The 112788-nt window shown below is 63.8% G+C and carries 102 protein-coding genes, 2 tRNA genes and 3 pseudogenes (1 of these 107 only partly in view); 43 read left to right on the top strand and 64 right to left on the bottom strand.

Annotated elements, in window-relative coordinates; all coding sequences use genetic code 11:
- The 4 genes and pseudogenes from ABIB00_RS22590 to ABIB00_RS22605 all read right to left on the bottom strand — a co-directional run.
- A pseudogene (locus ABIB00_RS22590) lies at positions 1-384 on the bottom strand (IS4 family transposase); the annotation flags it as partial.
- 307 nt (positions 385-691) lie between these two features.
- Positions 692-1156 (bottom strand): MFS transporter, encoded by a 465-nt coding sequence (locus ABIB00_RS22595; RefSeq protein WP_354105910.1) that lies wholly within the window; start codon positions 1154-1156, stop codon positions 692-694.
- A gap of 144 nt (positions 1157-1300) precedes the next feature.
- Positions 1301-1747 (bottom strand): nickel-responsive transcriptional regulator NikR, encoded by a 447-nt coding sequence (gene nikR, locus ABIB00_RS22600; protein WP_247443086.1) that lies wholly within the window; start codon positions 1745-1747, stop codon positions 1301-1303.
- 53 nt (positions 1748-1800) lie between these two features.
- Positions 1801-4236, bottom strand: a complete 2436-nt coding sequence (locus ABIB00_RS22605) for a heavy metal translocating P-type ATPase (RefSeq protein ID WP_354105911.1) — start codon at positions 4234-4236, stop codon at positions 1801-1803.
- A 50-nt stretch (positions 4237-4286) separates the two neighbouring features.
- Here ABIB00_RS22605 and ABIB00_RS22610 point away from each other — a divergent pair, with 50 nt between their 5' ends.
- Positions 4287-4562, top strand: a complete 276-nt coding sequence (locus ABIB00_RS22610) for a metal-sensitive transcriptional regulator (protein ID WP_007598521.1) — start codon at positions 4287-4289, stop codon at positions 4560-4562.
- A gap of 141 nt (positions 4563-4703) precedes the next feature.
- Here the strand turns inward: ABIB00_RS22610 and ABIB00_RS22615 are convergent, their stop codons facing one another.
- Positions 4704-5678 carry a YiiX/YebB-like N1pC/P60 family cysteine hydrolase gene (locus ABIB00_RS22615; RefSeq protein WP_354105912.1) on the bottom strand — a complete coding sequence of 325 codons (975 nt, stop codon included), beginning with the start codon at positions 5676-5678 and terminating at the stop codon, positions 4704-4706.
- Between the two features lie 192 nt (positions 5679-5870).
- On the opposite strand from ABIB00_RS22615, the gene ABIB00_RS22620 reads away from it, so the two are divergent.
- Positions 5871-7268: a flavin monoamine oxidase family protein gene (locus ABIB00_RS22620; RefSeq protein WP_354105913.1), complete on the top strand. Its 1398-nt coding sequence runs from the start codon at positions 5871-5873 to the stop codon at positions 7266-7268.
- Here the strand turns inward: ABIB00_RS22620 and ABIB00_RS22625 are convergent.
- The 4 genes from ABIB00_RS22625 to pheS all read right to left on the bottom strand — a co-directional run bounded on the left by ABIB00_RS22625 (position 7265) and on the right by pheS (position 12240).
- On the bottom strand, positions 7265-8035 hold the full coding sequence (locus ABIB00_RS22625; RefSeq protein ID WP_354105914.1) for a sulfite exporter TauE/SafE family protein: 771 nt from the start codon (positions 8033-8035) through the stop codon (positions 7265-7267). The two genes, ABIB00_RS22620 and ABIB00_RS22625, sit on opposite strands and share 4 nt — an antisense overlap.
- A gap of 55 nt (positions 8036-8090) precedes the next feature.
- Entirely contained in the window at positions 8091-10499 is a 2409-nt protein-coding gene (pheT, locus tag ABIB00_RS22630; protein ID WP_354105915.1) for a phenylalanine--tRNA ligase subunit beta, read from the bottom strand.
- Positions 10496-10954, bottom strand: coding sequence for an endonuclease domain-containing protein (locus ABIB00_RS22635; RefSeq protein WP_354105916.1), 459 nt, complete (start codon positions 10952-10954; stop codon positions 10496-10498). The genes pheT and ABIB00_RS22635 overlap by 4 nt, the downstream gene beginning before the upstream one ends.
- A 203-nt stretch (positions 10955-11157) precedes the next feature.
- Complete coding sequence (pheS, locus tag ABIB00_RS22640) at positions 11158-12240, bottom strand: phenylalanine--tRNA ligase subunit alpha (RefSeq protein ID WP_247352684.1); 1083 nt, start codon at positions 12238-12240, stop codon at positions 11158-11160.
- A 150-nt stretch (positions 12241-12390) separates the two neighbouring features.
- Here pheS and ABIB00_RS22645 point away from each other — a divergent pair, with 150 nt between their 5' ends.
- Positions 12391-12804, top strand: coding sequence for a hypothetical protein (locus ABIB00_RS22645; RefSeq protein WP_354105917.1), 414 nt, complete (start codon positions 12391-12393; stop codon positions 12802-12804).
- 9 nt (positions 12805-12813) lie between these two features.
- On the opposite strand, the gene rplT is transcribed toward ABIB00_RS22645, so the two are convergent.
- Together rplT and rpmI are read right to left on the bottom strand one after the other, a co-directional pair.
- Positions 12814-13173, bottom strand: coding sequence for a 50S ribosomal protein L20 (gene rplT / locus ABIB00_RS22650; protein WP_354105918.1), 360 nt, complete (start codon positions 13171-13173; stop codon positions 12814-12816).
- 80 nt (positions 13174-13253) lie between these two features.
- Positions 13254-13454 (bottom strand): 50S ribosomal protein L35, encoded by a 201-nt coding sequence (gene rpmI, locus ABIB00_RS22655; RefSeq protein ID WP_027535561.1) that lies wholly within the window; start codon positions 13452-13454, stop codon positions 13254-13256.
- A gap of 274 nt (positions 13455-13728) precedes the next feature.
- Here rpmI and ABIB00_RS22660 point away from each other — a divergent pair, with 274 nt between their 5' ends.
- On the top strand, positions 13729-14124 hold the full coding sequence (locus ABIB00_RS22660; protein ID WP_354105919.1) for a hypothetical protein: 396 nt from the start codon (positions 13729-13731) through the stop codon (positions 14122-14124).
- Positions 14125-14246: 122 nt separating this feature from the next.
- Here the strand turns inward: ABIB00_RS22660 and infC are convergent, their stop codons facing one another.
- Positions 14247-14786, bottom strand: coding sequence for a translation initiation factor IF-3 (infC, locus tag ABIB00_RS22665; RefSeq protein WP_085349942.1), 540 nt, complete (start codon positions 14784-14786; stop codon positions 14247-14249).
- Between the two features lie 250 nt (positions 14787-15036).
- Between infC and ABIB00_RS22670 the strand changes: the two genes are divergently transcribed.
- The gene (locus tag ABIB00_RS22670) at positions 15037-15861 is read left to right on the top strand and encodes an alpha/beta hydrolase (RefSeq protein ID WP_354105920.1); all 825 of its coding nucleotides are present in this window, start codon (positions 15037-15039) and stop codon (positions 15859-15861) included.
- A gap of 174 nt (positions 15862-16035) precedes the next feature.
- Positions 16036-16500, top strand: coding sequence for a nuclear transport factor 2 family protein (locus tag ABIB00_RS22675; protein ID WP_354105921.1), 465 nt, complete (start codon positions 16036-16038; stop codon positions 16498-16500).
- Between the two features lie 3 nt (positions 16501-16503).
- Here ABIB00_RS22675 and ABIB00_RS22680 read toward each other — a convergent pair whose 3' ends face one another.
- From ABIB00_RS22680 to ABIB00_RS22690, 3 genes are all read right to left on the bottom strand, one after another.
- On the bottom strand, positions 16504-17301 hold the full coding sequence (locus ABIB00_RS22680) for an acyl-CoA thioesterase domain-containing protein (protein ID WP_354105922.1): 798 nt from the start codon (positions 17299-17301) through the stop codon (positions 16504-16506).
- A 156-nt stretch (positions 17302-17457) separates the two neighbouring features.
- On the bottom strand, positions 17458-18633 hold the full coding sequence (gene queG / locus ABIB00_RS22685) for a tRNA epoxyqueuosine(34) reductase QueG (protein WP_354105923.1): 1176 nt from the start codon (positions 18631-18633) through the stop codon (positions 17458-17460).
- On the bottom strand, positions 18582-19274 hold the full coding sequence (locus ABIB00_RS22690) for a glutathione S-transferase family protein (RefSeq protein WP_354105924.1): 693 nt from the start codon (positions 19272-19274) through the stop codon (positions 18582-18584). The genes queG and ABIB00_RS22690 overlap by 52 nt, the downstream gene beginning before the upstream one ends.
- A gap of 169 nt (positions 19275-19443) precedes the next feature.
- Between ABIB00_RS22690 and ABIB00_RS22695 the strand changes: the two genes are divergently transcribed.
- Positions 19444-20250 (top strand): undecaprenyl-diphosphate phosphatase, encoded by an 807-nt coding sequence (locus ABIB00_RS22695; protein ID WP_354105925.1) that lies wholly within the window; start codon positions 19444-19446, stop codon positions 20248-20250.
- Between the two features lie 55 nt (positions 20251-20305).
- On the opposite strand, the gene ABIB00_RS22700 is transcribed toward ABIB00_RS22695, so the two are convergent.
- Complete coding sequence (locus ABIB00_RS22700; RefSeq protein ID WP_354048867.1) at positions 20306-21271, bottom strand: complex I NDUFA9 subunit family protein; 966 nt, start codon at positions 21269-21271, stop codon at positions 20306-20308.
- Positions 21272-21422: 151 nt separating this feature from the next.
- On the opposite strand from ABIB00_RS22700, the gene ABIB00_RS22705 reads away from it, so the two are divergent.
- Together ABIB00_RS22705 and ABIB00_RS22710 are read left to right on the top strand one after the other, a co-directional pair.
- Positions 21423-21509 (top strand) — tRNA-Leu (locus tag ABIB00_RS22705).
- Between the two features lie 112 nt (positions 21510-21621).
- Positions 21622-23280 (top strand): site-specific integrase, encoded by a 1659-nt coding sequence (locus ABIB00_RS22710; protein WP_354105926.1) that lies wholly within the window; start codon positions 21622-21624, stop codon positions 23278-23280.
- A gap of 337 nt (positions 23281-23617) precedes the next feature.
- Here ABIB00_RS22710 and ABIB00_RS22715 read toward each other — a convergent pair whose 3' ends face one another.
- Complete coding sequence (locus ABIB00_RS22715) at positions 23618-24658, bottom strand: sensor histidine kinase (protein ID WP_354105927.1); 1041 nt, start codon at positions 24656-24658, stop codon at positions 23618-23620.
- Positions 24659-25038: 380 nt separating this feature from the next.
- On the opposite strand from ABIB00_RS22715, the pseudogene ABIB00_RS22720 reads away from it, so the two are divergent.
- Positions 25039-25209: pseudogene (locus tag ABIB00_RS22720) on the top strand (helix-turn-helix domain-containing protein); the annotation flags it as partial.
- A 457-nt stretch (positions 25210-25666) separates the two neighbouring features.
- Here the strand turns inward: ABIB00_RS22720 and ABIB00_RS22725 are convergent.
- The 4 genes from ABIB00_RS22725 to ABIB00_RS22740 form a co-directional block, all read right to left on the bottom strand.
- Positions 25667-26959 (bottom strand): hypothetical protein, encoded by a 1293-nt coding sequence (locus ABIB00_RS22725; protein ID WP_354105928.1) that lies wholly within the window; start codon positions 26957-26959, stop codon positions 25667-25669.
- Between the two features lie 133 nt (positions 26960-27092).
- A complete protein-coding gene (locus ABIB00_RS22730) occupies positions 27093-27713 on the bottom strand; it encodes a hypothetical protein (RefSeq protein ID WP_354105929.1) in 621 nt (206 codons plus the stop codon).
- Between the two features lie 97 nt (positions 27714-27810).
- Positions 27811-28530 (bottom strand): hypothetical protein, encoded by a 720-nt coding sequence (locus tag ABIB00_RS22735; RefSeq protein ID WP_354105930.1) that lies wholly within the window; start codon positions 28528-28530, stop codon positions 27811-27813.
- A gap of 110 nt (positions 28531-28640) precedes the next feature.
- The gene (locus tag ABIB00_RS22740) at positions 28641-29360 is read right to left on the bottom strand and encodes a recombinase family protein (protein ID WP_354105931.1); all 720 of its coding nucleotides are present in this window, start codon (positions 29358-29360) and stop codon (positions 28641-28643) included.
- A 489-nt stretch (positions 29361-29849) separates the two neighbouring features.
- On the opposite strand from ABIB00_RS22740, the gene ABIB00_RS22745 reads away from it, so the two are divergent.
- From ABIB00_RS22745 to ptsN, 10 genes are all read left to right on the top strand, one after another.
- The gene (locus tag ABIB00_RS22745; RefSeq protein WP_354105932.1) at positions 29850-31031 is read left to right on the top strand and encodes a GmrSD restriction endonuclease domain-containing protein; all 1182 of its coding nucleotides are present in this window, start codon (positions 29850-29852) and stop codon (positions 31029-31031) included.
- Between the two features lie 6 nt (positions 31032-31037).
- Positions 31038-31712, top strand: coding sequence for a HEPN domain-containing protein (locus tag ABIB00_RS22750; protein WP_354105933.1), 675 nt, complete (start codon positions 31038-31040; stop codon positions 31710-31712).
- 698 nt (positions 31713-32410) lie between these two features.
- Positions 32411-33934: a hypothetical protein gene (locus ABIB00_RS22755; RefSeq protein WP_354105934.1), complete on the top strand. Its 1524-nt coding sequence runs from the start codon at positions 32411-32413 to the stop codon at positions 33932-33934.
- Between the two features lie 161 nt (positions 33935-34095).
- The gene (locus ABIB00_RS22760) at positions 34096-34710 is read left to right on the top strand and encodes a ribonuclease D (RefSeq protein ID WP_247352748.1); all 615 of its coding nucleotides are present in this window, start codon (positions 34096-34098) and stop codon (positions 34708-34710) included.
- A 144-nt stretch (positions 34711-34854) separates the two neighbouring features.
- The gene (lptC, locus tag ABIB00_RS22765) at positions 34855-35583 is read left to right on the top strand and encodes an LPS export ABC transporter periplasmic protein LptC (RefSeq protein WP_354105935.1); all 729 of its coding nucleotides are present in this window, start codon (positions 34855-34857) and stop codon (positions 35581-35583) included.
- Positions 35584-35588: 5 nt separating this feature from the next.
- Positions 35589-36299, top strand: a complete 711-nt coding sequence (locus tag ABIB00_RS22770; RefSeq protein WP_354105936.1) for an LptA/OstA family protein — start codon at positions 35589-35591, stop codon at positions 36297-36299.
- A gap of 173 nt (positions 36300-36472) precedes the next feature.
- Positions 36473-37459 carry an LPS export ABC transporter ATP-binding protein gene (lptB, locus tag ABIB00_RS22775; protein ID WP_354105937.1) on the top strand — a complete coding sequence of 329 codons (987 nt, stop codon included), beginning with the start codon at positions 36473-36475 and terminating at the stop codon, positions 37457-37459.
- Positions 37460-37549: 90 nt separating this feature from the next.
- Positions 37550-39163 (top strand): RNA polymerase factor sigma-54, encoded by a 1614-nt coding sequence (gene rpoN / locus ABIB00_RS22780; RefSeq protein ID WP_354105938.1) that lies wholly within the window; start codon positions 37550-37552, stop codon positions 39161-39163.
- Between the two features lie 83 nt (positions 39164-39246).
- Entirely contained in the window at positions 39247-39846 is a 600-nt protein-coding gene (hpf, locus tag ABIB00_RS22785; protein ID WP_354105939.1) for a ribosome hibernation-promoting factor, HPF/YfiA family, read from the top strand.
- A gap of 219 nt (positions 39847-40065) precedes the next feature.
- Positions 40066-40527 (top strand): PTS IIA-like nitrogen regulatory protein PtsN, encoded by a 462-nt coding sequence (ptsN, locus tag ABIB00_RS22790; RefSeq protein ID WP_007598573.1) that lies wholly within the window; start codon positions 40066-40068, stop codon positions 40525-40527.
- A gap of 577 nt (positions 40528-41104) precedes the next feature.
- On the opposite strand, the gene ABIB00_RS22795 is transcribed toward ptsN, so the two are convergent.
- From ABIB00_RS22795 to ABIB00_RS22840, 10 genes are all read right to left on the bottom strand, one after another.
- Positions 41105-41599, bottom strand: coding sequence for a type II toxin-antitoxin system VapC family toxin (locus ABIB00_RS22795; RefSeq protein WP_354048880.1), 495 nt, complete (start codon positions 41597-41599; stop codon positions 41105-41107).
- Positions 41596-41892, bottom strand: coding sequence for a type II toxin-antitoxin system Phd/YefM family antitoxin (locus tag ABIB00_RS22800; RefSeq protein WP_354105940.1), 297 nt, complete (start codon positions 41890-41892; stop codon positions 41596-41598). The genes ABIB00_RS22795 and ABIB00_RS22800 overlap by 4 nt, the downstream gene beginning before the upstream one ends.
- 126 nt (positions 41893-42018) lie before the next feature.
- Positions 42019-42291, bottom strand: a complete 273-nt coding sequence (locus tag ABIB00_RS22805) for a BQ00720 family protein (RefSeq protein ID WP_007598581.1) — start codon at positions 42289-42291, stop codon at positions 42019-42021.
- A gap of 51 nt (positions 42292-42342) precedes the next feature.
- A complete protein-coding gene (locus ABIB00_RS22810) occupies positions 42343-42768 on the bottom strand; it encodes an Hsp20 family protein (protein ID WP_018645065.1) in 426 nt (141 codons plus the stop codon).
- Positions 42769-43074: 306 nt separating this feature from the next.
- A complete protein-coding gene (locus tag ABIB00_RS22815) occupies positions 43075-44154 on the bottom strand; it encodes a sn-glycerol-3-phosphate import ATP-binding protein UgpC (RefSeq protein WP_247443148.1) in 1080 nt (359 codons plus the stop codon).
- Positions 44155-44159: 5 nt separating this feature from the next.
- On the bottom strand, positions 44160-45008 hold the full coding sequence (gene ugpE, locus ABIB00_RS22820) for a sn-glycerol-3-phosphate ABC transporter permease UgpE (protein WP_354048887.1): 849 nt from the start codon (positions 45006-45008) through the stop codon (positions 44160-44162).
- Positions 45008-45889, bottom strand: coding sequence for a sn-glycerol-3-phosphate ABC transporter permease UgpA (ugpA, locus tag ABIB00_RS22825; protein WP_247352768.1), 882 nt, complete (start codon positions 45887-45889; stop codon positions 45008-45010). The genes ugpE and ugpA overlap by 1 nt, the downstream gene beginning before the upstream one ends.
- Before the next feature lie 47 nt (positions 45890-45936).
- A complete protein-coding gene (gene ugpB, locus ABIB00_RS22830) occupies positions 45937-47253 on the bottom strand; it encodes a sn-glycerol-3-phosphate ABC transporter substrate-binding protein UgpB (RefSeq protein ID WP_354105941.1) in 1317 nt (438 codons plus the stop codon).
- Between the two features lie 406 nt (positions 47254-47659).
- A complete protein-coding gene (locus ABIB00_RS22835; protein WP_247352771.1) occupies positions 47660-48877 on the bottom strand; it encodes a CaiB/BaiF CoA transferase family protein in 1218 nt (405 codons plus the stop codon).
- Positions 48878-49051: 174 nt separating this feature from the next.
- Positions 49052-49477, bottom strand: a complete 426-nt coding sequence (locus ABIB00_RS22840) for an organic hydroperoxide resistance protein (protein ID WP_354105942.1) — start codon at positions 49475-49477, stop codon at positions 49052-49054.
- Between the two features lie 150 nt (positions 49478-49627).
- Between ABIB00_RS22840 and ABIB00_RS22845 the strand changes: the two genes are divergently transcribed.
- Complete coding sequence (locus ABIB00_RS22845; RefSeq protein ID WP_247352774.1) at positions 49628-50089, top strand: MarR family winged helix-turn-helix transcriptional regulator; 462 nt, start codon at positions 49628-49630, stop codon at positions 50087-50089.
- A gap of 16 nt (positions 50090-50105) precedes the next feature.
- Here the strand turns inward: ABIB00_RS22845 and ABIB00_RS22850 are convergent, their stop codons facing one another.
- From ABIB00_RS22850 to ABIB00_RS22860, 3 genes are all read right to left on the bottom strand, one after another.
- Complete coding sequence (locus ABIB00_RS22850) at positions 50106-50348, bottom strand: GIY-YIG nuclease family protein (RefSeq protein WP_247443153.1); 243 nt, start codon at positions 50346-50348, stop codon at positions 50106-50108.
- Positions 50349-50483: 135 nt separating this feature from the next.
- A tRNA-Ala gene (locus tag ABIB00_RS22855) sits at positions 50484-50559 on the bottom strand.
- Between the two features lie 66 nt (positions 50560-50625).
- Positions 50626-51036, bottom strand: a complete 411-nt coding sequence (locus ABIB00_RS22860; RefSeq protein WP_247352776.1) for a TIGR02300 family protein — start codon at positions 51034-51036, stop codon at positions 50626-50628.
- Between the two features lie 112 nt (positions 51037-51148).
- Here ABIB00_RS22860 and aroA point away from each other — a divergent pair, with 112 nt between their 5' ends.
- From aroA to ABIB00_RS22920, 12 genes are all read left to right on the top strand, one after another.
- Entirely contained in the window at positions 51149-52534 is a 1386-nt protein-coding gene (gene aroA / locus ABIB00_RS22865) for a 3-phosphoshikimate 1-carboxyvinyltransferase (protein WP_502917867.1), read from the top strand.
- Positions 52531-53169, top strand: a complete 639-nt coding sequence (gene cmk / locus ABIB00_RS22870) for a (d)CMP kinase (protein WP_247443157.1) — start codon at positions 52531-52533, stop codon at positions 53167-53169. The genes aroA and cmk overlap by 4 nt, the downstream gene beginning before the upstream one ends.
- A 263-nt stretch (positions 53170-53432) precedes the next feature.
- Positions 53433-55139: a 30S ribosomal protein S1 gene (gene rpsA, locus ABIB00_RS22875; RefSeq protein ID WP_247352781.1), complete on the top strand. Its 1707-nt coding sequence runs from the start codon at positions 53433-53435 to the stop codon at positions 55137-55139.
- 192 nt (positions 55140-55331) lie between these two features.
- The gene (sppA, locus tag ABIB00_RS22880) at positions 55332-56312 is read left to right on the top strand and encodes a signal peptide peptidase SppA (protein WP_247352783.1); all 981 of its coding nucleotides are present in this window, start codon (positions 55332-55334) and stop codon (positions 56310-56312) included.
- 172 nt (positions 56313-56484) lie between these two features.
- Positions 56485-56790, top strand: a complete 306-nt coding sequence (locus ABIB00_RS22885) for an integration host factor subunit beta (RefSeq protein WP_007598410.1) — start codon at positions 56485-56487, stop codon at positions 56788-56790.
- 71 nt (positions 56791-56861) lie between these two features.
- On the top strand, positions 56862-57254 hold the full coding sequence (locus tag ABIB00_RS22890) for a lipopolysaccharide assembly protein LapA domain-containing protein (protein WP_247352785.1): 393 nt from the start codon (positions 56862-56864) through the stop codon (positions 57252-57254).
- 81 nt (positions 57255-57335) lie between these two features.
- Complete coding sequence (locus ABIB00_RS22895) at positions 57336-58007, top strand: phosphoribosylanthranilate isomerase (protein ID WP_247352787.1); 672 nt, start codon at positions 57336-57338, stop codon at positions 58005-58007.
- On the top strand, positions 58004-59221 hold the full coding sequence (gene trpB, locus ABIB00_RS22900; protein WP_247444537.1) for a tryptophan synthase subunit beta: 1218 nt from the start codon (positions 58004-58006) through the stop codon (positions 59219-59221). The genes ABIB00_RS22895 and trpB overlap by 4 nt, the downstream gene beginning before the upstream one ends.
- Positions 59218-60054: a tryptophan synthase subunit alpha gene (gene trpA / locus ABIB00_RS22905; protein WP_354105944.1), complete on the top strand. Its 837-nt coding sequence runs from the start codon at positions 59218-59220 to the stop codon at positions 60052-60054. The genes trpB and trpA overlap by 4 nt, the downstream gene beginning before the upstream one ends.
- Positions 60055-60166: 112 nt before the next feature.
- Positions 60167-61108 carry an acetyl-CoA carboxylase, carboxyltransferase subunit beta gene (gene accD, locus ABIB00_RS22910; RefSeq protein WP_275168838.1) on the top strand — a complete coding sequence of 314 codons (942 nt, stop codon included), beginning with the start codon at positions 60167-60169 and terminating at the stop codon, positions 61106-61108.
- The gene (locus tag ABIB00_RS22915) at positions 61105-62448 is read left to right on the top strand and encodes a bifunctional folylpolyglutamate synthase/dihydrofolate synthase (RefSeq protein ID WP_354105945.1); all 1344 of its coding nucleotides are present in this window, start codon (positions 61105-61107) and stop codon (positions 62446-62448) included. The genes accD and ABIB00_RS22915 overlap by 4 nt, the downstream gene beginning before the upstream one ends.
- Before the next feature lie 17 nt (positions 62449-62465).
- Entirely contained in the window at positions 62466-63206 is a 741-nt protein-coding gene (locus tag ABIB00_RS22920; RefSeq protein WP_354105946.1) for a metallophosphoesterase family protein, read from the top strand.
- A 135-nt stretch (positions 63207-63341) separates the two neighbouring features.
- Here ABIB00_RS22920 and ABIB00_RS22925 read toward each other — a convergent pair whose 3' ends face one another.
- The 12 genes from ABIB00_RS22925 to ubiE form a co-directional block, all read right to left on the bottom strand.
- Entirely contained in the window at positions 63342-64349 is a 1008-nt protein-coding gene (locus tag ABIB00_RS22925; protein ID WP_354106015.1) for an ATP-dependent DNA ligase, read from the bottom strand.
- Positions 64350-64496: 147 nt separating this feature from the next.
- A complete protein-coding gene (gene trxA, locus ABIB00_RS22930) occupies positions 64497-64817 on the bottom strand; it encodes a thioredoxin (protein WP_247352799.1) in 321 nt (106 codons plus the stop codon).
- Positions 64818-64880: 63 nt separating this feature from the next.
- A complete protein-coding gene (addA, locus tag ABIB00_RS22935) occupies positions 64881-68390 on the bottom strand; it encodes a double-strand break repair helicase AddA (RefSeq protein WP_354105947.1) in 3510 nt (1169 codons plus the stop codon).
- Positions 68384-71530: a double-strand break repair protein AddB gene (addB, locus tag ABIB00_RS22940; protein ID WP_354105948.1), complete on the bottom strand. Its 3147-nt coding sequence runs from the start codon at positions 71528-71530 to the stop codon at positions 68384-68386. The genes addA and addB overlap by 7 nt, the downstream gene beginning before the upstream one ends.
- A 241-nt stretch (positions 71531-71771) precedes the next feature.
- The gene (locus tag ABIB00_RS22945) at positions 71772-72494 is read right to left on the bottom strand and encodes a nucleotidyltransferase family protein (protein WP_247352806.1); all 723 of its coding nucleotides are present in this window, start codon (positions 72492-72494) and stop codon (positions 71772-71774) included.
- A gap of 124 nt (positions 72495-72618) precedes the next feature.
- Positions 72619-72936: a PilZ domain-containing protein gene (locus ABIB00_RS22950; RefSeq protein ID WP_354105949.1), complete on the bottom strand. Its 318-nt coding sequence runs from the start codon at positions 72934-72936 to the stop codon at positions 72619-72621.
- 107 nt (positions 72937-73043) lie between these two features.
- Positions 73044-74576, bottom strand: a complete 1533-nt coding sequence (gene tsaE, locus ABIB00_RS22955) for a tRNA (adenosine(37)-N6)-threonylcarbamoyltransferase complex ATPase subunit type 1 TsaE (RefSeq protein ID WP_354105950.1) — start codon at positions 74574-74576, stop codon at positions 73044-73046.
- Positions 74573-77077, bottom strand: coding sequence for a sensor histidine kinase (locus tag ABIB00_RS22960; protein ID WP_354105951.1), 2505 nt, complete (start codon positions 77075-77077; stop codon positions 74573-74575). The genes tsaE and ABIB00_RS22960 overlap by 4 nt, the downstream gene beginning before the upstream one ends.
- A 191-nt stretch (positions 77078-77268) precedes the next feature.
- Entirely contained in the window at positions 77269-77727 is a 459-nt protein-coding gene (dut, locus tag ABIB00_RS22965; protein ID WP_354105952.1) for a dUTP diphosphatase, read from the bottom strand.
- A complete protein-coding gene (gene coaBC, locus ABIB00_RS22970; RefSeq protein WP_354105953.1) occupies positions 77724-79175 on the bottom strand; it encodes a bifunctional phosphopantothenoylcysteine decarboxylase/phosphopantothenate--cysteine ligase CoaBC in 1452 nt (483 codons plus the stop codon). Before coaBC ends, dut begins: the two co-directional genes overlap by 4 nt.
- Before the next feature lie 70 nt (positions 79176-79245).
- Positions 79246-80820 carry a 2-polyprenylphenol 6-hydroxylase gene (ubiB, locus tag ABIB00_RS22975; protein ID WP_247352817.1) on the bottom strand — a complete coding sequence of 525 codons (1575 nt, stop codon included), beginning with the start codon at positions 80818-80820 and terminating at the stop codon, positions 79246-79248.
- The gene (gene ubiE, locus ABIB00_RS22980) at positions 80817-81578 is read right to left on the bottom strand and encodes a bifunctional demethylmenaquinone methyltransferase/2-methoxy-6-polyprenyl-1,4-benzoquinol methylase UbiE (protein WP_354105954.1); all 762 of its coding nucleotides are present in this window, start codon (positions 81576-81578) and stop codon (positions 80817-80819) included. Before ubiE ends, ubiB begins: the two co-directional genes overlap by 4 nt.
- 81 nt (positions 81579-81659) lie before the next feature.
- Here ubiE and mutM point away from each other — a divergent pair, with 81 nt between their 5' ends.
- Positions 81660-82541 carry a bifunctional DNA-formamidopyrimidine glycosylase/DNA-(apurinic or apyrimidinic site) lyase gene (gene mutM / locus ABIB00_RS22985; protein ID WP_354105955.1) on the top strand — a complete coding sequence of 294 codons (882 nt, stop codon included), beginning with the start codon at positions 81660-81662 and terminating at the stop codon, positions 82539-82541.
- Positions 82542-82752: 211 nt separating this feature from the next.
- On the opposite strand, the gene ABIB00_RS22990 is transcribed toward mutM, so the two are convergent.
- On the bottom strand, positions 82753-83496 hold the full coding sequence (locus ABIB00_RS22990; RefSeq protein ID WP_354105956.1) for a nucleotide-binding protein: 744 nt from the start codon (positions 83494-83496) through the stop codon (positions 82753-82755).
- A gap of 237 nt (positions 83497-83733) precedes the next feature.
- Between ABIB00_RS22990 and ggt the strand changes: the two genes are divergently transcribed.
- Positions 83734-85413, top strand: a complete 1680-nt coding sequence (gene ggt, locus ABIB00_RS22995; RefSeq protein ID WP_354105957.1) for a gamma-glutamyltransferase — start codon at positions 83734-83736, stop codon at positions 85411-85413.
- 145 nt (positions 85414-85558) lie between these two features.
- Here the strand turns inward: ggt and ABIB00_RS23000 are convergent, their stop codons facing one another.
- The gene (locus ABIB00_RS23000; protein ID WP_354105958.1) at positions 85559-86917 is read right to left on the bottom strand and encodes a serine protease; all 1359 of its coding nucleotides are present in this window, start codon (positions 86915-86917) and stop codon (positions 85559-85561) included.
- Between the two features lie 234 nt (positions 86918-87151).
- Between ABIB00_RS23000 and ABIB00_RS23005 the strand changes: the two genes are divergently transcribed.
- Positions 87152-87955, top strand: coding sequence for a HesA/MoeB/ThiF family protein (locus ABIB00_RS23005; RefSeq protein WP_247444551.1), 804 nt, complete (start codon positions 87152-87154; stop codon positions 87953-87955).
- Between the two features lie 9 nt (positions 87956-87964).
- Here the strand turns inward: ABIB00_RS23005 and ABIB00_RS23010 are convergent, their stop codons facing one another.
- A complete protein-coding gene (locus ABIB00_RS23010) occupies positions 87965-88972 on the bottom strand; it encodes an aldo/keto reductase (RefSeq protein WP_354105959.1) in 1008 nt (335 codons plus the stop codon).
- A 115-nt stretch (positions 88973-89087) separates the two neighbouring features.
- On the opposite strand from ABIB00_RS23010, the gene ABIB00_RS23015 reads away from it, so the two are divergent.
- A complete protein-coding gene (locus ABIB00_RS23015) occupies positions 89088-89993 on the top strand; it encodes a LysR family transcriptional regulator (protein ID WP_354105960.1) in 906 nt (301 codons plus the stop codon).
- Between the two features lie 12 nt (positions 89994-90005).
- Here the strand turns inward: ABIB00_RS23015 and ABIB00_RS23020 are convergent, their stop codons facing one another.
- Entirely contained in the window at positions 90006-91007 is a 1002-nt protein-coding gene (locus ABIB00_RS23020) for a 2-hydroxyacid dehydrogenase (protein WP_247352833.1), read from the bottom strand.
- A gap of 324 nt (positions 91008-91331) precedes the next feature.
- Between ABIB00_RS23020 and ABIB00_RS23025 the strand changes: the two genes are divergently transcribed.
- The gene (locus ABIB00_RS23025) at positions 91332-91862 is read left to right on the top strand and encodes an SH3 domain-containing protein (protein ID WP_247352834.1); all 531 of its coding nucleotides are present in this window, start codon (positions 91332-91334) and stop codon (positions 91860-91862) included.
- A 130-nt stretch (positions 91863-91992) separates the two neighbouring features.
- Here the strand turns inward: ABIB00_RS23025 and irrA are convergent, their stop codons facing one another.
- Positions 91993-92484, bottom strand: coding sequence for an iron response transcriptional regulator IrrA (gene irrA, locus ABIB00_RS23030; RefSeq protein WP_276001300.1), 492 nt, complete (start codon positions 92482-92484; stop codon positions 91993-91995).
- Positions 92485-92835: 351 nt separating this feature from the next.
- Between irrA and fabA the strand changes: the two genes are divergently transcribed.
- From fabA to fabI, 3 genes are all read left to right on the top strand, one after another.
- The gene (gene fabA / locus ABIB00_RS23035; RefSeq protein ID WP_247444555.1) at positions 92836-93357 is read left to right on the top strand and encodes a bifunctional 3-hydroxydecanoyl-ACP dehydratase/trans-2-decenoyl-ACP isomerase; all 522 of its coding nucleotides are present in this window, start codon (positions 92836-92838) and stop codon (positions 93355-93357) included.
- A gap of 39 nt (positions 93358-93396) precedes the next feature.
- Positions 93397-94620, top strand: a complete 1224-nt coding sequence (fabB, locus tag ABIB00_RS23040; protein ID WP_354105961.1) for a beta-ketoacyl-ACP synthase I — start codon at positions 93397-93399, stop codon at positions 94618-94620.
- A gap of 138 nt (positions 94621-94758) precedes the next feature.
- Positions 94759-95559 (top strand): enoyl-ACP reductase FabI, encoded by an 801-nt coding sequence (fabI, locus tag ABIB00_RS23045; RefSeq protein ID WP_354105962.1) that lies wholly within the window; start codon positions 94759-94761, stop codon positions 95557-95559.
- Here fabI and ABIB00_RS23050 read toward each other — a convergent pair.
- The 3 genes and pseudogenes from ABIB00_RS23050 to ABIB00_RS23060 form a co-directional block, all read right to left on the bottom strand.
- A pseudogene (locus ABIB00_RS23050) lies at positions 95556-95776 on the bottom strand (glutathione S-transferase family protein); the annotation flags it as partial. The gene fabI and the pseudogene ABIB00_RS23050 overlap by 4 nt on opposite strands.
- Positions 95777-95802: 26 nt before the next feature.
- Positions 95803-96267 carry a GNAT family N-acetyltransferase gene (locus tag ABIB00_RS23055; protein WP_247444558.1) on the bottom strand — a complete coding sequence of 155 codons (465 nt, stop codon included), beginning with the start codon at positions 96265-96267 and terminating at the stop codon, positions 95803-95805.
- Positions 96268-96274: 7 nt separating this feature from the next.
- A complete protein-coding gene (locus ABIB00_RS23060; RefSeq protein ID WP_247352842.1) occupies positions 96275-97201 on the bottom strand; it encodes a hydrogen peroxide-inducible genes activator in 927 nt (308 codons plus the stop codon).
- Between the two features lie 114 nt (positions 97202-97315).
- Here ABIB00_RS23060 and katG point away from each other — a divergent pair, with 114 nt between their 5' ends.
- Entirely contained in the window at positions 97316-99484 is a 2169-nt protein-coding gene (gene katG, locus ABIB00_RS23065) for a catalase/peroxidase HPI (protein WP_354105963.1), read from the top strand.
- Positions 99485-99560: 76 nt separating this feature from the next.
- Here katG and pnp read toward each other — a convergent pair whose 3' ends face one another.
- The 8 genes from pnp to rimP form a co-directional block, all read right to left on the bottom strand.
- Positions 99561-101720: a polyribonucleotide nucleotidyltransferase gene (gene pnp, locus ABIB00_RS23070; RefSeq protein WP_247444560.1), complete on the bottom strand. Its 2160-nt coding sequence runs from the start codon at positions 101718-101720 to the stop codon at positions 99561-99563.
- Positions 101721-102098: 378 nt separating this feature from the next.
- Complete coding sequence (gene rpsO / locus ABIB00_RS23075) at positions 102099-102368, bottom strand: 30S ribosomal protein S15 (protein WP_092027405.1); 270 nt, start codon at positions 102366-102368, stop codon at positions 102099-102101.
- 2 nt (positions 102369-102370) lie between these two features.
- Positions 102371-103489 carry a tRNA pseudouridine(55) synthase TruB gene (gene truB, locus ABIB00_RS23080; RefSeq protein WP_354105964.1) on the bottom strand — a complete coding sequence of 373 codons (1119 nt, stop codon included), beginning with the start codon at positions 103487-103489 and terminating at the stop codon, positions 102371-102373.
- Positions 103486-103917 (bottom strand): 30S ribosome-binding factor RbfA, encoded by a 432-nt coding sequence (gene rbfA, locus ABIB00_RS23085; RefSeq protein WP_247352848.1) that lies wholly within the window; start codon positions 103915-103917, stop codon positions 103486-103488. The genes truB and rbfA overlap by 4 nt, the downstream gene beginning before the upstream one ends.
- 155 nt (positions 103918-104072) lie before the next feature.
- The gene (gene infB, locus ABIB00_RS23090; RefSeq protein ID WP_247352849.1) at positions 104073-106769 is read right to left on the bottom strand and encodes a translation initiation factor IF-2; all 2697 of its coding nucleotides are present in this window, start codon (positions 106767-106769) and stop codon (positions 104073-104075) included.
- Positions 106770-106840: 71 nt separating this feature from the next.
- Entirely contained in the window at positions 106841-107524 is a 684-nt protein-coding gene (locus ABIB00_RS23095) for an RNA-binding protein (RefSeq protein ID WP_247352851.1), read from the bottom strand.
- Positions 107525-107546: 22 nt separating this feature from the next.
- Positions 107547-109157 carry a transcription termination factor NusA gene (nusA, locus tag ABIB00_RS23100; protein ID WP_247444563.1) on the bottom strand — a complete coding sequence of 537 codons (1611 nt, stop codon included), beginning with the start codon at positions 109155-109157 and terminating at the stop codon, positions 107547-107549.
- Between the two features lie 2 nt (positions 109158-109159).
- A complete protein-coding gene (gene rimP / locus ABIB00_RS23105) occupies positions 109160-109939 on the bottom strand; it encodes a ribosome maturation factor RimP (protein WP_354106016.1) in 780 nt (259 codons plus the stop codon).
- 365 nt (positions 109940-110304) lie between these two features.
- Here rimP and ABIB00_RS23110 point away from each other — a divergent pair, with 365 nt between their 5' ends.
- Positions 110305-111387, top strand: a complete 1083-nt coding sequence (locus ABIB00_RS23110) for a DUF2336 domain-containing protein (RefSeq protein WP_354105965.1) — start codon at positions 110305-110307, stop codon at positions 111385-111387.
- Here ABIB00_RS23110 and ABIB00_RS23115 read toward each other — a convergent pair.
- Both ABIB00_RS23115 and ABIB00_RS23120 read right to left on the bottom strand, forming a co-directional pair.
- A complete protein-coding gene (locus tag ABIB00_RS23115) occupies positions 111384-112094 on the bottom strand; it encodes a tRNA (guanine(46)-N(7))-methyltransferase TrmB (RefSeq protein WP_247444566.1) in 711 nt (236 codons plus the stop codon). The genes ABIB00_RS23110 and ABIB00_RS23115 overlap by 4 nt on opposite strands.
- Positions 112091-112788: the 3' portion of a M20 family metallopeptidase gene (locus ABIB00_RS23120; RefSeq protein ID WP_354105966.1), read on the bottom strand. The gene runs 460 nt beyond the window's last position; the window shows 698 of its 1158 coding nt (coding positions 461-1158); the start codon falls outside the window, past its right edge; its stop codon occupies positions 112091-112093. The genes ABIB00_RS23115 and ABIB00_RS23120 overlap by 4 nt, the downstream gene beginning before the upstream one ends.

Raw genomic sequence — 112788 nt, forward strand, 5'->3', positions numbered from 1 at the left:
CTTGTCCGACAGCTCGCGGCTGTCATGCGAGACGGTCCGACGGCCCTCACGCGTCCACACTTCGCCGCTCAAAAGTCCCAGGCAGGTGCCATTGTTTGCATCCACCGCCAGCAACGGGTGCAGCAGCACGCCGTGGTTATTGCCCTTGCCGATTTCCCCAAGCCCGCGACGGCGTTGCGGTGTGGTCTTGAAGTGGATCTCACTGGTGTCCTGGATCGCCAAAACGTGGCGGCCCTCGACAGCTGCAACCGTGCTTTCACTCCAGCTTTCGATGATCCGCTCCGCTGTCACCTTGTCATGACCGAGAAAGCGGTTGAACCGCACCTCCAGGTTACGGTCTCCTCTCGAAAGCTGCCGCAGGCAGACATTCTTGCCAGCAACCATGCGTCCGACAAGCGCCGCCCCCCTTTATCGAGACGACGATCCCCGAACCGGCCCAGCGTCCAGTCAATTCGTGACAGCATGGCGGCACCTCCATCCGATCAGAAGTGCCGTCATAGAGATCACACGGATTCCCGATTCTGGAACCCCTCACCCTCGACCCGAGTCAATCCGTCGCACCAGATATGTGCATGCCCTAGCGTTGTTGCGGGGAGAGGGTCTCTCTTCCGTCATTGCGAGCGCAGCGAAGCAATCCAGAATCGCTCCGCAGAGGCAGCCTGGATTGCTTCGCTACGCTCGCAATGACGAACTACACCACATCGAGCGGCTTGCCGCGCACGTTCGGGCCGAACAGCGTCATGGCGACCACCACGATCAACATCGCCGCGGTGATCAGGCGGAACACGCCGGTGACGCCAGCCTCCTTCAGCATGTAGGCGACGATGAAGCCTGAGAACGTCGCGCTCAGCCGGCTCATCGAATAGACGAGGCCGGAGGCACGCGCGCGGACCTGGGTCGGGAACACCTCGGTCTGATAGGCGTGGTAGGCGTAGGACATCGTCGTGTTGCAGGCTGTCAGCAGCACGCCGCAGATGATCAGCAGCGAAGGCTCGGTCAGCCGGGCGAACGCCATGCCGAAGATGATGATGGCGGCCCATGCCCCCGCGATGATCCATCGCCGTTCGAACCTGTCGGCGAAGCTCGAAGCCAGCAGCGGCGCGATCGGATTGGCGAAGCCGCAGAAGCCGAAGGCCTGGCAGAGGTTGAACATCATGAAGAGTGTCCCGGACGCGGCGCGGCATGAAATGACGCGACGCAGAGCCGGGACCCAGGAGCTTGCGCTAGCGGTGAGATGGGCTCCGGCTCAGCAGCGCATCACTCTGTGCTGCGCTGCGTCCGGGGTACGAGAGGATAACTCCTACTCATGCCGGTGCCCGTGCTTCCGTGCCTTCGCCTGCTTGCCTTCACCCGTCGGGATCATCACCACGCGGCCGTAGCGGACGCCGCGTTCGGCGATGATGTGCTCGGCGAAATGTCTGACCTCGCCGGCATCGCCGCGAAGCGCCGTCATCTCCATGCAATTGTTGTCGTCGAGATGGACATGCAGCGTCGCCAGCGCGAGGTCGTGATGGCCGTGGAATTCCTGCACCAGGCGTTTTGAGAGATCGCGGGCGGCGTGGTCGTAGACATAGACGAGGCCGGCGACGCAGGGGCCGGTCTGTGCGATGTTCTCGCTGCTCTGTTGCAGGCCGGCGCGGGCGAGATCGCGAATCATCTCGGACCGGTTCTGATAGCCGCGCGCTTCCGCCGCCGCGTCGATCTCCGCCAGCAGATCGTCCTCGATCGTGATCGTAATTCGCTGCATGAAAAATGCTCCCTCGCGCCGCTCGATGCCGTTTTACACGGATTTGGCGAGGCTCACAGCTGCGTTGCCCTCAGCCGCAGCGCATTTCCAACGACGCTCACCGAGGACAGCGCCATCGCGGCCGCGGCGATGATCGGCGACAGCAACACGCCGAACGCCGGATAGAGGATACCGGCCGCGATCGGAATGCCCGCGGCGTTGTAGATGAAGGCAAAGAACAGGTTTTGCCGGATGTTGCTCATGGTCGCCTGCGACAGCTTTCGTGCACGGACGATGCCGGTGAGATCGCCTTTGAGCAGGGTGACGCCAGCGCTCTCCATGGCCACGTCAGTGCCGGTGCCCATGGCGATGCCGACTTCGGCGGCGGCCAACGCCGGCGCGTCATTGACGCCGTCACCGGCCATCGCGACGCTGCGGCCGGCCTTTTGCAACCTTGTCACCACCGCGCTCTTCTGATCCGGCAGCACCTCGGCCTCGACCTCGGCAATGCCGAGCCGGCGTGCCACCGCTTCCGCCGTTGTGCGGTTGTCGCCGGTCAGCATGATGACCTTGATGCCTTCGGCCGCCAATGCCTTCAGCGCCTCCGGGGTGGAAGCCTTGACCGGATCGGCGATCGCGAACAGGCCGGCAAGCCGCCCATCGACGGCCATGTTGATCACGGTTGCGCCGTCGCCGCGCAGCCGTTCGGCCTCGGTATCAAGCGCTTTGGTGTCGATGCCGATCGACGTCAGATATTTGGCATTGCCGAGCACGATGGTCTTGCCGTCGACCTCGCCGGTCGCGCCCTTGCCCGTCGGCGAATCGAATTGCTCGACCTGGCCCAGTGCGAGCTGCTTGTCCTTCGCCGCGCGCATGATCGCGTCGGCCAAGGGATGCTCGCTGGCGCGCTCGACGCTGGCCGCAAGGCGCAGGATGTCATCTTCCGCAAAACCGGCGGCCGCCACGATCGCGACCACCTTCGGCTTGCCCTCGGTCAGCGTGCCGGTCTTGTCGACCACCAATGTGTCGATCTTCTCCATCCGCTCCAGCGCCTCGGCGTTCTTGATCAGCACGCCCGCTTGCGCACCGCGTCCGACGCCGACCATGATCGACATCGGGGTGGCGAGCCCGAGCGCGCAGGGGCAGGCGATGATCAGCACGCTGACGGCGGCAACGAGCCCGAAGGCAAGCCGCGGCTCCGGCCCGAACCAGGCCCAGGCAGCGAAGGCTGCGAGCGCGACGGCGATCACCGTTGGCACGAACCAGCCCGCGACCTGGTCGGCCAGCCGCTGGATCGGCGCGCGCGAGCGTTGTGCGTCGGCAACCATCTGCACGATCTGCGACAGCAGCGTCTCGCGCCCGACCTTGTCGGCGCGCATGATGAAGCTGCCCGACTGGTTCAACGTACCGGCGATGACTTTTGCGCCGCTCTCCTTGGTGACCGGCATGGATTCCCCCGTCACGAGCGACTCGTCGAGCGAAGAGCGGCCCTCGAGGATGGTGCCGTCGACGGGCACCTTCTCGCCGGGACGAACGCGCAGACGATCGCCGGCATGGAGCGTATCAATCTCGACCTCATGTTCGCTGCCATCAGGCTCGACGCGGCGCGCGGTCTTCGGGGCGAGCTGCAACAGCGCCTTGATCGCGCCGGACGTCGCGTCGCGGGCGCGCAGCTCCAGCACCTGGCCGAGCAGCACCAGCACGGTGATCACAGCAGCCGCTTCGAAATAGACGGCGACCGCGCCGCCATGGCCGCGGAAGGTCGCGGGGAAGATCTGCGGCGCGATGGTGCCGATCAGGCTGTAGACATAGGCAACGCCCGTGCCCATCGCGATCAGCGTGAACATGTTGAGGTTGCGCGTTAGCAGCGACTGCCAGCCGCGCAGGAAGAACGGCCAGCCCGCCCACAGCACGACGGGCGTGGCGAAAACGAGCTGGATCCAGTTCGACAGCGTCGGATCGATCCAGTTATGCGGGCCCGCGAGATGGCCGCCCATCTCCAGCACCACCGCCGGCAGCGCCAGCGCACCGCCGATCCAGAACCGCCGCGTCATGTCGGCGAGCTCGGGGTTGGGACCGCTGTCGAGGCTCGCGACCTCCGGCTCCAGCGCCATGCCGCAGATCGGGCAGCTCCCCGGTCCGACCTGGCGTACGTCCGGATGCATCGGGCAGGTGTAGATCGTGCCCGCGGGCATCTCGGGCTCGGGTGTCTTCTGCTCTTCGTTCTTCTTGGCAAGATATTTTGCCGGATCGGCGGCGAATTTGGTGCGGCAGCCGGCCGAGCAGAAATGGAAGGTTTTGCCGTGATGGTCGAACCGGTGTTTTGAGGTCGCGGGATCGACCGTCATGCCGCAGACGGGGTCGAGGACTCTTGTCGCGACGGCGCCGTGGTCGTGATCGCCGCAGCAGGAGGAAGCCGCGGGCTTGGCGGCCGGCGCCGCTTTGCTGGAACAGTCGCATCCGGAATGTGTTTCCGGCTTGTCGTGGTGTCCGTGTTCGGCGTCGTTCATTGCCATGCTCCGGCCTTGCAACTTATACCCTGGGGGGGTATATAGCCACCATGCGCAAGGACATCAAGGCATCCGTCGGAAAACGTCTCGGCCGGATCGAAGGTCAGGTTCGCGGCCTCTCGAAAATGGTCGAGGAGGACCGCTACTGCATCGACATCGTCACGCAGATCTCGGCGGTGCGAGCCGCGCTGCGCCGGGTCGAGGAAGAGGTTTTGAAGGACCACGTCGCCCATTGCGTCGAGCATGCGATCGCGAGCGGCGACAAGGCCGACCAGCGCGAGAAGATCGCGGAGCTGATGGCGGTGATCGGGCGGGCGGAGCGCTAGGTTTCCAACGTCATTGCGAGCGAAGCGAAGCAATCCAGAATCCCACCGCGGTGACAGTCTGGATTGCTTCGCTTCGCTCGCAATGACGGCGTTGAGGGAGGCGAGCACCACCCCAATCGCCGGGCACGACGGCGGACGTTTCTACGCCGCCATCTCCTGCGCCCGTCCCCGTGCGCGGTACTTCGCGAGCTCGTCCAGCAGCACAAAATGATCGGAGAAGGCGACGCTCATCTCCGCAACCGCCTCACGCATCACTTGCTCAGCCGGAATTTGATCCGGCGCCTCTTTGTCAATCGCTTCAGGAACGAGCGGCGGCGCACTGAGCGTTTCTGGAAAGACACTGAAGGTGCCGGCTACCTCCTCGAGCGGCTTCTGCTTGTCGGCCCAGTGCAGGGCGGTGTAGTCGAAACCGTGCACGATGGTGGGTTTGACGACTTCGAAATAGGGCGAGATGTCGAAGTCGCGGGGCATGTAGAGCGAGGAATCGCGAATATGCAGGATCTCGCGGCGGGCAGCACGACTGCCGGCCTTGGTGATCTTGGGCAGGATCGGATAGCGCACCGCGTCGAAGGCCTGCGCGATCAGCGCCGAGCAGATGATCTTGGTGGGATCGCCCGAGCCGATCGAGATCATGCGGCGCCGCCAGCGCTGCGGGATCGGCAGCGGAAACAGAAAGCGCATCAGGTCGACGATGTTCTTGGTGTCGTAGCCGAAGCCGATGCGGTTGATCGCATAGCGGCAGACCGTGGTGCGGTCCTCATAGGACAGCCCGACCGGACGGCAGACCCGGGTGTGATAGGGGAAATATTTCGAAAGCGGCGCGGAGGTGACGCCCTCGCCGATATTGGCCTCGATCAGCACGTGGGGCTCGCCGTCGGGTTCCTCGGCGCCCTCGATCGGGCCGACATAGAGTGCGGCATGCGACCACGTCGACTGCGTCAGATATTTGATGATGCCGGAAATGCGGTTGTTGCCCTCGACCAGCAGCACGTCGCCGGGCTCGATGACGCCGCGCAGATGCTCCGGGTCGCTCGGCGTGAACGGCTCATAGCCCGGCACCTCCTTCGAGAGGTACGCGGCAATAAGCTTGCCGGCTGAGTCTAGGACCGTCCCCATGTCGAACTCTCCCCACGGCCTTTTCCGGCCGCCTTTTTCTCTTCTCTATCATGGTCGAAACGTCTTGCAATTCGGTTCATAGCTCTGTGAGGTCAAGCACGATTGATTCACCATGATAGTTGCCGTGCAACATCGGATGCGGCAAGGTTCGCTAGCTGTTCCCGTTTGCCGCAAGTCTCCGGAAACCATGACATGACAATCACGCGCCGCAGCTTTCTATCGGCGTCGGCGGGCCTTGCCGCGATGCCGGTCCTGCGCGCAACCGCGGCGACCCTGCCGCGCGAGGCTGACATTGTCGTGATCGGCGCGGGCGCGGCCGGAATTGCCGCAGCGCGGCGCATCATGGCGGCCAATCGCAAGGTCGTGGTGGTGGAAGCTGCAGGCAAGATCGGCGGGCGCTGCATCACCGACACGACGACCTTCGACACGCCGTTCGATCGCGGCGCGCGCTGGATGCACAATCCCGACACCAATCCGATGATCCGGCTGGCGCGCAGTGCAGGGCTCGACGTGCTGCCGGCGCCATCGGGCCAGAAGATGCGCATCGGCCGCCGCAATGCGCGCGCCGGCGAGACCGAGGAATTCCTGGCGGCGCTGGTGCGCGCCAACCGCGCCATCGACGAGGCCGGGCGCGGCAAGCTCGATACGGCTTGCGCATCGGCGCTGCCGAAGGATCTCGGCGACTGGGCCGGCGCGGCCGAGTTCATGCTGGGCGCGAGCTTCGCCGGCAAGGACCTGAGGGAGCTTTCGGCGATCGACAAGGCGCGCGCGCAGGATCGCAACGCCGCGATCGCCTGCCGCCAGGGCCTGGGAACTCTGATCACCAGGCTCGGTGAGCAGGCGCCGGTCGCGCTGTCGACGCCGGCGAGCCGCATCGTCTGGAGCAATCGCGACGTCAGTGTGGAGACGCAGGCCGGCAGGATTGCCGCACGCGCCGCCATCATCACGGTCTCGACCAATGTGCTGACCTCGGGTGCGATCAAGTTTGGGCCTGACATTCCCAAGCGCACGCTCGACGCCGCCTCGAAGCTCACCCTCGGAAGCTACGATCATATCGTGCTGCAATTGCCGGGTAACCCGTTGGGCCTGTCGCGCGACGACATCCTGATCGAACAGAGCAACTCGACGCGCACGGCGCTGATGTTCGCCAATATCGGCGGCTCCTCGCTGTGCTCGATCGATGTCGGCGGCTCGTTCGGCCGCGATCTCTCCGAGCAGGGCGAGAAGGCGATGACGGCCTTCGCCAGGGAATGGATCACAAAACTGTTCGGCAGCGAAGTCGCGGCCGCCGTGCAGAAAGCCAGCGCGACACGCTGGAACGCCTCGCCTTTCGTGATGGGTGCGATGTCGGCGGCCTCGCCCGGCGGTCAGCTCTCGCGAAAGATTTTGGCCGAGCCGATCGGCAACCTGTTCCTCGCCGGCGAAGCCACGCACGAGTCCCTCTGGGGCACCGTCGACGGCGCCTGGGAAAGCGGCGAGCGCGCCGCGGACGCGGCACTACGCAAGATCGGTGCGCTGAAGGATGAGCCGAGCGATGTCCCGACGCAGTCGACGAAGAGGCGGCGTGCGCCGCGACGGCAGGGCAACTAGCGCAGTATGCCGTCTAACACGGGCAGCCCGGCGATCACCGCTATCGCGATCAGCCCGTAGCAAATCGCGCGGAACATTTTCTCGCTGGCGCGACCGAACAGCGAGGCGCCGAAGGCGACGCCGATCGCATAGACCGGGCCGACGATCAGCGAGAGCACGAGCGATTCGCGCGAGATCAGTCCTGTGGTCGCATAGCTGACCATCGAGAAAAAATCCGACGCGCCAAAAAACAGCAAGATGTTGGCGCGCGCGACGATCGATGCGACCGGGCGGCCGAGCCAGTAGCCGACGATCGGCGGGCCGCCGGTCTGTGCGAGGCCGCTGCAGAACCCGGAGAGGCTGCCGATGCCGACCGAGAGCCAGGCGTGGTCCTTGCCGCGATAGCGCCAGCCCGACAGCAGCAGAAGCAACAGCGCGGCGACGAAGCAGGAGATGATCCAGCGCGTCGTGACGGGCTCGAGCACGCTGAGGAAATAGGTGCCGACGGGTACGCCGACCAGTGCGCCGAGCACGATCACCGCGGTGGCCTTGCGATCCGCCTTGCGCCAGGCGTCAGGCAGCAGCGGCGCGGCCGCGATGAAATCGATCACGAGGAGCAGCGCGGCAACGAGCCGCGGCGTCGCGATGCTGCTCGCCAGCGGCATGAAGATCAGCGCCGAGCCGAAGCCGGAGAAGCCGCGCGCGGTGCCCGAAACGAAAGCGACGGCGCAGAGCGCCATCGCAATGGTGAGGCTGACGTCCTTCGGGAGAAAGTCAGTGAGACTCATGCTCTTCGCTGCTGGAGCATGACGTTGTCCGAATACCGCTTCACACTTTCCGGCGTCATGCTCGCAAAGTGCCGCCGGTCTTCTTCGTCACCTCCGCCACGATTTTCGCGGCGACGGCCTCGATCTCCTGGTCGGTCAGCGTCTTCTCGCGTGGCTGGATCGTCACCGCGATCGCGATCGACTTCTTGCCGTCGTCGATGCCCTTGCCTTCGTAGACGTCGAACACGTTCACGCCGGTGATCAGCTTCTTGTCGATGCTCTGGGCCGCGCGCACGATGTCGCCGCCCTTTACGGTGCGGTCGATGATGAAGGCAAAATCGCGCGTAACAGGCTGGAAGGCCGACAGCTCGATGGCGGGCTTGGCGCGGGTCGGCTTCTTCTTCGCCTCGGGGACGCGGTCGAGGATCACCTCGAACACCATCAGCGGGCCGCCGGCACCGAGCGCCTCGAGCGCGCGCGGATGCATCTCGCCGAAATAACCCAGCACGTTCTGCGGCCCGATCTGGATCGTGCCGGAGCGCCCGGGATGCAGCCAGGACGGGCCGCCCGCGACGATTTGAAGTGCCTGCATCGGCGCGCCGGCAGCAGCCAGCACCGCAAGCGCATCGGCCTTGGCGTCGAACAATTCAGCCTGCGCCGAACCCGACCAATGCCGTCCCAGGCCTTGCGACGACGCAAAGCCGCGGCGGACACCGCTTGCCGCCGTGAATTGATCCTGCGGGCGATCGCCCTTGAACACCTGCCCGACCTCGAACAGCGCGACATCGCCAAAGCCGCGATCGGCATTGGCCTGCGCCGCCGCGATCAGGCCCGCCAACAGCGTCGGGCGCATGTCGGAGAGGTCCGCCGCGATCGGGTTGGCGACTTCGAGTTCGCGCTGGCCGCCGCCGAACAGTTTTGCCGCAGACTTGGTGATGAAGGACCAGGTCACCGCTTCGATGATGCCGCGGCTCGCCAGCGCGCGCCGCGCGCGGCGGGTGCGGAGCTGGAGCGTGGTCAGCACGGACTTGCGTGCGTCCTCGCCGCGCTCGAACGGCGTCATCGGCACCTTGTCGACGCCGAAGATGCGGACGACTTCCTCGACGATGTCGGCCTTGCCGTGCACGTCGGAGCGCCACGACGGCACCGCGACCTTCACGACGGGGCCCGGGCCCGCCATCATGAAGCCGAGATGGGTCAGGATGCGCTTCATCTCCGGCATGGGCACCTCGATGCCCGAGAGCCGCTTCACCTCGGTGACCGGAAAATCGATCACGCGGTCATCGCCGAAGGTCTTGCCGACCACGACGTTCTCCGACGGCGTGCCGCCGCACATCTCCATCACCAGCCTGGTCGCGAGCTCCAGCCCGGGGACCATGAAGGCCGGGTCGACACCGCGCTCGAAGCGGTAGCGCGCATCCGAATTGATGCCGAGCTTGCGGCCGGTCTGGGCGATGTTGATCTCGTTCCACAGCGCCGATTCGATCAGCACGTCGGTGGTGGTCTCGTCGCAGCCCGAGGCCTCGCCGCCCATGATGCCGGCGAGCGATTCGACGCCGTGCTCGTCCGCGATCACGCAAATCGCGGGATCGAGATTGTAGCTGCGGCCGTCGAGCGCGAGCAGCGTCTCGCCGTCACGGGCGCGGCGCACCACGAGATTGCCCTTCACTTTCCTCGCGTCGAACACGTGCAGCGGCCGTGCGCGGTCGTAAGTCATGAAGTTGGTGATATCGACCAGCGCGTTGATCGGACGCAGGCCAATCGCGGTCAGCTGCTTCTGCAGCCATTCCGGCGACGGGCCGTTCTTGACGCCGCGCACGAGACGAAGCGCAAAGCCCGGGCACAGTGCGGCGTCTTCGACCGTGACCGTCACCGGACACGGGAATTCGCCCTTGATCGGCTTGATGGTGGGGTCTTTGAACTTGCCCATGTCGGCGGCGGCAAGATCGCGCGCGATGCCGTGCACGCCGGTGCAGTCCTGCCGGTTCGGCGTCAGATTGATCTCGACCACGGGATCGCCGAGGCCGGCCCATGCGGCGTAAGCAGCGCCGATCGGCGCATCGGCCGGCAGTTCCATGATGCCGTCATGGTCGTTGGAGATCTGCAGCTCGGCCGCCGAGCACAGCATGCCGCGGCTTTCGACACCGCGGATGGTGCCGACGCCGAGCGTGATGTCCTTGCCGGGAATGTAGGTCCCGGGCGGCGAGAACACACTGACGAGACCCGTCCGCGCATTCGGCGCGCCGCACACGACCTGCACGGGCGCGCCACCGTCACCGGTGTCGACCATGCAGACGCGCAGCCGATCCGCATTCGGATGCTGCTCGGCGGAAATCACCTTCGCGATGGTGAACGGCTTCAGCGCCTTCGCCTTGTCCTCGATGCTCTCGACCTCAAGCCCGATCATGGTGAGCTTCTCGGCGAGCTTTTCCAGCGGCTCGTCGGTGTCGAGATGATCCTTCAGCCAGGAGAGGGTGAATTTCATGGCTGCTTTTTCTCCACGGAGGCGTTCTGCTCCCTCTCCCGCTTGCGGGGGAGGGCTGGGGTGGGGGCTCTCTCCGTAACGGTGGTAGCAATTGTTTCGAGAACGCCAGCACGATTGGTCATGACGTCGAGGTTGCTGAAACGGAGCACCTTGAAGCCTCCCGCTTCGATCACGGCAGACCGCCGTGCATCGGCGCGCTCACCTTCCTCTGAGAAGTGCTGGCCGCCATCGAGTTCGATGACAAGCTTGGCCGCATGGCAGATGAAGTCGGCGACGTAGTGCTCGATCGGCACTTGGCGACGGAAAACCATGCCGTTCAATCGGCCGGCGCGCAGCTCCGACCAGAGGACGCGCTCCGCATCGGTCGAGTTGCGTCTGAGCGCGCGTGCATTAGCTCGCAGGCGGGCCGGCACTTTCCAATCCGGATATTCAGGATCGACCATCGGCAGCCCCATTGCGGAAACACCCTCTCCCTGACCCTCCCCCGCAGGCGGGGGAGGGAGTTCGAGCTGTCGAGCGGACAGAGCATTGGTACCCAAGGGGCAAACGCCACGCGCTCGCTCCATCCATTCCCTCCCCGGCTTGCGGGGGAGGGTCAGGGAGAGGGCTGTCTCCGCACAGGGAACGGAGAGAGTCATCGTATGGCTGAGTAGTGCCATCACGAGCTCAGCCCTCCCGCGAGGGTCGGCACTTCCAGCGGCTTGAAGCCGTAATGGGACAGCCAGCGGACGTCGTTGTCGAACAGCTGGCGCAGATCGGCGATGCCGTATTTCAGCATGGCGATGCGGTCGATGCCCATGCCCCAGGCAAAGCCCTGGTACTCGTCGGGATCGATACCGCAGGCGCGCAGCACGTTCGGATGCACCATGCCGCAGCCGAGAATCTCCAGCCAGTCTTCGCCCTCGCCGAAGCGGATCTCGCCCTTGTCGCGGCGGCACTGGATGTCGACTTCCAGCGACGGCTCGGTGAACGGGAAGAACGAGGGCCGGAAGCGCATGTTGATGTGATCGACCTCGAAGAACGCCTTGCAGAACTCGTGCAGGATCCATTTGAGGTGGCCGAGATGCGAGTGCTTGTCGATGACAAGGCCTTCGACCTGGTGGAATTGCGGCGTGTGGGTCGCATCCGAATCGATGCGATAGGTGCGGCCCGGGCAGATCACGCGGATCGGCGGCTTCTCACTTAGCATGGTGCGCACCTGCACCGGCGAGGTGTGTGTGCGCAACAGCATGCGCGAGCCATCCTCCTTCGGATGGAAGAAGAACGTGTCGTGCATCTCGCGCGCGGGATGGCCTTCGGGAAAATTCAGCTTGGTGAAGTTGTAGTCGTCGGTCTCGATGTCAGGACCTTCGGCGACCGAGAATCCCATGTCGGCGAAGATCGTGGTCAGCTCGTCCCAGACCTGGCTCAGCGGATGAATGCGGCCAGCTTCAGTCGGTGCATCGCGCAGCGGCAGGGTGACGTCGATCGTTTCTGACGCGAGCCGCGCGTCGAGCGCCGCCGATTTCAAAACGTCGCGCCGCGCGGCGAGGGCCTCGGTGACCTTGTCCTTGGCCTGATTGATCGCAGCGCCTTGCGTCTTGCGCTCGTCCGGCGACATTTTTCCGAGCGTGGCAAGAAGCGCCGAGATCGAACCTTTCTTGCCGAGGGCTGCGACGCGCACCGCCTCGAGGGCGGCCTCGTCTCCGGCGGCGGCGATCTGGTCGAGGATGGATGTTTCGAGCGTTGCGAGGTCGGACACGGTCAAATCCCTGCTGCCAAATTCGGCTGGGTTGTCGCCGCCCGAAGGCCGTAACGTCAAGCGAAAAGCCGGTCATTTCGGGCTGACGAACGGCTGGGTTGAACCTCGCGCAGGGGCTTGGCACCAAGGGGATACGAGGAGGCTTTCGCGATGCTCTCAAGATCCGGTCTGGCTGTTCTGGCCGTCGCTCTCTCTGTCGCCGGCACCCCGGCGCGCGCCATGGTCTGCATGGAGAAATCCATGACGCTGGACGAGGTCGTCGACACCATCGGTGCCCAGAAGGGCTGCAAAAGCGCGATGAAGGTGTTTCAGGATTGCCAATTGACCGCGAGCGGCGATGTCCAGCTCGGTGCCGCCGTCGAGAAGAAATGCGAGGCGGACTTCATGCCCGGCCTCAACGTGGTGCGGAAACAGGCCTACCAACGCGAGATGCGCGTTTGCGACCGAAAGTACCGGAATAAATCCGGCACCATGTATCTGTCGTTCACGGCATTCTGCCGGGCGGAGATCGCCCAGCGCTACTCGCAGCGCGCGCTGAAGGCTGCGGGCTCGAAAGCCCGCTAGCGCGGCCTCTTAGGCCGCGAGCGCAGCTTTGGCCTTCTCGGCGATCAGCTGGAACGACGCGGGCTCGTTGATCGCGAGATCCGACAGCACCTTGCGGTCCACGGTGATCCCGGACTTGGCCATGCCGTCGATAAAACGGCTGTAGGTCAGGCCGAACGGACGGACGGCAGCGTTAATGCGCTGGATCCAAAGCGCACGGAACGTCCGCTTCTTGCGCTTGCGGTCACGGAAGGCGTACTGCATGGCCTTGTCGACCGCCGGCTTGGCAGTGCGGATGGTGTTCTTGCGGCGGCCGCGGAAACCCTTGGCGGCCTTGTAGACTTTCTTGTGCTTGGCGTGGGCGGTCACACCGCGTTTGACGCGAGCCATGACAAATTTCCTTCAGAGATGACTTGGTTTTCGGATCGCCGCGAAAGTTGCGGCGCTGGTGGCAATGATCGTGGACGCGATCAGGCGTTCGGCAAGAAGTACTTCTTGACGTTGTCGCCGTCGGTCTTGAACAGCACGCTGGTGCCGCGAAGCTGACGGATCTGCTTCTTCGTCCGCTTGATCATGCCGTGACGTTTGCCGCGATGGGCGAACATCACTTTGCCGGTGGCAGTCACCTTGAAGCGCTTTTTGGCGCCCGATTTGGTCTTCAGCTTGGGCATTTTGCTCTCCTATGGCCACAACAGAATGCCGCCCGTGAAGGCGGCTGGCCGTCTAAAATGCTCGTTAGAGCGTTGATTGTGCTCAGGTTTTTGCGAACTAGCGCGAAACCCGCACGGACACCGCCGCGGCAGCCCTTAATCAGCCGGGCGATGAAGGCTGGGCTTATGACAGAGGACAAGCCAATTGGCAACGGTGAACGCGTGGAACTTACCTGGCGACTATCCGTAATTGCTATCCTCATGTCCAAGACATGCCGCGCGGAGCAGGACCAAAATGTCCCATTTTTCCCAATCGCTTTTGACTGATTTCGCTCGTCCGCGCCGCCTGGCGCTGGCCGTGCTCGCCATTGCTGCGTTTCCGTCGACCGCCGATGCTCGCATCGACCGCTATGACGGCGTCTGGAACGTCACCTTCGCCGCCACCCGCGGCAATTGCAGCTCCGGCTACAGCGTTCCCTTTACCGTCGCCGGCGGTCGGGTGTTGTCCGCCGGCGGTGGCCGAGTCTCCGGCAAGGTCAATCGCAGCGGCTCCGTTGCAGTCCGGGTCTCGGTCGGGGCGTCCCATGCCAGCGGCGGCGGCCGGCTTGCCGGCATGGCCGGCGCCGGTTCCTGGCACGGCATCATCTCCGGCGACCGCTGCAGCGGCACCTGGCACGCGACAAGGACGTAACTATCGCCCAAGAGGACGGTGCGCTCCCTCTCCCGCAAGTGGGAGAGGCAAGAAAACAAAACGGCCCGCCGGAAATCCGGACGGGCCGTTGAATTCGCTAATTCAAAGTAGCGGTGTCAGCGTCAGCGCGGCGCCAGCACCATGACGACCTGACGGCCCTCGAACCGCGCGTCCTGCTCCACCTTGGCGAGCTCGGCGACGTCGGTCTTGATCTTGTCGAGCAGCTTGGTGCCGATCTCCTGGTGCGCCATTTCGCGGCCGCGATAGCGCAGAGTGATCTTGACCTTATCGCCCTCTTCGAAGAACCGCTGCATCGCGCGCATCTTAACTTCGTAATCGTGGTCGTCGATCATCGGGCGGAGCTTGATCTCCTTGATCTCGACGATCTTCTGCCGCTTGCGGGCTTCGGCAGCTTTTTTCTGCGCGGAATACTTATACTTCCCGTAGTCCATGATCTTGCAGACGGGAGGGCTGACGTTCGGCGAGATCTCGACCAGATCCATGCCGGCCTCCTGGGCCAGGCGGATAGCCGCGACGGTCTCGATGGTGCCCTTGTTGTCACCGGTCTGATCGATCAGCTGGATCTGCGCATTGCGAATATCGTCATTGATGCGCGGCCCGTCTTTGGCGGCAGTGGGTGGGGCTTTATTGGGACGGCGAATGGGTGGTTCTCCAAAGTTATGAAAAGAGGCGGCTATTTTGCAGGAAGATACGGTTGCCGGCAAGCAATTCGCTCGTGCGGCGGTCGAAAAAGCCTCAACTGCGAGGCATTTTGGCCACGCCGGGGCACGAAGACCGACATAGACACCTTGCTTCTGTTCCGCAAGCGTCCCAAAGGGCCAATGCCGATGTCCGGCTGCGCTGCGGAGCACGTCCGGACAGATCAAACCGCACAGTCAGAGTAAACGTTCCATGAATCACCCAATTCCCGATGCCGTGCTCGACTTCATCGATGTGGGCGAGGGCCCGTCCGCACGCCGGATCGCGGTGCGCAGTCGGCGCGGGCAAGGACCTGGGCAAGGACCTGAACAAGGACCGGGACTGGTTTGGCTCGGCGGGTTCAAGTCGGACATGCAGGGCAGCAAGGCCGTGGCGCTGGACGAATGGGCCAGGGATCGCGGCCGTGCCGTGGTCCGGTTCGACTATTCCGGCCACGGCGAATCCGGCGGCGACTTCGCCGATGGAACCATCGGGAGCTGGCTCGAGGATAGCGTGGCGGTGTTCGAACGGTTCTGCGACGGCCCACAAGTCCTGATCGGCTCGTCCATGGGCGGCTGGATGGCGCTGCTGCTCGCGCGCGAAATCAAGAAGCGTCAAGAGAAACAGCAAGCCAAGGCGTCGCTGGCGGGCCTGGTGCTGATCGCGCCGGCGCCCGACTTCACCGAGGAGCTGATGTGGAAGAACTTTCCGGCCGCGGTGAAGAAAGAAATCGAGACCAAGGGTGTCTGGCTGCGGCCGTCGGACTATGGCGACGGCTCGCCCTATCCGATCACGCGAAAACTGATCGAGGAGGGGCGCAAGCACCTCGTGCTCGGCAGCGCCATCGATCTCGGCTGTCCCGTCCGCATCCTGCAAGGCGCGCAGGATCCTGATGTACCCTGGCAGCACGCGTTCGCGCTGACACATCGCCTGCCGGCCGACGACGTCGTGCTGACCATGATCCAGGACGGCGATCACCGTCTCTCCCGCCCGCAAGACATCGCGCGCATTCTTGCCGCGGTGGCCGAGATCGGGTGAAGTGCTTTCTTCCTTCCACCCTTGTGGGAGAAGGTGGCTTCGCGAAGCGAAGCCGGATGAGGGGTTCTCTCCGCGGAGACAGACCCCTCACCCAAGTGAATGCGTGTCAACGAGCGGAGCTGCCCTCTCCCGCAAGGGGCGAGGACACAATAAGAAGCACTGGGAGGCAATGCGATGACCACCGCCATGCTGCGCGCCTTCTGCGACGCCGTCGAACAACGCGACGGGAAAGCATTTGCCAGCCTCTTCACCGAGGACGGCGTCTATCACGACGTGTTCTACGGCGCCTTCGACGGCCGCGAGAACATCGCCGCGATGATCGACGACTGGTTTTATCGCACGGCCACCGATTTTCGCTGGGACATGCACGATCCCGTGTCCGACGGCACCACGCTCTATGCGCGCTACACGTTCAGCTACCGCTCGACCTTGCCCGAGGCGAATGGCGCGCGGGCGATGTTCGAGGGCGTCGCGATCATGACGCTACGCGACGGCAAGATCGTCAGCTATCACGAGGTCGCCAACACCGCGCCGGCGTTTGTCGATCTGAAGTTTGCGCCCGAGCGCATCGCCAAGATCGTCGCCAGGCAGGGCGCTGAGCTCAAGGCGCGGCCGGAGATGAAGCGGCATTTGTCCTGACGGTTAAGGCGGCGGTGGCTTTGCAATCGGCTTGCGCTGCGCCAGCGCCGCGACCGTGGCGGTGCCGATCGGGCCCGCTTCGTCATAGAGCCAGCATTCGCCGATTGCCACGCCGTCGGTGGCCTGGTGGTTGACCACGTCGAAGCCGATCCAGTTCGTCACCGGCAAGCGGTGCAGATAGATCGTGACGTCGCTGTTGATGTAGCCGAGCCCCTTGTCGCCGGCGTTCGCGAACGGGCTGGCGAAATCGGCGCCGGTGGCGACGTGGACGAACGGCGTCATCGGCACGCCCGCCACCAGCTCGCGCACCTCGCTCATCCAGAGTTTTCGTGGCCCGAGCGAGCCCATATGGCCGACGATCGGCCGCGTCGCCCATTTGCCGTTCATGCCGAGCCTGGGATCGGTGGGCTTGGGAATGTCGGCGGGCTTCGGTACGTCCCAGTTCGGCGGCGACCAGACATTGCCTTCCGGATTCTGCGTTCGCCGCAACAGCTGGCACGAGGCGCGCGCCATGCCGACGCCGCCGGACAAGAATTCCGCTTCCACGACGCGGATGCGCATTCCGTCGCGCACGAGACGCGTCGTCACCTCGATCGGCTTGTCGATGGTCGGCAGCCGAAACATGTCGACGGTCAGCCGCGCCGGCACGAATTCAGGGCCGGAATGCCGCTCCTCGATGGCGAAGCCGAGCAGGCCGATGATGACGCGTCCGTGCAGCGATTTCGGATCCCACGGACCGTTGGCGGCTTCCGTCGGATGGAATGTGTCGCCGTCGCAAGTGAAGAAAGGCATGTTTGTCATGGCGCGCGAGATTGAAGGAACGCGTGGGGAAATCAAGGTCCCCAATCCTCATGGTGAGGAGGCGCGAAGCGTCGTCTCGAACCATGAAGGCCCGGCTCTTTCAGTTCGGCCTCTATCCTTCGAGACGCGCGAAGAGCGCGCTCCTCAGGATGAAGATCAGGACGCGGCCCGCCACTCCTCGCGTACGCTGTCATCGCGCTCGCCCGCGATTGCAGCTGCCCTCATTGCAGCGAACCCTGCATCTGACAACAACTGCCTCAGCGCCCACACCGCAGCCCCCCGCACCAGCGGGCTCGCATCATCCAGCAATCGCCGCGCCTCGTCCGCCAGTGCCGGATCGCCGGAGTTGCCGATCGCGATCAGCACGTTCCGCAAAAAACGATCGCGGCCGATACGCTTGACCGGCGACTTCTTGAACAGCGCGCGAAACGAAGCGTCGTCGAGCCGGGCGAGTTCGGCGAGACCTGGCGCGCGCAATTCGTCACGCGCCGCGAGCTTTGCCTCGCGACCCTCCTGCGCGAACTTGTTCCAGGGACACGCCGCGAGGCAATCGTCGCAGCCATAGATGCGGTTGCCGATCGCCTTGCGAAATTCGCGCGGGATCGGCCCCTTGTTCTCGATGGTGAGGTACGAGATGCAGCGCCGCGCATCGAGCTTATAGGGCGTGGGGAAGGCCGCGGTCGGGCAGATGTCGAGACACGCCCGGCACGAGCCGCAATGATCGATCTCGGCGTCGTCGCGCGGCAGCTCCAGCGTGGTGTAGATCGCGCCGAGAAACAGCCACGAGCCGAATTCGCGCGAGACCAGATTGGTGTGCTTGCCCTGCCAGCCGAGATGCGCAGCTTGCGCCAGCGGCTTCTCCATCACGGCGGCAGTGTCGACGAACACTTTCACGTCGGACGGTGCGGTCGCAACCAGCCATCGCGCCAGCGCCTTCAGGCGTTTCTTGATGAGGTCGTGATAGTCGTCGCCCTGCGCATAGACCGAAATCGCCGCGCGCGTGCGTTGTTCGAGGATCGCGAGCGGATCCTGGTCGGGGCCGTAATTGACGCCGAGCATGATGACGCTGCGCACGTCCTGCCACAGCCCGCGCGGATCGACCCGGCGCTCCGGTTGCGCGGCGAGCCAGTCCATGTCGCCATGGCCGCCGGATGCGATGAATTCCAGAAAATGTTTTCCGGCGCTTTCGATCGTGCCGGGCTCTGTGACGCCGATGCAGTCGAATCCGAGCGCGCGTGCCTCGTTTGCAAGCGCCGTCTTCAGTTCGGTCGGACCGGAGTTCAGAAGTCGAGGTCCACGTAGGTCCGCGACGCCGGTACGCCCGCCAGCCATTCGCTCAGCAGCGGACGGAACGACGGGCGGGATTTCACCCGCGCGTACCACGCCTTTGCTGCGTCGTCCTCGCTCCATGGCACGTCGCCCAGATAGTCGATCGCCGAGAGGTGCGCCGCGGCGGCGAGATCCGCGTAACTGAGCCGGTCGCCGGCGAGGAAATTACGCGTCTGCGCCAGCCAGCCGATATAGGCCAGATGATAGCGCACATTTGCCTTCGCGGCGCGCATCACGTCGGCCGAAGGCGGGCCGCCGCCATTGTCCTCGCTCATGAAGCGCTTGTAGATGCGCTCGGTGACGAGCGGGTGGGAGACCTCCTCGAAGAATTTTTCGTTGAACCAGGCCATCAGCCGGCGCACCTCGACGCGCTCGCCGATCGTGTCCGGCATCAGGCGCTTGAGTCCCATCTCGGCGCCATAGGCCTCGTCGACATATTCTGCGACGATCGCCGCGCCCGGAATGGGCGGCTGCTCGTCGTCCACCAGAACGGGCGTCGTGCCCGCCGCATTGAGCAGCAGAAATGCCTCGCGCCGCTCCCAGCTGCGCTCTTCAACCAGCTTCAGCTCAAGCCCGTATTCCCCCGCGATCAGGCGGATGAACCGCGAATGCGGACAGAACGGATGATGAAACAGCGTGAACATGAAGCCTTTGACTATTTGATGGTGCTTAAGAATCCATCAATGTTTGTGCGGCGCCACACTAGTCATTCAAAACCGCGAAGCAAGGGCGTGACGCCGCATTTTGCGATTGCAGCAATGGGGCGGATGGGCGAGAAGAGCCCCGCTTTTCCTGCGGAAATGGACCGTAAATATGTCAGACGCAATACGGGCAGTGATCCTCGGCATCATCGAGGGTGTGACCGAGTTCCTTCCCGTGTCCTCGACCGGTCACCTGCTGCTTGCGGAGCGCTTCTTCCATCTCGGCGAGGGCGCGTTCTGGGATTCGTTTACGGTTCTGATCCAGCTCGGCGCGATCCTCGCGATCGTCGTGCTGTACTTCAAGAAATTGTGGGACGTCGCGATCGGCATGTTCACGGGCGATGCCTATGCGCGCCGCTTCGTGATCGGCGTGCTGGTGGCGTTCCTGCCCGCTGTCGTCGTTGGTCTCGTCGCCGGCAAATACATCAAGAGCATGTTGTTCAATCCGTGGGTGGTGTGCTTCTCGCTGATCGTCGGCGGCGCCATCCTGCTCTGGGTCGACAAGCTCGATCTCAAGGCGCGCGAGCATGACGCCACCCGGTTTCCGCTGCTGATGTATCTCTATATCGGCATCGCGCAGTGCATCGCGATGATCCCGGGCGTGTCGCGCTCCGGCGCCAGCATCGTCGCGGCAATGTTTTTGGGGGCCGACAAGCGCGCCGCGGCGGAATTTTCGTTCTTTCTCGCCATCCCCACCATGATCGGCGCGTTCGCCTATGATTTCTACAAGAACCGCTCCGAGATGACGATGGACCACATGGGCATCGTCGCGATCGGCTTCGTGGTGTCGTTCGTCACCGCGATCATCGTGGTGAAGACGTTCCTGGAATACGTCACCCGCCACGGTTTCGTGGTGTTCGCCTGGTGGCGCGTGATCGTCGGCACGCTCGGCCTGATCGCGCTGGCCATGGGGCAGTAAGCCCGGTACGCACATTCGTCATGTCCGGCGCAAGCCCGGCCATGACGGCGGATGGTTACGCGCTCTTGCGCTGGAATTGCCCGGCGGCGCGGAAACGCCAGAGATATTGCGGGGCGATCGCTTCGAGCGAGTCGGCGGTGATACCAAGGCCTTCCAGCGTCAGGCCGGCGGCCTTCGCCGCATCCGACACGACATTGTCGCGCGCGAGCAGCGTGACCTGGTCCGGGGTCAGCTTCATCGCGCCGGGCGCGAATTGCAGGAAATTGGCCTGGAAGCGGGCCAGCCCGAACGGCAGCGGCACCAGCATCCGCTTGCGATCGGTGATCTCGAGAATGGCCTCGATGATCTCGCGCATGGTCAGCACTTCCGGTCCGCCGAGCTCGTAGGTGGCGCCCGCCTTGGCCTTGCCGTCGACGGCATCCGCGATCCCGGTGGCGACGTCGCCGACATAGACCGGCTGCATCCGGGTACTCCCGCCGATCAGCGGCAGCACCGGCGACATCCGGGCCAGCGCCGCGAAGCGGTTGGTGAACTGGTCCTCGGGGCCGAACATCACGGACGGACGGAAGATCGTCGCCGACGGCACCGCGGCCAAGACCGCGGCTTCGCCGGCCGCCTTGGCCTGGGCGTAGCGCGAGGGCGATTCAGCGTCGGCGCCGATCGCCGAGACATGGATCAGGCGTGCCCCCGCGGCCGCGGCCGCCTTGGCGACGGTCTCGGCGCCCTTGGCCTGGACGGCGTCAAAACTCTGCGCGCCGCCTTCGGCGAGGATGCCGACCAGATTGATCACGACATGCGAATCACGCAGCGCTGCCTCGACCGAGGCCGGATAGCGCAAGTTGGCCTGCACGGTGTGAACCTGCCCGACTTTACCGGAGGGCTGGAGGTAGCCGGCCAGCTCCGGCCGCCGCACCGCGACCCGGATCCGGTAGTCCCGCCGGCACAGCGCGCGGATGACATTCCGGCCCAAAAACCCCGATCCGCCGAAAACCGTGACGAGAGTTTCCAGATTCGATGCCATGGAGGTCCATTCCTGCAGGAAGAGTGCGTGTTATCAGGCTTGTATCGGGCCGGTTTGCGATGCGCAATCCGCATCCGGAAGCGAGGTTCAAGCATGAATTGACAACCGCGTCACCGAACCGTAGTAACCGCCTCCGTGCCCCAAACGGCATGCCCAGGTGGTGGAATTGGTAGACGCGCTGGCTTCAGGTGCCAGTGGCTTAACGGCCGTGAAGGTTCGAGTCCTTTCCTGGGCACCACACACTTCTGGAAATAGAGTTTTCCCAAGAAGTTAAGCCCCATCAGAGTGTTGCGCTGACCCATACTGTGTAACAATGGGGCGTAACATTGCTGTATAGGGTTGTTCGGCCGATGCGCCGGGATGGTTCTCGCAATTCTCTTTTCGTGCAGCGCATTCCCACCGATGTTAGGGAGAAAGCGATTGGTATTCCCCTCGCGATTCCGCTTGGCGACGGCTTCGTTTTCGTGACGCCCAGCGAGAGCGCTCAGGCCGTCCGGTTCTCCCTTCGCACGGCGGACCCGAGCGAGACAAAAAGGCGTCAGGCGGTCGCTGCGGCCTCTCTGGAGACCGTTTGGGAGGCGCTCCGCAACGATGCTCCCGCCCATCTGACGCACAAGCAGGCCACGGCGCTTGCGGGCGAACTCTATCGCGTTTGGGCGGACAGTGAGAGCCGCGCCCGGAGTGTGGCCATGGTGCACACGCCCGGAGTCGGCTGGGCGCCGGACACCGAGAGCCAAGACGAACAGGACTATTGGGCCGCCGTCGTGGCGATGTGGGAGAAGGTTGGCCAAGATGGCGAGCCCCAGCGGCTGGAGAAACCCCTCGGCCCCCTAGTGGATCGCCTTTTGCTGACCAAGGGCATTCGGCGGGTGGACAGCGAATCGCGAGGTTACTTGCTCACCGCCTTTTGGATGGCGCTGCGTGACGCCTTCGCGAGCCGCCAACGGAATGCAGGGGGAGACTATTCGCTCGACCCCAAGGCCGCTCGCTTTCCCGAGTGGCAGGCCCCGGCAGATGCGCCGAAGGAACAGCCAAAGCGGGGCCCCTTCAAGAATTCCCTTACCGGCTTAGTCGAGGATTGGTGGAAGGAAGCCAAGCGGGCCGGCCGTAAGCAGAGCACCTATGAGAGTTATCGCAACTCAATGGCGCGTCTCGTTAACTTCCTGAAACATGACACCGCGAGCCGGGTGACGCCCGAGGACATCGTTCGCTTCAAGGACTATCGCGTTCAGAGCGGCGTAAGCCCCAAGACCGTGAAGGACAGTGACCTCGCGGGCATGAAGACCGTGTTTGGATGGGCGGTGGTCAATCGTCGGCTGCCCAGCAATCCGGCCGCAGGCATAACCATCAAGGTCGGCAAGTCGCGCAAGCTCCGGTCCAAGGGGTTCTATGATTCGGAGGCTATAGCCATCCTGAAGCATGCCCGCGAGTTCGTGCCCGGCCGGGAAGCCCCGAAGCTGGCAGCGGCTAAGCGGTGGGTGCCGTGGCTGTGTGCCTTCACGGGCGCCCGCGTGGGCGAGATGATCCAGATTCGCAAAGAGGACATTAGGCGCGAAGGCAAGCTCTGGGTGCTGCATGTCACGCCTGAGGCGGGGCCGGTGAAGACAGATGAAGCGCGCGATGTCGTGCTGCATCGGCAAATCATCGAGGAGGGCTTCTTGGCATTCTTTGAGAGGTCGAAGGGCGGTTATCTATTCATTGATCCGAAGGCTGACGAATTGGGCGTGCGCAATGCGGTGAAGACGGCGCGGAATAAGGTCAATGAGTTCGTGCGCGAGGTGGTGAAAGACAAGAACGTTGATCCAAGCCACGGCTGGCGCCACCGCTTCAAAACTATTGGCATCGATCAGGGCGTTGAGATGCGCGTGCTGGACGCCATTCAGGGGCATGCGCCGCGCAATGTCTCGGAGGGTTATGGGGACGTGACTATCAAAGCAAAGGCGAACGCCATCACTCGGTTTCCGGCCATCGCCGTCGCATACGCCACCGCTAGCCGACAAAATTCTTAGGGCCTGCAAGGTCCGCTATAGGCCGATTTTGTTGCAAAAGTCGAAAATCCGACGACGCCAAAAATCTCCCCAAAGTCGATTTCGACACATCTCTGTCGCTGCGAGGCTGCGTGGCGCCGATACGAAGGTCCGTGGTCGTTTTGGCGTGAAACGATATGGTCCCTCACATCGCGAGGCGCGAGAGGCATCAGCGGCTCTGAAAATTTCAGTTCACCGCCCCAAAAATACTTTTGCAACAAAATCGGCCAGCAGCGGAAGTGACTTTGCTAGACTGAATTGTTCGGTGCGTGATAGCGGGCTAAGCCTGTAGGCGCTGGGCAGACTTTGAGTTCGAGCATCACATTGGTGGTGCCCCTGCGCCCAAATTCAAGGTCGCACCGTCTTCGCTGCCTGCGGGTGGTGAAGCAATGTCTGAGGTAACGGGAAGATCAAGGCTCATTTTGCACACCAGTCCGGTCTGCTCAAGCTTTCTCACTATCGTTCCTCCGAACTGATCCAAAGCGCGTCCCAGCAGCCGCGTTCCAAATCCGGCAACATCTGAAGCAGATACTTTGGGCCCGTCGCTTTCCTGCCAGTCTACGGTCAAACGTCCATCTGAAACGGACCAGGTAATAGCTAATCGCCCGAGCGGGGTCGAAAGCGCGCCGTATTTCGCCGCATTGGTGGTGAGTTCATGGACCACGAGCCCCATGGTCATAGCCAAATTGGGCGGCAGAAAAACGGTGGGGCCAGCCCGGTATATCTGGCCACGATCGTAGGGCTTCACTTCGGTCTCAATTATATCTTGAATACTGGCACCGCGACCCTGGGACTTCATAACCAGTTCGTCCGTCGCCGATAATGCCTGCAAGAGCCCCTGAATCTCACCTCGAAGCTGAGGATTGTCGCGAAGCTTGGAGCTGATAACAGCCTGAATGGTTGCGATCTTGTTCTTCAATCGATGTGCAAGTTCCTCCACCGCAAGCTTACGCAGTTCCTCCTCATTTTCAAGGCGCGTGGCTAGAGCACGGTAATGATCTGCACCCCAGACGATGATCAGAGCCGCCACAGCATGGGAAACGAGACCTATCGATTGCCCCGGGGTTAATGGGGCGAATGAGTACGAGGGGGCCATGAACGCCCACCAAGCAATGATTCCTCCCAAGGCGGTGGCAAGAATTCCAGCCTGCCAACCACCGACCAAAGCGGCTATCAGCACTGCCGGATAAAAAGTCGGTAAAGGTAGAATGTCCTTGTCGATCAGGCCGAGGACTGCCCGCACGAGAGCAGCTATCGCAACGCAAGCGACCGCTATGGCATATGCTTCGGTCGACCCCGGCGCTACGCGTAGCTTAAGCCAATTGCGAGGAGCGAAGCGCAAAGCAGCCCCCACCGGCATCCTGACTTGGGAAAGCTAATTCCGAGTCAAAATGCGGTCAAGACGAATCCCTGCCGGTTCGGCCGGTTCAATGTTCGCCATTGCCATCCCTCCCAGCATCCGAGCTTCGCTTCCGGACACCTTCAGTGATACGGCCACGGCCGGATATCCGGGTTGGGTCACAAGCGGCCTCGTGACATTGAGCAGTGTCCGTTTTGTCCCCGCAAGCCGAAATCGGTTTATCTCCTAGCTAGCGCGTGTTGGCATATTCGGTTGCTGCCGCTTTACAGGCCGCCATTTTTGAGCAAGCAAACACGGCGCCATCGCGAAGGGCGCTATCGTAGGAATCGTCTTTGTAGTTGGCGTGAAGATAGGCCCCAAGCAAGGCCCGCAAAGGGCTAGGGCTGTCCCAAGAGGATTTGGCCCTAGAGGCTGGGCTGGATCGCACGTATGTCAGTCAAGTCGAGAGGGGCACTCGCAACTGCACCATCATCGTCCTGGCCCGCTTGGCTCGTGCCTTGAAGACGACCCCTGATCGGCTGCTTGTCCCCCAGAAGAGGATCCGGGGCTAGGCCTGAATTTCGTCCGGTGTCAGGCGGGGTCACTTTGAGCACCGGACCTCGGGTTAGGCCCGAACAGTGAGACCGTTGATTTAGCTCAATGGCCCCCTATGTCCCCTTGCCAAGTCTCAGGCATGGACGAGCCAGAGACCGAGAAACGTCCGACGCCCAAGCCGACGCGCATGGAGGAGGCTCGACGCATCATCGAGGAGTATGCCGATGACCTCCGCGAGATCATTAGGAAGCTGCGTAAGAGTATGCACTGAGACCGCCTTGGTCCGCACATATGGACTAGACTGAAGGGTTAGTTTTAGGGGATGTCCTTTGAGGCCGACCATGTAGGAGGGGTGGCGTCACCCTCCCAACTTGAGGGCAACTCTTTGAGGCACCGAGCTAACCCTCCAAGTCTTACACCTCAAAGTTTCCCCACACAGCTCCCTCTCCATTAGCAGAGGCGTAAGAACCTAAGTCACTGTTCTTTCGACGGAAATCGGATCGAAACAATCGCGCACGGGGAGCCGCTCCAGCGCTCGAAAACATCGCGCATGGCCTTTGCGGCGATCTCAGCCTTCGATTCCGCTACGAGCACGGCGTCATGGAGCGGCAAAGCAGTCACACCTACGCTCGCCAGATAGGTGATCACCTCGATAAGTATGTCGCTCTCGATGCGCATCAACTGGAAGCCCAGTCCCCTTCCGAATAACTTCGCGATAGGCGCATGGCGTGCGGTCAGCATCTCGATTGCCGGCCGGAGTTTCGTGCCTGCGGGGAAATGTTGGCGCGTGTCCTCGGGCCAATTTCCCAGCGGGCCGTCTGCAAACAAGAGGGCATTCATCAGCTTCTTGCAGCCATCGCGCCCGGTGCTATCTCCGAACACGTCATAGATGTCGCCCTCGGGCTGCGGCTGTCCTGCCCGCACATAGGCAAGACGTGGAAAGAGTTGCCGATAATCAACGTCTGCAATCCGTTCGCCATCGACGCGGATAGTCTCGCGTTGCGAACGCTCCATTGACATCCAGAAACCGCCAGCAAGCCGCCCGCCATGTTGCCATGTTCCGTTATTGAAGATGCGGCGGAGCGAGCGACGATAGGGGGCGATGATCTGGCCATCCTTTCCCACAGAGAGGCTGGAGCTTTGACCGATGACCTCGATGTCCGCTTCGCGCAGAGACTTATTGATGCGGCGGATTTGGTTCGCAAACTTCTTGGTCCGCGCGGTCTCGGCAAAAGGAATGGCGGCGGCGCGGCCCTCGATGTCCTTGCCTTCTTTGAGGATGACCAACACCGGATCGTCAATCTGATGCACGTCACGCCAATCCGGCGGTGCTATTGGCAGATGCTCCACAAGGCGGTCAGTTGGCCCAATGAGCGACGGCACCTTCACTTTGGCGGAAACCCTGTAGCCCCGTTGCTTGTCGGTGATGAGTCCCAGCGATACCAACAAATCGATGGACGTCAGGAAGTGCTGCCCGAACACGGGGTTTGTTCGTCCCGTGCCCTGCCAGATGAAGTTGTGAGAGCGCGGCACAGCAAGGAGAGCATCGGTGGCGACGGCCTTCAGCAGTATCAGATTGCAGGCAAGCGCCTCAACTGCGACAGCAAACTTCTCCCGGTCGCCGTCCTTCCGCGCCCGCTTGCGAAGGCCGCTCGCACTCTCGTGCTCGCATAAGGCATCGCTGAGCTTCCGGATCGTCTCTCGAAGCTCGGCGCTCTTTGCGCGTAGTTGCGGGTCAAACCACATTGTTTTGGATTGAGCGGCCATCGGTGATTGAGGGGCTGATTGCCTAAGATCGGTGTTCAAAGTGACCCGCTGAAACATCGAACATGCACGCACCGTCGAAGTGCCACCTGATTTCTCGGGAGCGAGGTTGTTGCGCGAAATTCTCGGGGCGGGCCTAACTCGGCTTCGATCGGCGGCCGTAGCGCTGCTTATACGCCGACACGCCCGGGAGGTGCCGCTCCAAGGTAAGCTCGCAAGCCGTCCCCAACAAACGGCCCATCAGGCGCAAAACTTGCCCAGTCGATTTAGGATAAACTCGCTTTGTCGAACGGTGCGCTCGCCCCTGAGCGTCATAGGTCACCCATCCCGTGCCGCTTGCCAATCGGTGGACGGCCTTAGCAACCTGAACCGTGCGAAACTCCCTCGTCCGGTGCCCCTTGGATTCCGCCAGCGAGGTCACAGCCAGGACGATAGAGAGAATGCGTTCGGGCTCGACCTTTGCGACACGTAATCTCGCCAGCCCTATCTTCGCCCTTTTGGCAGCGGACATGCCCTTCAGTCGAGTGGCGATCTCCACCGGCCCAGCCTCGTCTAATGTCGTGCGGAGGGCGGCTATCGCTGCGGCGATGACCTTGTCGTTGGCTGCCATAAGGCAGACGTAAGCGTTGGCGGCGGTTAGATACGGCTTTAGTTCAGCGGCCGTGTAGGTGTTGAGCCAATAGCTGCCGTGTCGCGCCCGGCGCTCCACATGTTCCCGGCAGTGGTGCGGAGCCAACCCCAGCTTCGCGGCCTTCATGGTTGGCTGCCCGCAGCCCGGGATGGCACAGGTAGCGGCAGCCGTGAGCGGGCCCAAACGGATGCGTTCCTTCAGGGCCTTCGTCTGTTTTGAGCGACTAAACATAGCCGGCCCTCGAACGTAGATACTTTTCGTGCACGGCATCCGCAATGTACAGAGCAGTCCAGAGTAGCTCTTCATAGACGGCCGCAGTCAGGCCCGATGGATGGACGCCTTGCCGGGTCGCTTTCTGAAATAAATCGACGGCAAACCGAACTACTGTTCCCCGGTCGCTGGATATCTGCTTCGTCTTCTTGCCGCTGAGTCTGAGAAGATTCTTGCACAGCCAATGCAGAGTTACGCGCCGATAGTCATAATGAGCAGCCTTGCCCGCGCCCTCCTCGGTCACCGCCCAAGCGGGCGTATTGGCAACGATCCGACGAAGTGAGAAATTCTTACGCGAGTTTGATCCGGCGAATGCGACGTAGACATATTGGCCGAGGTTTGACTTGTCGTACACGAAACGGCCACCCGAAAGCTCAAGCAGTAGCATCACGTTGAAATACCAAGGGTCGAAATAGCGGAAATTCTTAACCGTCTTGTCCACGAGTTTTGCCGAAATGGTCGGCCAAACGCGGTCTTTGGCTTTATCGATACTGTTCGCGGGAAGGATTAGGCTGCTGGGAAAACGCGCGCTGAGAAGCGTCACGGGATCGGGCAATTCTTTGCGAGCGCCTTCCACGTACTCGGCTGATTCCTGCAAGTACTTCATGCACGCTTCGAGCGCGTCGCGAACATTCTGGTCATATCGAAGGGGTTCTGCGCTTTGCTTAGACATTTCTTCGCCTGTGGTGATTCCAGTTTCTCTATTTATTCATTCGCGCCGGTGAGAGAATGAGCAGGCGAGCAGAAAATTTCTAAAGTTCTCCCCCTTGAAAAAAGCGAAAGTCAGACTCGTTTTCGTTCGCGCTGAACAGGCGTAGTGAGTCGCGCCTCAATCAGTGAGACGGCAGGTGCCGACCAGTTGCCCCGCCCTCTTGCTGTAGGGATCCCCAGCGCGGTTAAGGCCCGTGCGATCTCTGTGGGTGACTGCACCCCCTCGGCCCTGAGTTGCTTCAAAAGAGGCGCTAAGTCCGCCGCTCGCCGGTCCGCATGAACTGACTGTGCCTCCCTGCCAAGCGCTCTCGTGTCCGGCGTCAGACCTCCGCCCCGATAGCCCCCGAGCCGCCGCCCTCTTGCCTTAGCTACTGCGAGTGCTGCCTTCGTGCGTGCCGAGATCATGCCGGCCTCCAGCTCTGCAACGGCTGCCATCTGTTGGAGCATGAAGCGCCCGGTGGGTCCCTCGATGGAGGGGAGGTCCGCGAACCGTACATCCACCCCCGCCTCTAATAGGCGCGACAGGAAGGCCACCGAGCGCGTGAGCCGATCAACCTTCGCCACCACAAGGGCCGCACGATGGAGCCGCGCTGAGGTGAGCGCCTGCTCTAGTGCTGGCCTTCCATCTCTCCGCCCGCTCTCGACCTCCGTGAACTCCGCGATGATGTTGGCTGGGCTGCCCGCGAGATACTGCGCGACGGCCGCCCTCTGGGCATCTAGGCCCAAGCCCGATTGGCCCTGTCTGCGGGTGGACACTCGATAGTAGGCAACGAACTTCCGTTTGACGTCCATTCGTCCTCACTCACTCTCGCGCGAAAAACTTGATCGACCGGCGTTGTCACCATATTTTTCGAAGGACTAGCAAGCAACGGCGTTTGTCTGAGTCAAATTGACTCACCATTTGTACGTAGGCCACGCCCTCGAAGGAGCGAAGGAAAAGAAAGGATGCCAGGTTCGCATTTCCAGAATCCGAAGGTGGCGGGAGGGGGAAGTCGAGCTGCTGTGCCCAAGGAGGTCACGTCTTGAATACGAGACCCCCACGAGTTTTTGGGCTGGGCTATTACGGCGCTTAAGCGTCCAGTCTCCGTGCGGACCCCAACATTTTTGCTGTTGCAGGTGCGCCTCGCATTGAACTGTTCGGGTCGAGTAGTCCGACCTTATCTTCTTTGATCTAGTCGCTCGCTGCCACCGTCGAGTTGATCCTCTCTTTCTTAATGGCTTGCCGCACCTGGAATGCTCTTCTAAGCTGGCGCTGTTTTGCTTCTCTGAGATGGGCGTTATATGTCGGACACTGACGATTTAGACTGGAATGAGGAGCTCGAAGAAGAAGTCTCCGTGAGTGAGCCGCGGAATCTCGTTGTCTTCTCCCGTGATTGGACAGTCGAGACGATCGTTCGGCAGATCGAGAGAGAGAACATTGATCTCAATCCCAAGTTTCAGAGGCGTAACGCTTGGACTGATGAAAAGCGAAGTAAGCTAATTGAGTCGCTGCTTATCGGCGTTCCGGTTCCGGAAATTGTCTTGGCTGAAGATCAGAGCAAGAAAGGCGCGTTCTTAGTCATCGATGGAAAACAGCGGTTACTAGCGGTCGCTGGGTTTCTTGAACCAAAGTTTGAATTTTGGAAGGTGCCTAAACTTCGTGGGCTGAAAACGCGTAGCGACCTTAACGCTAAATCGTTCGTGGAGCTTGGTTCGTCTGCACAGGGTCAGCAGGAGGAATCCGAAAGCGAAGACCAGAGGGGCCTGCGCAACGCGGACATCCGGTGCACTATCATTTCAAACTACAAGGACGTGGGGGTTCTGTACGACATTTTTTATCGTTTGAACGCAGGTTCTGTCCCGCTATCTTCTCAGGAACTCCGCCAAGTTCTTAATCGGGGGCCTTTCGCCGATTTCATTATCGAGTCGACAAATAAAGAATTGCCCCTCCATACCGTGATGCGTCTCGAAGAGCCTGACGCGCGGCTGCGCGACGCAGAGATTTTGCTCCGATACATTGCGTTTTCGAAGTATGGTGACGACTACGACGGCAATCTCACCCCTTTTCTTGACGCGACCATGGTCAAGATGAATAAAGGTTGGGCCGCTGACCGAAAGGCCGAGGCTACCGGCTTGTTCGACCAGTTCAACACCGGGACTGAGAGGTTGTTGCAGGTGTTCCCAGCGAACAAGGTCGGTCGAAAATTTGTAAAAGACTGGGAAAGCCGATTCAATCGGGCGCTATTTGAAGTGCAGGTGTATTACTTTGCCCGAATTCCAGAGCAGGCATTCATTGCCCATCAGCAGGGTTTTGTCGAGGCGTTCAAAGCATTCAGTTCAACCAAGCGCGCTTTTCAGGACAGTATTGAAACCACGACTAAAACGAAAGAGCGCTACTTCACTCGGTTTGACCTTTTTCGCGAGCTCGTGAACGAGACATTTCACACGACGATCAATGAAGTTCCCGTGCCGAAGCCTGAATGATTGAACATGCCTCTCGTGGACGATCTAAGCGCTGAGCTGGGCCGCCAAATAGAACAGGTCGAAGCAGAGTTCCTTTCCCGTTATTTCCCCGCTAATCCTGATGACGGACCAGATAAGTATCATCTTCATGTGAAAGCGTACTGCTTGCTAGCGCATGCGGCGTTTGAAGACTTTGTTGAGAAGATCTCATTCGCGCTGATGAAATTCTCTATAGAGCACTGGTATGAAACCAGAGTCATTGCGCAGCCGCTTCTTGCTTTGTGTATCTCTTACGGAGCTAAGCTAAAGATTGAGGAAATTGAGGAGGCAGAGCAGCCGCGACACTTTGATGCTTTGCGAAAAGTCTTTGACGACGTGAAACAAGCTCACTCAAGGGCAGTCACGGACAACCATGGATTCTCGCTGAAATATCTTCGCTCGATATTGACTCCGGTTGCCATTGACATCTCGACCGACCCTCCTTTCTCGAACTCATTGCGAACGCTTTCCGATGCTCGCGGATCGTATGCACATACCGCTGCGGAGCTAGCAAATTTTACAGACCGAAGGAGAGCCAAGCACCCGATGACGCCAGAAAAGGCGCGCGAGGTAGTGGAAGATTGTTTGAAGCTTTGCCTCAAGATCGCAAGCGATGCACGTAAGGTACTGGAGCAAGCACCTGACAGAGATGTCGATGGTTAAGCCCACAACACTGGCCTAGCTCAACGGGTTTCGAGGCGTCGCGTCGCGACTTGCATGGCTCTAGAAGTTCGACCGAGCAGGCGAAGCTTCGCGGGGAACGGTGCGTACAGTTCTGCTGTATTCACCGGCAGCAAACGAAAGAGCGTGCGCTGCTTTAGAGAGTTCCAAGAATGGTCTCTCGCGTGGGCTCGCGGGGCCGATGCGAGCTCGCCATCTCGGTTGTGCAATTCGGGCTCAGCGATCAACCATGGTGATCCCGGAGGGAGCGAGGGAAACTCGACTAGTCAGGAACTTGCCCATGGAACGAAACTGTGTAACATCGTTCCAGCGCAACGCCGATTTGCTAATGTTTTCAACGTTCGTTTCCGGAGTCGATGCAATCCTTTCCTGGGCACCATCTTTCTCAGCAGCTCTTTGACGTGACGGCAGAATCGGCGCCGGACCGGCGTCTCTTCGCCGCCCCGCTGCTGGCGCGCTCTGCGCCCCGCCGTCTCCGAGCGGACCAAACCCCCGCGCGCGGTAGAAAATTCGGTTTTGACGGTCTGGAGCCGCCCGGTTTCATCCGGTCAAACCCCGTCGATTGCGCCATCCGAATTTACTCCACTTTAGACAACTTGGCCTAAGTCAGCGGTCAGGCTCGCAACCGGCGGTCGGCGAGCACGCAGAGCCATCGGGCTCGCTTTGTCGTGAGGGAAGCGGTGGATCAGTACCAGGTCTGGCGCGCGTCGGCATTCGACAAGGTTGCGAACGCGATCAGCCCGTTTTTCCTGAGATCGGGAATTTATCTGTTCCTGATCTCGTTCATTTGCCTGTTCTACCTCTTGAACGCGCCGCTTCTGCTCGGTCACTACGATCTGGGCTGGCATCTGGCGGCCGGAGATCTCATCCGGGACAGCAACGCTATCCCGCCCCAGGACCCCTGGTCGTTCACCCACGGCGACAAGCCATGGTTCAATCTGTCCTGGCTCTGGGACGCGCTTGCCAGTGCGACGTTTCAATACGCGGGCTTTGGCGGCCTCGTCGTGCTGACGGTGGCCTGTGGCGCGGCGATCGTCGGCACCCTGACTGCGATCTCTCTTGGCTACGGCGCGTCGGCGATCGCGGTTTGCGTCTCGGTCTTCTTTGCCTGCCTGCTCTATCCCGCCTACGAAGCTTCGCCGAACATGTATCTCGCGGTCTCGCCGAATACATGCACGATGTTGTTCTGCGTCGTCTTCTACCGCGAGTGCCTGAGACGAACGCGATGGTTCGTGCTTCCCGTGTTGATGGCGCTCTGGGCCAATCTGCACGGTGGCTTTCTGCTCGGCTTCTTCGTGATCGGCGTGTTCTTCGGCGCGGCCTTGCTCAGAGCGGCCTGGTCTGACCTCAGGATCCTTGCGCTCACCGGAATCGGGTGTCTTGCTGCGACATTCGTCAACCCGCTCGGCTGGAATATCTATGCCGGCGCCGCCGCGACGATGGGGCACTTCGTCCAGGGCAATATCGGCGAATGGCTGTCCTACTATCACAACATGGAAATGCCCGGCAGCATTCCCGGCATCCTGTACATGCTGGTCTTCGTTGCGCTCGAGCTGCGCTACAGAAACTCCAGGCCAATCCCGCTCGAACCGAGATTGATGTCCTGGCTGTTCCTGATTCTGGGGCTGTATCAGTTCAGGTACATCGCCTTCTTCTTCATCTTCTCGACCGCGCCGATGGCGCTTCACCTCAGCCGCTTGCTGCCGGAACGTCTCACGGGTCTCGATGTGCGTGGACCGTTGCTTGCCGCCGGCATCGTCGGTCTGTGCACCCTGCCGATGGCCTACTTACGCGTTGCGCCGGCGCTCGCACTTCCGCAGATGCTGTCGACCGAAGATGCCGGCTATCTGCAAAAGCATCTCGCAGGTCAGCGGGTGCTGAACAATTGGAACGTCGGCGGTTACCTGATTTTCGCGACGCACGGAACTGTCCCTCTGTTCGTCGATGGCCGCGCCGCAACGGCCTATCCGGATGATCTGCTGCGCGACTATTTCAAGCTGGTGAGCTGGGCGGTCGACGAAGCCGCGTGGGACATGGTGCTCGACAAATACCGGATCGACGCCGTGCTATGGGTCAAGGCGCACGACCAGCTCCGGCAGTTTCTGGTGGAGCGCCGAGGCTGGCGCGAGCAATACACCGGCGCCTACGAGACCATTTACGTCAGGCCCCAATCCGGTTTTGCCGGCGATGCCAAAAGACAATGACGAACGACGATGACGAGTAGCGCCGCAGCTCTGTATGACCAGCCGCGCCTGATGCTTGCGCCGGCGGCTGCCAGCGGATACATCGCGGCCGGCCCTCGCCAGCGTCTGTCCCGGGTATTAGCCTGCCAAAGCGCACCGATTCGATTGAGGTTTGAAACGCCATGACCGTACGCCTGCACCGCGGCGACCTGCCCGATCTGTCCCGCTACACCGGAGCGGTGGCGATCGACACCGAGACCATGGGCTTGAATCCGCACCGCGACCGGCTCTGCGTAGTGCAGCTCTCGCCCGGCGACGGCAGCGCAGACGTGGTGCAGATCCCCAAGGGGCATACCGACGCGCCGAATTTGAAGGCCCTGCTGGCCAATCCCGCGATCACAAAGATCTTCCACTTTGCGCGGTTCGACGTCGCGGTGCTCTACCAGACGTTTGGCGTCATGACCGGGCCGATCTACTGCACCAAGATCGCCTCCCGCCTGATCCGCACCTATACCGACCGCCATGGCCTCAAAGACCTCGTGCGCGAGGTGCTCAATGTCGATCTCTCCAAGCAGCAGCAATCGAGCGATTGGGGTTCCGACAGCCTGACCGAGCCGCAGCTCGCCTACGCCGCCTCCGACGTGCTGCATCTGCACGGCTTGCGCGAGCGGCTCGATGCCATGCTGGCGCGGGAAGGCCGCACCGCGCTGGCAAAAGCCTGTTTCGACTTCCTGCCGACCCGCGCCCTGCTCGACCTCCAGGGCTGGGCCGAAGAAGACATCTTTGCGCATTCCTAGAGCTTCGCGTGGCGGCTCGCTTGGGCGGTCGCCCCGTTTCGGTCACTTTCCTGACGGCCTGTCGCCGGCTGCATATTTTGGCGTTGCCGGCTACAATGGGGCGCCCGTCAACCGGACCAGGCGAGCGACACCTCAGGAGCCCAGTTGAATTCGGCCCATAATCCCACCTATGACGCCGCGCTTGCGGCGAAGTTCGCCGGCGCGGCTCGCCACAGCCGCCTGGTGCGGATTCTGCGCATCGCGGTGCCGGCGACGGTGGCCGTGGCCATGGCTGTGATCGTGGCCGTGTCAACCTTCCTCAATCCCTTCAAGATCCCGGTGAAGCTCGACTCCGGAAACCTCGTGGTGACAGGCACCAAGATCACGATGGAATCGCCGCATATGTCCGGCTTCACCCCGGACCAGCGGCCCTACGAGCTCTGGGCCAAGACCGCGACACAGGACATCACCGATCCCGACCATGTCGATCTCCATGATTTGCGCGCGAAAGTGCTGATGGAAGACCAATCGACCCTTTTCCTCGATGCCCGCACCGGACGGTTCGACAACAAGCAGCAGCAGCTCGACCTGCACAAGGACATCTTCCTGCGCACCTCGACCGGCTACGAGGCGCGGCTGAACTCGGCCTTTGTCGACATGGGCAAGGGCACGGTCTCGTCGGATGAGCATGTCGACGTCAAGCTGACCAACGGCACGCTGACCGCCGATCGGCTGCGGATCACGGAAGGCGGCGATGTCGTCCGCTTCGAGGGCAATGTGGTGATGCATCTCGACAAGCTGGACGATCCTGCCGCCGCTCAGCCTGTGCCATCCGAGCCTGCGCCGCCGGTGAAGACGCGCACGCCCCAGAACAAGTCTGCCAATTCAAAGTGATTTTCATGATCAGGTTTTTTCCGCGCAACAAAGACAAGCGGCGCGTCATCACTGGTGCGGCCGCGCTCGCCGTCGGCGTCGCACTGGTCGCAACGGGTGCGGCAATCGCGCAGAGCACGATGCAAGGCGTGCCCAACGCGATGCAGGGCTTCTCGCAGAATCGCGATCAACCGATCCAGATCGAAGCTGCCTCGCTCGAGATGCGCGACAAGAAGAAGGAGGCGACCTTCTCCGGCAATGTGAAGGTCATCCAGGGCGACACCACCATGACCTCGAAGACGCTGGTGGTGTTTTACGATTCGGGCGGCGACAAGCCGGCGACACCGCAGCCTGCGGCGAAGGCGACAAAGGGCGCTCCGATGCAGTCGGCGACGCCGGGACCGGGCGGCAGCTCCTCGATCAAGCGGCTGGAGGCGCGCGGCAATGTCGTCGTCACCCAGAAGGACCAGGTGGTGACAGGCGAGACCGCCGTGTTCGACACCAGGACCAATCAGATCACCATGCTCGGCGGCGTCGTCTTGACGCAGTGCAAGAACGTGCTGCGCGGCGACCGGCTGGCGGTCGACATGACCACCGGCGTGTCCCGTGTGGAATCCGACACCGGCCGGGTGCAGGCGCTGCTGCCACAAGGCGGCGGCAATGATTGCGGATCCGGAGGATCGGGCAAGCCCGGCGCGGGGCCTTTGCAACTGCCTGGCGCGAGTAAGCCGAAGTAAATTTGAAGAATGATTTCAAATGCTTGGGCCGAGCACTGCTGATCCGAGGTTGAAGCTTGCCCGGCGAGACTGTATCTGGTGCGAAGGGCTTTCGAAGCGGGGTTCGCCGCTTATCGGGGGTGTTTCACTGGGCAGTTCCGCGCAGGATCGTCGCGAAAGGCTAGAAGGCGGGGATGGTCGATCTCTTCAGCATGTTCCGTCGGCGCCCCGCCAAGCGCGGCCGGCCAGGATTTGCGCGTCAGGACATCACCGCGCTCGGTGACAGCGTCGGCGGTCTCGTGGCCAGCCCTGTCCGAGACGCGCCGCCGATTGCCCGTGACCAGCCGATCCATACGCCCGACCAGTTCCATCAAGCCGCGCCGCGTGCGCAGGCGGTTCATCCCGTCAGGGCCGCCGCCAGGCCCAATGGTTCCGGCGGGCCTCAGCTCTTGAAGCGGCCGGGCTACCTGGCTGTGCATAGCGTGGAAAAGAGTTTTGGCAGCCGTCAGGTCGTGCGCGGCGTCAGCATCTATGTGCGCCGCGGCGAAGCGGTCGGCCTGCTCGGTCCGAACGGCGCCGGCAAGACCACCGTGTTCTACATGATCACCGGCCTGATCAAGGCCGACCGCGGCGCGATCGAACTCGACGGCCACGACGTCACCAAGCTGCCGATGTATCAGCGTGCGCGACTGGGCATCGGCTATCTGCCGCAGGAAGCCTCGATCTTCCGCGGCCTCACCGTCGAGCAGAACATCCGTGCCGTGCTTGAAGTGGTCGAGCCCTCGCGCAAGAAGCGCGAGCAGCAACTCGACTCGCTGCTCGACGAATTCAACATCACGCGCCTACGTAAATCGCCGTCGATCGCGCTGTCCGGCGGTGAGCGGCGCCGCGTCGAGATCGCGCGTGCGCTGGCGACGCGTCCGAACTACATGCTGCTCGACGAGCCTTTTGCCGGCATCGATCCAATCGCGGTCGGCGACATCCAGGACCTCGTTCGCCATCTCACCAACCGCGGCATCGGCGTGCTGATCACCGATCACAATGTTCGCGAGACGCTCGGCCTCACCGATCGCGCCTACATCGTCTATGCCGGTGAAATCCTGACCGAGGGGAGCCCGGATGAGATCGTCGCCGATCCGGACGTACGCCGTCTTTACCTTGGCGAGGAGTTCCGCCTCTAGCCCGATTTTCCATTTCGTCAAGACGTGTACATCAGGCTCGGACTAGGATAAGCAAAAATCGGACCAACTTTTGGGATCGGTTCTTGCTTCATGGCGCTTACGCAGAGATTAGAGTTCCGGCAATCGCAGTCGCTGGTCATGACGCCGCAGTTGATGCAGGCGATCAAGCTGCTGCAATTGTCCAATCTCGATCTCACGACGTTCGTGGAAGAGGAACTCGAGCGTAATCCGCTGCTGGAGCGGGCCAATGACGAGCCCCCGGCCGGCGAAGCCCCGGCCGAGACCGGCCAGTTCAACGATAGCGACGGCGGCCACAATGACGAGCCCGGCGGCGGTCCGGGCGAGGCCTTCGAACCCGGCCAGGAAGAATGGATGAGCAAGGATCTCGGCACCCGCGCCGAGATCGAGCAGACCATGGACACCGGCCTCGATAACGTCTTCTCCGAGGAGCCGGCCGAGGCTGCCGCTCGCAACGCCCAGGATGCGGCGCCGACCACCTATACGGAATGGGGCGGCGGTGCCTCCGGTGACGAGGCCTACAATCTCGAAGCCTTCGTCGCCGCGGAGACCACGCTCGGCGACCACCTCGCCGAGCAGCTATCGGTTGCTTTCACCGGGGCCGCGCAGCGCATGATCGGCCAGTACCTGATCGACCTCGTCGACGAGGCCGGCTATCTGCCGCCGGATCTCGGCCAGGCCGCCGAGCGGCTTGGCGCATCGCAACAGGACGTCGAGAACATTCTTGCCGTGCTGCAAAAATTCGATCCGCCCGGCGTCTGCGCGCGCAATTTGAGCGAATGCCTGGCGATCCAGCTCCGCGAGCTCGACCGCTACGATCCCGCGATGCAGGCCCTGGTCGAGCATCTCGATCTCCTCGCCAAGCGCGACGTCGGAGCCTTGCGCAAGCTCTGCGGCGTCGACGACGAGGACATCGCCGACATGATCGGCGAGATTCGCCGGCTCAATCCCAAGCCCGGCATGAAGTTCGGCTCGGCCCGGCTCCAGACCATGGTGCCTGACGTCTATGTCCGCCCCGGTCCCGACGGCGGCTGGCATGTCGAGCTCAACAGCGACACCTTGCCGCGCGTGCTGGTCAACCAGACCTACTATTCGCAGCTCTCGAAGAAGATCGGCAAGGACGGCGACAAGTCCTATTTCACCGACGCGCTCCAGAATGCGACCTGGCTGGTGCGCGCGCTCGACCAGCGCGCCCGCACCATCCTGAAGGTCGCGACCGAGATCGTGCGCCAGCAGGACGGCTTCTTCACCCATGGCGTGGCGCACCTGCGGCCGCTGAATCTGAAGGCCGTCGCCGACGCCATCCAGATGCATGAATCGACGGTGTCGCGGGTCACCGCCAACAAATACATGGCGACCAATCGCGGCACGTTCGAGCTGAAATATTTCTTCACAGCCTCGATCGCTTCGGCTGACGGCGGCGAGGCGCATTCGGCCGAAGCCGTGCGTCACCACATCAAGCAGCTGATCGATTCGGAGGCGCCGTCCGCGATCCTGTCCGACGATACCATCGTGGAACGCTTGCGCGGCTCGGGCATTGATATTGCCCGCCGCACGGTCGCGAAGTACCGCGAAGCCATGCGCATTCCTTCCTCGGTGCAACGCCGCCGCGACAAGCAGAGCGCTCTTGGTAACGTCCTCTCCACCGCAATGTCCGATCGCTCCCGCAGCACCGTGCCGGCCTGATTGCGCTGGCGCGAAATCGCGCTACTCTCATCCCCCCTTCGCGGCCGATCCAAGCTAGGCAGTCAAACCAAGCGAGGTATCACATGACTCTTCGGATTTCGGGAAAGAGCGTCAGCGTCGGCGAGGCCCTGCGCGGCCGCGTCACCGACCGGACTGAAGAGGTCCTGCGTAAATATTTCGACGGCAACTATTCCGGGCACATCACGCTCAGCAAGGACGGCTTCGGCTTCCGCACCGACTGCGCGCTGCACCTCGATTCCGGAATTACGCTGGAGGCCGATTCGAACGCGCCCGATGCCTATGCCAGTGCCGACCTGGCGCTCCTGATGATCGAGAAGCGCCTCAAGCGCTACAAGAGCCGGCTCAAGGACCGCTCGGCCCGCAAGGCCCATGTCGCCTCCGCCGCTCTCGCCGCCATGGATGCCACGAGCTACGTGCTGGAAGCGCCGGTCGAGGGTGAGGACGAAGACGAGGTCACCGGCTACAGCCCCGTGATCATCGCCGAGGCCACCACCTCCCTGAAGCAGCTTTCGGTGAGCGAGGCCGTCATGGAGCTCGACCTCAGCGGTGCGCCCTGCCTGGTTTTCCAGCACGGCTCCAGCGGCCGGGTGAACATCATTTACCGCCGGGCCGACGGCAATGTGGGCTGGATCGACCCGCCGGGGGCCAAATCAGGTGGTTAGGGCCGGAACCGGGGCCCGTACCATCCGCAGCCTTAACAATGACGGGGGCAAAGCCGCACGCAGCAGTTGGCACCGGGATTGCGTTGGAGTAGAAGCGCCCCACATCAGGACCGGGCTAAGTTCCCCTCCTGCTTCACCTTCTTGACGCCGGCCCGGCGTGGTTCTCACCAAGCCGGCCAATTCGGAACCTGACGGTTTAATTCACCTCGGAAACCTTCCATGCCGATTACCGATCTGGTCGCGCCCGAGGCGATTCTCCCGGCATTGAAGGTCAACAGCAAGAAGCAGGCGCTCCAGGAACTCGCCGCCAGGGCGGCCGAGCTGACCGGCCAGAACGAGCGCTCCGTGTTCGAGGTGCTGCTGCAGCGTGAGAAGCTCGGCACCACCGCGGTCGGCTACGGCGTCGCCATTCCCCACGGCAAGCTGCCCAAGCTGGAAAAGATTTTTGGCCTGTTCGCGCGTCTCGATCGTCCGATCGATTTCGAATCGATGGATGGCCAGCCGGTCGATCTCGTCTTCCTGCTGCTCGCCCCCGAAGGCGCCGGCGCCGATCACCTGAAGGCGCTCGCCCGCATCGCCCGCCTGCTGCGCGACCAGGACATCGCCAAAAAGCTCCGCGCTTCGCGCGACGCCCAGGCGATCTATTCCGTGCTGGCACTGCCGCCCGCGACTGCGGCTTAACAGGTTAGAGCCAATCGTTCATATATCGAGACTTCGCTCGCTCCTTTGCTCGACCAGATTTGCCGACGCTTTCTAAGGGAGAGCTTTCAGGTACTGCGACGGGGGCGTGCCTCCGTAAACTTCGCGAGGGGGCTGGCCCTTGATTACATTTCCCGTACTCGCCGGCATGTTTGGATGGTTGGCCAGCGTAGCTTGGCAATTGCGGCTTGCGAGTACCAAGGGAAAAGTTTGGAGCCGTAACGGCTATGTAACCCGTACAAGTAACGAGACAGTTTTCGGCGCCTGCGTGTGTTTCTACTGGGTCGCACTTGGGTGGGGAGCCGTGATGCTATTTTGCATGGTGATATCGATTATCAGGCAAATCTAGAACTGAGCATGACCCGGATTTGAGCATCCCGGCGTCGCCTTCCGGCTGATAGCACGCAGTATGCGGAAGCAAAGCGGGCACGCTTTCGTGCGAAGGCATGCCCCGCTTGAGATCCTAATCGTGCGACGTGCGTACGCTCAGTGCACGCTCACCGCTTGCAGCTCCTTGCTCCAAGCGTTGGCGACTGCGGCGTAAGTCAACTTCCTTCCGCTATAGGGTAGAGATTGCTTCGAGCGTCACTGGCGGCCGCATCAGCGTCTCGTTGCCGTGGCGATAGAACTTCTGCGTCCAGGGGTTAAACACCGGCACGCGTGCTTCGATGAATTCGTCGATGTCCCGTGTGACTACGGCGAGATCTTGCAGGGCTGCGATGGCTGCAATGAACAGATCCGGTTGGCCGAATGTGTGGCCGCGCTTGCGACCCTCAACGATCATCGCCTTCCACCGCACGATCGCGTCTTCGGTGATGGCAAGGATCCGTCTCGCAAACAATGGTCGCACTGTGTTTTCCAACCACGATCGAAGATCGGCGCGCCTGGTAGCATCGGACAATTGTTCGATGCCGTAGACAATCTCCGCGATCGTTACGTCGCTAACGTAGAGTTCCTCTCCACTTTGGCTCGCGACGAAATCCATGACGTCAGGATTGGGCTGGGGCCTACGTAGTTCCGACACGACGTTGGTATCGAGCAGCCAGCCCCTCAAAGCTCGACATCCCGAACGCTGGACTTGACCGTCAGGCGCTCGAATTCCACGTCGGCTAGCGGGGACTTCGCAAAGGCCGTCACAATATCGCGGCCGCTCACGGGTCGCTGAAGGCGATCGAATTCCTCTGCGGCAACGATAACCGCCGCATCCTTGCCGTGCAGTGTAACCCGTTGTGGTCCTGTGCGCTGGGCCTCCCTGACAATCTGACTCAGGTGAGTTTTTGCATCTTGAAGGCTCCATCGGCGCGATCTGGTGCCATTCTTGGAAGAGGGACGCTTTGCGGTGGTCATGCTCATCGCCTCTAGTCTAAACAACCAAAATTTAGCATATCCGAATTTGACCGCCAAAGCAAAACGGGCACGCCTTCGTCCGAAGGCATGCCCGCTTGAAACTCTATTCGTGCGACGCGCGCGCGCTCAGTGCACGCTCACCGCTTGCAGCTCGTTGCTCCAGGCGTTGGCGATCGCGGCTTCGCGGCTGTCGGTCAGCATGATCGGCGTGCCGTCGGCGGCGTGGAGCGCGAAGAGCTTGAGGCCCGGCGCGATCTTCGGCGCTTCGGGAAACAGGCCCGGCACATCCTCCGAGCGGATCTGCTTCACATAGGCGATATGGCCTTCGCCGAGGGTTGCCAGTGTCTCGGGAGAGACGTTCTTGGCTTCGTATTCGAACGCAACATGACCTTCACTCATGGTCTCGACTCCTCTCTCGAAACTAAGCGGTCGAGTCCGCTACTCGTTCCATTATTCGTGCTCATTGATAGCGATTGTCTTAACGATCCTCTCCGGTTCAGGCCGGGCAAGATCGACCGACAACAGCCCGTTTTTCAGATCCGCACCCAGCACCAGCATCCCCTCCGCCAGCACGAAGGTGCGCTGGAAATGGCGCGCGGCGATGCCGCGATGGATGTATTGCCGGGACTTGTCGTCCTGCTGCCGCCCGCGAATGACGAGCTGGTTTTCCTCAATGGTTACATCGAGTTGGTCGCGGGTGAATCCGGCGACCGCCAGCGTGATTCGCAAACGCTCGGGCTGGCCGTCCGACCGGTCACACCTCTCGATATTGTAGGGAGGATAGCCGTCGGCGCCTTTGACGACCCGATCAAGCACGCGCTCGATCTCGTCGAAACCCAAAAGGAACGGACTGGAAAGCGTGGGAACACGAGACATAGTTTACAAAGTCCTCTCGAAGCGACTTTGGTGCATCAGGGCCCGTCAAGGCACCCCTTGGTCAGCAATATGGTCATATCCCCGTGTGGGTTCAAGGACGTAGCTGGAATGGCCGGAGGCCAGGAGCTTCCGCTCGCCTGCGTTCCGGCCATCCACGATCTTGCCCGCGCCACTGAGACCGTGGATGCCCGCGACAAGGCCGGCACGACGAATTTGCGGGCCTATTTATCTCAACGAAAACAGACCCCCGGCTACTGTGCATGGGGTTGTTTTCGCGTTTTTTAATCGGCGGACCCGTGGAACCGGTCAGGCCTCGATCCGCGTCCGCCCGTCGCCGCTGAAAAGATGCAGCTTCGCCCGCATTGCTGCGACGCGGATCCTCTCACCGATCGGCGGTGCCTCGGAGCCGGGAATGCGGACGATGACCTCGCCGGGCGGCAGCTCGCCGGGGGTGGCTGCGACGCGCTGCTCGTCCTGCTGCCGCGTGCCGTAGACAAAGGTCTCCGCGCCGACGCGCTCGATCGCTTCCACGGTGAGCGGCAGCGCGATGCCGCCGGCCGGGGTCTGGTCGGTGATGACAAAATCTTCCGGACGGATGCCGAGGATGCCGGCCTCGGTGCTGCCGAGCTGCGATTTGATCTCCTCGGCGCGAATCGACATCAGATTCATCGGCGGTGCGCCGATGAAGGAGGCGACGAAGGTCGTCGCCGGCTTCTCGTAGATCGCCAGGGGATTGCCGACCTGCTCGACCTGGCCGCCGTTCATCACCACGAGGACGTCGGCGAGTGTCATTGCCTCCAGCTGATCGTGGGTGACGTAGATCGACGTGGTGTTGAGCCGGCGCTGCAATTTGCGGATCTCGACGCGCATCGCGATGCGCAGCTTTGCATCGAGGTTCGACAGCGGCTCGTCGAACAGAAACACCTTCGGCTGGCGCACGATGGCGCGGCCCATGGCGACGCGCTGGCGCTGACCACCGGAGAGCTGGCGCGGCTTGCGCTCCAGCATCGGCGATAGTTCGAGCACGCGCGCGGCTTCCTCGACGCGGGTCTTGACCTCGGCCTCCTTCATGCCGCGGTTGCGCAGGCCGTAGGCCATGTTGTTGAAGACGCTCATATGCGGATAGAGCGCGTAGTTCTGGAACACCATCGCGATGTCGCGATCGGCGGGCTCGACCTGGTTGACGATTCGGCCGCCGATGTCGATCTCGCCGCCGGTGACGGTTTCGAGGCCTGCGACCATGCGCAGCAATGTCGACTTGCCGCAGCCGGAGGGACCGACCAGCACGCAGAACTGTCCGTCGCCGACATCGACATTGACGCCCTTGATGGCCTCGAAGCCACCGGGATAGGTCTTGCGGACGTTGCGCAGGGTAACGTTAGCCATGGGATTTACTTTTCCGTCTCCACGAGTCCGCGCACGAACAATTTCTGCATGGCGACGACGACGAACACCGGCGGCAGCATCGCCAGCACGGCGGTCGCCATCACGATCGGCCATTCGGTCAGCGCGTCGGTGGTGGTGATCATCTTGCGGATGCCGACCTGGATGGTCTGCATGTCGTCGCGCGTGGTGATCAGCAGCGGCCAGAGATACTGATTCCAGCCGAGGATGAAGAGGATCACGAACAGCGCCGCCATGTTGGTGCGCGACAGCGGCAGCAGCGTATCCCAGAAGAAGCGCAGGGGACCGGCGCCGTCGATGCGCGACGCCTCCAGCAGCTCGTCCGGCACGGTCATGAAGAACTGGCGAAACAGCAGCGTCGCGGTGGCTGAGGCGATCAGCGGCAGCGCCAGGCCGGCATAGCTGTCGAGCATGTGGAGGTCGGCGACGATCTTGTAGGTTGGATAGATGCGCACCTCGACCGGCAGCATCAGGGTGATGAAGATGATCCAGAAGATCGGCATCCGGAACGGAAAGCGGAAATACACGATCGCGTAGGCCGAGATGATCGAAATCGCGATCTTGCCGACCGCGATCAGCAGCGCCATCACCAGCGAGTTCAGCATCATGTTGCCGACGGGCTCGCGGGTCGAGCCGCTCGTGCCGACGAAGATGGTCTGGTAGTAGACCTCGAAGAAATGGCCGCCCGGCAGCAGCGACATCTGCCCGTTCGCGATCAGCGCGTTGTCCTGGGTCGAGGCGACGAACGCGATGTAGACGGGGAACGCGACGATCGCGATCCCGATCCACAAAATGGCGTGAGCGACGTAGCGCCGAAAACCCTCTTCCTCGACCATCAGTAGGTCACCTTGCGTTCGACGAAGCGAAACTGGATTCCGGTCAGCACGATCACCATGACCATCAGGATCACCGATTGCGCCGCGGAACTGCCGAGATTGCCGCCGAGCAGGCCGTCGGAATAGACCTTGTAGACCAGCGTCACCGTCGACGTTCCCGGACCGCCGCGGGTCATGGTGTCGATGATGCCGAACGTGTCGAAGAAGGCGTAGACGATGTTGACGACCAGCAGGAAGAAGATGGTGGGCGACAACAGCGGGAAGGTCACGGTCCAGAAGCGCCGCATCGGACGCGCGCCGTCGATCGCGGCGGCCTCGAACACGCTCTTCGGGATGCTCGCGAGGCCGGCGAGGAAAAACAGGAAATTGTAGGAGATCTGCTTCCAGGCGGCGGCCAGGATGATCAGCGTCGCGGCCTGGTTGCCGTCGAGCAGCGGATTCCAGTCGATGCCGGCTTCGCGCAGATAGCGCGAGAGCACGCCGAGCGAGGGATGCAGCATGAAGATCCAGAGCACGCCGACCACGGGCGGCGCGACGGCGTAGGGCCAGATCAGCAGCGTGCGATACAGCGAGCCGCCGCGCATCGGCTTGTCCGCCATGATCGCCAGCAGCAGGGCCACGGAGAGCGAAGAGACCGCGATCGCGAACGAGAAGAAGAAGGTCCGGACGATCGCCTCGAAATAGGCGGCGTCACTGAAGAGATCGAGATAATTGTCGAACCAGACGAAGCTGGTCGAGAGACCGAAGGCGTCCTGGAGCAGGAAGGACTGAATGACAGCCTGCGCAGCCGGCCAGTAGAAAAAGATCAGGACGATCGCGAGTTGCGGGGCAACCAGCGCATAGGGCAACAGCTTCGACTGGAAAATGGCTTGCTTTTGCATGATGTCAGCTGAGCGGCAGGCCAGGTCGCGACCTGCCGCTCATCGCCTCACTTGACGGCGGTCTTTTCGAACTGACGCAGCATCGTGTTGCCGCGCTCGACGGCGGCATCGAGCGCCTGCTTGGCGGTCTTCTTGCCAGCCAGCGCCTGCTCGATCTCTTCCGACCAGACGTCACGCAGCTGAACCATGTTGCCGAGGCGCAGACCGCGCGAATTCTCGGTCGGCTCCTTGTTGGTCAGCTCGAGCAGCGGGGTCTCGAGGTAGGGTTGGTCCTTGTAGAACCCTTCTTCCTTCGCCTTGGCGTAGGCCGCCTTGGTGATCGGCAGATAGCCCGAGGCCTTGTGGATGTAGATCTGGCGGTCGGTGTCGGAGAGGAATGTCATGAACTTCGCAATGCCCTTGTACTCGTCGGCCGACTTGCCGCCCATGACCCAGAGCGAGGCGCCGCCGATGATCGAGTTCTGCGGCGCGCCCTTGACGTCCGGATAATACGGCATCGGCGCCGCGGTGAAGTTGAACTTGGCCTGCGCCTTGACGTTGCCGAAGAAGGCCGACGAGGTCAGGTAGATCGCGCACTCACCCGAAGTGAAGCGGCCTTCGCCTGTGTTGGTGCGACCGGCGTAGTCGTAAGTCTTGTCTTTTTGCAGCTCGACCAGCTTCTCGAGATGCTTGACCTGGAGCGGACCGTTGAACTCGAGCTTGGTGTCGAAGCCGTCGAGGCCGTTGGCTTTGCTGGAGAGCGGCACGTTGTGCCAGGCCGAGAGCTGTTCGAGATTGACCCAGGTGACCCAGGAGTTGGAGAAGCCGCAGGTCGGATGGCCGTTGTCGTGGAGCTTCTTGGCGGCTGCGAACGTCTCGGGCCAGGTCTTCGGGATCTCGACGCCGACCTTCTTGAGCTCGTCGAGGTTTACCCACATGACGGTCGACGACGAGTTGAAGGGGAACGACAGCATCTCGCCCTTGGAGGTCGAGTAATAGCCGCTGATCGCGGGCAGATAGGCCTTGGGATCGAATTTCTCGCCGGCCTCGGCCATCAGCTTGTAGACGGGCTTCACGGCGCCGGTCGCCGCCATCATGGTCGCGGTGCCGACTTCGAAGACCTGCATGATGTGGGGCGCGTTGCCGGCGCGGAAGGCCGCGATGCCGGCGTTCATCGTATCGGCGTAGTTGCCCTTGTAGGTCGGGATCACCTTGTAGTCGGTCTGCGCCGCGTTGAAGTCGGTGGCGAGCTTGACGATGACGTCGTTGTTGGCGCCGGTCATCGCGTGCCACCACTGGATTTCGGTCACGGCCAAGGCCGGCGAGGCCGACATTCCAACCGTGAGTGCAACAGCGGCAGCCGCTCCAAAGTATCGAAGAGCCATCAAGTAAACCTCCCTTGGGCCGTCAAAAATGATCGCTTGCGCTAGCAGCGCCATATGACGTTCACATGACTGTGTAAGCGGCCGAAACGAAAGCGGCAAGCGCTGGAAAAGGGAAGCAGGCAAATAGGCGAATGCGGAGCGGGCAGGTTTCTTCGTTCGCGGTGCAGCATTCGGGAGTGATGGGTTGGGTCGCTGCGTCGTCAGCAGAATAGCGCGAGGCAGACGCTCGGCCCGCGGGCTCCAACCTCTCCCGCTTGCGGGAGAGGTCGGCGCAACGCGCCGGGTGAGGGCTCTCTCCTCTTGGGGAGTCTCACTGCGGAGGCACCCTCTCCCCAACCCTCTCCCGCAAGCGGGCGAGGGAGCGCACCTTTCTTGCGGCGCGTTGTCAGTTCAATAGCGTCACGCCTCAGCGCTTGCGCTCGGGGCCGCAGACCGTGCCCTGCTCGACCATCGCGTTGATCTCGGACTTGGAGTAGCCGAACTCGCCCAGCACCTCGGCCGAGTGCTGGCTGAATTTCGGCGGCAGGCTGCGCAGGCTCGGCTTGCTGCGATCGAGCCGGATCGGCGACGCCACGCCCTTGTACCAGTCCTTCTCGATGATATCGCCGCGGGCGATCGTGTGCGGGTTGGTCAGCGCCTGGTCGATCTTCTGCACGGGGCCTGCGGGCAGGCCCGCGGCGAGGAGGCGATTGCACAGCGGCTCGGCCTCGTGCTGGCTGAACACGGCGGCGAGCTCGGCGCGTAGCGCTTCGCGATTGGCGATGCGGTCCTTGTTGCGGGCAAAGCGCGGATCGGTGCCGAGCTCGGGCTTGCCGATCTCCTTGGCGAGCTTGCGGAAGGTGCCGTCATTGCCGACGCCGATGAAGATGTCGTCGGTCTTGGTCGGGAAGATCGCGTAAGGCACGAGGTTGGGATGCTCGTTGCCGGTCAGCGACGGCGGCTTGCCATGCATGAAATAATTCGCGGTGTGCGGGTGCATGATGGCGAGACCGGTCTCGTACAGCGTCGTCTCCAGGAACTGGCCCTGGCCCGAGCGCTGCCGCTCCGACAGCGCCATCAGGATGCCGATCGCCGCATAGAGGCCGGTGCCGATGTCGACCAGCGGCACGCCGATCCGCATCGGTCCGCTCTCGGGCGAGCCGGTCGCCGCGATCATGCCGGTCATCGCCTGGATGATGGCGTCATAGCCGGGATTGCCGCCGCGCGGGCCGTCGGCGCCGAAGCCGCAGATCCGGCAGTGCACCAGGCGCGGGAATTTCTCGCGCAGCACCTCGCTGCCGATGCCCCATTTCTCCAGCGTGCCCGGCTTGAAGTTCTCGATCAGGACGTCGGCGCTCTCCAGCATCTTGAGCAGCACGAGGCGGCCGCCCTCGGAGGCGAGGTCGAGGCCGATCGAGCGCTTGTTGCGGTTGATGCCGATGAAATAGGCGGCGTCTTCCTCGTGGAAGGGAGGGCCCCAGTCGCGCACCTCGTCGCCTGCGGGCGGCTCGACCTTGATCACGTCGGCTCCGTGGTCGGCGAGGATCTGGGTGCAATAGGGACCGCCGAGCACGCGCGTGAGATCGATGACGCGCAGGCCGCTCATTGCGCCCGTGGCAGCTCCGGAACTGGCGGCTTCAGTCATGCCTTCGCTTCCCTGTGTTGATATTGATCACAGGCCTAGCGAGGTTCGTCTGAGCCAGCAATGGCTTGTTGCGGGGAGCCGCATGCGCCGCGGCGGCGCCATCCCGGCGAATGGCAAATCAAACGGAAGCGGCCGGCCCGAGGGGGATCCCGGGCCAGCCAATCCAATCTACGATCAGACGACCGTCAGGCGGACGTCGACATTGCCGCGCGTCGCGTTGGAATAGGGGCACACCTGGTGAGCCTTCTCGACCAGTGCCTCGGCTTCGGCACGGGCAAGGCCCGGCAGCGATACGGCAAGGTCGATGTCGAGACCGAAGCCGCCGGCCGCGCGCGGGCCAATGCCGACGGTCGAGGTCACGGAGGCGTCAGCCGGAACCTTCGGCCCGCCCTGCGAGGACACGAATTTCATCGCGCCGATGAAGCAGGCGGCATAGCCTGCCGCAAACAACTGCTCGGGATTGTTGCCGTCGCCGCCGCCGCCGCCGAGCTCCTTCGGCGTGGTGAGCTTGACGTCGAGCGCGCCGTCGAGGGTCGCAGCATGGCCGTCGCGGCCGCCGGTGGCTTTTGCGCTGGTCTTGTAGAGGACGTTCACGGACATTTTGGTCTCCCTGGGTTTTCGCTGGTGCAATCCTTATCGCAGGCAATTAGATTGCGCGCAATTGAAATTACGGAGCCTCACATTTAATTGTTCGCAATTGAATATGCCGCCGGCCGGCCCCAGAATGGAGCAAGCCTCGTGAGATTCTCTATGCCCCGGAAATCATCGGCAGCGGACCAGCCGCTGCGCCTCGACAACCAGATCTGCTTCGCGGTCTATTCGGCCGCGCATGCCTTCAACCGCGTCTACAAGCCGCTGCTGGACCGGCTCGGCCTGACCTATCCGCAATATCTGGTCATGCTGGTGCTGTGGGAGCGCGACGACGTGCCGGTGAAGGACATCGGCGAAAAGCTGTTCCTGGATTCGGGCACGCTGACGCCGCTGCTCAAGCGACTCGAAGCCGCCCACCTCGTCAAGCGCACGCGCTCGCGCGAGGACGAACGTCAGGTCCTGATCGCGCTAACGGCGCAGGGCCACGCCTTGAAGGACAAGGCGCGCGCCGTGCCGCAATCGATCCTGGCAGCGTCGGACTGCTCGGTCTCGGAACTGGTCACGATGAAGGACGAGATCGTCGCGCTGCGCGATAGGTTGAATGCGGTGATCGGGGAGTAGGGTTAGGTTTACGTGCTTAGGACAGCCGCTTCTTCGTGAATGCTCGGCCGGAGTGAGACTTCAGGTACGCTTCAAAAGCGAGCGCTTTGTACTTGTCAGGGAAGGCGCAGTACCAGATCAGCTTCCAAGGCTTAAACTTGGCGGTGTGGGTGGATTTGCCAGCATTGTGCTCTGGAATCCGCCGCTTCAGATTTTCCGTGGCCCCAACGTATTCCTGCTCGGGAAATTCGATGCTGCGGAGGATGTAGACGTACCACATTGACGATTATCGCCTGGGCAGCCGCTGCGTGGGAATGTCACCAGTCCGTCTTCGCCCTTCGGGCTTCGCCGGACACCACGCTTCGCCCTTCGGGCTGTGCGCGGCTGCGCCACGCGTAGCCCGAAGGGCGAAGCGTGGTGGAGCCAGGCGGGATCGAACCGCCGACCTCTTGCATGCCATGCAAGCGCTCTCCCAGCTGAGCTATGGCCCCTTAACCGTCCGGCGCGCCGTGGGCGACGCGTCGGGAAAGACCCAGAACCACAGTTCTGGGATTATCTCAAGTCTCTTCATCACCGGTGACATCACCAATGATGTCGGTGACGTCCTCATCGCCCTCTTCGTCGTCGGCGATAAAGGTCGAATCATCGTCATCGTCGTCGTCGATGGTCTCGTCGGCCTCGATGTCGTCCTCGGATTCGGGCACGACGGCCTTGACCTTGCCGGTGTTCTCCTCGGCATCGGCCTCCTCGAGCGAGACTTCCTCGACTTCCGCCGGCTCCGGCTTGGTGTCGGCGGCTGCTGCCGCGTGGCGGGCTTCGGCGCCGCGAGGCGCGCGAGCCGGCGCCACGGGCGCGATCGGCACGACCTCACCGGTGTACGGCGAGATCACCGGACTCTTGTTGAGGTCATAGAACTTCTTGCCCGTGGTCGGGCAAATACGTTTGGTTCCGAGTTCGGACTTGGCCACGGCAGAGGAATCCTGGAAATGTCTGAAAAGCGGTGTTTCACTTGGCTAGTTGGCGGCCCGCTGTCAATAGCGCATTACGGGAGAACGACATGCCCGTGACGGCGGAGAGACCATGTGGTACCTGCCCGCGAGCCCAGAGGGCACATCCAAGGACACAATCTTGACCCATTCCGACAAGCCGACGCCGCTTCAGTCGCGCGCCAGCGGCCCCCTGACCGGAAAAGTACGGGTGCCTGGGGACAAGTCGATCTCCCACCGTGCCCTCATCCTGGGCGCGCTCGCGGTTGGAGAGACCAGGATCTCGGGCCTCCTTGAGGGCGAGGACGTCCTCAACACCGCAAAAGCCATGGAAGCGCTCGGCGCCCGGGTCGAGCGCATAGGTGATTTCACCTGGACGGTGAACGGCGTGGGTGTTGCGGGCTTCGCCGCGCCCAAGGCGCCGCTGGATTTCGGCAACTCCGGCACCGGCTGCCGGCTGGTCATGGGCGCCGTCGCCGGCTGCCCGATCTCGGCGGTGTTCGACGGCGATGCCTCGCTGCGCAGCCGGCCCATGCGCCGGATCCTGGACCCATTGGAAAAGATGGGCGCGAAGGTCGTCTCCGGTGGCGAGGGCGGCCGTCTGCCGCTGACCGTCCAGGGCGCGCGCGATCCGCTGCCGATCACCTACAAGACCCCGGTCGCCTCGGCCCAGATCAAATCCGCCGTGCTGCTCGCGGGCCTGGCCGCGCCGGGCACCACCACGGTCATCGAGACCGAGGCCAGCCGCGACCATACCGAGCTGATGCTGAAGCACTTTGGCGCCGAGATCACCTCGACGCAGGAGGGCCAGCACGGCCGCCGCATCACGCTCGTCGGTCAACCTGAGCTGCATGGCGCCAATGTCGTCGTGCCCGCCGATCCCTCATCGGCGGCGTTCCCCATCGTTGCTGCGCTGATCGTCGAAGGCTCCGACGTCGTCCTGTCCGACGTCATGACCAATCCGCTGCGGACGGGCCTGTTCACGACGCTGCGCGAGATGGGTGCCTCGATCGAGGCGAGCGAGGTGCGTGGCGACGCCGGCGAGCCGATGGCGAAGCTGCGCGTGCGCGCTTCGAAACTGCGTGGTGTTGTGGTGCCGCCGGAGCGCACGCCCGCGATGATCGACGAATATCTGGTGCTGGCGGTGGCGGCCGCCTTCGCCGAGGGCACGACCACCATGCGCGGCCTCCAGGAGCTGCGCGTCAAGGAATCCGATCGTCTCGAAGCCACCGCCGCCATGCTCCGCGTCAACGGCGTGAAGGTCGAGGTCTCCGGCGACGACCTGATCGTCGAAGGCCGCGGCCACGTCCCCGGCGGCGGTCTCGTCGCCACCCACATGGACCATCGCATCGCCATGTCCGCGCTGGTGATGGGCTGCGCGTCCGACCAGCCCGTGACCGTCGACGACACCGCCTTCATCGCCACCAGTTTCCCGGATTTCATTCCGATGATGCGTTCGCTTGGGGCCCAATTTTCATGATCATCGCCATCGACGGGCCCGCGGCGTCGGGCAAGGGCACGCTCGGCAAGCGTCTTGCCCACCATTACGGCTACCGTCACCTCGATACCGGCGTGATCTATCGCGCGGTGGCCTATTCGCTGATGCAGTCCGGGCATGATCTCAGGGACGAGGCGGCGGCGGTCGCGGCAGCGTTGGAACTCGATCCCGAAAAGTTCGGCAATCCCGCCCTGAAGACCCAGAAGGCCGGCGAGGGCGCTTCCATCGTCTCGGCGATCCCCAAAGTCCGCGAGGCCCTGGTCGGTTTTCAGCGGCAATTCGCTGCCGATCCGCCCGGCGCCGTGCTCGATGGGCGGGATATTGGAACCGTGATCTGCCCCCATGCCGACGTGAAGATCTTCGTCGTCGCCGACCCCATGGTGCGCGCCCGCCGCCGGACCATGGAGGCCAAGGCGCGGGGCGAGGAGGCCGACGAGGCGGCCGTGCTCGCCGACATCATCCAGCGCGACGAGCGCGACAAGAACCGGCCGATTGCGCCGTTAAAACCGGCCGCGGATGCTTACTTGCTAGATAACTCCCAACTGGATATAGAAGGCGGCGTCCGGGCCGCCATCGACATTATCGAGGCCGTCCGAGCGGGCCGGTCGCGGGGTTAAGCCGCTGCCGTCATTGGAGGAAGCGCCCGCTCCCGCTCTTTGAGGTCGATACTTCGGTCCCTGTTCGGGACCGACGCGATCAGGCTCCGGACAAAGATTTCCACGTATCGAATGCGCGGGCCTCAGCCGGCCCGCTTCCGCTGTTCCGGTGCCAGGCCGGGGCAACGAGCGGTCGCTCGAAGGTTCTGCGGACCTTCCGACACTGCGCGTACGATGCGCCCATGAACCCAACGGCCGGCACGACATCCGCAACTGGAGAACAAATGGCTTCGACTTCTGCTGATACCTATAGCCCGTCGCGCGACGATTTCGCCGCGATGCTCGACGAGTCCTTCGCAGGTGGCAACCTGCAGGAAAGCTCAGTCATCAAGGGCAAGGTTGTTGCAATCGAAAAGGACATGGCCGTCATTGACGTCGGCCTGAAGACCGAGGGCCGCGTCGCCCTGCGCGAATTTTCCGGCCCCGGCCGTGAGAGCGAACTCAAGGTCGGCGACGAGGTGGAAGTGTTCCTCGATCGCATCGAGAACGCCCTCGGCGAAGCCGTGCTGTCGCGCGACAAGGCGCGCCGCGAAGAGAGCTGGGGCAAGCTCGAGAAGGCTTTCCAGAACAACGAGAAGGTCAACGGCGTCATCTTCAACCAGGTTAAGGGCGGCTTCACCGTCGACCTCGACGGTGCCGTGGCCTTCCTGCCGCGTTCGCAGGTCGATATCCGTCCGATCCGCGACGTTGCGCCGCTGATGAACAACTCGCAGCCGTTCCAGATCCTCAAGATGGACCGCCGCCGCGGCAACATCGTCGTGTCCCGCCGCACGGTTCTCGAAGAGACCCGCGCCGAGCAGCGCCAGGAGCTGGTGCAGAACCTCGAAGAGGGTCAGGTCATCGACGGCGTGGTCAAGAACATCACCGATTACGGTGCGTTCGTTGATCTCGGCGGCATCGACGGTCTGCTGCACGTCACCGATATCGCGTGGCGCCGCGTCAATCATCCGACCGAGGTGCTCTCGATCGGCCAGACCGTGAAGGTCAAGATCATCAAGATCAACCACGAGACGCACCGCATCTCGCTGGGCATGAAGCAGCTGCTGGACGATCCGTGGCAGGGCATCGAAGCCAAGTACCCGCTGGGGTCTCGCTTCACCGGCCGCGTCACCAACATCACCGACTACGGTGCGTTCGTCGAGCTCGAGCCGGGCATCGAAGGCCTGATCCACGTCTCCGAGATGTCGTGGACCAAGAAGAACATGCACCCCGGCAAGATCGTTTCGACCTCGCAGGAAGTCGAAGTGCAGGTGCTGGAAGTCGATTCCGTCAAGCGCCGCATCTCGCTCGGCCTCAAGCAGACCATGCGCAACCCGTGGGAGGTCTTCGTCGAAGGTCACCCGACCGGTTCGACGGTCGAGGGCGAGGTCAAGAACAAGACCGAGTTCGGTCTGTTCCTGGGCCTCGAGGGCGACGTCGACGGCATGGTCCATCTCTCCGACCTCGACTGGAAGGTTCCGGGCGAGCAGGTGATCGACAACTACAAGAAGGGCGACATGGTGAAGGCCGTGGTGCTCGATGTGGACGTCGAGAAGGAACGTATCTCGCTCGGCATCAAGCAGCTCGAAGGCGACCCCTTCGCCGAGCCGGGCGATGTCAAGAAGGGCGCGGTCGTGACCTGCGAAGTGCTCGAAGTGAAGGAGGGCGGCATCGAGGTGAAGATCATCGGTACCGACTTCGCCACTTTCGTGAAGCGCTCGGAGCTCGCCCGTGACCGCAACGATCAGCGCACCGAACGTTTCGCCGTCGGCGAGAAGGTCGATGCCCGCGTGATCCAGTTCGACAAGAAGGCCCGCAAGGTCCAGGTGTCGATCAAGGCGCTCGAAGTCGCTGAAGAGAAGGAAGCCATCGCGCAATACGGCTCCTCCGATTCGGGAGCGACGCTCGGCGACATCCTCGGCACCGCGCTCAAGAACCGCGACACCAAATAAGCGAAACGTACGTTTCGCTGCATCAAAGCCCCGGCGCAAGCCGGGGCTTTTTTGTGTGCGCCCGGCTACGCGGCCTCCGCCGAGCCAGGCCTTGTTTACTTCAAATTGCGCCGCAATTGATGTATCCAGATAAGCCAATGGTCACGCTGTGACGGCACAACGCGCTTGGCCCTTCATTTTGGAGATATTCCGATGTCGCTCGACTCAGACGTCATCGTCGATCGCCGCAGGATCCGCCGCAAGCTGACGTTCTGGCGCGTGATGGCCGCGCTGATCGCGATCGCGGCGATTGCAGGCTTCGCGCTGGTGGCGACACCAGGTGCGCGCGGCACGTTCGCGTCCGCCGGCTCGATCGCGCGGATCCAGATCGAGGGTCTGATCCGCAGCGATTCCGATCGCACGCAGGCGCTGGAGCGGCTGGAGAATTCGCAGGCTGCCGCCGTCATCGTCCACATCAACTCGCCGGGCGGCACCACCGCCGGCTCCGAGCAGCTCTATGATTCGCTTGTGAGTCTGAAGGCGAAGAAGCCTCTCGTCGTCGTGGTCGAAGGGCTTGCGGCGTCCGGCGGCTACATCACCGCAATCGCCAGCGACCACATCATCGCCCAGCAGAGCTCGCTGGTCGGCTCGATCGGCGTGCTGTTCCAGTTTCCAAACTTCTCGGAGCTGCTGAAAACCGTCGGCGTCAAGGTCGAGGAGGTGAAATCCACGCCGTTGAAGGCCGCGCCCAACGGTTTTGAGCCGACCAGCCCCGAGGCGCGGGCTGCGCTCGATGCGCTGGTGAAGGACTCCTATGCCTGGTTCAAGGGCCTGGTGAAGGAACGGCGTGGCATGGATGACACGCAGCTCGAGAAAGTGGTTGATGGCCGTGTCTTCACCGGACGCCAGGCGATCGATCTCAAGCTGATCGACCAGATCGGCGACGAGAAGACCGCCGTGACCTGGCTGGTCGAGCAGAGGGGCGTCAAGAAGGGGCTCTCCGTGCGTGATTACAAGTTGCAGCCGCGCTTCGGCGATCTGCCGTTCCTCAAGACTGCGGCCGCAGTGACGCTGGAAGCGCTGGGTTTAGGCTCGATTGCGCATCAAATCGGACAAACCGGCGTCGCTCAGGCGGTCGATCGGATCGGAATGGATGGAATGCTGGCCTTGTGGCAGCCGGCGGCGTCGAACTGACCGGCGCCGGGCGAGCCCCAGAAGCTTTTCCCGTTCGACGCGTGCCGGGCCAGCCCGCTTTTTCGGCATTTGTCACGCATTTTCACGACGCTCAATCTTCATTTAGCGTCTTGACAGATCACGGTATTTTCACGGAAATGGTCATCCGCACGCTCCCGGGTCCTATCTCTCAATGATCAAATCCGAACTTGTTCAGCGTATCGCCGAGCACAACCCGCATCTGTACCAGCGGGATGTCGAGAACATTGTGAATGCGATTCTCGAAGAGATCGTAGCGGCTCTCGCGCGCGGTGACCGCGTCGAGTTGCGCGGCTTCGGTGCCTTCTCGGTCAAGCATCGCCCTGCACGCGCAGGGCGCAATCCGCGCACCGGCGCCCATGTGCCCGTCGACCAGAAGAGCGTTCCGTTCTTCAAGACCGGCAAGGAAATGCGCGAACGGCTGAATCGCGACCATCCGGATCCAGGCGCGCCAGACTGAGGCCGACGTCAGGGTTTCCCGCGGTCGCGAGCGATGGGGCCGCAAGCTTGATTCAAGGCGAGCGAAGCGAGATGCGAAAGTTCCTGACCGCGCTGATCGTGATTCCGCTGGGCCTGATCCTGATGGTCTTTGCCGTCGCCAACCGGCAATTCGTCACGGTCTCGTTCGATCCCTTCGTTTCCAACGATCCGTCATTCTCGGTCACGCTGCCGCTGTTCCTGCTTCTGATCGTGGTGGCTGCGCTCGGGGTCTTCGCAGGCGGCTGTGCCGTCTGGTTCGGCCAGCGGCACTGGCGGCGTGCGGCGCGCCGGAATGAGGCGGAGGCCCGGGCCGCACGGGGCGAACTGGCCGATCTGCGGGCCCAGGCGGCCGCAGCAAGGCCCGAGTCCCAGCGCCTCCCCGTTCCCTTCGGGGTGGGCCTTTACGGGCCGGTCGGGCGAGACAAGCAGCGCGCGAGGTTGTAGAAGCGGCCGCAACCGAAAACCCTGTTTTCCGGCCGCCGACCCGCGGCCTCCATTTGCTTTGAGCCCATATCCTTGGAAAACATGTCCCTGCTCGTCAAAATCTGCGGCCTGTCCACGCCCGAGACGCTCGAAACGGCGCTCGACGCGGGTGCCGACATGGTGGGGTTCGTGTTCTTCCCGCCGTCGCCGCGGCATTTGTCGCTGGAGGCGGGGCGGGACCTCGGCCGGCAGGTGAAACGGCGCGCGCTCAAGCTCGCGCTCACCGTCGACGCCGACGATGCCACGCTCGACAACATCATGGACGCGCTGTCGCCGGACATTTTCCAGCTTCACGGCAAGGAGAGCGTGGCGCGGCTGCGCGACATCAAGCAGCGGTTCGGTCGCCCGGTGATGAAGGTCGTGCCGGTCGCAACGTCAGCCGATCTCGCCGTGCTGCCTGGCTACCTCGCGGTCGCCGATCGCATCCTGTTCGACGCACGCGCGCCGAAAGACGCGACCCGGCCCGGTGGCCTGGGTGCACCGTTCGATTGGCGCCTGCTCGAAAACCTTGAGCTCGCGCTGCCGTATATGGTTTCGGGCGGGCTACATCCAGGGAACGTCGCCGAAGCCCTTCGCGTCACCCGCGCCGGCGGTGTCGACGTCTCCTCCGGTGTCGAGAGCGCACCGGGCGTGAAGGACCCCGAGATGATCAAAGCCTTCATTCGCGCTGCGCGCGCAAGCCAAGATGCAAGTCAAAAGTTGAGCGTCCGATGAATAGCGTAAAACCCAATTCCTATCGTAGCGGGCCCGACGAGCGCGGCCATTTCGGCATTTTCGGCGGACGCTTCGTCGCCGAAACCCTGATGCCGCTGATCCTCGATCTGGAGAAGGCCTACACCGAGGCCAAGGCCGATCCGGCCTTCCAGTCCGAGATGAACGGCTATCTCAAGAATTATGTCGGCCGGCCCTCGCCGCTTTATTTCGCCGAGCGCCTGACCGAACATCTCGGCGGCGCAAAAATCTACCTCAAGCGTGAAGAGCTCAACCACACCGGCTCCCACAAGGTGAACAACGTGCTCGGCCAGATCATGCTGGCGCGGCGCATGGGCAAGAAGCGCATCATCGCCGAGACCGGCGCCGGCCAGCACGGTGTCGCCACTGCGACGCTGTGCGCGCGCTTCGGTCTCGACTGCGTCGTCTATATGGGCGCCGTCGACGTCGAGCGGCAGCAACCCAATGTCATCCGCATGGAAATGCTGGGCGCCAAGGTGATCCCCGTGCAGTCGGGCACGCGCACGCTGAAGGACGCCATGAACGAGGCGCTGCGCGACTGGGTCACCAACGTGCACGATACCTTCTACTGCATCGGCACTGTCGCCGGTCCGCATCCCTATCCGACGCTGGTGCGCGACTTCCAGTCGATCATCGGCAACGAGACCAAGGCGCAGATGCAGGAGATCGAAGGCCGCCTGCCGGATTCGCTGGTCGCCTGCATCGGCGGCGGCTCCAACGCGATGGGCCTGTTTCATCCCTTCCTCGACGATTCCACCGTCCAAATCTTCGGCGTCGAAGCCGCCGGCCACGGGCTGACGCAACTGCATGCCGCCTCAATCGCGGGCGGCCGTCCCGGCGTGCTGCACGGCAACCGCACCTATCTCCTGATGGATGCCGACGGCCAGATCCAGGACGCGCATTCGATCTCCGCCGGTCTCGACTATCCCGGCATCGGACCCGAACATTCCTGGCTGCACGAGATCGGCCGCGTGAATTATCTCTCCGCGACCGACGACGAGGCGCTCGCAGCGTTCCAGTTGTTGTCAAAGCTGGAAGGCATCATCCCCGCGCTCGAGCCGGCGCATGCCATCGCCAAGGTGATGGAGCTCGCGCCGAAGCGGGCAAAAGATCACCTGATGGTCGTCAACCTTTCCGGCCGCGGCGACAAGGACGTCCCGCAGGTCGGCGACATCCTGAGGGGCAAGAGCAAGTGACCACGCGTATCGACACCCGTTTCGCCGAGTTGAAAAAAGCCGGCCGCGCGGCCTTCGTCACCTTCGTGATGGCCGGCGATCCCGATCCGGCGACCTCGCTCGAGATCATCAAGGCGCTGCCGAAGGCGGGCGCCGATGTGATCGAGCTCGGCATGCCCTTCACCGATCCGATGGCCGACGGCCCGTCGATCCAGGCCGCCGGCCTTCGCGCGCTCAAGGTCGGCATGACGCTGAAGAAGACGCTCGATCTCGTGCGCGGCTTCCGCAAGGACGACAACGCCACGCCGATCGTGCTGATGGGCTATTACAACCCGATCTACATCTATGGCGTCGACAAATTCTTAGGTGATGCGAAAGCCGCCGGTATCGACGGCCTCATCATCGTCGACTTGCCGCCGGAAGAGGACGACGAGCTCTGCCTGCCCGCGATGAAGGCCGGCCTCAACTTCATCCGCCTGGCGACGCCGACGACCGACGACAAGCGCCTGCCGGCGGTGCTCGCCAACACCTCGGGCTTTGTCTATTACGTCGCGATCACCGGCATCACAGGCGCGGCGGCGGCTGACGCCTCCTCCGTGAGCGAGGCGGTTACCCGTATCAAGCGGCACACCAAGCTGCCGGTCTGCGTCGGCTTCGGCATTCGCACGCCGGAGAACGCCCGCGCCATTGCGTCCCATGCCAATGGCGCCGTGGTCGGCACCGCGCTGGTCGACGCCCTCAAGAACAGCCTCGATGCGGACGGGCGCGCCACCGGCAAAACCGTTAACGCCGTCGCCGAGTTGACGGCGGCCCTGGCCCAGGGCGTCAAGGACGCGCAACAGGCGGCGGAATAGGCCACAATTTCGCTTCTCGGGCGGGCGACACGGCAGCTTGCCGGGCCGGGGCCCGACCGCCATATATCCTTTCAGGCGATCCGCAAGGCGAGGTCGCACATCGGAGCAAACCATGAACTGGCTTACCAATGTGGTCCGGCCGAAGATCCGCAACATGCTGCGGCGGGAGACGCCGGAGAATCTGTGGATCAAGTGCCCGGATTCCGGACAGCTCGTGTTCTACAAGGACGTCGAGGCCAACCAGTTCGTCATCCCCGGCTCGAACTACCACATGCGCATGAACGCGGTGGCGCGCCTGAAGTCGATTTTCGACAACGAGACCTGGTACGACGTCGCGTTGCCTGACGTCACGCCCGATCCGCTCAAATTCCGCGACGAGAAGAAATACGTCGATCGCATCAAGGATGCCCGCGCGCGGACCAATCTGAACGACGCGATCAAGGTCGGCTACGGCAAGCTCGAAGGTGCGGCCGTCGTCGTCGCCGTGCAGGATTTTGATTTCATGGGCGGCTCGCTCGGCATGGCCGCGGGCGAAGCCATCGTGCGCGGGCTCGAGCTTGCGGTCGAGAAGAAGTCGCCGTTCATCGTGTTCGCGGCGTCAGGCGGCGCGCGCATGCAGGAAGGCATCCTGTCGCTGATGCAGATGCCGCGTACCACCGTCGCGGTGCAGATGCTGCGTGAGGCAAAACAGCCTTACATCGTCGTGCTGACCAACCCGACCACCGGCGGCGTCACTGCGTCCTATGCGATGCTCGGCGACGTGCAGATCGCCGAGCCCGGTGCGCTGATCGGTTTTGCCGGCGCGCGCGTGATCGAGCAGACCATCCGCGAAAAGCTCCCCGAGGGGTTTCAGCGCGCCGAATACCTCAAGGAGCACGGCATGGTCGACATGGTCGTGCATCGCCACGAATTGCGCCCGACCCTGGCGCGGCTCTGCCGCCTGTTGACCAGGGCGCCAGCGCTGGAGAGCGCCTCGAAACCGGTGCAGCCGGTCGTCAGCCCGGCGCAGATCGTATCGGCTCCCGAGACGGCGCCGGCCGCGCCGCACGCGTGAACGCTCCCTCTGACAGCGCAAAGCCGTCGCTCGGCGAATTGATCGCGCGGCTGTCGGTCCTGCATCAGAAGCGCATCGATCTCGGGCTGGAGCGGATGCACCGGCTGCTCGAGCGGCTCGGTCATCCTGAAAGCAAGCTGCCGCCGGTGATCCATATCGCCGGTACCAACGGCAAGGGCTCGACGCTCGCTTATCTGCGCGCGACGCTGGAGGCCGCGGGCCTCCGCGTCCACGCCTACACCTCGCCCTATCTCGTTCGCATCAACGAATGTTTCCGGCTCGGCCGCGTTGGCGGTGGCGTGCTGGTCGGTGACGACGAATTGCGCGCGGCGCTGGAAGAGGTCGAGCGGGCCAACGCCGGCGAAGCCGCCACCGTGTTCGAGCTCAAGACTGCGGCTGCGTTTCTTCTGTTCGCGCAGAATCCGGCCGATGTCGTGCTGCTCGAAGTCGGCCTCGGCGGCCGGCTCGATTCGACCAATGTGGTCGATACACCAGCGGCCTGCGTGATCACGCCTGTCAGCATGGACCACATGGATTTCCTCGGTGACACCTTGACCTCGATCGCCGGCGAGAAGGCCGCGATCATCAAGCGGGGCGTGCCGGTGATCTGCGCCGAGCAGTCGGGCGAGGTGATGGCGGTGATCGAGGCCCAGGCCAAGCGCATGCGCGCGCCGCTGTTTGCCGCAGGCGAGAGCTGGCACGTCAATGTCGAGCACGGGCGGCTAGTCTATTCCGACGATCGCGGTTTGATGGATCTCACGGCGCCGCGCCTGTTCGGCCGCCACCAGTTCGACAATGCCGGCCTCGCGATTGCGACGCTGCGGGCCACCAACGCCTTCAAGATCAACCAAGCGGCGTTTGAGGCCGGCATCGTCGGCGCCGAATGGCCGGCACGTATGCAGCGCATTACGTCCGGCGAGTTGCTCTCCTGGGGGCCGCAGGGATCGGAGATCTGGCTCGATGGTGGGCACAATGCCGAGGGCGGCCGCGTCGCGGCGGCAGCGCTCGGCGATCTCGAGGAGCGGGTGTCGCGACCGCTGGTCGTCATCGCCGGCATGATGGCCAACAAGGACGCGCGAGCGTTTCTGGCCAATTTCGCCGGTCTGACCCGTCATATCATCGCGGTGCCGATTCCCGACACCGATAACGCGATGCCGGTCGACATCCTCGCGGATGCCGCGCGCAGCCTCGGCATGCGTGTCGAGCCCGCGCCGGGTATCGAGGCCGCACTGCGCGCATTGGCGAAGCTCGCCTACGAAGTGCCGCCGCGCATCCTGATCACCGGCTCGCTCTATCTCGCCGGCCACGTGCTGGGGCTCAACGGCACGCCTCCTGCATAAGGGTTGCGGTGACCAACATGCGTTTTGCCGCGATTGCCGACGTCCACGGAAACTATCTCGCGCTGGAGGCAGTGCTCGCCGACATTCGCGCGCAGGGCATCGCCGAGATCGTCAATCTCGGCGACATGCTGAGCGGGCCGCTCGACGCGCGCCGCACGATCGAGATCCTGATGAAGCTCGATGCCGTACACGTGCTCGGCAATCACGACCGCTATCTGCTCGACCGTCCCCCGGAGAAGATGGGTTCATGGGATCGCCCCGCCCATGCGCAGCTGGATGGCACGCAGCTCGACTGGCTGCGCGCCCAGCCGATGACGCGGGTGTTCCGCGATCAGGTTTTCCTCTGCCACGCGACGCCCGGCAATGACGAGGTCTACTGGCTCGATACCGTGCATCCCGACGGCGCGGTGGCGCTGTCGCCGCTCGATCGCATCGAGCAGTTTGCGCAAGGCATCGCGCAATCATTGATCCTTTGCGCCCACACCCATCTTGCCCGCGCCGTACGGCTTCGCGACGGAAGGCTGATCGTCAATCCCGGCAGCGTCGGCAGTCCCGGTTATCGCGACAAGCATCCGTTCCCGCATGTCGTCGAAGCCGGCACACCGCATGCGCGCTATGCGATCGCCGAGCGCGTCGATGACGCCTGGCAGATGACGTTTCGTCACGTCGCGTACGATCACGACACGATGGCCGCGCTGGCGCGTCGCAACGGCCAGCCGGAGTTGGCGAACGCGCTGGCGACGGGATGGATTAGATAGCCCCGCTCGTGTCCCGGACGCGGCGCGGCATGAAATGACGCGACGCAGAGCCGGGACCCAGCAGGCGGTGGGCCCCGGCTCTGCAGCGCACCGCTGAAGAAGCGCTGCGTTGCGTCCGGGGCACGAGAGCGATCGTCATCCAAGCAACTTCATCGGATCCGCCACCTTCTGCTTCAGCTGCTCGAAGCTGCATTGCCGCGGTGCCTTGTCGGGGCGCCAGCGCAGGATCGAGGTGCCGTGGCGAAAGCGCTCGCCGCTGAAGTGGTCGTAGCAGACCTCGATCACGAGCTTCGGCTTGAGCGGACACCATTTTGCCGAGCGCTCGGTGGACCAGCGGCTCGGCCCGCCCGGCGCGTTACCGGTGAAGCCCGGCTCGCCGATCAGCGCTTCCAGCCGATCGGTCAGAGCAGGCCTTTCTGTCGCCTTGATCGCCGAGGTGAAGCCGACATGGTGAAGGAGACCTTCGTCATCGTAGAGTCCGAGCAGCAGCGAGCCGACCACGCTCCGGCCGGCGAGCTTGTTGGTGGCATAGCGGAAGCCGCCGACGACACAATCGGCGCTGCGGAATTTCTTGCTCTTCTGCATGCCGTCGCGATTTCCCGCCTGGTACGGCAGGTCGATGCGCTTGGCGATGACGCCGTCCGAGCCGCCGCCGGATTGCGCCAGCCATTTTTGCGCGGTGGCGTAGCTTGTCGCCGCCGGTGAGAGGCGGAAGATGCTGGCTTTCAGGTTGGCTTTCGCAAACGCTTCCAGCGCCGGCCGCCGCTCGCCGAGCGGCTCTTTGGAAAGCTGCTTCTCGCCAGCCGTCGCAAGCAGATCGAAGACGAGATAAAGTGCCGGCGTGTCCTGAGAGAGCTTGTTCACGCGGCTTGAAGCGGGGTGAATGCGCTGCAGCAGCGCGTCGAAAGAAAAGCTTTTGCCGTGCGGCACGACAATCTCGCCGTCGAGCGTGAAGCGATCCGCCTTCAGCTTCAGTGCCGCGGCGACGATCTCGGGGAAGTAGCGCGCGAGGTCCTCGCCGGATTTCGAGCGCAAATCAATGCTGCCGCCGTTGCGCGATAGCAGGCAGCGGAAGCCATCCCATTTCGGCTCGTATTGCCACTCCTTGCCGCGCGGGATCGCATCGACGGACTTCGCCTCCATCGCAACGAGAGATGTCGATTTTCGTGCGCGCTTTGCAGGGGCTGCAGGCAAGGGGCTGGGACTCGTCATACGCTGGACATGTCCCATCAACGCAAAACGGCCGACTTTCGCCGGCCGTTTCCAAAAAATAATCTCGTGCGCGGCGGATCAGACCGCGGAGGTGATCCACTGCTGCAGCTTTGCCTTGGGCGCGGCGCCGACTTGGCGGGAAGCCATCTCGCCGCCCTTGAAGATCATCAGGGTCGGGATCGACATCACGCCATACTTCGATGCGGTCTTCGGGCTCTCGTCGACGTTGAGCTTCACGATCTTGACCTTGTCGCCCATCGCGCCGGAGATCTCGTCGAGCGCGGGTGCGATCATGCGGCAGGGACCGCACCATTCGGCCCAGAAATCGACAACCACCGGACCGTCCGCCTTGAGCACTTCGGCTTCGAAATCGGTGTCAGAAACTTTGCCAACGGCCATGGGAATACCTCGTACCTGAGAGAAGGACGCGACGGGAATCGCACCCGAGATCATGGCGTCAACCTATGAACGGCTCCTTGCCGGGTCAAGGACGCTCACACGGAGATGAAGGGATGCCAGCGCCGCGTCCAGCGCGGGGGCTGAAATCTCCATATATTCAAGGGCCTCGGTCCAGAGCAGGACGGCTCGAACAGGCTGTTGGGGATAAAGCCGCGATAGCACCGCCCGATACAGCGCAAGCTGCCGGACATAGGTCGCGGGCGCCTCAGAGGCGCTGATGGGCGCCGCCTGGTTGGTTTTGAAATCGACGATCAAAACCTCATCCGGACGAACGACCAGCCGGTCGATCTGCCCCGACACCAGCGCCGGGGTGCGGCCCGGCCGCTCCAGCCTGCCGACGATGGCGACCTCCGCCCGGCTGCCCGCGGCAAAGACCGGCGCGAAGCGCGGTTCAGTGATGAGGGCGAGCACCTTGTCGGCCAGCGCGGCGCGGTCAGCCTCCGCCCAGTCCGAGGCATTGCGCGCCATGAAGCCGAGCGCGGCCTCGCGCCGGCGATCGCTGGCGATGTCGGGGAGTGATTGCAGCAGCCGGTGCACCAGCGTGCCGCGTTGCAGCGCGAGCGCGCGGGACTGCACCGATTCACTTGACCGCACCGCGCGGCCTTCCTCGGCGGACTGGCCGGAGGGACGGACAGGATCGTCATCGATGGTCTCGCGCGGCGCCGGCGTCCGCAGCCAGTCCGGGAGCGCGGTCCTCTGGTCCACGGACGTCGCCGGCGTGCCCAGTGCCTCGGCATCCCCGGGCCGCGCGAATCGTGTCACCTTGCCGAGCGGCGTCTCGATTGTCTGCTTGTCCAGGCCCGAGCCGGCGAGCCCGGTGTCGACCAGGTCGTACCAGCTCAGCTTGCGAACCGTCTTCATGTTGCCGGGCAAGCAGCCGCCGACGATCAGCCGGTCGGCGGCGCGCGTCATCGCGACGTAGAGCAGGCGGCGGTATTCGTCCTCGGTCTCCTCGAGCATCGCGTTGCGTGCGTCGGCGACGGGCTTGGGATCGTCCGCCTTGCGGCCGGCCCACACCACGACCTCGCCGCCATTGCCGCGCGGCATGTGGATCAATCGGACCCGCTGCGAGTCCGCAGGCGACGATGTGGTGTCGACCATGAACACGACGGAAGCTTCCAGGCCTTTGGCGCCGTGCACGGTCATCACCCGTACCTCGTCGCGCGAGATCTCTATGTCGCGCTTCACCTCAGTGTCGGCCGAGCGCAGCCAGGCCATGAAACCCTGCAGCGAGGCAGGCGCCTTGCGTTCGTAGTTCAGCGCCAGCTCCAGAAATTCGTCGAGCGCGTCGTTGGCCTCATGACCGAGCCGGCGCAGGATGCGCGCGCGTCCGCCGTCGCCGCCGAGCAGCCAGCCATAGAAGGCGAACGGCGTCTCTTCGCGCGACCGGACCTCGCAGGCTTCCAGCCGCCGCAGCACCGCCGAGAATTTGTCGCTTGTGGACGCATGCTCACCAAGCGCGCGGCGCAGCGATCCCTTGCGATCCCAGGCAAGCTGAAACAGATCGTCGTCATCGAGCCCGAACAGCGGGCTCTTCAACGCCACCGCGAGCGCGAGATCGTCCTGCGGCAGCAGCAGCGCATCGGCGAGGTTCATCAAATCGATGATGCCGATGTGCTCGGTGAGCTTCAGCCGATCGGCACCGGCGACAGGAACGTTGGCATGCTTCAGGGCCTGGATCACGGCGTCGAACGCATTGCCGCGCCGCCGCACCAGGATCAGCATGTCGCCATAGCGCAGGGGCCGCCGCTCGCCTTCGTGTCCCGTCAGCGTGCCGCTCTCGACCAGCTGCTTGATCTCGGTCTGGATGTGGCGCGCAAGCTTGACCTCGGGGCTGGTGGCGGCGACGCCATCGAACGGCGCGCGCCAGCCCTCGATCTCCTGCCTTTCGTCGGCAATCGCGAGATCCCAGAGTTCGATTACACTCGGGCCGGCATCGGCGAGCGCATTGTGCACGGGATAGGCCTTCTCCGCGTGAATACTGCGATAGATAGTCTCCTCGCGAAAAACCTGATCGACCGAATGCAAAATAGCCGCGCCCGATCGGAAGGAGTAGTTGAACGAGACCGGATCGAATTTAAGGTTAGCAGCCTCAAATTTTCTTCTGAGATCATATCGGCGCCGATCGAATTCTCGCGGTTCCGCGCCCTGGAACGAGAAGATCGATTGCTTTTCGTCGCCGACGGCGAAGACGGTGCGGTTCAGCCCCTCGCGCGCGCCTTCTCCGGCCGTGAATTCCGAGATGATGTGCGCGACGATGTCCCATTGCCGCGGGCTGGTGTCCTGGGCTTCATCGATCAGCACGTGATCGACGCCGCGGTCGAGCTTGTAATGCACCCAGCCCGAAGAGACGCGGTTGAGCATCGCCAGCGTCTTGTCGATAAGGTCGTCGTAGTCGAGCAGCCCGCGCTCCTGCTTCTCGCGCCGATAGTTTGCGGCGGCAGCAGTCGCGATATGCAGCAGGGCCGCGGTGCGGTCGCGCATGGTCACCGCGCGGCGCTTCTCGATCAGAGCGTCGAGCCGCTGCGCCTCGTGCTCGAATAGGTGAGCGACTGCCGGATAATCTTTGCAAAACTGTTTGGTTAGCAACGTCTTGCGTGGTTGCTTCTTTTCATCGGTCAGGAAGGCCCCAAGATAAGCATCGACTTGCGTACTGCCTGAGAACGCTTTTGCCGAACGTAAGCAATCGGCTTGGTCCTTCTCGGTCTTGTTGCCGCCATCGAGTGCGAGGGCAACTTCGTCCCAGCGCGATCGCGGCAGGAACGGACCGTCGAGAATCTCGGTCTCGACGTCCTCGATGCCATCGCTCGCGTCCACGCCCAGCGCGGTGCTCATCTGCGTCGCAGCCGCTTCCGCGTTCCCGGCCTCATCGGTCCAGGCCATGAAATGATCGCGGCTCAGACAGGCCTCGCGCACCACCTCCTTGAAGGTGACGTCGGCGGCGCTCGCCATCGCGGTCAGCAGCGCCCGGCCGGTAACGCTGTCAGGGTCGCGCGCGGCCTCCAGCAGTACCTTCAGATTGGCGCGCTCCATCATGTCGGTCTGGTCGCGATCGTCGATCACCGCGAAGCGCGCGGGCACGTTGGCCTCGAACGGAAACTGCTGGAGCAGGCGGGTGCACAGCGCGTGGATGGTCTGCACCTTCAATCCGCCCGGCGTCTCCAGCGCGCAGGCGAACAGCTTTCGCGCTTCGCGCCGCAATTTTGTATTGGGGTGCGGAATGCCGACCGCGCGGATCGCTGCGTCGAGCGCCGTGTCGTCGAGCGTCACCCAATGCCCGAGCGTGGTGAACACACGCTCGGCCATGTTGGCGGCAGCCGCCTTGGTGAAGGTGATGCAGAGGATCTTTTCCGGCGGCACGCCCGAGAGCAGCAGGCGGATCACCCGCTGCACCAGCACATGCGTCTTGCCCGAGCCGGCATTGGCCGACACAAAGGCCGACGCGGTCGGGTCCGATGCGCGTGCTTGCCTGGCGCGCACTTCATCCGGGATGGGGCGCGGTGCCTTCACCATTCCTCGATCCCCAATCCGCCGGCCGCGGACCATTCCTTGATCCGGGCGAGGTCGTCGTAAGTGCCGTAGCGGTTGGTCCACATCGGCAGGTTCAGTGAGGTGTAGGGCTGGTTCTCGTCCTCGAAGGCGCGGATAAGCGCCTCAAGCTTGGCTCTCGCTTCTGCGGCAGCAGTATCAGGCGGCTGCGCCTCTTCGCCCTTATTGACTTTGAGCTTGACGATTCGCTCCTCGCCGGGTGGATTGTTGCCGCTGAGGCGGACATAGACGAGCTGGCTCACGGATGCGCCGGCATCGATATCGGGAAAGCCGCCTTCGCGCAGGATCGCGGCTTCCAGCGTGAGCTGCGGCGACAGGCCTATTTGGACCTGCTTGTCGGTCGGTGGCTGGCCGGTCTTGTAGTCGAGGATGGCGTAGCCGCCGCCCTGGCGCCGTTCGATGCGGTCGGCGCGGGCGGAGAGACGGAAGCTGCGCCCGTGGTCGAGCGGGATCGAGATCTCGCCGCGGGTTTCCGCAGCGATAGCCTCGATCACGTCGCGACGCGCCGTCTCCCATTCGCCGAACCAGCGGGCGATGCGCTGGAAACGCGGCCACCACAGCGCCCGCGCCTCGGGACGTTCCATCAGCGGTGCAAAGTACTTTTCACCGATCACGCGCAGCACGCGCGCGGGATCGTCGGGCAGATTCGTGGCGTAGCGTTCCGTGAACTCGCCGAGTGCATCGTGGATCGCCGAGCCGCGGTCGGCGGCCGACAGCGGCATGTCGACGGGATCGAGTGCGTCGAGCCGCAAAATGTGTTTTGCGTAGATCGTATAGGGATCGCGCAGCCAGTCCTCGATCGCAGTCACAGACATCCTGAGCGGCCGGGTCGCGCGCGGCGGTCGCGGCTCGGGCTGCTTGATCGGTTTGACCTCGTCGGGCTGGTCCAGCGCGGCTGCAAACTGCACGTATTTCTCGCCCGCGCGAATTGCTGCCTTCCAGCGCGCGTCGCCCGCGACCGCCTCCAACCGGTGCAGGAAGCGCGAAGCCACCGCGGGCGCGCCGCCGGCCTTTGCGGAGTGGGTGAGGATGACCTCGTCGCCGCCGAGCAGTTGCGCAAAATCATGGGCGGAGAGGCCGATACGGCGCTCAGGCAGATCGAGGCCGAGCTGGTGCCGCATCGGTCGGCTGAGCCAGGGATCGATGCGCGGCGCCGGCGGCCAGACGCCCTCGATCAGTCCGCCGACGATGATTCGGTCGGCCTGCATCAGGCGCGATTCCAGCGGGCCGTAGATCTGAAGCCGCGCGCCGGGCTTGTCTCGCCGCCGCACCGCGCGATCGCCGAATGCGGTCTGAAAGACGTCTGCGTAGTCGGGCAGCGTCACCATCAGTCCGCTGGTCGTGCCGCCGCGCAGGAGATCGTCGAAGGCGCTCGCGAGCGCGAGGCCCTCGCGGTCCTCGAAGGCCAGGGAAATGCCCTGCTCGTCGCGCGACAGCTCGATCATGATCTCGCGGTGGCGATGTGCGAACTCGGCGAAGTCAAACGCCTTCGATGGCGCCAGGATCTCGATTGGCGCCAATGCTATCCTCAGGGCATCGATCAGCGCCTGGATGCGATCGAGGTCTTCCGCTTTGAGTCGCGCGCGCGGCTCGGCCTTATGCAGCGCGGAGACCTCGCTGCGCCACAGCTTTGCCAGCTCCTCGCGGAAGCGGTTGAATTCACGCAGCAGGCCGGCGGTGCCTGCAGGCGGGCGCGTGCCGCGCAAGACCGCAAGCTCCAGGCCCTCGATCGCCGCCCTCCACGCGCCAGGTGCGCGGCCCAGCCGGCACAGCGGATGCTTCAGCATCGCCAGAAGCGTCGGCGGCTCCAATCCCTTGGTCGCAGCCTCCGCTGTGAGCCGCGCAAACACGCCGGCGGACGTCTCCATCAAGACGTCGCCGCCGGAATCGTCGAAAGCGAGATCCCACCGGGTCAGCGCGGCCATCACCCGTCGCGCCAGTGCGCGATCGGGCGTGACAAGCGCGGCGGATTTGTCGAGATGCCGCGCCTCACGCATCGCAATCGCGATGGCGAGGGCTTCCATCTCGGGATTGGGGGCTTCGACCACTGCGAGATTGTTCATGCCGCCGGTGATCTTCGCGGCCACATCCGGCTGCTTCAGGCGGTCGTGCCAAATCTCGGTCTTGGCCGATGGCCGCATCGATTCGGAGGCGAGCAGATCGCGGCCGCCTTCCGCCGGAGGCTGGAGGATATCGACGTCGCTGCGCTTGATGCCAAAGCGATCGAGCAGCGCGTGCATGGCATATTGCGGATGGTTCGAGACCGGATGCTCCGCGAACTTGCCGAGCGAGTCGCGTACGCCGCCGATGCTGCGCCAGGCATCGTCGTCGAGATCGGTGTCCAGGCCGGGCAGCACCACGGCGCCACGCGGCAGCAAGGCGACTGCGTGGAGAAATCTTGCCGTGGCCGGCATCGAGCCGGTCGAACCGGCCGCGATCACGGGGCCACGGTGATGCGCGGTCAGCCGCTTGGCTTCGGCATCGATCAGGAGGTCGCGGCGGGCAGCGGGCTCGATGCGTTTGACTTCGGCGAGATGATCGGGCCAGGCGATGCGCGCGATGCGCAAAAATTCGAGCGAGTGCTGCCAGTACCGGTCGAGCAGGTCAGGCACGAGGCCATCGAGCGCGCTCCAGTCGACGCCGCGCGTGACCATGTCGTCGATCAGCCGCGCGAGGTCGGACGCCAGCGCCAGCGTCGAAGCGGGGCCGCCGACGACCAGCGGAGACAGCACCGGGCCCTTGGCCCAGGCCGCGACCAGCTGCGCCAGTGTCAGCCGCCGTTCGAGCTCGCCGAGGCGCGGCGGAATGTCGAGCGGCGTTGCGCCGGAAAACTGTTCGCCCTCATCGGTGAAAGCGAGTTCATCCTCGTCGATGTCGCCGAGCGCGACGATGCGCGGCAGCACGACGGCATCCGCCTTCATCTCGTCGAGGAAGATCTCGCGGACGATTCGCATGGCGCGCCTTGTCGGCAGGTACAACGTGGCGTCCGCCAGCCGTGCAGGTTCCTTGCGCGCCTCAAAGCCGTCGACCAGCCGGCCGTCGAGCAGGCTTGAGACGACGGTGCGCAGGAACGGAACTGAGACTGGAACGCTGAAAACGCGCATGAGCTGCCTGATTCGAAGGATCAGGCGCCAATATAGAGAGGTGCACTCAAATGGTCATGGGCCGAGGCGGGTCTTCCCCGCTGTTTGACGGCTTCGCCGCTCGCGTGCCCCGGACGCGGCGCAGCACGCAGTGATGCGCCGCTGAGCCGGGGCCCAGGCTGCGTCATCACGGCTGTGGCTGTGGGTCCCGGCTCTGCGGAGCGGCACTTCGCGCCGCACCGCGTCCGGGACAAGAGAGACCCTACGCCACGCTCTCCAGAAACGCCTCTTCCGCGGCGTGCACGGCGTCGGGCGTGCCGACATGCATCCAGACGCCGTCGAGGCGGAGGCCGAACAGCCGCTCCTGCTCGTTGGCGCGGTCAAACATTTTGGTCAGCGAGAACTCGCCCGTCGGAGCATCGGCGAAGATCGAGGGCGACAGGATCGCCGCGCCGGCATAGACGAACGGAACGACCTCCTTTTCCTTGCGCTTGCGCAGGGCGCCGTCGGCCAGCATGCCGTAATCGCCGCGGCCGCTATAGCCGATGCTGGTCGCCGTCGGCGCCATCAGCAGCAGGATGTCCATCCGCGCGAGATCGAAGTTTTCGGCAAGCCGCGCCAGATTGGAGCGCACGCCGTCGATCCACAGCGTATCGGAATTGACATGGAAGAACGGCGCATCGCCGAGCAATGGCAACGCCCTGACCACGCCGCCGCCGGTGCCGAGCACCTGGTCGCGCTCGTCCGAGATGGTCACGCGCGGATGCTGGCGGGACGCGGTGTGATTGATGATCTGGTCCGGCAGATAGTGCACGTTGACCACCGCCTCGCTCACGCCGGCCTGGCCGAGCTTGTCGAGCACGTGGTCGAGCAGCGGCTGGCCGGCCACCGGCACCAGCGGCTTCGGCATCTTATCCGTCAACGGACGCATGCGCAGGCCGAACCCTGCGGCGAGCACCATGGCTTTGGTCGGCTTGACGGACATCCTTCGCTTTCTCAGACTTATTGATTTCGCGTTCGCCGCAATCCTAACACGAGGCTTGACCGACCGCACCGCGTCTTAATCGCCTTAACCACCTGCCGTGACGCTTGTACGACGAGTGTTGCCGTTACGCCTGGACGGATGTGGAACGCGCCTTTTTCTTCTTGTCGCCAAGCTTGAGAAAATTGACACCGATCTGGTCGCCATTGACCCAGGCGAGCTCGCAGCGCCGGTACGCAAGTCCGGTAGACGACAGCAGCAGAAAAAACTCCTTCAGATGCAGGCCTTCGACCGAGCCGTCGATGGTCAGCTTGGCGCCGCTCTCGGAGATGTCCTCCATGGTGCAGTCGCGCCGCCAGGTGCCGTCGATACCCATCATCTGGGCCGCGATCCCGCGCTCGAAAACAACCCGGCTGTTGCCGCGCTGGTCCGTCTTCACCGCCATCTGCCCTGCTCCGGCCCCGCAATTATCCGGCTGCCCCGCCGCCAGATTACCGGTATCTTGGCTAACAGCCGGTAAATTAGGCCCCTAATCAGCCTCTATCAGCCTTGTCAGTCTTGCACCGGCCGTTGGGGCGGTGGGACGTTGGCGAGATACCAGTCGCGCAGATGGGCGAGCGCGGGATGCGCCAGGGAGCGCTGGAGATAGGTCCAGATCCGCGGTTGGTGACGCAGATAATGCGGCTTGCCGTCGCGGCGGTTGAGGCGGGCGAAGGTGCCGAGCAGACGCGTGTTCCGCTGCGCGGACATGATGGCGTAGAGCTCAGCGAAGCCGGCCGCGTCGAAGCTTGCGTCGTTCGCGCGGCGCGCCTTGATGTAGCGCGACAGCAGCGTCAGCTCGATCGTCTCGGGCACGTCGATGCGGGCGTCCTGGAGCAGCGACACCACGTCGTAGGATTGCGGCCCCAGCACGGTGTCCTGGAAATCGATCACGCCGACGCGTTCGATGCCGGTGCGATTCCCGAGCCAGATCAGGTTCGGCGAGTGATAGTCGCGGATGATCCACGTCTTCGGCGCCGCCAGCGGCCTCTTCAGCAGCTCGCGCCAGATCGCGAAAAATTCGGTGCGCTTCGCGTCGTCCAGCGGTGCGTTGCGATCGGGCAGGTACCATTCCTGCATCAACCCGATTTCAATCAGCAGCGCCTCGGTATCGAAGACAGGAATGGCGTAGGTCTGCCCATCGAGCGGCAATTTTTCCGGCAGCGTCTCGCCGTGCAGCACGGCCAGCAAATCGGTCGCGGCTTCGTAGCGCTCGGCGATCGGGCGCGGCGGATCGCCCTCGATCACGCCTTCGCTGCCAAAGTCTTCGCTGATCAGGAACCCCTGGTCGAGGTCCGAATGATGGATCGCAGGTGCCGAGATGCCATGTGCGCGCAGACCTTCGCCGATGGCAACGAAGGGTTTTATATTGTCGGCGAGGTGCACCGCGGCGCTGTAGGATTTTCCGTTGTAGACCGCAGCGCCATCCGGGCGCTGCGGAGAGTTCATGAAGATGACGATCGCGTCGTCGCGCAGCAGCCGTGCATAGGAGCGCGTCGAGGCGTCGCCCGCCATGCGCTTGCGCGTTGCATCCATATAGCCGGATGCATCGAGGAATTCGCGCAGCGCCTTCAGCCGCGCGACGGTGGCGGCGGCCTTGCCATAGCCGGTGATGTCGGCGGCGCGTGCGCTCGAGCCCAGCGCAGGCCGGTGCGTCAGCGCGATGTCGATGCGGTCTTGGGGCATCGCCGACGGGGCGCGCTCCGGCCATTCGATCAGGACGAGGGTCGCTTCCGGCAGCGGCGACAGCCCGATCTCTTCGAGCTCGCTCTCGTCCTCGACGCGGTAGAGGTCGGCATGCATCACCGGGAATGGCGGCAGCTCGTAGCCCTGCACCAGCGTGAAGGTCGGGCTCGGCACTTCCAGGGCCTCGTCGCCGGCGAGATAGCGGATCATGGCCCGCGCCGCCGCGGTCTTGCCGGCACCGAGATCGCCGGTAAGCGTGATGACGTCGCCGGAGCCGACCAGCAGCGCGAGGTCGGCCATCAGTTGCGCAGTCGCCGTCTCGTTGTGAAGCGCGACGGAGAATGTGGTTGATTCAGTCATTCGGCGGCGTCGCGATGCGCCGCCTGCTCGGTCGGGAAGTCGCAGATTACGACCGTGCCCCTGCCCACGATCGAATCCACCCGGATCTTGCCGCCGTGCAGCTCGACGAAGGAGCGCACCAGCGACAGGCCAAGCCCGGCGCCGCGGTGACGCGAGCCCTGCGATCGGCTTTCAAACCAGTTGAACACCTTGTCCTTCATGTCGGCAGGTATTCCAGGCCCGGAATCTGTCACAGTGAAGACCACGCTGCGTTCGGTGCGGCGGGCGCTGATGCCGACGGCGGAATCCTGTGGAGAAAACCCGACGGCATTGGCGAGGAGGTTATAGAGCACCTGCACCACGCGCTTCTCGTCGCCGGTGAAGCTGCCGACGTCGGGCGCGATCTCGACCTTGAGACGGATGCGGTCGGTGGCGAGCCGGTCCTGAATACCCTCGGCGGCGAGCTCAATGGTCTTGCTGACGTCGACCGGGCCGAGTTCCAGCTTCATGGCGCCGGCATCGATGGTGGCGAGATCCAGGATGTTGTTGGTCAGCGCCAGCAGGGCATTGGTCGATTTGGTGACGTAGTCGAGGTATTCGGCCTGCTTCGGGGTCAGCGGTCCGGTTGAGGGATCGCTGAGGAAATGCGCGAAGCCGATGATGGTGGTAAGCGGCGAGCGCAGCTCGTAGGAGACGTGGTGGACGAAATCCACCTTCATCTGGTCGGCGGCCTCCAGCGCCTCGTTGCGCTCGCGCAGCGCGCGCTCGACATTCTCGGTGTCGGTGATGTCCTGGAACGTCAGCATGGTCGCGCCGTCGTGCAGCGGCCGGATCATGCCGTCGAGCACGCTGCCGTCCTTGCGCTCCAGCTTCAGCGGAACGTCGGCGCGGCTCTCGATTGAGGTGACGGCCTCGCGGATCTGCCGCCAGACGATAGCGTCGTCGAACAGCTGATGACACCAGCCTTCGACGGTCTGGATGTGCGGCTCGTCGCGCATGGCGTCGCTTGACAGCTTCCACATCCGGACGAAGGCCGGGTTGAACAGCTGCGCCCTGCCGTTGCTGCCGAACACCGCGACGCCCTCGGCGAGGCTGTCCAGCGTCTCGCGCTGGACGCGGATCATGCCGTCGAAGCGGCGGGCGAGCTCGAGGCTCTCGGTGACGTCGTCGAACAGATAGGTGACGCCGCCTTCCGGATTCGGCGTGGTGACGACGGAGAGTGCGCGGCCGTCGGGCAGGTACCAGGTGTCCTTGGCGGTCTCGACCGCGCGGTAGGCCTCGTGCAGCTTGACCTTCCAGGCGCGGAAATCCGGCTGCTCAGGCAGCTTGCGCCCGGCGCGGAGCTGATCGAGCACGCTGGAATCATCGGGGTTGGCGTCGAGGAAGGTGCGGTCGAGGTCCCACAGCCGGCGGTAGGAATCGTTGTAGAAAGCGAGCCGGCGCTGGCCGTCGAACACGGCAACGCCGGAGGAAAGTTGGTCGAGCGTGCGGCGATGCGCCTCCGCCATCCGCACCAGCGCCGAGCTCAGCGCATCCGCCTCGCTGGCATCGATGGCAACGCCGACATTGCCCCGGCCGACGTTGACGGCGCGGACGTCATAGATGCGCCGCTCGCCGCTGATCACGATCGGCAGCCGCGAGGTGAAATTGGCCGCCTCCTTCAGTCCCCGCTCCATCGCCGTGCGATCGGCGCTGTCGAGCAGCTCGAGCTTGCGCGCCTGGGCGTCGGCGATGGTGGCCGCTTCGGTCGCACGGACATAGGCGGGGTTCGCGTAGGTCAGCGCGCCGTTCTCACTCTTGGCCCAGATCGGCCAGGGTGCGGCGGCGGCGAAGCCGCGCAGCATCTCGGTTTCGTCTGACAGCGCCTTGTAGCGCAAATTGGTCTCGGCCAGATCGCGGCGCAGCCCTGATAGTTCGCGAATCCTGACGATGGCCTGGCCGCCGATGGCGCGGCCGATGGCCTCGAGCGTGTGGCCATGCGCGGTGGTCAGCGTCAGCTGGAACCCGTCGCCACGGTCCCGCAGCGCGTCGACCGCGTGATCCATCTGGAGCGCCGGCTCCGGCGGCAACCAGGTTCCAAATGCGAGCAGGCGCTGCGGGGAGGAGTCGCGCGGCAACACCATCGAGATGTCGCCGGAAATCTGGGCGCGATTGTCGCCGGCCGGCCAGGAGATCAAAATTTGCGGCTCGGCGAACAGCAGCGCGCCGAAGCGGTCGGCCTGGAGCTGGAGTTCCCCGATCCGGGCGCGCAGCCGCGCCTCGTTCCTCGCCGTGCGCACACGCGTGCGCATCAGGAGAATCGCGGCGACCACCGAGAAGCCTAGCAAAGCCAGCGCAGTGGCCAGCACCGCGAGCTCCTGCCGGTTGAAATCCAGCAATGTTGAGAGTGTGTCGACGAGATCGGCGGCCTCAGCCGGCGCAGCCGGCAGCAGCGCCGCGAGAGCGCTTCCCAACACGCCGTTGCGCACCAGCGATGTGCACGACAGCAGCGTCCGACGCATCGACACGATCACGCCTGACATAGTTGCCCCAAGAACCGCACGAATTTGCACGCGGCGACCCCCGTCGCGCGCGAATCAAACGACAATACCCTCACCCTGACTCTACCGGTAAGAGTCCAGATCGTGAACGCAAAGCCGGCCCCACAAAAATGCCGGCCGCGCTGTTCCAGCTACGTAAATCTTCGGGATAATTCGGCTGGACGTGCCGCGCGTTAGCGGCCGGTCGAGCCGAAGCCGCCGGCACCGCGGTCGGTGGACGACAATTCGGCCACGGGAACCAGCGCGGCCTGCACCACGGGCGCGATCACCATCTGCGCGATGCGCTCGCCGCGCTTGATCACGAAGGCGGCCTGGCCGTGATTGATCAGGATCACCTTGATCTCGCCGCGATAGTCCGCGTCGATCGTGCCTGGCGAGTTCAGCACGGTGACACCGTGCTTGGCCGCAAGCCCCGAGCGCGGCCGCACCTGCGCCTCGTACCCGGGCGGCAGTGCGATCGCGAGGCCCGTCGGCACCAGCGCGTATTGGCCGGCCGCGAGCGTCATCGGCTCGCTGTCCGACACCGCTGCCATCAGGTCGAGACCGGCGGCATCGTTGGTCTGATAGGCCGGCAGCGGCAGGCTCTCCGCATGGGGCAGGCGTTGCAGTTCGACCGTGACTTTCGTGCTCAAGATGCCGGCTCCCGGGATTTGCCGGTCACGCTCTTTGCGACATGCGCGACCAGTTCGATGGCGACCTGTTCCTTGGTCATCGCCGGCCAGGAATCAACTGCAATCTCGCCATCCTTCTCATCGTTCTTGCGGCTGATGAGGTGAACGGTGTTGCGGTCTCCACCCATCACGCCGGTGGCGGGGGAGACGTCGTTGGCGACGATCCAGTCGCAGCCCTTGCGGGCAAGCTTCGACTTGGCGTTGTCGATGAGGTGCTCGGTCTCGGCAGCAAAGCCGATCACCAGTGGCGGACGCTTGTCGGTCAGCTTGGAGATCGTCGCGAGGATGTCGGGGTTCTCGACCAGCTGGAGCGGCGGCATGCCGGCCGAACTCTTCTTCAGCTTCTGCTCGCCTTCATTGGCGACCCGCCAGTCGGCGACGGCCGCGGCGAAGATCGCAATGTCGGCGGGAAGCGCGGCCTGCACCTGCTCCAGCATCTGCCGCGCCGATTCCACGTGCTTGACCGTCACGCCCCGGGGATCGCCGAGATCGACCGGTCCGCTCACCAAAATCACCTCGGCGCCTGCGGCCTGTGCGGCGGCGGCGATGGCAAAGCCCTGCTTGCCGGAGGAGCGGTTGGCGATGTAGCGCACCGGGTCGATCGGCTCGTAAGTCGGACCTGCCGTGATCAGCACGCGCTTGCCGGCGAGGGGGCGCGGCACCGGCGGCCGCAGCAGGCGCTCGGCGGCGGTCGCGATTTCGATCGCCTCGGACATGCGGCCGATCCCGGCCTCGCCGGCTTCGGCCATCTCGCCGGAATTCGGTCCGATCAGCACCACGCCGTCGCGCTGGAGCTGCGCCACATTGCGCCGCGTCGCCGCGTTATTCCACATCAGCGGATTCATCGCCGGCGCCAGCAGCACCTTGCGGTTGGTCGCGAGCAGGATGGCGCTGGCGAGGTCGTCGGCGTGGCCGTTTGCCATCTTGGCCATCAAATCGGCGGTGGCGGGCGCCACCACGATCAGGTCGCACTCGCGCGCGAGGCGGATATGGCCGGCGTCGAACTCGCTCTGGGGATCGAACAGGTCGGTGTAGACGCGCTCATGCGAGAGCGCACTCACGGCCAGCGGCGTGACGAATTGCTGCGCCGCCTTGGTCAGCACGCAGCGCACCTCGATCCGTCGCTCCTTGAGCCTTCGGATCAGGTCGAGCGATTTGTAGGCCGCGATCCCGCCGCCGATGATCAGGGTGACGCCGGCCTCGGCAAGGGCACCGGTGCGCTGCGGGATGGGGGTAGCGGAGGCCGCGGGCGGCGCCGTGAATGGCGTCAGCGGCTCCTCGCGGCCCTCGATCAGCTCCCCGAGAATGACCCGGACCTCTTCCTCGACCGACCTGCGGTTCCTGGCCGAACGCAGGCGGAGGAAGGTTTTGACGTTCTCGTCGAGCTTGCGGATGGTCAGGCTTGCCATGGCACTCTCCGGCGGAAAATGATAGCGATGCTATCAGTCGTATGATTGCACTGCAATCATTGCACTGCAATCATAGATTCCGGACGGCGATCAGGATGCCGATGAAGGTCGCCGCGATGATCCAGAGCGCCACGGTGCGCCAGCGGTTCTTGCGGCCCTCGCTGCGGCCCATCGCCGCGATGCTCTCCGGCGACAGCCGGATGCCTTCCCGCGTCATGGTCTCCAACTGTTCGAGCACCGCGACCGAGCGCGCGGCGATGTCAGGCAGACGCATCAGGATGCGGGCGAGATCGCCGGTGCCGGAAAGTGCGCCCTGGACCCGGCCGATCGGCCCGAGATTGCGCTCGATCCATTCGCGCACCACGGGGTCGGCGACTTTCCAGATGTCGAGCTTGGGATTGAAGCCGCGCGCCACACCCTCGACCACCACCATGGTCTTCTGAAGCAAGATCAGCTCGGGCCGCGTCTTCATGTCGAACATGCCGGTGACTTCGAGCAGCAGCGTCAGCAGCCGCGCCATCGAGATCTCTTCGGCGGTGCGATTGTGAATCGGCTCGCCAATGGCGCGGATCGCTTGCGCAAAATTCTCGACCGAGTGATGCGCGGGCACGTAGCCCGCTTCGAAATGCACCTCGGCGACGCGGCGATAGTCGCGGGTGATGAAGCCGAGCAGGATTTCGGCGAGGAAGCGCCGCTCCTTCATGCCGAGCCGGCCCATGATGCCGAAATCGACCGCGACGAGACGGCCGGCGTCATCCAGGAACAGATTGCCCGGATGCATGTCGGCGTGGAAGAAGCCGTCGCGCAACGCGTGGCGCAGGAAACTCTGGATCACCTTGCGGCCGAGATCGGGCAGGTCGACCTGCGCTTCTTTGAGGCGTTTGTGGTCGTTCAACGCAATGCCGTCGATCCACTCCATCGTCAGCACGTTGTGCGTGGTGCGGTCCCAGTCAACGGTCGGCACACGGAAATCAGGATCGTCGCGCGTGTTCTCCGCCATTTCCGACAGCGCGGCAGCCTCGAGCCGCAGATCCATCTCCATCGCGACCGAGCGCGACATGGTGTTGATGACCTCAATCAGGCGCAGGCGCCGCGCCTCGGACGAATAGGCTTCGGCCTTGTGCGCGACGAAGAAGAAGTCGGAGAGGTCGCGGCGGAAGCGGGCGGCCACGTTGGGTCGCAGCACCTTCACTGCGACGGCCTTGCGGACGCCGTCGCGCAAAACTTCGCCGCGATGAACCTGCGCGATCGAGGCAGCCGCGACCGGCGGACTGAGGCTCGCGAACACATCCGTCAGCGGCCGTTCCAGCGAGGTTGCGATCGCAGCTTCCGCTTCGGCTTGCGAGAACGGCGGCAGGCGATCCTGCAGGCTTTCGAGGTCGAGCGCCATGACGACGCCGACGACGTCGGGGCGTGTTGCCAAAAATTGTCCGAGCTTGAGATAGGCCGGGCCCATCCGGGTTAGCGCGCGGGTCAGCCGCGGGCCGTGCTTCGGGCCGCGCCGCTCGATGAGGCGTGCAATTTTCAGCGCGAGCTGCCCGGGCGCCGGCACCAAGCTCGGATCGACTGAGCCGAACACGCCCTCGCGCGCAAAGACGAACGCGGCGCGGATCAGGCGCGCAATGTGGGTGACGGCAGAAATCACAAACGCCAGCCCGAATGCAGCGCGACGATGCCGCCGGACAATGTCTGCCAATTCACGCGGGCGAAGCCGGCGTCGCGGATCATGTCGGCGAAGGCGTTGGGTTTTGGAAACTTGCGGATCGACTCGACCAGATATTGGTAGGACTCGGCGTCACCCGTGATCATGCGGCCGAGCGGCGGGATCACCTTGAACGAGAACAGGTCGTAAAGGCGATCGAGCCCGGGCATCTCGACGGTGGAGAATTCCAGGCAGAGGAAGCGGCTGCCGGGCTTGAGCACGCGATAGGCCTCGGCCAGCGCGAGATCGATCCGCGGCACGTTGCGAATGCCGAAAGCGATCGTATATGCTTCGAAGCTGCGGTCGGCGAAGGCGAGCGCCTCGGCATTGCCTTCGACGAAATCGACCTGGGTATCGAGATGCCGCTTCGCGGCGCGCTCGCGGCCTACCTCCAGCATCTCGGAATTGATGTCGCAGACGGTGGCATGGAAGCCGGGGCCTGCGGCCTTGGCGGCGCGGAACGAGATGTCGCCGGTGCCGCCGGCAACGTCGAGCAGCGCGAACGGCCGGTCGCCCTTGGGCGGGTTGAGCGCGTTGATCATGATGTCCTTCCAGACCCGGTGCAGGCCACCGGACATCAGGTCGTTCATCAAATCATAGCGCGACGCCACGCTGTGAAACACATCGTTCACCAGCGTCTGCTTGTCCCCCAGGGGAACGTCCCTGAAGCCAAAATGCGTGGTTTCGCCCGGCCGATCCATTACTCTACTCCACGAGGCGGACCATAGCGCGCCCGCCGCAATGGCGCTATCACACCGCCCTGATAAGGTGAATGCCTGACCATGCCTGAATTGCCCGAAGTCGAGACCGTCCGCCGCGGCCTTCAGCCCGTCATGGAAGGTGCAAAAATTCTCGTTGCGGAGGCCCGCAGGCCCGATCTGCGCTTTCCGTTCCAGCCGGATTTCGTGGCCCGGCTGAAGGGGCAGGTCGTCACCGGGCTCGGGCGCCGTGCAAAATATCTCATGGCCGATCTCGCCTCCGGCGACGTGCTGCTGATGCATCTGGGCATGTCGGGCTCGTTTCGCGTCATCAAGCGGGACAACGAGGCTGCGCCCGGCGAGTTTCACCATCCGCGGGCCAAGGACTCCACCCACGACCACGTGCTGTTTCGGATGTCCTCGGGCGCCGACATCATCTTCAACGACCCGCGCCGCTTCGGTTACATGAAAGTGATCGCGCGCAGCGCGCTGGACGAGGAACCGCTGCTCCGTGGGCTCGGTCCTGAGCCGCTCGGCAACGAATTCGACGCCGCGATGCTGGCGCAGTCCTGCGCGGGGAAAAAGACCAACTTGAAGGTGGCGCTGCTCGACCAGCGCGTAGTCGCGGGGCTCGGCAACATTTATGTCTGCGAAGCCCTGCATCGCTCGCATCTGTCGCCGCGCCGGATTGCTGCGACGCTCGCCACGAAAAAGGACGAGCCGACCGACCATGCAAAGAGATTGGTAGGCGCGATCCACACCGTGCTGAACGACGCCATCAAGGCCGGCGGATCGTCACTGCGCGACCATCGCCAGACCTCGGGCGAGCTCGGCTATTTCCAGCATTCGTTCAAGGTCTACGATCGCGAAGACGAGAAATGCACGACGCCGCGCTGCGGCGGCACGGTGAAGCGTTTTACGCAGAACGGCCGCTCGACCTTCTGGTGCTCGAAATGTCAGAAGTGAGCGTCATTGCGAGGAGCCCTTGCGACGAAGCAATCCAGAATCTTTCCGCGGAGGGACTCTAGATTGCTTCGCGGCGCTCGCAATGACGGTGGATGGAGTCCTTTCAAAAGCGCGCAGCGAAGCAATCCGGCCGGGCTGGTGGCCGGATTGCTTCGTCGCTGGGGCCTTCCGGGTGGCGAAGGGCCGGTTGGCGTCTGAGCGATCGCCCCGCTCAGGACGTCAGTTTCGTGGATTCGTCGGCCGCAAGCTCTGAAGCCGCGTGCAGCATGCCGTCCGCGTGCGAGATGACCTGGTCGATCAGAACATTGGTCGTGGCGGCGAGCTCGAGCCGGGTCTCGATCCAATCCCAGAGGCCGCGGATCTCCTCGGTCGACTTGCCGTTCGGCGCGAATTCGCTGACCGCAAGGCCGCTCGCGAGCGAGTCCTGATGATCATTGCGCATCACGATCAGCGGGCGTGCGAGCACCTCGGTGAGGTCGAGGGCGGCTTCCTCGGCGAGCGTATTGGCGGCGTTGTCGATGCGCTGGCCGCGGATCGGGGTCTGGTTCAGCACGAAGCTGTAAGGCCGTTTCCAGGCGCGCGCGACGCTCAGCGTCGAGGCGGTCGCCTCGATATCGGCGACGCTCGGGCGGGCCGGGATCAGGCAGAGGTCGGAATGGCGGATCGCGGCGGTGGTCGCGGCGCTGAGGCCGGCCGCGGTGTCGACGATTGCGAGCTGGAGGCCGCTGTCGGCCAGCATCTTCAGACGCGGCTCGATGTCGGCGGCGTGATAGATCGGCTCGACGACGAGATCATCGGCAGTGCGGCGGCGCTGCCAGTTGGACAAAGTGCCCTGCGGGTCGGTCTCGATCAGGCGGACGGTGAAGCCGGCCTGCTTGGCTGCGAGCGCGAGGCCGATGGCGAGCGTGCTCTTGCCGCTGCCACCCTTTTGGGTGGCCAGTACGATCGTGTGCATTGAAGATCAATCCTTTGGAGTGCTTGGGTCAGGCAAACGCCACGCGAACGTGCATCGATCTCGATGCTGAGCTCTTCTCGCTCAGGACGTGCCGGCCCGATCCAAAGGGGATCGCGGAGGTCCGAATCAGCAGTAACGATGATGGCGGAATCGGGAATGCCAGCGAATCCGTACGATTACTGGACCAGTAGTGGTACGTGTGCTGTGCTTGCCGCCGTGAATAAAAGGACAAGCGGCATGAGCGGAAACTGGCGCGACCGGACGGCGACGAATTTTGAGTGCGAGAAGATGCCTGCGGTATCGAGCCGCGGCATGGTGGTCAGCAACCATCCACTGGCCTCCAGCGCCGGCGCGGAGATGCTGGCCGCGGGCGGCAACGCCATCGACGCCGCAATCGCGACCCTGTTCACGCTGACCGTGGTCGAGCCGATGATGGTCGGCATCATCGGCGGTGGCATGGCGCACATCCGGCTGGCCGACGGCAGCCACCGCTTCATCGACGGCCAGAGCACCGTGCCCGCGGCGGTGCGCGACACCAGCTACACCTCCATGCCGGGCTCGGCGCATGACGTGTTCGACACCGTCGGTAATGAAAACCTCAACGGCCCAAAGGCGGTCGCTACACCGGGCTCGCTGAAAGCCTGGTGCGAGACGCTGCGCCGGTTCGGCACGATGAGTCTTGCCGACGTCATGCAGCCCGCGATCAAGCACGCCGCGCGCGGCTATGCGGCGACGCCCTATCTGCATGAATGCGTCAGCGAGAGCGCAGCCGAGATGCGCAAGGACAAGCCGATCGCGGCGATTTACCTGCCTGGTGGAGAGCCGTTGAAGGTCGGTGAGCGCGTGGTGCAATCAGAATATGCCGAGACGCTCCGCTACATCGCCGATCACGGCGAGACCGCGCTCTACGAGGGGCCGCTCGGCGACATCCTGATCGACTACATGGAAAAGGCCGGCGGCTTCATCCGGCGCAACGATCTCACCAGCTACAAGACCGTCGAGCGGCAGCCGATCCGCGCCGATTATCGCGGCTGGACCATCTTTGGCCCGCCGCCGCCCGCGGCCTCCGGCGTGCATATCGCGCAGATGCTGAACATTCTGGAAGGTTACGACATCGGCAGCCTTGGCTTCGGCACGCCGGAGACGATCCACTATCTCGCGGAAGTCCTGAAGATCGCCTTCGCCGATCGCGCCGCGGCCAGCGGCGATCCTGATTATGTTGGGGTGCCCGTGGAGAAGTTGACCTCGAAGGCGTACGCCGAGGAGCGCCGCGGTGCGATCGATCCGGCGCGGGCGCAGGCCTGGGGCGCCGGCGTGTCGCAGCTTGAAGGCGCTCACACCACGCACATGACCGCGGCGGATGCCTTCGGCAACGTGGTTGCGACCACGCAGACCATCAACAATCTGTTCGGTGCCAAGATCATGATCCCGGGCCTCGGCGCCATCGCCAACAACTACATGAACCTGTTCGATCCGCGGCCAGGCCACGCCCTGTCGCTGGCGCCGGGCAAGCGGGTGACGACCTCGATGTCGCCGATGATGGCGTTGCGCGAGGGCAAGTTGCGTTACGCGTTGGGTCTGCCCGGGGGAAAACGCATCTTTCCGAGCGCGATGCAGGCGCTGGTCAATCTGATCGACCACGGCATGAGCCTGCAGGAGGCGGTCGAGGCGCCCCGCGTCTGGACCGAGGGCAATGCGCTCGAGGTCGAGCAGAAGGTGCCGGAAGCCGTGCGCGCGAAGCTTGAAAGCCTCGGCCACAAGGTCCAGCCAGTTGCGACGGTCGCCGGCGGCATGAACGGCATCGCCTTCCACGACGACGGCACCATGACCGGCGCCGCCTGCTGGCGCGCGGACGGCACGCCGGTGGGGATCTCGGGTGGTCTCGCGAAGAGCGGGATCAGATTCAGGCTTGCCTAGGTCTCGTGCCCCGGACGCGGCGCAGCGCGAAGCGGTGCGCTGCAGAGCCGGGGCCCAGAAAGCCACTTGCACAGAATTCGAAGACACATGGGTCCCGGTTCAGCGGAGCGGCAGTTCATGCCGCACCGCGCCCGGGACACGAGCGTTATTTTCGCACGCAGATGACGCGCACGACGGCTGCTTTCGCATCCGTTGCGCCGCCATTCGCCACGACACCATTCGCCTTCAGGAAATCGCGCACCGTCTCCGCGGAGACCATCACCGCCTGCGACGCCGGCACCGATGTCGCGGGGCCCGCAACCATCGCAGATTTCAACAGCGCGATGCCGGCGAATTTGCCGTCGCCGTCGATGGCGGCGCTGCCGGAAAATCCGACCGCCGGCGGCGGTGAGAGCGCGGAATCGCCGCCACCGACAGATGCCAGCGCGGCCTTGAGGCTCGACGCACCGGCCGTTCCGCCCTGGCTCTGTGGATCAGCGATACCGATGATATCGACACTCGTCTTCGCCGCGCCGGCGGAGAGGCTGAGCGGCTTCAGTCCGCGCGCGCCATAGATGTGCAGCAGCGCGAGATCGTGTTCCTTGTCCTCAGCGAGACGGTCGGCGCTGCCATAGCCCGCGATCGTGATCGCGAGGCAGCTATCAGTGACGAGGCGGTCGGTAATGATCGCGCCATCGTCGCTGACGACGATGCCGGTGCCATATTCGACGGTCTTGCGCGGTGGCGGCCCGGCCTGTGGTCCTGACGGGAATGCATTGAACGCGCTCGACATCGCGATCACGACTGGCTCGACCGTGTTCTCGGTCGCCTGATCGTAGAGGATCGTCATGATGCGGACCTCGTCGCCCCTGGAGGTGCCGCGCAAATAGAATTTCTTCAGGCCCTGCAAACCCGACAGCACGAAGAAGTCGGGCTTCACCACGGTGTAGTCGATCTTGCGACCCGGCTCCTTCTTCTCCGCTTCGGCAAGCTTGGCTGTGGTCGGGTTCGCCTCCTTGCGGCGGCCGAGCAGCACCTGCACCGTGCCGGTCGGCGAGGTCCATTTCGAGCCGTTGGCGTCGGTCGCCTGCTGCGGCACCAGTTTCGAGGGAATGCCGAGCCGCGCACCGCTGGTCATCTCGGTTACGATCTTCCAGCCGACGTTGTCCTGCTTCCGCCGCGCGGTCTCGGCGAGCGCCGCGCGCTCCTGCGGATTGAGCACGCCGGTTGGCTTGCTGCCCTTGAGCTTCTGGTATTCCTTGATGGCATCGACCATGCGCGCGCTGATGTCGCCGGTGATGGCGCCGTTGTACCGGCCGACCCAGGCGAGGTCGGACTGCAGCGACAGCCGCTCCGCCTGCGCCATGGCATCAGCCGTCTCCGATGGCGTCTGCAGTGCGGGCGGGCGGATCGGAATGGTCTGGACCGGCTTCGGCCTGGTGCCGGGGATCGGCGGCGTCGTCATCTGGGCGTTCGCGCCTGTCGCAGCCGCAAACATCAGTGTTGCCGCAAGCATCGATCTCATGACAAATCCAGCCAGCCCATTGAACGCAATGCCATTGAAGCACATCTCGTTGGTCGCGAACAATCTCGGGGTGGTTCAGGCGGCGATAGAGCCCACGGACACAGGCCCTCATCCTGAGGAGCGGCCTCAAGGCCGCATCTCGAAGGATGGCTCCGGGCGATATCGGGGCCTTCATGGTTCGAGACGCGCGTTCCGCGCTCCTCACCATGAGGGTTGAGAGAACGAAGGACGACGATGCTGAGCCCGGACGAACTCGAACGTTATGCCCGCCATATCGTGCTGCGCGATGTCGGTGGTCCCGGCCAGGCTGCGCTGAAGCGGGCCTCCGTGCTGGTGATTGGCGCCGGCGGGCTCGGTGCACCGGCCCTGATGTATCTGGCTGCGGCAGGGATCGGCACGCTCGGCGTGGTCGACGACGATGTGGTGTCGCTCTCCAACCTCCAGCGCCAGGTCATTCACACCACGCCCGATATCGGCCGGCACAAGGTCGAGAGCGCGGCCGAGCGAATCACCGCGCTCAATCCGCACGTCCGCTTCGTCGGCCACGCCACCTGGCTCAACGCGGACAACGCGCTCGGCCTGATCGGCGACTACGACCTCGTCCTCGACGGCTCCGATAATTTCTCGACGCGCTATCTGGCCTCGGACGCCTGCTTCTTCGCGAAGAGGCCGCTGATCACCGCCGCGCTCGGGACCTTCGACGGCTCGCTCACCACCATCCGCGCGCATGAGAAAAACGACGACGGCGAGTTCAATCCGACCTATCGCTGTCTGTTTCCGGAGGCGCCCCCGCCGGGTACGGTGCCGGCCTGCGCCGAAGCCGGTGTGATGGGCGCGCTTGCGGGCGTGATGGGATCGATGATGGCGCTGGAGGCGATCCGCGAGATCGTCGGCTTTGGCGACGGCCTGGTCGGCCGCCTCCTGATGATCGACGCGCGCGCGATGCGCTTCGAGACGTTGCGCTATGGGCGCGATCCGGCCAATCCGCTCAATGGCGATGGGCCTGTGATCACTGACCTCAGCACCCATCGCACCTGATCGCAGCCGTTAAATCGTGGCCGGCTTCTCGCTGTCGAGGTGCGCCATCTGCTCGGCCGCGTAACGCGTACCGGCGGCGACATCGGGCGGAAAGGCCTTTGCCAGCACCGCGAGATGAGCCGGCGTCAGCGTGACCTTGGCCGCGCCGAGTGCTTCGCTGAGACGGTTGCGGGTGCGGGCGCCGACCAGCGGCACGATCTGCTTGCCTTGCGCCGCCACCCAGGCGATCGCGACCTGCGCCGGCGTCGCTCCGATCTCGGCGGCGATGGCGCGCAGCTGCTCGGCCAGCGCGAGATTGGCATCGAGGTTCGCGCCCTGGAAGCGCGGGCTCATCAGCCGGTAGTCCTTGCCGGTCTTGCCGGAATCCTTCGACCAATGGCCGCTAATCAGGCCGCGCGCCAGCACGCCGTAGGCGGTGATTCCGATGCCGAGCTCGCGGCAGGTCGTCAGGATGTCGCGCTCGATGCCGCGTTCGATCAGCGAATATTCGATCTGGAGATCGGCGATCGGGTGCACGGCATGTGCACGGCGGATGGTGTCGGAGCCAACCTCGGACAGGCCGATATGTTTGATGTAGCCGGCCTTCACGAGCTCGGCGATGCCGCCGATGGTCTCCTCGATCGGGATGTTGGGATCGAGCCGCGCCGGACGGTAGACGTCGATGTAGTCGGTGCCGAGCCGCTGCAGCGAATAGGCAAGGAAGTTCTTCGTTGCGGCCGGCCGCGAGTCGATCCCAGCGAATTCGCCCGCGGGGCCGCGCAACGCGCCGAACTTGACGCTGATCTGCACTTTCTCGCGCGGAACGTCTTTCAGCGCCTCGCGGACCAGCATTTCATTGTGGCCCATGGCGTAGAAGTCGCCGGTATCCAGCAGCGTGATGCCGGCATCGAGCGCCGCGTGGATCGTGGCGATGCTCTCGCCGCGATCGGCCGGGCCGTAGACCTCGGACATGCCCATGCAGCCGAGACCGAGGGCGGAGACGGTGGGGCCGGTTGAACCGAGTTTGCGCTGTTCCATGATGGCTCTCCTCGAAAAGGCGCTGACCGCGCCGGGTGACGAGGCCTGATATGCGCCTGATCGATTGCGCCGATAAGCTGGACAATCGAGAATGGCTTGTTCATTATGGCGAACAATGGCCGAACCCGACCTGCGTGATCTCGACGTCTTCGTGGCGGTCGCCCGCACCCGCAATTTCCGGCGCGCGGCGGTCGAAATTCGCGTGTCGGTGTCGAGCCTTAGCCAGCGGCTTCGGGACCTGGAGGAGCGCCTCGGCGTCCGCCTGATGAACCGCACCACCCGCAGCGTCGCCCTGACCGAGGCGGGCGAGCTGCTGCTATCGCGCGTGGCGCCCGCCTTGCGCGATGTCGGCGACGCCCTGGATCAGGTGCGGGGCCTGCGCGAGGTGGCCTCGGGCCGCCTGCGCATCAACGCACCGCCCCCGGCGGTCGACCTCGTGCTGGCGCCGATGGTCGGGCCGTTCCTGGGGGCGTATCCGCAGGTCGATCTCGACGTCGTGTCCGAAAGCGGGTTCGTCGACATCGTCAGCGCCGGCTTCGATGCCGGCGTGCGCTACGGCGAGCATCTCGCGCAGGACATGGTGGCGATCCCGCTGAGCGGCCCGCAGAGCTATGTCGTCGTCGCATCGCCCGATTACGTCGCGCGCCGCGGCATGCCCGGGCATCCGAAGGACCTGCTCGACCATGATTGCATCCGCGCCCGCTACTCGAGCGGCGTCATGCATGATCTGGAGTTCGAGAAGGCCGGTCAGTTGGTGAAGGTAGATCCGCCGGCCAAGTTGATCTCGACCAATATGGGCCTCGCGATGCGCGCTACGCTCGACGGCGTAGGTGTGTGGGCGACGCTCGATGGCTACGTCCATGACGCCGTGAAATCCGGCGCGCTGGTCAGCCTGCTCCAGGATTGGTGCGAACCGTTTCCCGGACCGTTTCTCTATTATCCAAGCCGGCGCCAAACGCCGCCGGCGCTGCGCGCCTTCATCGATTTCACAGCAGACTGGCGCAAGCGCGAAACGCGCTGAGACACTGAACCCTCAGAGCATGCTCGGCAGCACGCGATCCGGCGGCTTGTGGGCGTCGAGGAAGGTGCGGATGTTGATGATCACCTTCTCGCCCATCTCGACGCGGCCTTCGATGGTGGCCGAACCCATATGCGGCAGCAGCGTCACCTTGCCGGCCTTGGCGAGCCGCACCAGCTTCGGGTTGACCGCGGGCTCGTGCTCGTAGACGTCGAGGCCCGCGCCGCCGATCTCGCCGCCTTCGATCAGCTTGATCAGCGTGTCCTCGTCGGTGACCCCGCCGCGCGCGGTGTTGACGATGTAGGCGTCCTTGCGGATCAGCTTCAGCCGGCGCGCCGAGAGCAGATGGTAGGTCGCCGGCGTGTGCGGACAGTTCACCGAGATGATGTCCATCCGCGCCAGCATCTGGTCGAGGCTTTCCCAATAGGTCGCGCCCAGCTCTTCGGCGATCTTCGGCGCCACGGGCCGGCGGTTGTGATAGTGGATCTGCAAGCCGAAGGCGCGGGCGCGGCGCGCGACCGCCTGGCCGATGCGGCCCATGCCGATGATGCCGAGGCGCTTTCCCCCGATGCGATGACCGAGCATCCAGGTCGGCGACCAGCCGGGCCAGGGTTTTCCTTCCGTGAGGATCGAGGCGCCTTCGATCATCCGCCGCGGCACGGCGAGGATCAGCGCCATGGTCATGTCGGCGGTGTCTTCGGTCAGGACTTTTGGTGTGTTGGTGACGGTGATGCCGCGGGCGTGCGCGGCCTCGACGTCGATGTTGTCGACGCCGTTGCCGAAATTCGCGATCAGTTTCAGCTTGCAGTCGGGCTGATTGACGATGTCGGCGGAGATGTGATCGGTAACGGTCGGAACCAGCACGTCGGCGGTGCGCGCGGCTTCCGCGATCTGGTCGGCCGACATCGGCGCGTCGTCGAGATTGATCCGCGCGTCGAACAGTTCGCGCATCCGGGTCTCGATCGAGTCCGGAAGCTTGCGCGTCACCACGACGAGGGGCTTTTTCTTCACAGACATGTTCTGCCCTCATGAGGCGTCGCGGGCCACCTCTGTCACCAAAGGCCGGCCGTTGAGGCCTCATTAACCCGGTTGTTCGACACTGCCTTTGCCGTGTCGTCCCCGGCGTTTCCTTCAAGCTCTCCCGACATTTCCGGCCGGAAAATCGGGGCAAACTGGTTGTTCAGACGTCCGTCCTCTCTAGCAGAAGGCCGGGCCAAGACAAGAACCACGGGCAAAGGGCTCGGGAACACCCGCGTGGGGCGGGTCGGGGCTGGTGCGGCACGGTATTGGAATTGTGGGTGAGGGCCCGGCTCGGCCGGACCTTCGACAGGAGACGGGTTGATGGCGTTGGGGCGTTTTTGTTCGGTGATGGCGCTCGTTTGCACCTGGTTGAGCGCTTCGGTCAGCCCTGGGCATTCGGCGAAGGACAACACACCCCAGACAGCCTCGGGCCTCCCGGTGCCGCGCTACGTCAGCCTCAAATCGGATCACGTCAACGTCCGCGCCGGTCCCACCAAGGACAATGACGTCGCCTGGGTCTATACCCGCTCCGGCCTGCCGGTCGAAATCACCGCGGAGTTCGAGAACTGGCGCCGGGTGCGCGATTCCGAGGGTGCCGAGGGCTGGGTCTATCACTCGCTGCTGTCGGGCCGCCGCACCGCTGTCGTCACCATGAAGCACAAGGACGACCTCGCGCCGATCTACGATCGCGCCGATCCCGACAGTGCGGTTGCAGCCAAGCTTCAGGTTGGTGTCGTCACACAGGTCAAGAGGTGCAGCGCAAACTGGTGCCACGTCCTCGGCAACGGTTTTGACGGCTGGATCCAGCAGGAGCGCCTCTGGGGCGTCTACTCGGACGAGCAGGTGAACTGAGGCTCAGGGGCAATCCCTTGCCTCCAATCCCTTGCCTCGTGGGCATCAACGACTTTGCATCTGGCCCAAAAACGTGGATGGCCGGGACAGGCCCGGCCACGACGACTAAATCAGCAGTTTAGGATTGATCTCAGCGCTTCTTGCGCAGCCGCACGACCATGTCGATGCGGGCGATCTCGTAACCCGCGGGCACCTCCGGCATCTTGGACAGCGCCAGATGCGGATCCTCGATGTCGACCAGCTCATGGCTGTTCTCGAGGTAGTAGTGATGGTGGGTCGTGACGTTGGTGTCGAAATAGGTCTTGGTGCCGTCGACGCTGACCTGACGGAGCAGACCGGCATCGGTGAGCTGGTTCAGCGTGTTGTAGACGGTCGCCAGCGAGACCGGCACCTTGGCCAGCGTCGCTTCCTCGTAAAGCATTTCAGCCGTGAGGTGGCGTGCACCCTTGCCGAACAGGAGCCAGCCCAGCGCCATGCGCTGGCGCGTCGGACGAAGCCCGGCGGATTGGAGCATTTCGTTGACGTCGTGCCACGGGCAGCCGGTCAAAGCCGGCTGGCGGCCGGACATAAGAGCCGCCGCATGGGCCTCTTCGTCGTGATGGGGCGCGTTATTTTCGCTCATTTCCAGCTTCGGGCACGCGTGAACACTATCTTCCTCAACATATATGGAGAGATAGATGCAGATGCAAGTTTCTCGCAACTAGAGTGGTCCTAATCAGGCAAGGAACCGGGCCGAGCCCCGGTCATTTTACCTTCATGAGAGCGCTTTGCCACCCGAAATGGCCTGTGTTAGAGAGCCCGCGGTTCCGCTTAACCGATTTTGGCGCAGCCCAGGCATTGAGGGCCGCTCGCAATCCATCCGGTCCTTCGTATTCTCGTTTGACGATGGCAACGGACGTTGCTTTTCGAGCAGGACTGGGCCCATTTTTGCCGGAAACGCCGCTCAATCGGGTTAGAACACAGAGGCTTCCGCATGCTGAACAGGCGCAACGGCTACGAATATGAAGATCTGCTGGCATGTGCCCGCGGCGAGATGTTCGGCCCGGGCAATGCCCAACTGCCGCTGCCGCCGATGCTCATGTTCGACCGTATTACGGACATCAGCGAGACCGGCGGCGAATTCGGCAAGGGGGTGGTGCGTGCCGAGCTCGACGTGAAGCCCGATCTCTGGTTTTTCGGGTGCCACTTCAAGAACGATCCGGTGATGCCCGGCTGCCTCGGCCTCGACGCGCTGTGGCAACTGGTCGGCTTTTATCTGGGGTGGAGTGGTGGTGAAGGTCGCGGCCGCGCGCTCGGCCTGAACGAGCTGAAGTTCAGCGGCCAGGTGCTGCCGGACGCCCGCAAGGTTGTGTACAACATCGATATCAAGCGCGTGATGCGTTCAAAGCTGGTGCTGGGTATCGCCGACGGATGGCTTTCGGTCGATGACCAGATTATCTATCGCGCGAAGGATTTGAAGGTCGGCCTGTTCAAGCAGGGCACGAGCCTGGGCTGAGCGCATCACCACGAAGACAACGATTGAAGCGAGGCTGTCATGAGGCGGGTTGTGGTCACCGGGATGGGCATTGTCTCCTCCATCGGAAACAACACCCAGGAAGTGCTTGCAAGCCTTCACGAGGCGAAGTCGGGCATTTCGCGGGCTGAGAAATATGCGGAGCTCGGCTTCCGTTCGCAGGTGCAAGGTGCGCCGACGCTCGATCCTTCGACGGTCGTCGACCGCCGCGCCATGCGTTTCCTCGGTCAGGGCGCGGCCTGGAATCACGTCGCGATGGAGCAGGCGATCCAGGATTCCGGCCTATCGCCTGACGAAGTGTCCAACATCCGCACCGGCATCATCATGGGCTCCGGCGGTCCGTCCGCTCGCACCATTGTCGAGGCCGCCGACATCACCCGCACCAAGGGACCGAAGCGCGTCGGGCCGTTTGCAGTGCCTAAGGCGATGTCCTCCACGGCCTCCGCGACGCTTGCTACCTGGTTCAAGATCAAGGGCGTGAACTATTCGATCTCGTCGGCCTGCGCGACGTCGAACCATTGCGTCGGCAACGCCTATGAGACGATCCAGATCGGCAAGCAGGACGTCATCTTCGCCGGCGGCTGCGAGGAGCTGGACTGGTCGCTGTCGGTGCTGTTCGACGCCATGGGCGCGATGTCCTCGAAGTACAACGACACGCCCGCCACGGCCTCGCGCCCCTACGACGTCAACCGCGACGGCTTCGTGATTGCCGGCGGCGCTGGCGTGCTGGTGCTGGAAGAGCTCGAGCATGCCAAGGCGCGCGGCGCGCGCATCTACGGCGAGATCGTCGGCTACGGCGCGACGTCCGACGGCTACGACATGGTCGCACCGTCAGGTGAAGGCGCCGAGCGCTGCATGCGCATGGCGATGTCGACCGTGAAGACCAAGGTCGACTACATCAATCCGCACGCGACCTCGACGCCGGCCGGCGATCCGCCGGAGATCGACGCGCTCCGCAGGGTGTTCGGAAGTGGCGAGAAGTGCCCGCCGATCTCGGCGACCAAGGCACTGACCGGCCACTCCCTGGGCGCAACCGGCGTGCAGGAGGCGATCTATTCGCTGCTGATGATGAACAACGGCTTCATTTGCGAGAGCGCGCACATTGTGGAGCTCGATCCCGCATTCGCCGACATGCCGATCGTGCGCAAGCGTATCGACAACGTCAAGATCGGCACCGTGCTGTCGAACTCCTTCGGCTTCGGCGGCACCAACGCCACGCTGGTGTTCAGCCGGCTGGATGCGTGAGGTCCTTGCGGACGCGCTGGTAATTTTCTCGTCATGGCCGGGCGTGTCCCGGCCATCCACGTCTTGGCCGCCGGCTTCGAAGGGCGTGGATGCCCGGGACGAGCCCGGGCATGACGAAAGTGGAAAGCGATCGAAACGATGCAGGAATTGATGAAAGGCAAGCGCGGTCTGATCATGGGCATTGCCAATGATCATTCGATCGCCTGGGGCATGGCGAAGACGCTGCATGCCCACGGCGCCGAGCTTGCCTTCACCTTCCAGGGCGAGGCCCTGGGCAAGCGTGTCAAGCCGCTGGCGGAGCAGCTTGGCGTCGACATGGTGCTGCCCTGCGACGTCGAGGACATTGCCAGCGTCGACGCCACATTCACGGCCTTGCGCGAAAAGTGGGGCCGGCTGGATTTCGTGATCCACGCGATCGGCTTCGCCGACAAGAACGAGCTCAAGGGCCGCTACGCCGATACCAGCCGCGAGAATTTTTCGCGCACCATGGTGATCTCCTGCTTCTCGTTTACGGAGATTGCAAAACGCGCCGCCGAGCTGATGACTGAGGGCGGCAGCATGATCACGCTGACCTTCGGCGCCTCGATGCGCGCGATGCCGAATTACAATGTGATGGGCGTGGCCAAGGCGGCGTTGGAAGCCTCGGTGCGCTATCTCGCCTCCGACTTCGGGCCGCGCGGCATCCGCGTCAACGCGATTTCCGCAGGCCCCATCCGCACGCTTGCCGGCTCGGGCATCGGCGAGGCGCGCGCGATGTTCGCCTTCATGCAAAAACATTCGCCGCTTCGCCGCGGCGTGACGCTCGACGAGCTCGGCGGCTCGGCGCTGTATTTGTTGTCGGATCTCTCCGGCGGCGTGACCGGCGAGATCCACTATGTCGATTCCGGCTACAACATCGTCCTGATGCCGAAGCCGGACGACCTTGCATTGCCTGATTAACCCGCCCCGATCGTCTCCGCGCGCTGGAACGCCGGCCTTGCCGTGCGGCGCGCGAGACAGGCGACGAAGGCCGGGCGCGACGGCACCGTCTTGAACAGGCGCACCGCAAAGTTCAGGCCCGTCCGATCGTGATGTCGGCGGCCGAAAATTCCTCGAGAATCCACGGCCCGTTGGCGAGCGCGGCTTCCAGCACGTCGAAGACCTGCGTCGCGCTGCCCGCAAGCTGCACCCAGAGCTCGCTGTCTATCCAGCGGGCCGCTGCCGCCGCCACCGATAATACTTCATCATGAACCCGTTCGACGGCTCGATCTCTTGCTTCTCGAACACAAAGCCTTCGCGTTCGTACCAGCGCCAGGCTTTTTCGTTTTCGCGGACGCAGCGCAGATACATCTCGTCCGGCATTTGCGTGCGCGTGAAGGCGAGCAATTGGCGGCCGAGCGATTGGCCCTGATAGGCGGGCGCGACGAACAGCATGTCGAGATAGAGTTTTGGCAGATGCAGCGCCAGCATCGCGGCGATCGTGCCGTTGTCGTCGGCGGCGAACAGGCTCCAGCCACCCTCGATCTCGCGCCGGATGCGCGCACGCAGGTTCGCGAGCAGGAAGTTGCTCGTCTCGCCGAGTCCGGTCGAGACCCAGCTCTCCATCCAGACGCGGCCGATCTCGTCGTATTCGTCCGCGCGGGCCGGGCGGATGATGGGGTGGGACATCGGGGACTCAGGCCGGCTGGCTGCGCGCGGATGGCCGTGCGCGCACCTTGCCGGCCGACAGGCACACCACCTCGGATATCTGAAGCAGTTGGCGCGCGAGCGGGCTGGTCTTGCGCCAGACCATGCCGATGGTGCGCGACGGCTGCGGGTCGCGGAAGCGCGTGAGCGAGACCGACGCCGATCGCGTCTCCACCGACACCGCCATCTCCGGGATCAAGGTGACGCCGATGCCGGCGCTGACCATCTGGACCAGCGTCGACAGCGAATTGGCATCCAGCATCTCGCGCGGCGGCGCCGATTGCATGTTGCAGAACGACAGCGCCTGATCGCGGAAGCAGTGCCCCTCTTCGAGCAGCAACAGCCGCATCTCGCGCATCATCTCCCGCGATGGTGCCGGCGTCCCCTCATCCGCTCCCGGCCGCACCAGCAGGAATTTCTCCGCGAACAGGGCGACCTCGGTGAGCGAGGGCTCGGACACCGGCAGCGCGACGATGGCGGTGTCGAGTCGGCCTTCCACCAGTTCCTGGATCAGCCGCGGCGTCATCGTCTCGCGCACGCGGATGTCGAGCTCCGGATGCATGCGCGTGAGATTCTTGGTGATCGTGGGCAGCAGATAAGGCGCGATCGTCGGGATCATGCCGATGCGCAGCCGTCCCGAGAACCGGTCCTGCGAGGCGCGGGCGAAATCGCCGAGTTCGTCGACCGAGCGCAAAATGTCGCGGACGCGCTGCGCGAGTTCCTCGCCAAACCGGGTCAGCGCCACCTGTCGCGCGCTGCGCTCCAGCAGCAGGCCGCCGAGCGCCTCCTCCATCTCCTTGATCTGCATCGACAAGGCCGGTTGCGAGATGGAACAGGATTCAGCCGCGCGGCCGAAATGGCCGTGGCGCGCCAGCGCATCGAAATATCGGAGCTGCCGCATCGTCAAGTTGATCATCAGAAAATCTTAACGCAGTGATCATTAAAGTCAACTTCCCCTGATCGAACGCGAAGCTTAGAGTGCTTCTACCCAGTCAAGGGCGCGAGTTCGACGCCACCAGAGGAGGTATTCATGGACGACACTTCGAAGTGCCCGTTTTCGGGTGGAAAACGCGTGCCAACGAACCGCGATTGGTGGCCAACTCAGCTCAGCATCGAGATGCTGCACAAGAATTCCGGCCTGTCGGATCCGATGGGCAAGGAATTCGACTACGCCAAGGAATTCAAGACGCTCGACCTGAACGCGGTCATCAAGGATCTGACCGCTTTGATGACGGAATCGCAGGAATGGTGGCCCGCCGATTTCGGTCACTATGGCGGTCTCATGATCCGCATGGCCTGGCACAGCGCGGGCACCTACCGCACCACGGACGGCCGCGGTGGCGCCGGCGCCGGTCAGCAGCGTTTCGCGCCGCTCAACAGCTGGCCCGACAACGCCAACCTCGACAAGGCGCGCCGTCTGCTCTGGCCGATCAAGCAGAAATACGGCCGCAAGATTTCCTGGGCCGATTTGATGGTGCTGGCCGGCAACGTCGCGCTGGAATCGATGGGCTTCAAGACCTTCGGTTTCGCCGGTGGCCGCGCCGACGTGTGGGAGCCGGAGGAGCTCTATTGGGGTCCCGAAGGCACCTGGCTGGGCGATGAGCGCTACAGCGGCGAACGCCAGCTCGCCGAGCCGCTCGGCGCGGTGCAGATGGGCCTCATCTACGTCAATCCGGAAGGCCCGAACGGCAAGCCGGATCCGATCGCCGCGGCCAAGGACATCCGCGAGACCTTCTTCCGCATGGCGATGAATGACGAGGAAACCGTCGCGCTGATCGCCGGTGGCCATACCTTCGGCAAGACCCATGGTGCTGGCGATCCGTCTCTGGTCGGACCGGAGCCCGAAGCGGGCGCGCTCGAGGATCAGGGCCTCGGCTGGAAGAGCAAGCACGCTTCGGGCATCGGCGGTGATTCCATCACCAGCGGTCTCGAGGTGACATGGACGACGACGCCGACGAAGTGGAGCAACAACTTCTTCGAGAACCTGTTCAAGTACGAATGGGAGCTGACGAAGAGCCCGGCGGGTGCGCAGCAGTGGACGGCCAAGGGCGCGGAGGCGATCATTCCGGACGCTTTCGACAAGTCCAAGAAGCATCGGCCGACCATGCTGACCACCGATCTCTCGCTGCGTCTCGATCCCGCCTATGAGAAAATCTCGCGGCGCTTCCTGGAGAATCCCGATCAGTTCGCCGACGCCTTCGCCCGCGCCTGGTTCAAGCTCACCCATCGCGACATGGGTCCGGTCGTGCGCTATCTCGGCCCGCTGGTGCCGAAGGAGACGCTGATCTGGCAGGATCCGATCCCGGCCGTGAATCACGAGCTGGCCAGCGAGCAGGATATCGCCTCGCTGAAGACGAAGATCCTGGCCTCGGGTCTGTCGGTGCCGGAGCTGGTCTCGACGGCCTGGGCGTCGGCCTCGACGTTCCGCGGCTCGGACAAGCGCGGTGGCGCCAACGGCGCACGCATCCGCCTCGCCCCGCAGAAGGACTGGGAGGTGAACGAGCCGGCTCAGCTCGCGAAGGTCCTGGGCAAGCTCGAAGCAATCCAGAAGGACTTCAATGCGTCATCCGGTGCGAAGAAGGTCTCGCTGGCGGACCTCATCGTGCTCGGCGGCACCGCCGCGGTCGAGAAGGCCGCGAAGGATGCCGGCGTCGGCATCAAGGTCGGCTTCACGCCGGGCCGCATGGATGCCTCGCAGGAGCAGACCGACGCTGCCTCCTTCGCTCCGCTGGAGCCGCGGGCCGATGGCTTCCGCAACTACACCGGCAAGCGGCAGCAGTTCATGATGCCCGAGGAGGCTCTGGTCGATCGTGCGCAGCTGCTCCGGCTTACCGGCCCGGAGATGACGGCGCTCATCGGCGGTCTGCGCGTGCTCGGTGCCAATGCGAACGGTTCGAAGAACGGCGTCCTCACCTCGAAGGTGGGAACGCTGAGCAACGACTTCTTCGTCAACCTGCTCGACATGAGCACGCAGTGGACGCCGGCCGGCACTGACGGCAGCTATGAGGCCCGCGATCGCAAGACCAACGCGGTGAAGTGGACAGGCACGCGCGTCGATCTGATCTTCGGCGCGCACTCGCAGCTCCGCGCCTACGCCGAGGTCTATGCCACGTCGGACTCCAAGGAGCAGTTCGTGAAGGACTTCGCGAAAGCATGGACCAAGGTGATGAACCTCGACCGGTTCGAGCTCGCGGCTTGATCCCAAAGCTCAGCAAGCGACAAACAAAAAGGGCGGCCGAAAGGCCGCCCTTCGTGTTTCTGATGCAGCGGAGCGGTTACTCGCCGGCTGCTTCGCGCGGGGCCTTCTCGCCCTCGCCGCCGCCCTTGCCTTCGAGGTCTTCGCCGGTCTCCTGGTCGACCACCTTCATCGACAGGCGGGTCTTGCCGCGGTCGTCGAAGCCGAGCAGCTTGACCTTGACCTTGTCGCCTTCCTTGACGACGTCGGAGGTCTTCTGCACGCGCGCCGAAGCGAGCTGGCTGATGTGGACGAGACCGTCCTTGGAACCAAAGAAGTTCACGAAGGCGCCGAACTCCATCACCTTGACGACGGTGCCGTCATAGATCTGGCCGACTTCCGGATCGGACGCGATCGACTTGATCCACTTGATCGCGGCCTTCATCGCCTCGCCGTCGCTGGAGGCGACCTTCACGGTGCCGTCGTCCTCGATGTTGACCTTGGCGCCGGTCTTCTCGACGATCTCGCGGATCACCTTGCCGCCGGTGCCGATCACTTCACGGATCTTGTCGGTGGCAATCTTGAAGGTCTCGATGCGCGGCGCATATTCGCCGAGTTCGGCACGGGCGTTGGTAAGCGCCTTGGACATCTCGCCGAGGATGTGGATACGACCATCCTTGGCCTGACCGAGCGCGACCTTCATGATCTCTTCGGTGATGCCTTCGATCTTGATGTCCATCTGGAGCGAGGTGATGCCCTGCTCGGTGCCGGCGACCTTGAAGTCCATGTCGCCGAGATGGTCCTCGTCACCGAGGATGTCGGAGAGAACCGCGTAGCGCTTGTCTTCGAGGATCAGGCCCATCGCGATGCCCGCGGTCGGCCGCTTCAGCGGCACGCCTGCGTCCATCAGCGCGAGCGAGGCGCCGCAGACCGAAGCCATCGACGAGGAGCCGTTGGATTCGGTGATCTCCGACACCACGCGCGTGGTGTAGGGGAACTCGTGGTGCGGCGGCAGCACGGGGTGGATCGCGCGCCAGGCAAGCTTGCCGTGGCCGATCTCGCGGCGCTTGGTGCCGCCGAGGCGACCGGTTTCACCGACCGAGTAGGGAGGGAAGTTGTAGTGCAGCAGGAACGTCTCTTTGTACGTTCCCGACAGTGCGTCGATGTACTGCTCGTCCTCGCCGGTGCCGAGCGTGGTCACGACCAGCGCCTGGGTCTCGCCGCGGGTGAACAGCGCCGAGCCGTGGGCGCGGGGCAGCACGCCGACTTCGGCGATGATGTTGCGCACGGTCTTGGAGTCCCGGCCGTCGATGCGCTTGCCGGTGTCGAGGATGTTCCAGCGAACGATCTTGGCTTCGAGCTTCTTGAACACGCCGCCGATGCGCAGCTTGTCGTATTTCGGCTCCTGCCCTTCGGGGAAGTAGTGGGCGATCACCTTTTCCTTGACCTTGCCGACCGCGGCGTAGCGATCCTGCTTGATCGGAATGGCGTAGGCGGTGCGCAATTCCTGCTCGACCATGCCGAGCATTTCCTTTTCGAGCGCCGAATTGTCGATCGCGGTGACCTCGCGCGGCTCCTTCGCGGCCTTCTCGGCGAGCTCGATGATCGCGTTGATCACCGGCTGGATGTGGCGGTGACCGAACATCACGGCGCCGAGCATGATGTCTTCGTTCAGTTCCTTGGCTTCCGATTCCACCATCAGCACGGCGTCGGCAGTGCCGGCGACGACAAGGTCGAGCTGGGTGTCGACCATCTCGTCGAGGGTCGGGTTGAGGATGAACTCGTCATTGGCGAAACCGACGCGCGCGGCGCCGATCGGGCCCTTGAACGGAGCGCCCGACAGGGTCAGCGCGGCCGACGATGCCACCAGCGCCACGATGTCGGGATCGTTCTCCATGTCGTGCGAGAGCACGGTGACGATCACCTGGGTCTCGTTGCGCCAGCCGTCGACGAACAGCGGACGGATCGGACGGTCGATCAGGCGGGAGACCAGCGTCTCCTTCTCGGTCGGACGGCCCTCGCGCTTGAAATAGCCGCCGGGAATGCGGCCGGCTGCGTAGGTCTTCTCCTGATAGTCGACGGTCAGCGGCAGGAAGTCGACACCTTCGCGCGGGGTCTTTGCCGCGACGACGGTGGCGAGCACCACGGTCTCGCCGTAGGTCGCGACGACGGCGCCGTCGGCCTGGCGGGCGATCTTGCCGGTTTCAAGCTTGAGAGGGCGTCCGCCCCAGTCGATCTCGACCGAATGCTTATTGAACATAGATGTCTTCTTTCATGGGTTCTCGAAAGAAGGACGGCTCGAAAAACAAAAACCATGCGCAAGATTGCGGGACGTTGATCGAAGCGGGCGATCAGCGTCCTGCGATCCTGCCATGGTTTTTGGATTTCGGATGGCGTCCATCCTTTCGGGTCATACGGGCGCCTTGCCCGTTGTGCCCAGCCGCCGGATTGCTGCTGGACTGTCAGTCGGCACGAACGCGAACACCAAACCTTGGGTCTTCGCCCATCATGCCCCGGATGCGAACCGTCAACGGCCCGTACCCGACGCGCACGCAGCCTCGATCAAAAACCTTTAAACAAGCGCTTTCGTTCGAAACCACGCGCGAAAACGCGCGCCGTTGGGCGCGCGCAAGAACTCTTAACGACGAATGTTGTGCTTCTCGAGCAGCGCCTTGTAGCGCGCCTCGTCCTTCTTCTTCACATAGTCGAGAAGCGAGCGGCGGGTCGACACCAGCTTCAAGAGGCCGCGACGCGAATGGTTGTCCTTCACGTGGGTCTTGAAATGGCTCGTGAGGTTGGCGATGCGTTCCGAAAGGATCGCGACCTGAACCTCTGGCGAGCCGGTATCGCCGGCTTTGTTGGCATTCGTCTTGATGACTTCCGCTTTGCGTTCTGCGGCAATCGACATCGTCAATTTCTCTCGTTGCGAACGGCGCTGGCAGTCAGGCCGGTCAGGTTGAACACACGCTTGGGGATGATTTCGCCATTGCCAACTTCGGCAAGCGCAAGAAGCCGGCCTGCCACCGTGACATAGACTGTGCCGCTCGAAGTGGGCGCATCCCGTCCGCGCAACAAAACGGCCTGGCCCCGATGGAGCCTTGCCGCATCAGCCCGAGTGACGGCCAGTGCCGGGATGTCGTCCAGCGCGGTCTCAACGGGCATAAGCGCGTCGGCGAGGCTCCCCTCGCCGGACGCGGCTCTATCGCACAAAGCCTCCAACTGATCCAGCGGAATCATGTCGTTCTCGCCAAATGGGCCGACCAGGGTCCGCCGCAGCGCGCAGATATGGCCGTAAGTGCCGAGAATCCGGCCCATATCGCGGGCCAGCGCGCGGACATAGGTGCCCTTGCCGCACTCGGCCTCGAACACGGCGTGGTCACTACCTGGTTGATTTACAAGGCTTAAACGGTGAATCTCGACCGGACGCGGGGCCAGTTCCACGATCTCGCCGTCGCGGGCGAGGTCGTAGGCACGCTCGCCCTTGATCTTGATCGCGGAATAGCGCGGCGGGATCTGCTCGATCACCCCTGTGAAACGGGGCAGCAGGGCCTCGATGGCCTCCCGGGTCGGGCGCTGGGCGGAGGTTGCGGTAGCCCGGCCCTCGATATCGTCGGTATCGCGCTCCTCGCCCCAGCACACGGTGAACTGGTAGCGCTTGCGGCCGTCCATGACGAAGGGGACGGTCTTGGTGGCCTCGCCGAGCGCGATCGGCAGGCCGCCGGAGGCGAGCGGATCCAGCGTGCCGGCATGACCGGCGCGTTTGGCGTTGAACAGGCGCTTGAGCACGGCAACGGCCTGCGTCGAGGTCATGCCGATCGGCTTGTCGAGCACGACCCAGCCGTGGACGTCGCGGCGGTCACGGCGCGGCTGGTTGCCCTTCTGCTTGTTGGCGCGCGGATCGTTGTTGACGCGGCGCGGCTCCTGATGCGGCTGGGAATTGCCGTCCATGTCCGCAAAATTATTTTTCTGCACGTCGCGCTGATCGGGCTCTTCGCCGCCGATCGTGCCGTGAGCCGGGTCCATCGTCATTGCTCTTCTTCCCGATCCGATTTCGGATCCTGTTCCAGGTCCTTCTGCACCGCAGGTGTTCGCAAAAGTTTCTCGATCCGTTCCGCTTCGTCGAATCGTTCATCGACGCGGAAGCGAAGGTCAGGTGCAAATTTCAGGTTAACGCGCCGCGCGACTTCGCCGCGCAGGAACTTCTTGTTGCGCTCGAGCGCAGCGATAATGACCTCGGTGTCGCGGCCACCGAGCGGCATCACATAAACTGTTGCAAGCTTCAGGTCGGGCGACATCCGTACCTCCGGCACGGTGATGATGTGACCTTCGAGGTCCTCATCATGCACATTGCCTTGCGCCAAAATCTCGGCCACCGCATGGCGAACCTGCTCCCCGACACGCAACTGGCGCTGCGAGCCGCCGGGTGCGGAACTTTTTTTCTGATGATGGCTGGGCATGGTCGAAAATTACCTCGTCATGCGCGTGTATGGGACACGAGCATTGTCATTTGTTCTGTTGAAACGAATGCGGTGAGATGGCCGGAATAAATCCGGCCATCTCACTCCCGCAATTTCAGCTCAGAAAGATCCAGGCGCTTCGGTAAGATTTGGACTTACAGGGAGCGCTGGATCGTCTCCACGCGGTAACACTCGATCACGTCACCGGCGCGCATGTCGTGATAGTTCTCGAAGGCCATGCCGCATTCCTGACCGGACTGGACTTCCTTCACTTCGTCCTTGAAGCGCTTCAGCGTCGACAGCTTGCCTTCGTGCACGACGACGTTGTCGCGGATCAGGCGCACGTTGGCGCCGCGTTCCACGGTGCCGTCGGTAACGCGGCAGCCGGCGACCTTGCCGATCTTGGAGATGTTGAAGATCTCCAGGATCGCGGCATTGCCGAGCATGGTTTCGCGCAAGGTCGGTGCGAGCAGGCCGCTCATGGCCTTCTTCACGTCGTCCACGAGGTCGTAGATGATGTTGTAGTAGCGGATCTCGATGCCGTTGCGCTTGGCGGCCGCAGCGGCCTCCTTGTTCGCACGAACCGAGAAGCCGATGATCGCGGCGTTAAAGCCTTCCGCGAGCGTCACGTCCGATTCCGAGATGCCGCCGACACCGGCATGCAGGATACGCGCGGCGACTTCGTCGGTGCCGAGCTTCTCCAGCGAGCCGAGGATCGCTTCCAGCGAGCCCTGCACGTCGGCCTTGATGATCAGCGGGAATTCCTTGCGGCCCGCCGTCTTCAACTGCGACATCATCTGCTCGAGCGAGCCGCGCATGCCCGAGATCGAGGCAGCCGCGTTCTCGCGCTTCTGGTGCGCGCGGTAGCTCGTGACCTGACGGGCGCGGGCTTCGTTCTCGACCACGGCGAGACGATCGCCGGCTTCCGGCGGACCGTTGAAGCCGAGCACTTCGACCGGCACCGAGGGACCGGCTTCCTGAACCGTCTCACCCTGATCGGAGATCAGCGCACGGACGCGGCCCATCTCGGCGCCGGCGACGATGATGTCACCGACACGGAGCGTGCCGCGCTGGACCAGCACGGTCGCGACCGGACCACGGCCGCGATCGAGCTTGGCTTCGATCACGGTGCCTTCGGCCGGGCGCTCCGGATTGGTCTTCAGGTCGAGGATGTCGGCCTGGAGCGCAATCATCTCGAGCAGCTTGTCGAGATTGGTCTTGTTCTTCGCGGACACTTCGACGTCGACGACTTCGCCGCCGAAGGATTCCACCTGCACCTCGTGCTGCAGCAGCTCGGTGCGCACGCGCTCGGGCTTGGCGTCGGGCTTGTCGATCTTGTTGATGGCAACGATGATCGGCACCCGCGCCGCCTTGGCGTGGTTGATGGCTTCGATCGTCTGCGGCATCACGCCGTCATCGGCCGCAACCACCAGCACGACGATGTCGGTGACCTTGGCGCCGCGGGCGCGCATCGCGGTGAACGCGGCGTGGCCGGGCGTGTCGATGAAGGTGATCTTCTTGCCGCTCTCGGGCGACACCACCTGATAGGCGCCGATATGCTGGGTGATGCCGCCGGCTTCGCCGGAGACAACGTTGGCATGACGGAGCGCATCGAGCAGCGAGGTCTTGCCGTGGTCGACGTGGCCCATCACGGTCACCACCGGCGAGCGCGGCTCGGTGTCGGTGGGATCGTCGATGGCGTCGAACAGGCCCTCTTCAACGTCGGAAGCGGCAACGCGCTTGACGGTGTGACCGAGCTCTTCGGCGATCAGCTGGGCGGTGTCGGCATCGATCACGTCGGTGATCTTGTGCATCGCGCCCTGCTTCATCAGCATGCGGATGACGTCGACCGCGCGCTCGGCCATGCGGTTGGCGAGTTCCTGGATCGTGATCGCTTCCGGAATGATCACCTCGCGGATGAGCTTTTCTTTCGGCTCGTTCGCGGCATGGCCCTTCAGGCGCTGGGTGCGGCGGCGGAACGAGGCGATCGAGCGCTCGCGCACGTCGTCGGCATTGAAGGCGGTGACGACCGTCAGGCGGCCGCGCTCCTTCTGCGGGCCGGGCTTCTGGGTGGGCTTGGGGGCTACCACAGGCCGCGCAGCGCCGCCGGGACCGCGACGGATCTGGCGCGGACCCTCGTCCTCGTCCGGTCCGGCTGCGACAGCGGGGGCGCGGCCCACCGGGCCTCCCGGCCGCGTCGTCGTTCCGGGCCGCGCGGTCGTTGTTCCCGGGCGTGCCGTGGTGCTCGTTCCGGGGCGCGCCGTGGGCGCTCCGGACCGCGGTGCAGTAGCGGCAGAGGTCGCGGTTGCAGGGCGCGCCGCAGATTGCGGCTGCTCGCCTTCGCCAAAACGCTTCTTGGCCTCGGTTTCGGCCTTCCGCTTGGCTTCCTCTTCGTGGCGGTGACGCTCGTCCTCGGCCTTGCGGCGGGCTTCGGCGGCCTCGCGGTCGGCGCGTTCGGCGGTTTCGCGGACAGCGCGGCGCTGAGCCTCTTCCTCGGCACTACGACGCTCTTCGACTTCGCGCACCTTGGCATCGGCCAGCGCGCTGGCGCGGGCGGAACGTTCGTCCTCGGTCAGCGTGCGCAGCACCACGCCGGAGCCGGTGTTGCGCGGCGGAGCCGCGCGTGCAGGAGCAGGCGCCGGCGCGGCCGGCGCGGGCTTCGCCACTTCGGCCACCTGCGGCTCGGGGGTGCCGTCGACACGGCGCTTGCCGCGCTTCTCGACCACGACCTGCTTGCTACGGCCATGGCTGAAGCTCTGGCGCACGGTGCCCGTTTCGACGCGCGGCTTGAGCGATAGCGTCTTGCTCGGAACGCTCAGCTTCTTGTCGCCAGGGGTCTTGGTATCAACCATTAAGCAGTCCTAATCCTGATCTTGTTGTCGTTGTGCGTTGCCGCACCGTGCTATCGGGTGGTCGTTGTCTCTCAGAAATCCTGGCCGGGCATTTCGGCAGTCTTGTCAACGTGCGCCATCCGGTATCGGACCAGCATCTGGCTACGTGACAGGAATGACTTGCTCGCCGGGCCCGCGAGCAGGGCAGCATGTATCACATTTGACCGGGTAAGTGCCAAATCCAATTCTATTGATTTCAGCGCGGTGACGACGGGAATCTGCGGCTTGGAGCCGCGATTTCCGTCATTTTGACGCGCCAGCATGTCCAATTTGCGGATTCCGTCCGCGGCCCCGTCGCTGGCATGGATCAGGACCTCGGCCGTACCTCCCCGAAGCGCGCTTTCGACCTTGCCGAAGCCGGCCACAATCTGGCCCGCCTTGGCGGCAATCCCGAGGGCTTCAGTCACGCCCCGAACCAGAAGCGCCTCGATGTCGGCGGGAAGCGTCTGAGGGATGCGCAGCTGGCGCTTGAAGGCTTTGGTAAAGTGGTGACGCCGCACGGCTTCCGCAACCACCTCGCGCGAGGCGGTGACCCACATGCCGCGTCCGGGCAGCTTGCGCTTGAGATCGGGAACTATGTCCCCTTGGGGCGAGACGACGAAGCGGATCAGCTCGTCGATCGGCCGGACCTCGCGGCTGACCGCGCACATCCGCATGGTCGCGGACTTCTCAGTCCGCGGTCCATGGTCGAGTTCGGGGTCAGTATCGGCGAGCATCCGGGTGACATCCTCCTTCGCCCTAAGCCGGCTGATCTTCGGCCGCCTCGGCCTCCTCAGCCGGCTTGGCGAGATCGGCCTCGGTGATCCAGCCGGCCTTGACGCGGGCCTGCATGATCATCGCTTCGGCATCGTCACGGGAGATCTCGAGGCCGTCGAGCGCGCCCGGATATTTGGTCTGCTCGCCGCCTTCCTTGCGCTCGGTCCAGCCGACCAGATCGTCAGTGGCGCAGCCGGCGAGGTCGTCGACCGTCTTGATGTCGTTCTCGCCGAATTTCACCAGCATCTTCGAGGTGACGCCGGGCACGTCCTTGACGGCGTCCTCGACGCCGAGCTCCTTGCGCCTGGCCTCGATCTCGGCTTCCAGCTGTTCGAGATATTCACGAGCGCGGTTCTGGAGTTCCTGTGCAGTCTCCTCGTCGAAGCCCTCGATGCCGGCGAGCTCCTTAAGGTCCACCATCGCGAGTTCCTCGACCGAGGTGAAGCCTTCGGACGCCAGCAATTGACCGACCACTTCGTCGACATTGAGCGATTCCATGAAGACGCGGGTGGAGTTCTCGAAGTCGGCCTGGCGGCGCTCCGATTCCTCCTGCTCGGTCAGGATGTCGATGTCCCAGCCGGTGAGCTGCGAGGCCAGACGCACGTTCTGGCCGCGGCGACCGATCGCCAGCGAGAGCTGGTTGTTGGTGTCGGGCACGACGACCTCGATGCGCTCGCGGTCTTCGTCGATGACGACCTTGGAGACTTCGGCCGGCGCCAGCGCGTTGACCACGAAGGTCGCGATGTCGGGCGACCAGGGGATGATGTCGATCTTCTCGCCCTGCAATTCGTTCACCACCGCCTGCACGCGCGAACCGCGCATACCGACGCAGGCGCCGACCGGATCGACCGAGGAATCGCGGGAAATCACGCCGATTTTCGCGCGCGAGCCGGGATCGCGGGCAACCGCCTTGATCTCGACGATGCCGTCATAGATCTCGGGTACTTCCTGCGCGAACAGTTTTGCCATGAACTGCGGATGGGTGCGGGAGAGGAAAATCTGCGGGCCGCGGGTCTCGCGGCGGACGTCGAAGATGTAGGCGCGGACGCGGTCACCGTTGCGGAACACTTCGCGCGGCAGCATCTCGTCGCGGCGGATGATGGCCTCGCCGCGGCCGAGATCGACGATCACGCTGCCATATTCGACGCGCTTGACGACGCCGTTGACGATGTCGCCGATGCGGTCCTTGAATTCCTGATATTGCCGGTCGCGCTCGGCTTCGCGCACCTTCTGCACGATCACCTGCTTGGCCGACTGCGCGGCGATGCGGCCATATTCCAGCGGCGGCAGGGTGTCTGCGATGGTGTCGCCGACCTGGGCACCGGGATTGGCGCGCTGCGCATCCACCAGCGAGATCTGGTTGGAATGGTTTTCGACCGTCTCGACCACCAGCATATGGCGCGACAGCCGCAGCTCGCCCTTCTTCGGGTCGATCTCGGCGTGAACATCAGTCTCGCTGCCGTAACGTGCCCGTGCCGCCTTGGCGATGGCGTCCTCCATCGCCGCGATCACGATGCCGCGGTCGATCGATTTCTCGCGTGCAACAGCGTCGGCGATCTGGAGCAATTCAAGTCGATTGGCGCTGACTGCCATGGCTAGTCTCCTTCGTCAGGATCGATCTCGCCCCGTCGCGCGCGTTCGGCGGCCAGGCGATGTTTCTTGGTATTGGTCGGGGCCGGCTTCTTTGTAGTGGTCGGCGCCGGCTTCTTTGTCGGCTTCGTGTTCTTGGTCGTTTTTTCGCTGATGCCGGCGTGCGGTGCAGCCGGCGGCTCCAGGCCCAGATTGCGGCGCATCTCGCGTGCCTGGGCCTTGCCGCGGCGCATGGATTCCGCGATCAGCTCGTCGGTCAGCACCAGCCGTGCCTCGGCGATATCCTCCATCGTCAGGAGAACGTCGGCAGCCTCATCCGCCTTGACGTCGTCGCGATGCAGATGCACGCGATCGCCTTCGACGGGACCGATCGTGCCGCGGAACCGCTTCCGCCCCTCATGGGCGACCGCCATCTCGACCTTCACCAGATGCCCGGCATAACGCTCGAAATCGGAGCGGCGAACCAGCGGGCGGTCGATTCCCGGGGAAGAGATTTCCAGCCGATAGGCGCGATCGACGGGGTCGGCGACGTCGAGCACGGGCGACAGCGCCCGCGAGATCGCCTCGCAATCCTCGATCTGCATCGAGCCGTCCGGCCGCTCGGCCATGACCTGCACGGTGCAGCCGGATTCCCCGGAAATGCGGATCCGCACCAGGCGGTAGCCCATGCCTTCGAGCACTGGCCCCGCGACCGCGGACACCCGTGCCGCCACGCCCGGCTCGACCACGAGCCTCGGCTCGGCCAGCAGTTCGGCATCCGTGGAACCAGAGTTCGGCTCGGTCATGTCAGGGGTCAAGGCGCTCGATATGGTTAAGGCTTGGTTTAAGATTTCAAAGCCCGTTCGGAACTCTCCCGACAGATCGCCGGGCCGCACACCTTCCGCCAAGCCGCGTTCAGGTAATAAAAAAGAGCGGGTCCTTTCGGGCCCACTCTCATTACGCGGATCGTATGAGAAGATGAATTGGCGGTGATATAGCCCTTTCCGTCTTCCCGGACAAGGCCCATCGCAGGGCAGGCGAGGGCTTTTTGCGACCGGGCTGCGGCCCCCCGCGCAACGCTTCCTTCATCTAGGAGGCCTAAATTCCCTGATTGTGGGGCGGCTTGGGCCAAGGGCGCGCCCGCGGCGTGCCCTATACGAGTTGCGTTTTCATGACCGTTGCCACGTCTCTTATTCCCGGACTGGACGATATCGTCAAACGCGGCGACCCGCGGCGTCGCGGCGAGATCGCGCGCGCCATCTCCCAATTGTTCTTTCAGGATGCTGAGAAGCTCCGTCCCGATGTCGTCGATCTCTTCGACAATCTGCTGATCGATCTCGTCCCGCACGCCGAGCTCGCCTCGCGCGTCGATCTCGCCGAACGCTTCTCGCTGCTGACCAATGCGCCACGGCATCTGGTGAGCCAGCTCGCGCGCGAAAACGAGATCACGGTGGCGGGCCCGGTGTTGCGCCGTTCGCCCGTGCTCGACGAAGCCGCCCTCGTCGAGATCGCGCGGCTGAAGGGCCAGGGCCATCTGCTGGCGATGACCGAGCGCCCCACACTGTCGGCTGTCGTCACCGACGTGCTGGTCGAGCGCGGCGATCGCGATGTGGTGCGCCGCGCCGCGGGCAATGCCGGCGCGGTGTTCTCGCCCGGCAGCTATTCCGAGCTGATCAAGCGTGCCGCGCAGGACGGCGTGCTGACGCTCAAGATCGGTCAGCGCAGCGATCTTTCAGGCGAGAACCTGAAACAGCTTCTCGACGGCACGCTCGACGTCATCCGCCGCCGCCTCTCGAGCGTGGTCAATCCCGTGCGTCAGGTCGAGATCAAGCGCGCCATGGCGGCGATCGAGGAGGCCACGCTGCCGCCGGGCCCGCGTCGCGATTTCTCGGGGGCACAGCGCACGGTGCTGGCCTTGCATCGCGAGGGCCATCTTGGCGAGAGCGCGCTGCTTGGCTTCGCCAAGGCTCACAAATATGAGGAGTCGATCGCCTCGCTTTCGGCGCTGTCCGGCGTTCGCCTCTCGATCCTCGAGCGCTTGGTCGCGGGTGATCGGTACGATCCAATTCTGGTGCTGGGACGCGTGCTGAATCTCGGCTGGCCGACTGTGCGCGCGCTCATCCTGCTGTGGTACGGACCGCACCGCACGCCGGCGGATGCCGACCTCGAGGCGGCGCGCGCGAATTTCACGCGCTTGATGCCGACGACCGCCGAGCGCGTCGTCAATTTCTGGCGCAATCGGCAGACGATCTAAACCCGCCTGAATCGCAGATACGCCGCCTTGCGGCCTTCGCGCGTCGCCTTTCGGCCATAGCGCGTCATCGTGTAGCCGTCCCACGGCAGGCGAAAATCATCGGCGCGCTCCGCGAGCCAGACAAAGTCCTGCGAGCGCACCAGATGCGACAGCGTCCAGGCGCAGTAATCGTCGATGTCGCAGACAAAACGGAATTCGCCGCCGGCTTTCAGCACGCGCGCCATCGCCGCGATGGTCCGGTCCTGGACGAAGCGCCGCTTCCAGTGCCGCCGTTTCGGCCAGGGATCGGGATGGATCAGGTCGATCCGCGACAGCGAAGCCTTCGGCAGCCAGGCCAGGAGCTCGGCGGCATCGCCTGCGAACAGACGGATGTTGCCGATGCTGGCTGCCTCGATCTGCGCGAGGATCTTCGCCATGCCGTTGACATAGGGCTCGCAGCCGATGAAGCCGGTTGTGACGAAGTTTTGCGCTTCCGCCGCAAGATGCTCGCCGCCGCCGAAGCCGATCTCGAGCCGCACGTCGTCGGCCGCGGGGGTGAATATCTCGCGGGCATCCGCCGGTGCTTCACTGTCGATGGCGAGCGCAAGACGCGGCAGCAGATGACCGATCAGCTCGGCCTGGTGCTGCCTGAGCTTGTGGCCCTTGCGGCGTCCGAAGAACGCACGCTCGCTGTCATCGCGACCGGGATCTGATTTGCGTTCGCTCATCGCAGCGTCTGGTACAGGCGATGGAGCAGCCGCGCGCGCGGTTCGAGCGATGAGACATAGAGCTGCTCATAATGGGTGTGCGCGCCCTTGCCGTCGACGCCGAGCCCGTCGAGCGTTGCGGTGTGGGCGGCGGTGAAATTGCCGTCCGAGCCGCCGCCGGTGTGAGCGTCGACCAGCTCGAAGCCGATCTCCGTGGCGACAGTCTTCGCATGTTCGTACAGCGATGCGCCTGCATTGCTCTTCTCGTAAGGCGGACGATTGAGCCCGCCCGTGACCTTGACGGTGACGCCATCCGTCTTCGATGTCAGGGCGAGGATCTTGCCGACGAATTCGTCCGCGTCCTTGAAGCTCAGCACGCGCAGATCGATTTCGGCATGGGCTTCTTCCGGCGTCACGTTGGGCCGCGTGCCGCCACGCACCACGCCGACATTGACGGTGACGCCGCGCGCCAGATCGTTCATCGCTTCCAGCGCCAGGATGACGTTGGCAAGCTCGCGGATCGCGCTGCGGCCGTCCTGGGGCCGCGTGCCGGCATGTGCGGGCACACCCTTGATAAAGACTTCGAATCGTCCGACGCCCTTGCGGCCGGTGACGATCTTGCCGCCGTCGCGCGCCGGCTCCGTCACCAGCACGTATTTGGCCTTGCGCCCTTCCGTCTCGATCAGTGCACGAGAGGTGGGGCTGCCGATCTCCT

The organism is Bradyrhizobium sp. LB14.3 (assembly GCF_040547985.1).
In the GTDB taxonomy this organism is placed as follows: Bacteria; Pseudomonadota; Alphaproteobacteria; order Rhizobiales; family Xanthobacteraceae; genus Bradyrhizobium.

What these genes read in the sequence shown, in the direction of transcription:
- ABIB00_RS22845 (WP_247352774.1), top strand. Translation starts at nt 49,628, where the DNA reads ATGCCCCGGAAATCATCGGCAGCGGACCAGCCGCTGCGCCTCGACAAC.
- nusA (WP_247444563.1), bottom strand. Translation starts at nt 109,157, where the DNA reads ATGGCAGTCAGCGCCAATCGACTTGAATTGCTCCAGATCGCCGACGCT.
- ABIB00_RS23005 (WP_247444551.1), top strand. Translation starts at nt 87,152, where the DNA reads ATGCTGAGCCCGGACGAACTCGAACGTTATGCCCGCCATATCGTGCTG.
- ABIB00_RS22835 (WP_247352771.1), bottom strand. Translation starts at nt 48,877, where the DNA reads ATGACTGAAGCCGCCAGTTCCGGAGCTGCCACGGGCGCAATGAGCGGC.
- rpsA (WP_247352781.1), top strand. Translation starts at nt 53,433, where the DNA reads ATGGCTTCGACTTCTGCTGATACCTATAGCCCGTCGCGCGACGATTTC.
- ABIB00_RS22745 (WP_354105932.1), top strand. Translation starts at nt 29,850, where the DNA reads ATGTCGGACACTGACGATTTAGACTGGAATGAGGAGCTCGAAGAAGAA.
- rbfA (WP_247352848.1), bottom strand. Translation starts at nt 103,917, where the DNA reads ATGCCCAGCCATCATCAGAAAAAAAGTTCCGCACCCGGCGGCTCGCAG.
- ABIB00_RS22850 (WP_247443153.1), bottom strand. Translation starts at nt 50,348, where the DNA reads ATGTGGTACGTCTACATCCTCCGCAGCATCGAATTTCCCGAGCAGGAA.
- ABIB00_RS22885 (WP_007598410.1), top strand. Translation starts at nt 56,485, where the DNA reads ATGATCAAATCCGAACTTGTTCAGCGTATCGCCGAGCACAACCCGCAT.
- irrA (WP_276001300.1), bottom strand. Translation starts at nt 92,484, where the DNA reads ATGAGCGAAAATAACGCGCCCCATCACGACGAAGAGGCCCATGCGGCG.
- addB (WP_354105948.1), bottom strand. Translation starts at nt 71,530, where the DNA reads ATGCGCGTTTTCAGCGTTCCAGTCTCAGTTCCGTTCCTGCGCACCGTC.
- aroA (WP_502917867.1), top strand. Translation starts at nt 51,149, where the DNA reads ATGTGGTACCTGCCCGCGAGCCCAGAGGGCACATCCAAGGACACAATC.
- ABIB00_RS22730 (WP_354105929.1), bottom strand. Translation starts at nt 27,713, where the DNA reads ATGAAGGCCGCGAAGCTGGGGTTGGCTCCGCACCACTGCCGGGAACAT.
- ABIB00_RS23095 (WP_247352851.1), bottom strand. Translation starts at nt 107,524, where the DNA reads ATGCTCGCCGATACTGACCCCGAACTCGACCATGGACCGCGGACTGAG.
- ABIB00_RS22750 (WP_354105933.1), top strand. Translation starts at nt 31,038, where the DNA reads ATGCCTCTCGTGGACGATCTAAGCGCTGAGCTGGGCCGCCAAATAGAA.
- rpoN (WP_354105938.1), top strand. Translation starts at nt 37,550, where the DNA reads ATGGCGCTTACGCAGAGATTAGAGTTCCGGCAATCGCAGTCGCTGGTC.
- rimP (WP_354106016.1), bottom strand. Translation starts at nt 109,939, where the DNA reads ATGACCGAGCCGAACTCTGGTTCCACGGATGCCGAACTGCTGGCCGAG.
- ABIB00_RS22675 (WP_354105921.1), top strand. Translation starts at nt 16,036, where the DNA reads ATGACCACCGCCATGCTGCGCGCCTTCTGCGACGCCGTCGAACAACGC.
- fabI (WP_354105962.1), top strand. Translation starts at nt 94,759, where the DNA reads ATGCAGGAATTGATGAAAGGCAAGCGCGGTCTGATCATGGGCATTGCC.
- ABIB00_RS23110 (WP_354105965.1), top strand. Translation starts at nt 110,305, where the DNA reads ATGACCGTTGCCACGTCTCTTATTCCCGGACTGGACGATATCGTCAAA.
- ABIB00_RS22895 (WP_247352787.1), top strand. Translation starts at nt 57,336, where the DNA reads ATGTCCCTGCTCGTCAAAATCTGCGGCCTGTCCACGCCCGAGACGCTC.
- ABIB00_RS22695 (WP_354105925.1), top strand. Translation starts at nt 19,444, where the DNA reads ATGTCAGACGCAATACGGGCAGTGATCCTCGGCATCATCGAGGGTGTG.
- ABIB00_RS22800 (WP_354105940.1), bottom strand. Translation starts at nt 41,892, where the DNA reads ATGACCACCGCAAAGCGTCCCTCTTCCAAGAATGGCACCAGATCGCGC.
- ABIB00_RS22890 (WP_247352785.1), top strand. Translation starts at nt 56,862, where the DNA reads ATGCGAAAGTTCCTGACCGCGCTGATCGTGATTCCGCTGGGCCTGATC.
- accD (WP_275168838.1), top strand. Translation starts at nt 60,167, where the DNA reads ATGAACTGGCTTACCAATGTGGTCCGGCCGAAGATCCGCAACATGCTG.
- ABIB00_RS22950 (WP_354105949.1), bottom strand. Translation starts at nt 72,936, where the DNA reads ATGGCGGTGAAGACGGACCAGCGCGGCAACAGCCGGGTTGTTTTCGAG.
- cmk (WP_247443157.1), top strand. Translation starts at nt 52,531, where the DNA reads ATGATCATCGCCATCGACGGGCCCGCGGCGTCGGGCAAGGGCACGCTC.
- ABIB00_RS22735 (WP_354105930.1), bottom strand. Translation starts at nt 28,530, where the DNA reads ATGTCTAAGCAAAGCGCAGAACCCCTTCGATATGACCAGAATGTTCGC.
- ABIB00_RS22700 (WP_354048867.1), bottom strand. Translation starts at nt 21,271, where the DNA reads ATGGCATCGAATCTGGAAACTCTCGTCACGGTTTTCGGCGGATCGGGG.
- ABIB00_RS22680 (WP_354105922.1), bottom strand. Translation starts at nt 17,301, where the DNA reads ATGACAAACATGCCTTTCTTCACTTGCGACGGCGACACATTCCATCCG.
- ugpA (WP_247352768.1), bottom strand. Translation starts at nt 45,889, where the DNA reads ATGCAAAAGCAAGCCATTTTCCAGTCGAAGCTGTTGCCCTATGCGCTG.
- fabB (WP_354105961.1), top strand. Translation starts at nt 93,397, where the DNA reads ATGAGGCGGGTTGTGGTCACCGGGATGGGCATTGTCTCCTCCATCGGA.
- ABIB00_RS23055 (WP_247444558.1), bottom strand. Translation starts at nt 96,267, where the DNA reads ATGTCCCACCCCATCATCCGCCCGGCCCGCGCGGACGAATACGACGAG.
- ptsN (WP_007598573.1), top strand. Translation starts at nt 40,066, where the DNA reads ATGCCGATTACCGATCTGGTCGCGCCCGAGGCGATTCTCCCGGCATTG.
- fabA (WP_247444555.1), top strand. Translation starts at nt 92,836, where the DNA reads ATGCTGAACAGGCGCAACGGCTACGAATATGAAGATCTGCTGGCATGT.
- trpB (WP_247444537.1), top strand. Translation starts at nt 58,004, where the DNA reads ATGAATAGCGTAAAACCCAATTCCTATCGTAGCGGGCCCGACGAGCGC.
- ugpB (WP_354105941.1), bottom strand. Translation starts at nt 47,253, where the DNA reads ATGGCTCTTCGATACTTTGGAGCGGCTGCCGCTGTTGCACTCACGGTT.
- ABIB00_RS22605 (WP_354105911.1), bottom strand. Translation starts at nt 4,236, where the DNA reads ATGAACGACGCCGAACACGGACACCACGACAAGCCGGAAACACATTCC.
- ABIB00_RS23025 (WP_247352834.1), top strand. Translation starts at nt 91,332, where the DNA reads ATGGCGTTGGGGCGTTTTTGTTCGGTGATGGCGCTCGTTTGCACCTGG.
- ubiE (WP_354105954.1), bottom strand. Translation starts at nt 81,578, where the DNA reads ATGGATCGGCCGGGCGAAACCACGCATTTTGGCTTCAGGGACGTTCCC.
- ABIB00_RS22805 (WP_007598581.1), bottom strand. Translation starts at nt 42,291, where the DNA reads ATGAGTGAAGGTCATGTTGCGTTCGAATACGAAGCCAAGAACGTCTCT.
- ABIB00_RS22670 (WP_354105920.1), top strand. Translation starts at nt 15,037, where the DNA reads ATGAATCACCCAATTCCCGATGCCGTGCTCGACTTCATCGATGTGGGC.
- katG (WP_354105963.1), top strand. Translation starts at nt 97,316, where the DNA reads ATGGACGACACTTCGAAGTGCCCGTTTTCGGGTGGAAAACGCGTGCCA.
- coaBC (WP_354105953.1), bottom strand. Translation starts at nt 79,175, where the DNA reads ATGGCAAGCCTGACCATCCGCAAGCTCGACGAGAACGTCAAAACCTTC.
- ABIB00_RS22715 (WP_354105927.1), bottom strand. Translation starts at nt 24,658, where the DNA reads ATGCCGGTGGGGGCTGCTTTGCGCTTCGCTCCTCGCAATTGGCTTAAG.
- ABIB00_RS22710 (WP_354105926.1), top strand. Translation starts at nt 21,622, where the DNA reads ATGCGCCGGGATGGTTCTCGCAATTCTCTTTTCGTGCAGCGCATTCCC.
- hpf (WP_354105939.1), top strand. Translation starts at nt 39,247, where the DNA reads ATGACTCTTCGGATTTCGGGAAAGAGCGTCAGCGTCGGCGAGGCCCTG.
- ABIB00_RS22810 (WP_018645065.1), bottom strand. Translation starts at nt 42,768, where the DNA reads ATGTCTCGTGTTCCCACGCTTTCCAGTCCGTTCCTTTTGGGTTTCGAC.
- ABIB00_RS22760 (WP_247352748.1), top strand. Translation starts at nt 34,096, where the DNA reads ATGACCGTACGCCTGCACCGCGGCGACCTGCCCGATCTGTCCCGCTAC.
- ABIB00_RS22690 (WP_354105924.1), bottom strand. Translation starts at nt 19,274, where the DNA reads ATGTTCACGCTGTTTCATCATCCGTTCTGTCCGCATTCGCGGTTCATC.
- ABIB00_RS22990 (WP_354105956.1), bottom strand. Translation starts at nt 83,496, where the DNA reads ATGCACACGATCGTACTGGCCACCCAAAAGGGTGGCAGCGGCAAGAGC.
- ABIB00_RS22925 (WP_354106015.1), bottom strand. Translation starts at nt 64,349, where the DNA reads ATGGAGGCGAAGTCCGTCGATGCGATCCCGCGCGGCAAGGAGTGGCAA.
- rpsO (WP_092027405.1), bottom strand. Translation starts at nt 102,368, where the DNA reads ATGTCGATTGCCGCAGAACGCAAAGCGGAAGTCATCAAGACGAATGCC.
- truB (WP_354105964.1), bottom strand. Translation starts at nt 103,489, where the DNA reads ATGACGATGGACCCGGCTCACGGCACGATCGGCGGCGAAGAGCCCGAT.
- ABIB00_RS23010 (WP_354105959.1), bottom strand. Translation starts at nt 88,972, where the DNA reads ATGGAACAGCGCAAACTCGGTTCAACCGGCCCCACCGTCTCCGCCCTC.
- ABIB00_RS22625 (WP_354105914.1), bottom strand. Translation starts at nt 8,035, where the DNA reads ATGAGTCTCACTGACTTTCTCCCGAAGGACGTCAGCCTCACCATTGCG.
- ABIB00_RS22920 (WP_354105946.1), top strand. Translation starts at nt 62,466, where the DNA reads ATGCGTTTTGCCGCGATTGCCGACGTCCACGGAAACTATCTCGCGCTG.
- ABIB00_RS22740 (WP_354105931.1), bottom strand. Translation starts at nt 29,360, where the DNA reads ATGGACGTCAAACGGAAGTTCGTTGCCTACTATCGAGTGTCCACCCGC.
- ABIB00_RS22725 (WP_354105928.1), bottom strand. Translation starts at nt 26,959, where the DNA reads ATGGCCGCTCAATCCAAAACAATGTGGTTTGACCCGCAACTACGCGCA.
- lptB (WP_354105937.1), top strand. Translation starts at nt 36,473, where the DNA reads ATGGTCGATCTCTTCAGCATGTTCCGTCGGCGCCCCGCCAAGCGCGGC.
- ABIB00_RS22945 (WP_247352806.1), bottom strand. Translation starts at nt 72,494, where the DNA reads ATGTCCGTCAAGCCGACCAAAGCCATGGTGCTCGCCGCAGGGTTCGGC.
- ugpE (WP_354048887.1), bottom strand. Translation starts at nt 45,008, where the DNA reads ATGGTCGAGGAAGAGGGTTTTCGGCGCTACGTCGCTCACGCCATTTTG.
- ABIB00_RS23015 (WP_354105960.1), top strand. Translation starts at nt 89,088, where the DNA reads ATGGCCGAACCCGACCTGCGTGATCTCGACGTCTTCGTGGCGGTCGCC.
- ABIB00_RS22610 (WP_007598521.1), top strand. Translation starts at nt 4,287, where the DNA reads ATGCGCAAGGACATCAAGGCATCCGTCGGAAAACGTCTCGGCCGGATC.
- ABIB00_RS22660 (WP_354105919.1), top strand. Translation starts at nt 13,729, where the DNA reads ATGTCCCATTTTTCCCAATCGCTTTTGACTGATTTCGCTCGTCCGCGC.
- infB (WP_247352849.1), bottom strand. Translation starts at nt 106,769, where the DNA reads ATGGTTGATACCAAGACCCCTGGCGACAAGAAGCTGAGCGTTCCGAGC.
- queG (WP_354105923.1), bottom strand. Translation starts at nt 18,633, where the DNA reads ATGGCTGGCGGGCGTACCGGCGTCGCGGACCTACGTGGACCTCGACTT.
- ABIB00_RS22595 (WP_354105910.1), bottom strand. Translation starts at nt 1,156, where the DNA reads ATGATGTTCAACCTCTGCCAGGCCTTCGGCTTCTGCGGCTTCGCCAAT.
- pnp (WP_247444560.1), bottom strand. Translation starts at nt 101,720, where the DNA reads ATGTTCAATAAGCATTCGGTCGAGATCGACTGGGGCGGACGCCCTCTC.
- ABIB00_RS23115 (WP_247444566.1), bottom strand. Translation starts at nt 112,094, where the DNA reads ATGAGCGAACGCAAATCAGATCCCGGTCGCGATGACAGCGAGCGTGCG.
- ABIB00_RS23000 (WP_354105958.1), bottom strand. Translation starts at nt 86,917, where the DNA reads ATGAGATCGATGCTTGCGGCAACACTGATGTTTGCGGCTGCGACAGGC.
- ABIB00_RS22770 (WP_354105936.1), top strand. Translation starts at nt 35,589, where the DNA reads ATGATCAGGTTTTTTCCGCGCAACAAAGACAAGCGGCGCGTCATCACT.
- ABIB00_RS22645 (WP_354105917.1), top strand. Translation starts at nt 12,391, where the DNA reads ATGCTCTCAAGATCCGGTCTGGCTGTTCTGGCCGTCGCTCTCTCTGTC.
- nikR (WP_247443086.1), bottom strand. Translation starts at nt 1,747, where the DNA reads ATGCAGCGAATTACGATCACGATCGAGGACGATCTGCTGGCGGAGATC.
- pheT (WP_354105915.1), bottom strand. Translation starts at nt 10,499, where the DNA reads ATGAAATTCACCCTCTCCTGGCTGAAGGATCATCTCGACACCGACGAG.
- ABIB00_RS22815 (WP_247443148.1), bottom strand. Translation starts at nt 44,154, where the DNA reads ATGGCTAACGTTACCCTGCGCAACGTCCGCAAGACCTATCCCGGTGGC.
- ABIB00_RS22960 (WP_354105951.1), bottom strand. Translation starts at nt 77,077, where the DNA reads ATGTCAGGCGTGATCGTGTCGATGCGTCGGACGCTGCTGTCGTGCACA.
- mutM (WP_354105955.1), top strand. Translation starts at nt 81,660, where the DNA reads ATGCCTGAATTGCCCGAAGTCGAGACCGTCCGCCGCGGCCTTCAGCCC.
- sppA (WP_247352783.1), top strand. Translation starts at nt 55,332, where the DNA reads ATGTCGCTCGACTCAGACGTCATCGTCGATCGCCGCAGGATCCGCCGC.
- ABIB00_RS23020 (WP_247352833.1), bottom strand. Translation starts at nt 91,007, where the DNA reads ATGTCTGTGAAGAAAAAGCCCCTCGTCGTGGTGACGCGCAAGCTTCCG.
- ABIB00_RS22620 (WP_354105913.1), top strand. Translation starts at nt 5,871, where the DNA reads ATGACAATCACGCGCCGCAGCTTTCTATCGGCGTCGGCGGGCCTTGCC.
- ggt (WP_354105957.1), top strand. Translation starts at nt 83,734, where the DNA reads ATGAGCGGAAACTGGCGCGACCGGACGGCGACGAATTTTGAGTGCGAG.
- rplT (WP_354105918.1), bottom strand. Translation starts at nt 13,173, where the DNA reads ATGGCTCGCGTCAAACGCGGTGTGACCGCCCACGCCAAGCACAAGAAA.
- ABIB00_RS22635 (WP_354105916.1), bottom strand. Translation starts at nt 10,954, where the DNA reads ATGGGGCTGCCGATGGTCGATCCTGAATATCCGGATTGGAAAGTGCCG.
- trxA (WP_247352799.1), bottom strand. Translation starts at nt 64,817, where the DNA reads ATGGCCGTTGGCAAAGTTTCTGACACCGATTTCGAAGCCGAAGTGCTC.
- tsaE (WP_354105950.1), bottom strand. Translation starts at nt 74,576, where the DNA reads ATGACTGAATCAACCACATTCTCCGTCGCGCTTCACAACGAGACGGCG.
- addA (WP_354105947.1), bottom strand. Translation starts at nt 68,390, where the DNA reads ATGGTGAAGGCACCGCGCCCCATCCCGGATGAAGTGCGCGCCAGGCAA.
- ABIB00_RS22840 (WP_354105942.1), bottom strand. Translation starts at nt 49,477, where the DNA reads ATGTCCGTGAACGTCCTCTACAAGACCAGCGCAAAAGCCACCGGCGGC.
- ABIB00_RS22615 (WP_354105912.1), bottom strand. Translation starts at nt 5,678, where the DNA reads ATGGGGACGGTCCTAGACTCAGCCGGCAAGCTTATTGCCGCGTACCTC.
- rpmI (WP_027535561.1), bottom strand. Translation starts at nt 13,454, where the DNA reads ATGCCCAAGCTGAAGACCAAATCGGGCGCCAAAAAGCGCTTCAAGGTG.
- ABIB00_RS23060 (WP_247352842.1), bottom strand. Translation starts at nt 97,201, where the DNA reads ATGATCAACTTGACGATGCGGCAGCTCCGATATTTCGATGCGCTGGCG.